The following is a 114,080-nucleotide window of genomic DNA, read 5'->3' on the forward strand; positions in this document are numbered from 1 at the left end:
CTTTGCCGGTGGCGACCTCGAGCGCGGCGAACAGGGTGGTGGTGCCGGCGCGGACGTAGTCGTGGGTCGCCCGCTCGGGAACTCCGGGCATCATCGGCAGCACGGGCTGGGACCGGTCCAGCGCCTGGATCTGCGACTTCTCGTCGACGCAGAACACCAGGGCCCGCTCGGGCGGGTCCAGGTAGAGGCCGACGACATCGTGGACCTTGTCGACGAAGTACGGATCGGTCGACAGCTTGAAGGTCTCCGACCGGTGCGGCTGCAGGCCGAACGCCCGCCAGATCCGTGACACCGACGACTGCGAGAGGCCCATCTCCTTCGCCATCGACCGCGTCGACCAGTGCGTTGCGTTCTTCGGAGTGGATTCCAGCGTCTTGGTGACCACCGCGGCGACCTGTTCGTCCGTCACGGTCCTTGGGCCGCCCGGACGTGGCAGGTCCCCCAGACCGGCAATCCGGTACTGCACGAACCGGGCCCGCCAGCGGCCCACCGCATGAGGTGTCGAACCCAGCTGCTCCGCAACGTCCTTGTTCGACGCGCCGGTTGCGCAGGCCAGGATGATCCGACACCGCAAGGCCCACGCCTGCGGCGTGGAACGACGCCGCACCCATTCCTCGAGTGCGGCTCGTTCCTCGTCCGACAGTGTCAACTCGGCCTTCGGCCGCCCCGTCCGTGCCATAGAGCAAGCCTATACATCTGAACAGAATTCCCGACTCAGAACACTAGTCGTGTCCGGGTGTGATGGGTGTTGGGTTTGGTGTGTTCGGTTTGGCTGTTCGGGTTGTTGGTCTGGAGTCCTGTAGTTGTGCAGGAATAATCTGGGTTTCCTGCAGATGTAGTGGTGCGTCTATGGGGGCGCCTGGTGGTTGCGGTGTCGCGGGATGAGGCGCGCGTCAGTGCGGGTCTGGTTGAGCTGCCCCGAGTTTCGTAGAGTCCGGTGGTCTTGTTTCAGGCGGACTGCGGGGTCTGCTCCTGGCTCTGCCGGAAGTTGCGTCCGTACTCGGCGGGTGGCACATAGTCGAGCGCGGAGTGAAGACGCTCTTCGTTGTACCACGTGACCCACTGGAAGATCGCCCGCTCGACCTGGGCAGGGTCCTTCCAGGGGCCCTGCATCTCGATCAGCTCGGCCTTGAAAGTGCCGTTCAGCGCCTCGGCCATGGCATTGTCATACGAGTCCGCGACGGAACCGACCGACGCGGAGGCGCCGGTGCCGGCCAACCGGTCGGTGTAGCGAATCGACACGTATCGCGAACCCCTGCCGCTGTGGTGAATGAGGCCGGAGTCCTTCTTGATTCTCCGGCGCCACAGCGCCATCTCCAGGGCGTCCAGGGGCAGTTCCGTACGCATGCGGTCGGCGACCTGCCAGCCGACGATCATCCGTGAGTACACGTCCAGCACGAACGCCACATATGCCCGGCCCGACCACGTGCGGACATACGTCATGTCAGCCACCCATAGCTGATCGGGCCATACCGCGGTGAAGTTGCGGTCCACCAGGTCCGGCGGACGGGGCGCCGACGGCTCCGGGATTGTGGTGCGGCGCCGCCGCCCACGGATCACGCCCTCCAGGCCGAGTTCGGCCATCAGCCGCTCGACAGTGCAGCGGGCCACCTCGACACCCTTGCGCCGCAGAGCGCGCGTGATCCGACGGGCGCCGTAGGTCCCGCCCGATTCCACGTGGATCTCCTCGATCACCGGCATGAGCTGTTCGCCGCGGAGCCGGCGGGCCGACTTCGGCCGCTTCTCGCGGGCGAAATACGTCGACGGCGACAGGTCCAGCACCCAACAGACGGGATCGACCCCAAGACCGTTGTCACACAGGTGGTCGATCACCTGCTCGGCCTCGTCCGGGGACGGTCGATCTCCTGGGCAAAAAACACCGAGGCGGCTTTGAGGATCTCGTCCGCCCGCTTCAACTCGGCGTTCTCCTTGCCAAGTTGCTTCAGCTCGTCGCGCTCGGCGGTAGTGAGCCGGTCGTCGCGCTCGCCATGGCCGACCTCGGCCTGGCGGACCCAGCCGCGCAGGGCCTCTTCATGGATGCCCAGGTCCTTCGCGACCTGCGCGATCGGGCGGCCGGTGGTACGGACCTCACGGACCGCTCGCTCACGAAGTTCACCGGGGTACTTACGGAGTGCTGGCATGGTACTGGTGGATCTCCTTCGCCAGGACCGAAACCCTGGCATCAGGGACACCACAAATCTCAGTACAGCTCAGTGCGCCCCGCGCCCGCGCGGGCCGGGCTAAACCATCCCCGCAGCCTGGCCTGCGCCCAAGCTCCACCGCCACGGCACCCCACCGCGTTGCTCGGCCGGCGCGCATCAGTGCGTGAGCTGGTTCACCGCGCGGACTCTGGCTTGGGCGGTCTCGGCAACGGGTGAAACGAGGTTCTGGATCACTTTCAGTGCTGGAGCCACAGAGGGTCACCACAACCGCGATCATGAACGGCCGTGGCTGATGTACTCCTCCTCCAGGACCTGTGGTTCCACCAGGTCGAAGGTGTTGTGGTCGAAAGAGTCATATCCGACGGCGAGTTGGTGGTCGTGCGGGCCCGAACGGCTGCGGAGCGGGCTGCGTGTCCGGCGTGTGGAACGGCGTCGGTCCGGGTGCACAGCCGGTACGTACGCCGGCTTGCCGACAGCGCGGTCGGCGGCCGTCCGGCGCTGATCGAGTTACAGGTCCGGCGGTTCCGCTGCTCTCAACAGGGCTGCTCGCAGGCGACGTTCGCCGAGCAGGTCGACGGGCTGACGTTCCGGCACGGCAGACGCAGTGCCGGGCTGCAGACAGTGCTGGAACGGGTGGCGGTGATGCTGGCCGGCCGGGCCGGTTCCCGCCTGGCCCACGCGCTGGCGGCCAAAGTGAGCCGCTCGACCCTGTTACGGCTGATCCGCCGCCTGCAGGACCCCGAGACCTCGACACCGCGGGTGCTCGGGGTCGACGGCTTCGCGCTGCGCAAGGGGCACAACTACGGCACCATCCTGCTCGACATCGAGACACACCAACCCGTCGACCTGCTGCCGGACCGCACCACTGCGACTGTGGCCCGGTGGATCGCCGAGCATCCCGGCGTTGAGGTGATCTGCAGGGACCGTTCCACCGCATACGCCGAGGCCGGACCCCTCGGCGCCCCGGACGCGGTGCATGTTGCAGATCGGTGGCACATCTGGTCCAACCTCGCCGAGGCCGTCGAAAAGACCGTCGTCCAATACCGTGCTCTGCTGCGCGAGCCCCAGGACACCGCCACTACCGGCTGCGGCAGCCGGCTTGGGGCAGGGGTTATGGCACCGAGGGCTCGCGGGCCTTGCTGGGCAAGGCGTTCACCGAACTCGGTGTGCGTATGGTCTGGGCCGAGACGATGTCCGTAAACCATGGTTCGCGCAACATCATGGAGAAGCTCGACATGACGCTCGCGGACACCATCCCCACTCCCTCCGACATGGAGATGGTCGAGGGCTCCGAGCACGGGGGCGTACGGTACGAGATCACCAAGGAGCAGTGGTCGAGCCGCCGGACGGCTTGAGGGACTTGGCCGCCCGGAGCCACCCGGAGCCGCCCGGAGCCACCCAGAACCTCGCGGCGACTCGATCACTGCCGGCAGGGTCGCATCATCACACCGTGGTGATCGACGCGGGGGGGTGCCTCTATGTCTTTCGTCAAGCGAGGCGTGGGGTTCGGTGTTCGTAGAAGGTGCCGTCGCGGAGCATCGCGAAGAGCACGCTGATGCGGTGTCGGGCGAGCCGGAGGAGTGCCTGGGTGTGGGTCTTCCCTCTGGCTCGGCACTTGTCGTAGTAGGTGCGGGAGGCGGGATCGTGGAGGGCGGCGAACGCGGAGAGGAACATGGCCCGTTTGAGCTGGCGGTTGCCGCCTCTGGGGGCGTGTTCGCCGTGGATCGAGGTCCCCGACGACTTCGTGGTCGGGGCGAGTCCGGCGTAGGAGGCAAGGTGGGCGGCGCTGGGGAAGCTGGTGCCGTCGCCGACGGTGACCAGCAGGACTGCTGCGGTCCTGACCGCGACCCCAGGAATCGAGGTCAGGACTGGCGAAAGAGGGTGAGCCTCCAGCAACTCGTTGATCTGGGCTTCCAGGGCCCGGCGTTGATCATGGACGGCTCCGAGCGAGCGGGCCGGCGATGGCACCACGATGTCCAGCGTGCCGGTGCCGGGGACGACGACGGTCTGCTCGTCCAGTGCGTCGAAGACCTCGTCGATGAGACGGGTCGCCATGCGGGGAGCCTTGGGCCGGATGACCTCCACCAACCTGCGGCGTCCGGCTTTCCGCAACGCGGCCGGGGAGCCGTAGCGTTCGAGCAGCCAGGTGACGGCCGGGTGGTCGAGCCGGGGGCCGAGGACCCGTTCCAGGCTGGGGTGGAACTGGGTGAGCAGGCCGCGTATGCGGTTGCTGGTGCGGGTGGCCTCGGCGGCGAGGTCCTGGTCGAAGCCGACGAGGACGGTGAGTTCGGCGGTGATCTCGTCGGAGAGTTCCAGCGAGCGCAGGGTGTGGGGCATGGTGCGGGCGGCGTCTGCGATGACCGCGGCGTCCTTTGCGTCGGTCTTCGCCTCACCCGGGTAGAGGTCGGCGATCCGCCGCATCGACAGGCCCGGCAGGTAGGCGACCCGGCAGGCGGTGTCGCGGGCCACCGCCAGCGGCAGAGCGCCGATCGAGGCCGGCAGGTCCACGACGACCAGGACGGTGCCGAACTTCTCACGGAGCTTGTCGAAGACCTGCCTCAGCTTCGGTTCGCTGTTGGGCAGTTGCTTGTCGAAGACCTTCTTGCCGGCCGGGGTGAGCCCGTGGCCGTGGTGAGAGGTCTTGCCGACGTCCAGAGCGAAGAACACGTCGACGTCGCTGATGTCGTACAACCCATCCTCCCGAACGGGGTTGGTGCAGTGCTGGCCGGGACGTTGGCGCCGTACTCGCGCATCCACGTTATGCAGACCTGCCACCCACGAGCTGCCGGGCGTTGCGCTCGGCGGGGCGGTAGTCGGACCTCTCATCAGCGTCTCCAACGGCACCCCTCGGGCCCGGCGACACCACCCCCCAGGTCATCTCGGACAGGGGGACACAGTCATACCGGGCCCGGAGGCCAGCAGCCCTCTTGCAGGACCGCGAAGAAGATAACGGGGGGCGAGAGACTGCCGGACTCAGCGGTGCGGTCAGCGCAGTCCGGCGAAGAGGTCGTTCTCGGGTACGGCCGCGCCGGTGGTGTCCCGGACCCGTACGAAGGTCTCCATGCCCATCAGTTCGCCGAACCTCTCCTTGCCCATCTTGAGGAAGAAGATGTTGTCGCCCTGGCTGGCGTGCGCGGCCAGGGCGTCGAACTTCTGACCGCTGAACGCGGTGGTGTCGACCCACGTGGTGATCTCGTCGTCGGGGAGGCCGATCTCGGCGATCGCGGCGGCCTCGGCGGGATCCGGCTCCGGCATGTCGTCACCGAACTCGCGCATGGTCTCGCCGAACCGCCGCATCATCGAGCGGGGTGCCGTCGTCCAGTACACCTTCGGTGTCAGCTCGATCATCTCCAGCGCCGCCATCGTGATGCGGTGGGCCTGGATGTGGTCGGGGTGGCCGTAGAAGCCGTTCTCGTCGTAGGTGACGACCACATCGGGCCGGTAGTGCCGCATGAGTTCGGCGAGCCGGGCGGCGCCTTCCTCCACGGGGGTCTGCCAGAAGGATCCGGGGGCGTCGTTGCTCGGCCAGCCCATCATCCCGGAGTCGGCGTAGTCCAGCATCTCCAGGTCGCTGATCTTCAGGACGTCGCAGCTCGCCTTGAGTTCCTGACGGCGCATCAGGGCGACGGCCTCCGGATCGTGCCCGGGATCGCCCGGCTTGACGCCCCCCGGTCCGTCACCGCAACCGCCGTCGGTACACGTCACGAGAACCGTGCGGATGCCCTCCGCCGCGTAGCGCGCGAGGACCCCTCCGGTTCCGGTGGCCTCGTCGTCGGGGTGGGCGTGCACTGCCATGAGCGTCAAGGGCCGGTCGGTCATGAAACAGTCCTCCTGCGGAATTGCGTCGTGGTCCGAGTGCGCGGCGGGCGTACCGCGATCCCGGCGGACCGGAACCTGTCGGGGTGGATCCTGCCGGGGTGGAGGGCCTTGTGGTCTCCGTGTTCGCCCCGTTCGCCCCGCGGGTGCGGTGCCGGTTCCTCGGTCCATACAACACTGCGGTCCGGACGGGCTGTTCCCCGCGTCCGCGGAACGCCTCGACACGCCCGCTCGCCGAGCGAGTGGCCGACCAACGCCGCGTGGCTCGGCGAGGGCGTCCGCGGGGCTCGGCTACACGTTGGCCGCCGAGCCCACGGCGTGGTTCAGCAGTTCTGCCACAGGCGGGTCATCACCCGCACGCCGAAGCGCAGGCCTTCGAGGGGGACACGTTCGTCGACTCCGTGGAAGAGGCGGCCGTAGTCGAGGTCGTGGGGCAGTTTCAGTCCCTTGAACCCGAAGCAGCGGATGCCGAGCTTCGTGAACGCCTTCGCGTCGGTGCCGCCCGGGTTGCAGTACGGCACCGGATGGCCGTCGGGGTCCTCGGCGCGTACGGCCGAGCACATGGCGTCGACGAGGGGGCCGTCGAAGGAGGTCTCCATGGCGATGTCGTGGTTGACCCACTGCCGGGTGACCGACGGCAGGAGCAACGCGTCGATGGTGTCGACGAGTTCCTGCTCGTGGCCGGGCAGGAAGCGGCCGTCGACGCGGGCGGTGGCCCGGCCCGGGATCACGTTCGTCTGGTAGCCGGCCGAGAACATGGTGGGGTTGGCGGAGTTGCGCAGCACCACCTGCATGAAGTCGGCGACGGGACCGAGCTTGGCCAGTTCCGTATCGAGGTCCTCGGCGTCGAAGTCGATGTCGACGCCCTGGAGCCGTGCGGCCTCGGCGAGCAGCGCGCGCACCGGTTCGATCAGGCGGATCGGGAAGGTGTGGCGGCCGATGCGGGTGAGCGACTCGGCGAGGTCGGTGACGGCGTTCTCGTCGTTGGGGGACGAGCCGTGGCCCGCGCGGCCGGTGGCCGTCAGTTCCATCCAGGCCATGCCGCGCTGGGCGTTCTCGATCGGGTACAGCCGGCGGGTGTCGTCGAGCGCGTAGCTGAACCCGCCGCCCTCGCCGATCGCCTCGGTGACGCCGGCGAACAGTTCGGGCCGGTGCTCGACCAGCCAGTGCGCGCCGTATCTGCCGCCCGCCTCCTCGTCGGCGAGGAAGGCCAGGACGATGTCGCGCGAGGGCCGGGTGCCGGTGCGGGCGAAGTGCCGGGCGGTGGCGAGCATGACCGCCACCGTGTCCTTCATGTCGATGGCGCCCCGGCCCCACAGGTAGCCGTCGCGGATCTCGCCGGAGAACGGCGGGACCTGCCACTCGTCCGGGTCGGCCGGTACGACGTCCAGATGGCCGTGGACGAGCAGTGCCCCGCGGCGGGCGTCGCTGCCGGGGATGCGGGCGATGACGTTGGCGCGGCCCGGCGCGCTCTCCACCAGTTCCGCGGTGATTCCGGCCTCGGCCAGGATCTCGACGACGCGGTCGGCGCAGGCCCGCTCGTCGCTGGTGGGGTTGGAGGTGTCGAAGCGGATCAGCTCCGCGCACAGTTCGATCGCCTCGCGCTGTGCCTCCTCGGAGGCGACGACGGGTGAGGGGGCGGTGGTCATGACGCTCCTGCGGGGGCCGTGGCGGTGATGGTCGGGGACTGCCCGGTGCCGTCGGCGGGCTCGTCGTCGAGGGTGGTGGTGCCGTACGTCCTGACCCAGCCGGCGCGCCCGAGGACGCAGTAGAGGACGAAGGCGGTGAGCAGGGAGTTGAGGGCGGGGATCCCGCCGTCGTAGAACTTGCCGACGCAGAACGCCGCGGCCCAGATGACCAGGGACATCGGCACCCAGACCGGCGAGGTGGCGGGCAGGGTCTGGGTCTCGCGGGTGGCGTCGAGCGGTCCGCGCATGCGGCGCACCACCCAGTACTCGGCGACGATGATGCCGCCGACCGGCGGGATGGCCACGCCCAGCACCGACAGGAAGTCGGTGAAGTGGGTCATGATGCCGACCGCGGACAGGAGGGTGCCGGCGAGGCCGAGGACGATGGTGACGGCGCCGCGGCGCAGGCGCTTGCGGAAGACGACCTGGAAGAAGTTCACGACGCCGAGCGAGGAGCCGTAGAGGTTCCAGTCGTTGATCTTGGCTGTGGACATCAGGACGACCAGCACGCCGAAGACGCCGGAGGTGGAGAGCACGATCTGGGAGACCTGGTTGCTGCCCACGAGGTGGCCGAGGAGGACACCGGTCAGGCCGACGATGTACTCGGACAGGATCATGGACGAGGCGCTCTGCACGAAGACGTGCGCGCCCTTCTTGTTGTAGCGGGTCATCTCGGGCGCGACGATCGCGCCGGTCATGAAGCCGCCCGCGATGGCGGTCGCGGCGACCGACAGCGGGATGGCCGCGCCGGGGGCCGGCGTGTGGACGAGGTCGGAGATCGAGTGCTTGCTCAGGGCGTCGGTGACGGACCAGGCGACCATCGCGAAGAACAGCGGGGTGACGATCTTCGCGAAGATCGCCATGTACCGGAAGCCGAAGACCACCAGGACGGTGATGGCCAGGCCCGCGACGACGCACCACAGCCAGGACGGGCCGCCGACCAGGGCGGAGACGCTGTTGCCGAAGATCGTGTTCTGCACTCCGAACCAGCCGACGAGGCTGATGGAGATGACGAGGCTGACCAGCGCGGAGCCGTTGCGGCCGAAGCCGATCCAGCGGGTCAGCAGGGGTGTGGCGAGGCCCTCGCGCATCCCGGCCAGGCCGATCGCGAAGATCACGACTTCCAGGATCACGGCGCCGAGGGTGAAGGCGAGGAAGGCGTTGCCGAAGGACATTCCGACGCCGATCGTGGCGCCGAGCGTGAACTGCGAGATCGATCCGGACTGGGCGAGCCACTGCAGCAGCATCGTCCAGAAGCCGAGCCGTTCCTCACGCGGGACGCGGGCGAGGGCGTAGTCGTCGCTGCCCAGCGCTCTGTGGCCGGTGGCGTCCGGGACAGCGGCGCCCGAGGCGGTGGCGTCCGAGGCGGTGGCGTCCGAGGCGGTGGCGGTGTTCTTGTGAGCGGCCATGATCACGACTCCCTGGATGCGCGGCCGAGGGTCTGCAGGTGCGCCAGTGAGCCGTAACGGGACACGAGCTGGTCGAACTCCACGCCGTCGTGGAAGTCCAGGCGTCCGCCGCCGTAGACCTTCGCGGTCTCGACGGCGAACCGGGCGGCGGCCGCGATGTCGGTCTCGTGGCTCGCGCCCGTCTGGCAGCCGGGGACCGCCGCGGCCGAGGTGACCGCGAGGCCGACGACCGGGGCGGTCGTCGCCGTGGCCGGCTGGAGGATCGAATTGATGTGGTGTACACCGTTACCGTACGGGGTGATGTCCTGCGTGGTCACCGGGTACGTGACCAACGGCTCACCGGTGACCACGGCCAGCAGCTCCCCCAGCTGCTCGCTGACCTTGAGCACCCAGCCCTCCTTGACGGTGGGCGACAGGGCCAGGCCCTTGTGGTTGATGATCCGGTTGCCCTTGGTGGTGTCGATGGAGAGCACCGCCTCCATCTCGTCCGTGACCTCGTGCCGGTTCATGGTGGCGATGTCCACCGGCGAGTCCATGAACGGCACCGGGTCGTGCGGTGCGGTCGGGGCGTCCGGGCAGATGTGCGTGGCCACGACGACGTCGCCGTCGAGCACGTCGCCGCGGCGGCGCATGTCCAGCAGCTTGGCGGCGGTGGCGATCGCGGCGATCGCGCCGTCCGCGTCGGAGACCAGGCCGGTGATCTGCGGGCGGGCACCCACGCCGCCGAGCCGTCCGACCACGCCGAGGGTGCGTGAGTCGCCGCCGCGGCTGCGGCCGGTGCGGCCCTCCACGCGCACGAGGACGAAGTCCGTGGAGCCCCGCTCACCGGTGACGGTGGTGACCTGGGCGCCGGAGCCGGCGGGGCCCGCCACGGAGTCGAGGTAGGCGGCGACTCGCTTGCCGTCGGCATCGGGATCGTCCAGCAGATCCACGATGTCCAGGACGTACTTCAACATGGGCAGTTCTCCTGATCCGCACCCGGGCGGTGCTGACAGAAGATTCAGGATCCGTTAACCTTCTTCGCAACTGTTTCCCGTTATTTGCAATTCAGGTCTGCATGGCGAGATGCGTGACGAGATGAGCGATGAGATGGACGGGCGGGCGGACGTCATCGGACGGACGTGATCGGGCGGACGTCATCGGGCGGACATCGTCGCGTGGACGTCATCGGGCGGACGTCATCGGGCGGACATCGTCGCGTGGACGTCATCGGGCGGACGCCGTCGGGCGGACGCGATCCGGCGGGCACCGTCGGGCGGACGCGGTTCGGTGAGGATTCGGAGAGGAGAGGAGTTGCCGTGCCTGACATCCCTGTCGACCGGAAGACCCCGGCCGGCGCGCTGCAGACCGTCGACCGCGCCCTGCTGGTGCTGCTGGCGTTCGAGCGCACCCGGCCCGACTGGGGGGTGACGGAGGTCGCCACCGAGTTCGGCTGGGACACCTCGGTCGCACAGCGGCTGCTGTCCACCCTGGCCGGGCGCGGTTTCCTGGTGTCCGACCCGGCGACCCGCCGCTACCGGATCGGTCCCGCCGCCCTGCGGCTGGGCCGCCTCTGGGAGCGCTCCGGGTCGCTGGAGATGCTCGCCGAACCGGTCCTGCAGGAACTGCGCGCGGCGACCGGGGACACGGTCCTGTTCTGTCTGCCCGACAACGTCCACATGCGGTGCGTGGCGGCGGTCGAGGGCGAGGAAGGGCCGCTGCGGTACTACCCTCTGGTCGGCGAGCTGTACCCCGCGCACGCGGGCGCCACCAGCAAGTCGTACTACGCGTTCCTGCCCGACGAGCAGCGCCACCGGCTCTTCCGCGGCCGTCCCATGGCCCGTTTCACCGAGCGCACGGTCACCGATCCCGACCAGTTGGAACGGGAGTTCCGTCAGGTGCGGGCGCAGGGGTACGCGTGGACGGTCGGCGAGTACGACGCGGGCATCGGCACCGTCGCCGTGCCGGTCTTCCTCGGCGCCGAGCCGTACGGCAGCCTCAGCCTGGGGGCCGCCAGGGAGCGCTTCCCGGACGGCCCCGACGACCGGCTCGACGCGCTGCGCAAGGCGGCCCGCCTGCTGGAGCAGCGGCTGACGCACCCGCCCCAGCACCGCCGCGGCCCGCGCTCGCGCACGACCTGAAGCAACGAATCCATGGTGAGGAACACCCCCTTGAACCTGCTTCTCCTGTCCAACTCCACCCAGTACGGCCGTGGTTACCTGGAACACGCCCTCGACACCGTCACCGCGTTCCTGCCGGCGCGGGCACGGCTCGCCTTCGTGCCGTACGCGCTCGCCGACCACGACGCCTACACGGCCAAGGTGCGCGACGCGCTCACCGGGGCCGGTATCGACGTGCACGGGGTGCACGAGGGCGGTGACCCGGTCGGCCGGCTCGCCGAGGCGGACGCCGTGTTCATCGGCGGCGGCAACTCATTCCGGCTGCTGAGCGCCCTGTACCGGACAGGCCTGCGGGACGCTCTGATCAAGGCGGTGGGGAACGGACTGCCGTACATGGGCGCCAGTGCGGGGACCAACATGGCCGCTCCCACGCTGCGTACCACCAACGACATGCCGATCGTCCAGCCCCCGTCCTTCGAGGCGCTGGGACTGGTGCCGTTCCAGATCAACCCGCACTACCTCGACCCCGATCCGCGCTCCAGGCACAAGGGTGAGACGCGCGAGGAGCGCCTGACGGAGTTCCTGGAGGAGAACGACGTGCCGGTGCTCGGACTGCGCGAAGGCTCCTGGTTGCACGTGGCCGGAACCCGCGCCACGATCGGCGGCGAGAACGACGCGCGGCTCTTCCGCCGCGGTGCCGCGCCGCGGGAGGTGCCGGTCGGTTCGGACGTGTCCGAACTGCTCGCCGTCACACCGGAGTACGACGCACCGGCGCGGTAGGCGGCGCCCGAGCCGCGACGCGGGAGGACCGCCGCCGCGCCTGGCGCGGTGGCGGTTCAGGCCGGGTAGCCGTTCTTCGGCGGGACTTCGTGCGGTGGCGCCCGGTGGGGCTGTTCGTGCGCGTCGGACGGTACCTGGCTGGGGACCGGCGGTGCTTCGAGCAGGTCCGGGTGCGGGGAAGGACCGCTGCAGGGCCGTTGCGGGGCCGCTGCCGCAAAATGCGGAGCTTCGCGCGGAGTGCGGGGATAGCCTCAGCGCGGCAAGTCGTCCGACGGGGAGGGGCAGGGTATGCGGGGGCAGGGCATGCGAGGGCAGGACTGGATCGAACGCGCGGGAGAGCTGTTCGAGGCGGCGATGTTCGGCGGGGACACCACCGCGCTGGACCGGTCCGACGAGGCCCTGGACGCGATCGAGGCACCACTTTCCCTGGCGCGGGGAAAGGTCTTGCACGTCCGTTTCCTGAACGAACGCGAGGAGAACAGCCAGGAACTGGTGCTGTTCGAGCGCGCGGCCGAGTTGTACCGGCGTCTGGGGGACGCGTCGGGTGAGGCGGACGCGTTGTTCTGGGTCGGCTGCTGGCATCAGGTGGTGAAAGGCGACGGCGTCACCGGCAAGCCGTACTTCGAGCGGTCGTACGCGCTGGCGAAATCCGTCGATGACCGGATGACGATGTCGTATGCGGTCCGCCACCTCGGCTTCACCGACACGGACGCAGGCCACTTCGATCGGGCCCGTGAACGGTTGACCGAATCGGTGACGCTGCGCCGGGAGATCGGCTTCAGGCCCGGGGAAGCGGCCGGCCTGGTCGCGCTGGCCCACCTCGCTGCCGAAACCGGCGACCCGTCGACGGCCCTCCACCACCTCGACCAGGCCCAGTCGGTCGCCGAGAGCTGCGGCGCCAAAGCCGTGTCGGGGTGGATCGAGCAGGCCCGCACGCACATACGCTCCCAGGATTTGACGGGGTATTGACAGTCACCGCCACTCGTTGAGGACTGCGACGAGCGGTCTCGGCCCGCACTCGGTCCGCTCGCTCGGGGGGCCGCCCGGGGAGAAGATCAGCGCGTTGCACACCGTTGCCCAGCACGAGGAGGGCGCCGCCACCGTCACCGGTGATCTGCTGACCCGCGACGGGCATGTCGCCGGCACGCGAGTGTGAGGTAGGCACGGGGCGGCACTCTGGCGACACGATCTTGAAACGGCGTGTACTCCAGCTGAATTCCACTTGCTGGCCACCGGAACGCCAGGCCCCCATCGCCGTCTTGCGACGCGACAGCACCCCTGAAAGCGGTCCTGAGATCAGTCCTGAAAGCGTTCCTGAAAGGGTCCTGAGCACGGTCCTGAGAACGGTCAGGAGCGGGTGTCGCACGGCCGGTTCGCCCGTCGTGGGTGCCTGCCGCCCCGCCCTGGGGCATCTCATCCGCCGCCGGCATCCTCGGCCTCCCAGCGCAGCAGGTCGCCCGGCTGGCACTCCAGTACTTCGCAGAGCGCGGCGAGCGTCGCGAAGCGCACCGCCTTGGCGCGGCCGTTCTTGAGTACGGCCAGGTTGGCGGGCGTGATCCCCACACGGTCCGCCAGTTCGCCCACGGACATCTTCCGCCTGGCCAGCATCACGTCGATGTCGACGGAGATCGGCATCAGATCACCTCGTCCAACTCGGCCTGCATCTGCGCCGCTTCGACGTCGCGCGCGACGGCCTGGGCGAGCAGCATCCGCAGTACGAGCACGATGAGCGCGACCCCCAGGATGGCCAGGCCGATCCCGCCCATGATGACGGTGACGCCCGGGTCGTCCCGCTGGCCGGGCGCGTTGACGGCGGTGACCGCGAACCACACGAGGGCGGCCGTCACGATCGCGCCGATCACGCCGTCCACGTACCGGAAGGCGGCGTGGGAGAACACGGTTCCGCGTCGCACCATCGTCACCAGTCGCCATACGCAGACCACGGCGACCTGGACCGAGACCATGCCGAGGATCGTGATCAGGCGCAGCGGGGTCAGCGGCAGCGACCCGTCCTCCGGGTCGTTCGCCAATGCCCACACCATCGATGCCTGTATGAACACGGTGCCGGCGAGCACCACCACGAGCACGGCGCGCAGCGCGCGAACTGCCAGTTTCCCCACGACCCGTCCTTCCGTCGAATCCGTCCATCGGATCCACCCATTGAATCTTCCCATCGAATGACGATGGGAATCTATCGAGTTTCGATAGATGAAGCAAGGGTGGGGCGGGTGGGGCGGAGCAGGGACGGAGCAGGTGATGCGGTCACCGGGGAGCGGACCGTGCTGATCACGGCTCCGGACACACCAGACACGCCAGACACACCAGACGCGCTCCGGTTGTCCGGTCAAGTTGCTCATTACCTTCCGCAGCGTTCAGACACTCATAACCGACGGCGCCGGGTATGCACACCTGACCTCCTGAAGGTGTGCTTGGTCACCGCTCCACCTCATGCACCCGAAACACCCGAAGGACGACGTATGCCCCGCCATCTCCGCCGCATGCCCCTCGCCGCCGCGGCAGCGCTGCTGCCGCTGACCCTCGCCTCCTGCGGAACAAGTGCCGCTGACACCGGTTCCACGTCGGCGGAACGGGACCCCGGCACCCTGGTGGTCGCCGCGATCCCGTCAGAGGACTCGACGTCACTGGCCCAGGACTACGCCCCGGTGATCAAGCTGCTGGAGGCCGAGACCGGCAAGAAGGTCCAGATGCAGAAGGCCACCAGCTACGCCGCCGTGATCGAGGCGCAGCGGGCGCACAAGGCGGACATCGCCATCTACGGTCCGCTCTCCTACGTCGTCGCCAAGGACAGCGGCGTCGGCGTGGAGCTGGCCGGGGCCGCGGTCGCCACGAAGGGCGCGAAGCCGGGGTACAGGTCGTACGGCATCACGCGCGGCGACACGAAGGACATCAACAGCCTCGCCGACTTCAAGGGCCACAAGGTCTGCTTCGTCGACCCGACCTCGACCTCCGGCTACCTCTACCCGCAGGCCGGTCTGGTGAAGGCGGGTGTGAAGCCCGCCGACTACACCAGGGTGATGGCCGGCGGCCACGACGCCTCGGTGCTCTCCGTCGCCTCCGGCGACTGCGACGCGGGCTTCGCCTACGACGACATGGTCGACACCGACCTGATCAGGCAGGGCAAGATCAAGAAGGGTCAGCTCAAGGTCGTCTGGAAGTCCGACGAGATCCCCGGCTCGCCCGCCGCCGTCTCCACCGACCTGGCACCCTCCCTGCGGACGAAGATCATCGACACGTTCGTGAACAAGGCCAACGCCGACTACATGGCGTCCAAGGGCTACTGCTCGGGCGACGGCTGCCTCGTCGAGGGCAGCTGGGGCTTCGCCAAGGTGAGCGACTCCGACTACGACAGCGTCCGCGCGGTCTGCGACGCGACGAAGGACGCGCAGTGCAAGGGCGGCTCGTGACAGCCCCGCTCTCCGCCGCCGGCTCCCCGCGCAGCGCCGCTCGCCCGGCCGGTGACGGGGAGCCGGTGATCCGGCTGAACGGCCTGACCAAGCGGTTCGGCAGCGGCGGCGACTCGCTGCTCGCCCTGGACGACGTCTCCTTCGAGGTGCGGCCCGGCGAAGTGGTGGCCCTGCTCGGGCTGTCCGGATCCGGCAAGTCGACGCTCCTCGCCCATCTCGACGGCCTCCAGGTGCCCACCTCCGGTGACGGTACCGTGCTCGGCACCCGCCTGGCCGGAGCCGGCCGCGCCGAACTGCGCGGGCTGCGCCGCCGGATCGGCTTCGTCTTCCAGCAGTTCCACCTGGTCGGCCGCCTCACCGTCCTGGAGAACGTCTGCACCGGCGCCCTCGGCTCGCTGCGCGGTCCCCGGCTCGGGCTCCCGAGCTATCCGAGGGCCGTGCGCGAGCGGGCGCTGGACGGTCTGGAGCAGGTCGGTCTCGCCGCGCACGCCTTCCAGCGCGCGGACACCCTGTCGGGCGGTCAGCAGCAGCGGGTCGCGGTGGCCCGCGCCCTCATGCAGGAACCGGCGCTGCTGCTCGCCGACGAACCCGTCGCCTCCCTCGACCCTGAGTCCTCCGCGCAGGTCATGCGGCTGCTGGCCAGGGTCGCCGAGGAGCGGAAGCTGACGGTGCTGTGCAGCCTGCACCAGGTCGACCTCGCCCTGTCCTGGGCGCACCGCATCATCGGTCTGCGCTCCGGGCGGGTCGTCATGGACGTCGCCACGCATGGCATCGGCCGTTCGACGGTGATGCGGCTGTACGAGGAGGTCGGGGCCGAGGTCGGAACCGAGGCCGCAGGCGAGGCCGGAGCCGGGAGCGAGGTCTTCGTGCCGGGCTCGGGGGGCGTGGAGGCTGTGGGGGCTGTGGGGGCTGCCGGGTCCGTGGGAGCCGCGGGAGCCACAAGGTCCACGGGGTTCACGGGGTCCACGGGAGCCGCGGGAGCCGCGGTTCAGCACGCTTCTGCCGTGCCAAGGGCCGTCCCGTCCGGGGCCGTCGGGAAGGAGGACTGAGTGGCCGTCGTCGAACAGCGTCACCGGGCCGTCCCCGCCGCGAAGCCCGGTACCGGCGTCCCGCGTGCGCCGCGGCGCACCCTGGCCCGGCCGACGGCGGCCGGGCTGAGCGCGGCGACGGCGCTGCTGGTCTGCGTGGGCGCCGGGGTGTGGGCGTTCGTCGCGCTGCGCCTGAACGTCGCCACCCTCGCCGACAGCGCCGGCAACGCGGTGGACTTCCTCTCCCGGATGCTGCCGCTGGACTTCCCGCCCGCCGGCGAACTGCTCTCGCTGACCTGGCAGACACTGGCGATCGTCCTGAGCGCGACCCTGCTCTCAGTGGTGCTCAGCCTCCCGCTGGCACTGCTGGCCGCACGCAACACCACTCCCGGGCCCGCCGCCCGGGGCGTCTCGCGCGCGGTCGTCGTGCTGTGCCGGGCGGTGCCCGAGGTGGTCTTCGCCATCGCCGCTTTCCGGGTCTTCGGCCTGGGTGGCATGACCGGTGTGGTGGCGCTCGGCATCCATTCCGTCGGCATGGTCGGCAAGTTGTACGCCGACGCCTTCGAGCAGACCGACGAGGGCCCGCGTACCGCGCTGCGCGCGACGGGTGCCGGGGGACTCCAGCAGATCACCGGGGCCGTACTGCCGCAGGCACTGCCGTCCCTGGTGGCGACCGCGCTGCACCGGCTCGACATCAACCTCCGCGCCTCCGCCGTCCTCGGATTCGTCGGCGTGGACGGCCTCGGATACGCGCTGGCCACGGCCATCGGCACGCTGGACTACCGGCGGGCCATGGCTCTCGCGCTGGTCCTGCTGGTGCTCTGCTTCGTCGCCGAGACGGTCTCCGGTGCCGTCCGCCGCACCCTGCTCCAGGACGTGACCACCACGGGCCGACGACGTGGCCGCGGACGCCGTGCCGACGCGCGGAGTGCGGCTCCGCAGGCGGCGCGGGCTCCGCAGGCGGCACACGCGGCGCGCGCGGCGCGACCACCGGAGCGGCAGCGGGCACAGGAAGCAGTCATCGGTCCGGCCGCCGCACGCGTCCTGTCTGCAAAGCCCGTTCCGCGCCGCACCCTGCCGCGCTGGGACGCCCGGCGCATCCGCCGGACTTCCTGGCTGGTGCTGACCCTCGCCCTGCTGGCGGCCTCGGCGGTGCGTTCGGGCCTGTCGTGGACGACGCTCGGGCGCGGTGCCGAATCGCTCCTCCCGACCCTGGGCGACTTCCTGCCGCCCCGTACCGGCGGAATCGGCGGGCAACTCCTGGCCGATCTGTGGGTCACCCTCCAGATCGCGCTGGCCGGCACCCTCATCGGACTGGTGCTCGCGCTGCCGCTGGGCGCCCTCGCTGCCCGCAACGTCGTCGGCTCGCCCCGGGTGGCCCGCTTCTTCCGCACCCTCGTCCTGACGGTGCGGGCGATACCGGAACTCGTGCTGGCGATCGTGTTCGTCGTGGTGACCGGACTCGGCGCGGTCGCCGGCGCGCTCGCTCTGGGGGTCGGCTCGGTCGGACTGCTGGGCAAGCTGGTGGCCGACTCACTGGAGGAGACGGACCCCGGTCCGACCCGTGCACTGATCGCCGCGGGCGCCCGCAGGCACCAGGCGTTCTTCGGTTCGACCCTGCCGCGGGCCTGGCCCGCCGTGGTGGGGCATGTGCTGTACCAGCTCGACGTCAACGTGCGTTCGGCGACGCTGCTGGGCATCGTGGGCGCCGGCGGCATCGGCTACGACCTGCTCAACGCGGCCCGGGTCCTGCAGTTCCCGGTGGTCACCACCGTGGTGCTGATGGTGCTGGCCGTGGTCCTGCTCATCGAGGGCCTGGCGGTCTGGGTACGCAAGGTGTACGCCTGACGGAACCCGATACGCGCTCGCGACACTCGACCGCGACATCCGCCGCGCGCCTGTTCCCACGAGGCCGCCGCCCCGCCAGGGGCGGCGGCCTCGTGCGTTTCCGGAGCCGTCCGGGGCAGCAGCCTCGGGCGTTCCCTGAGCCGTCCGGGACGGCGACAACTGCTCCCACCGTTCACCTTCCGGGACCGGAATGGTTCATATCGCCAACCTGTCCGGACAACATTCCAGGTCAGAGTGGATGCGTGCCCAGTCGAAACCGATACACCCAGATTGCCGAGGCCATCGCCGCGGAGATCGCCGACCAGCCGGCCGGCACCCGGGTCGCGAGCGAACACGAGATCGCCGCCCGCTTCGGCGTCAGCCGGGCAGCCGCACGATCCGCCCTGCAGGAGCTGGCGGGCCGCTATCTGGTCCGCCGGGTCCGGGGCGCGGGCACCTTCGTCAACCGCCCGCTGGACTACGTGCTCTCGCAGAGCCGCGCCCCCTCGATGCACCAGACCATCCGCGACGCGGGCGGCGAGCTGCGCACCGTGGTGCGCGACGTCAGAACCGTCCCGGTCACCGGCGTCATCGCCGAACGGCTGGAGCGGGAGGAAGGCAGCGCGGTCCACCTGCTGACCCGGCAGTCGTACATCGACGGACTGCTCAACGGCTGGTCCCAGGAGTGGATCCCGGTGGACATGCTGCCGGAACTGGACGCGGCCGTGCACGCCGTCGAGTCGCTGGACACCATCCTGCGGCAGATGTGCGGAGTGACCCCGGTCCGTGCCTGGTGCCGGGTGAGCAGCGTGCTGCCCGACCGCCGCGTGTCGGAAGGGCTGGAGACGGAGTACAACCGGCCGGTGTGGCTGGTGGAGAGCCTGAGCCGGGACGCGGCCACCGGTCGCACGGTGATGTGCAGCTCCTCCTGGACCCGGCCGGACAGCACCCGGATCATCGTCGAACTCGACGGTCCCGTCGGCCCCTGCCCCTGCCCCTGCCCCTCTCCCTGAGCTCCCTGCGCTCCCTGAACTCCCTGAACTCCCTGAACTCCCTGAACTCCCTGAACTCGACGGTCTCACCGGCCCCTCGGCCTCTCCCCCGTACCCGACTCCCCCTTCCCGACCGCCCACGATCCGCCTCCCGGAATTCGCCTCACCGAATCCGCCTCACCGAATTCACCTCCCGCCCCTTCGCCATCCCCGGCCCGCCGCCCTTCGCCAGGCGCCGGGCGGCACCGCCCTGCCCGCCGCACGCAGGCAAGCAAGCAGGCAGGCAGGCAGGCAGCAACACGGCCGATGACGCCGGCAGCCCCTCGCCTCGCGCGGGCCACGCCCACCCCCGGCACACGGCCGGACCCGCCCTCCGGCGGGCGGCACACCTCGCGCCGGACCCGGTCCCCCGCGACGACGACGCCTGCCGCGCCGGGCCGAGCCGAGCCCCGGGCGCGAGACCCCCTCATCACCCACCCCCTTTCGGACAAGGAGTCCCTGTGCCTTCCCCTGCCAGCCGCGAACGGCGGTGCGAGCTGTTGGCCGCCGCAGACCACGACGACATCGTGCCGCTCGCCGAACGGCTGATCGCCGAGTCGGGCGGCCCCGAACCCACCGTGGTCAAAGGGCCCGAGACCGGAATGGTCGTCCTCCAGGTCCGCGAGCCCGTCGAGGAGACCCGCTTCTACCTGGGCGAGGTCCTCGTCACCGAATGCTCGGTCGAGGTGAGCGGGGTCCCCGGCTGGTGCATGCGCCCCGGCGACGACCGCGTCGCCGCCCTCGCCGGCGCCCTGCTGGACGCGCTGGCCGAGGCCGGCGGGCCCGCCGCCGCCCGGATCGACGCGCTCTGCGCCGAGGTGGCGGCACGGCTCGCCGCCGAGGAGGCCGCCGAATGGGCCGACGTCACCGCCACCACCGTCGCCTTCGAGGAACTGGTATGACCGAGACACCGACCCTCGCCCCGCGAACCCGCACCGGCAACAGCACCGGCACCGGCACCGAAACCGACATCGGTAGGGAACTGTCGGCCGCCGACCGGATCCGCGCCCTGCGCCGTACGTCCCGCGCCTCGCAGCGCGACTTCGACGCGCTGCTCGACGTGCTCGCCCGGCCCGGCCGGGTCCGCACCCTGGAGGTGCCCGAGGGTGTTCCCGCTGTCGCGGTGGCCGCCTGCGGCCTGCTGGACGTCGAGGTCCACACCCATGTCCTGGCCGGTCCGGGCGACACGGAGTGGGCCGAGTCCCTGCACGCCGCCACCTCCGCGCCGCGCGCCGAACTCCCCCGCGCCCGCACCGTCGTGGCGCTGCGTCCGGTCACCGCCGAGGACGTGGACGCCCTCGACGTGGGCACGCCGCTCGCGCCGGAGAACGGCGCCCGCCTGTTCGCGTCGGTCGACGCGCTCGACGGGGAGGGCCCGCACGACGTGGACCTCCTGCTGTCCGGTCCCGGGGTGCCCGACGGCACCGAACGCCGCCTGCGGGTGCGCGGCCTGGAGCCGGCCGTGCTGGACGCGCTGGCCCGCGCCAACGCCTCGTTCCCGTGTGGTGTCGACGTGTTCCTGGTCGCCGCCGACGGCCGCGTCGCCGGGCTGCCCCGCACCACCCGGGTCCGCGCGGCGGAGGCCGGCTGATGGGGTACGCCGGAGTACGCGGCGGCCAGGAGGCCATCGCCGCCGCCGAACGCATGGTGCGCGCCGCCCGTTACGGCGGCCGCAGTGCCTGGCTGGAACTGGACCAGATCACCGCGTGGCTGCCGCTGGCGGTGGACCGGGTGATGGGCGAGGCGGGCCTGTGGGCACCGGAACTCGCCGCCCGTGCCGTCCGCCAGTCCCAGGGGGATCTGCTGGAGGCCGCGCAGTTGCTGCGCGCGCACCGGTCGACACTCCCCCGGCTGGGCTACAGCCGGCCCGCCGAAGCCGCCGAACTGGTGCCCGTCCGGCGGGTCGTACCGGCCTACCGCACCCCGCCGGACGGCGGGCTGCCCGGTCCCGGCGGGCTGCCCGGTCCCGGCGGGCTGTCCGATCCCGGCGACCGGCACGCGCCGCGGATCCTGGACCTCACCCCGGAGGACACCCTGCGCCGCCGCGCCGCCCTCCGCAGCACCGCACCCCACCGCGCCGCCCCCCGTCGCACCGAAGGCACGCCGGCGGACAGCCGCCCACGTGAAGGAGCCGGCGCGCCGGGGCGCCCCGGGCCGTTCGACTCCGGTCTGGAGGCTGCGGGCCTGCTCGCCTCCAGGCGCGAGGCCGCCGACCCGGAGCCGTACGACATCACCCGCGCCCCGGCCCGGCCCGGCACCCCGCGCTCGGCCCGGCTGAGCGCGCTGGCCCGCGCGGAGACCGGTTCGCTCACCCACCTCTGGTACACGGCCACCCGTTCTCCGCGGCACAGCGCCTCCGACGCGGCGCTGGAGGTGCGGCGCGGCCGGCTGCCGCTGCGCATGCCGCACCCGGTGTCCGGACGCCCGGTCACGGTCGCCCGGATCACCGTCACCGAGGCCCGCACGGTCCGCCCGGACGACCGGCCGCGCGCCGACGGCAGCCGCTTCGACGCCGGTTACGGCCTGTGCCTGGGGGACGGCGAGGCCAAGGCCCTCGGGATGGCGGCGCTCGACCTGATGGTGCACCGCGACCCGGTGACCGACCGACTGGAGCAGAACGTGCTGATCGCCCTGGACGGCCCGGAGGCGTCCGGATTCCTGGAACACCTCAAACTGCCGCACTACGTGGACTTCCGGTCCACTTTGGACCGGATCCGCGCGGTGCACGCCGCCTCGGCCGCGCCCGGACGGACGGAGGCGGCCCGATGACCGTGACCGACTCCCCTGAGACGACCGGCGGCACGGAAACGGAACCCGGTTGGCTCGGGCTCGACCAGATACTCGAACGGCTCCCCCTCGCCGTCGACCGGGTGATGGGCGAGGCGGGCCTGTGGGCGCCGGAGTACGCGGCGCGGGCCCTGCGGCAGGCCGGGGGCGACCCCGTCGACGCGGCCCATCTGCTGCGCGCCCACCGCACCGGCCTGCCCCGGCTCGCGGTCTCCGACCCGGTGCACACCGCCGAACTGCGGGTGGCCCGGCGGATCAGCTCGGCGTTCCGCAACCCGCCCGGCGGCCAGGTGCTCGGCCGGACCCTCGACTACGTGGGCCGCCTCCTGGACCTGCTCCCCGAGGGCGAGGGCCGCGAACGCCACCGGGAGTCGCGCACGGACCCGGCCCCTGCCGCCCATCCGCACCACCACGGCGATCACCTTCACCCTCACAGCCACGACCACGACCACGACCACAACCAAAGCCACACCCACAGCGACACCCACAGCCACAGCCCTGAGGATGCCGCCGCGGAACGCGATGTCACGCACCCGGCGGACGCCGTGGAGCGGACGCCCGGTCACATCCTGTCGGTCTTCCGCGTGATGGGCGTGGTCGGGCCGGTCGCACCTCACGACGACCCCGACCCGTACGACATCACCCGGCGGCCGGTCAGGCCGGGCCTTCCCCGCTCGGCGTGGCTGCAGACGATGGCCCGCGCGGACACCGGCTCGCTGCTGCACCTCTGGTACGGCTCCGACTGGCGTCCCTCGGGCCACGAGGTCCCCGGGGAACTCAGACACGGCGCCCTCCCGGTCCGCGTCACCCACCCCTTCACCGGCCGGCCCGTCCGGGTCGCCGGCGTGCGGGTGAGCGAGGTGCAGACCTTCCACAGCCTGCCGAAGGCCGGTGACCTGCCCGCCCGGCTCGACGTCGGCTACGGCGTCTGCCTCGGCCACAACGAGCGCAAGGCGATCTCCATGGCCGGACTCGACCTGCTCCTCACCCACCACGAGGGCGCGGCGGACCTCCAGTACGACGTTCTGCTCACCCTCGACGGGCTGGACGCCACCGGCTACCTCCAGCACCTGCTCCTGCCGCACCACGTCGAACACCGCTCGGTCCTGGACCGGGCGGAGGCCGCCCGCGCACACCGCCCCCGATCCGGAGGACCCGTATGACCACCGCACCCGCCGGCCCGGCCGAGGGCCTGACCGCCCGGCTCGCCGGGCCCGCGCCCAGGCCCGGCATCTTCGACGAACTGTCCCGGCGGGAGATCCGCCGCGCCATCCTGACGGCGCTCGCCGTCCCCGGCTACCAGGTTCCCTTCGGCTCCAGGGAGATGCCGGTGGCGCGCGGCTGGGGCTCCGGCGGGCTCCAGGCCACCCTGGCCCTGGTCGGCGAGGACTCGAAGCTCAAGGTGATCGATCAGGGCGAGGACGCCGGCCTCAACGCCTCCAATCTGCGCCGTCTGGTCACCGACCACGTCGGCTGCGAGGAGGAGACCGACACCCGGGCCGCCGACGTCATCCAGTCCCGACACCGCATCCCCGAAGAGCCCTTGACGGACGGTCAGGTCCTGGTGCTCCAGGTGCCGGGCGCCGAACCGCTGGCCGGGATCGTCAAGGAGATGGACGAGCAGCGGCGCATGCACGCCGAGGCCGACTACGCCAAGATGTGGGTCCGCCTGTACGAGGACGTCGTGCACAACGGCGTGATCACCGCGGCGGCCGGTTATCCGGTGCTGGTCGAGGGCCGGTACGTGATGACGCCGAGCCCGATCCCGCGCTGGGACGTGCCCAGGCTCAACGACTCCGAGGCGATCACCGTGCTCTCGGCGGGGCGCGAGAAGCGGTTGTTCGCGGTGCCCCCGCACACCCGGGTGGAGCCGCTCACGTTCGAGGACCGCCCGTTCGAGGTGGAGTTCACCCCCGGCGCCGTCTGCCGGCTGTGCGCTAGCGCCGACACGTACATCGTCCAGGAGCCCGGCGAGGACGGCACGTTCAGCACCTGGGTCTGCTCGGACACCGACTTCTGCCGCCGGCGCCGCTCCGGCGACGCCCCCGACCCGATCCCCGGGCGGCCCTGGATCCCCGTCGCCGAGGGCGACGACCCGCACCCGGCCGAGGCCCGGCCGTACGACGAGGAGCAGCACGCGTGAGTACCCCCGTCCCGCCCCCGTGGGCACTGAAGGTCAGCGGCCTCGGCCGCGTCTACGGCGATCCCGGTCCCGCCTCACTGGCCGGCACCGGACCCGAGTTCGGCACCGCCGTCTCCCCGCAGACCGGCGCGGTCGTCGCCGCCTGGGACGTCTCCTTCGACGTGGCGCCGGGTGAGGCGCTGGGCATCATCGGCGAGTCGGGCTCCGGCAAGTCGACCGTGATGCGGTGCGTGGCCGGCGACGAGCGGGCCACGGCCGGCTCCATCCGGCTCAGGAGCGTCGCCGGCGGCGCCGTCGACCTGGGCACGCTCGACCCGTCCGACCGGCGCAGGTTGCGGCTGCGCGACATGGCGGCGGTCTACCAGGACCCGGCGGCCGGGCTGAACCTGGACGTGACGGCCGGCGGCAACATCGCCGACCCGCTCACCGCCGTGGGCTGGCGCCGGTACGCGGAGATCCGGGACCGGGCGGCGGCCCTGCTGGAGCGCGTCGAGGTGCCGCTGAGCCGCATGGACGACCTGGTGCGCACCTTCTCCGGCGGCATGCGCCAGCGCGTGCAGATCGCCAAGGCGCTCGCCAACGAGCCGCCGGTGCTGCTCCTCGACGAGCCCACCACCGGTCTGGACGCGTCGGTCGCGGCCGGGGTCCTCGACCTGCTGCGGGGTCTGCTGGAGGAGACGGGGGTGGCGGCGGTCGTCGTCTCCCACGACTTCGGCGTCATCGACATGCTCACCCGGCGGGTGTTGGTGATGCAGCACGGCCGGGTCGTCGAGACCGGTCTGACCGACCAGTTGCTGGAGGATCCCCAGCACCCCTACAGCCAGCAGCTCGTCGCGGCGGCCCGAGGATGATCGCAGTGAACCCGACCATGACCCCCGCACCTACGCCCACTCCCACTCCCACTTCTTCCACTCCCGCACCCGCACCCGCACCCGCCGGCTCGGTCCCCGACGACACCGTGCTGTCGGTGCGCGGCCTGCGCAAGTCGTTCACCCTGCACACCGTCGACGGCCGGACCGTGGGCGCCCTTCACGGTGTCGACGTCGACGTGCGGCCCGGCGAGCACGTGGCCCTGGCCGGCACGTCCGGCGCCGGCAAGTCCACGCTGCTGCGCTGCGTGTACCGCACCTACCTGGCGGGCGGCGGTGCCATCTGGTTCCGCACCGCGGCGGGCGCCCTGGTCGACGTCGCGGCGCTGGCCGACGCGGACGCCGCCGACCTGCGCGGCCGGGAGATCGGCTATGTGTCGCAGTTCCTGCGTCCGCAGCCGCGCCGGTCCGTCCTGGACATCGTGTCCTCCTCGGGCACGGCCCGGGGCATGGACCGGGACGCCGCCCGCGACGCCGCCGCGGCGGCGCTGCGCCAGGTGGACATCGCCGAGAACCTGTGGGACATGCACGCCACGGTGCTGTCCGGCGGTCAGAAGCAGCGCGTCAACATCGCGGCCGGAACCATCGCCCCACCCCGTCTGCTGCTGCTCGACGAGCCCGTCTCCGCCCTCGACCCGGCGAACCGGGAGGCCGTCCTGGAGCTGATCGCGCGTCTGGAGCACACCGGCACCGCGGTGCTGTCGGTCTTCCACGACCTGGACGCCATCGAACGCCTCGCGACCCGCGTGGTGGTCCTCGGCGGTGGCCGGGTACTGGCCTCGGGCGCGCCCGGCGACATCCTGCACGATCCGAGCCTGCCGCTGGAGGTGGCCCGATGAGCCGTCATGTCTTCGCTCACGCCCGAGCCGTACTGCCCGACCGCACTGTGGACGACGCGCTGCTGGTGGTGGAGGACGGCATCGTCGTCGAGGCCGGACCGGCGGTGCCCGGCAGGGTGCCGGCCGAGGCCCAGGACCTGCGGGGCGCGCTGGTGATGCCGGGTGTCGTGGACACCCACAGCGACGCCCTGGAGAAGGAGCAACGGCCGCGTCCGACGGTGGAGTTCGCGCCGGAGTTCGCGGTGGCCAGCTTCGAGGGCCGGGTGCGTGCGGCGGGCGTCACCACGATGTACCACGCCGTCAGTTACCAGACCAACGTGTTCAAGGACCGCACCATAACCCGTTCGACGGCGCTGGCCGCGGCGGTGCGCGAGCGCGCCGACTCCGGGCAGGCCCTCGTCGACCACCGGCTGCTGCACCGCCTCGACGCGCGGGACGCCGAGGCGCTGAAGGTCCTTCAGGATGTCCTGGCCGCCCTGCCGGACCGGGGGGTGGCGCCGCTGGTGAGCTACGAGGACCACACCCCGGGGCAGGGCCAGTACCGCGACCTGGACTCCTTCCGCGCGATGATCCGGCAGTCCGAGAACCTCGACGAGGAGGGCGCCGAGCGGTACGTCCGCGAACGGATCGCGGCCCGTGCGCCCGGCCTCGCGCAACGGGCGCGCACCCTGGAGCAGTTGGGCGCCTGGGCCCGGTCCGGGCGGGTACGGCTGCTGGCGCACGACGTGGAGAGCGCCGAGCAGGTCGAGGAGGTGCGGGGCGCGGGAGCGGCGGTCGCGGAGTTCCCGACCACGGTCGAGGCGGCCCGTGCGGCGAGGGCGGCCGGCATGCCCGTCGTCGCGGGCGCCCCGAACGTGCTGCGCGGTGGCTCGCACAGCGGGAACGTCGCCGCGGAGGAGCTGGTCGCGCTGGACCTGGTGGACAACCTCTCCAGCGACTACATGCCGACCACCCTGCTCGCCGCGGCACTGGGACTGGCCGGGCGGGGGGTGCTGCCGCTCCACCGCGCGGTGTCGCTGATCACCTCCGGCGCGGCCCGCACGGCAGGGCTCGACGACCGGGGGGCCCTGGCGCCCGGACTGCGCGCCGACCTGATCGTCCTCACCCTCCACGGCGGCCAGCACACGCTGCGCATGTCGCTGCTCGCGGAGGAGACCCGGGACGCGGCGCAGGCGCCGCTGTCGTTCGCCCGACTGCTCGCCGGGGCGGTGTCCCGATGACGTACTCACCCGACGCGTACGACGACGCCCACCCCGCGCTGACCGCCGCTGCCGGCGCCTCCCTCACCGCGTACCGCGAGGCCCGCGCCGCCCTCGGCCGGGAGGAGCTGGCTCAGACGGTCGCGGAGGGCGCCGACGGCACCCCCACGATGCGGATCGACCGCCTGGTGGAGGACGCGGTCCTGGCGGCGCTCGCACCGCACCACGTCAACGTCCTTTCGGAGGAGTCCGGTTGGCTGGACAAGGGCTCCGAGGTCTCCTTGGTGATCGACCCGCTGGACGGCTCGGCGAACGGTGCCGCGGGCGTCCCGCTCACCGCGTTCGCCGGTGCCGTCGCGGTGGCCGGGGAGTTCACCGAGGCGTTCACGGTGTGGCTGGACACCGGCCGCTCCTGGTGGGCCCACCGCGACCGTCCGGCAGCGTACCGTACGTCGGGCCGGCGCGAACTGGCCGGCTCGGCGCTGTCGATGCTGCGCCCGCACACCGCTGAGCCGGGTCCGGCGGCAGCGTGGTGGGCGGCGGCCTCGCGGGTCCACCGGGTGCGGATCCTGTCGACGACGTGCCTGGAGGCGGCGCTGGTGGCGGAAGGCGCCATCGACGCGTTCGCCGACGCCTGCTCGGACACCCACCGTCTGGTGGACCTCGCCGCCGCCGCGGTCATGGTCCCGGCGGCGGGCGGCGCGGTCCTCGACGTACGGGGCCGCCCGCTGTCCTTCGACACCGACCTCACCCGTCGCTGGTCGGGCGTGGTCGCCGCGACGCCCCAACTGGCGGCGGAACTGGTGTCGGTGCTCGCGGAGGCAGCCGACGCGGCGGAAACGGGGCCCGTGGGTACGGCCTCGGCACCGGTCGCACCCTCAGCACCGGTCTCGGTACCGGTTCCGGTCTCGGCACCGGGTATCTGAGCGGACGGGGTGGCGGGCCGGGCGGACATCGTGTGCGCACCGGCCCGCCGCGACCCGGCTCAGGCAAGGGCGTCGAACCCCGCGTAGGTACGGCGGTAGTACACGAGCGGCGAATCCGAGGGATCGGAGTCCCCGGCGACGATCAGGCCGATGACGATCTCGTGGTCGCCGCCGGGGACGATCTGGTACAGCTCGCAGACCGCGTGCGCGGTCGTGCCCGTGGACAGGACCGGCACGCCCCCCGGCCCCGGCCGCCAGTCGACGCCGGTGAACTTGTCACCGCCCGCGGACGCGAACCGGTTCGAGAGCGCGTCCGCCCCTGACGCCAGCACGTTGACGCAGAAGCTCCGCCGGCCCTTGATCTCCCTCAGCGTCCGCGAACCCCTCGCGATGCAGACGAGCACGAGCGGCGGTTCGCAGGACAGGCCGCACACCGCGCCCGACGTCATGCCGACCGGCGCGCCGTCCGCCGTCAGCGTGGTGACGACGCTGACGCCCGTCGGAAGTGCGGCGGCCAGCGACCGGAAATGGTCGGCCTCAACTCCGTAACCCGCCAGATTGACCATGGGGGACATCGACATGCAGTCGGTGAACGCCGTGCTCATTCGGACTCCTCGAATGTCATGGCAGAGGTATGGCCGATTCAGCGAAGCAGGGAATACCGGCCCGGCACAATCTTCTGTGCAGAATCCGACACGGTGCAGGTGAGTGGCCGTCCCCCGCGAAGCCGCAGGCACAGGTCACTTCAACAATTCACGCTGCCCCGCATCGGGTCAAGACATTCGCCGACCGTCGCGAAGTGCAGGATTCCACACGGAGTTCGATTGACCCGTGCGATCGATGTCGGCTTTTATTCGGCGTCATCAGGGACTCATTCCCGAGCGGTGACGAGCAGTCATTCCGCCGGGCACACACCAGCGCAACCGTCAGTGCGGACCGTTGCGATCGGGGGCTGTCGAGGCCGCACCCGTCACTCCGACAACAGTGAAGGGAAGGTGCATCGTCATGACAAGCCGAGCACGAACATGTCGGCCGGGCCGACTCGCTCGATGTGCGTACGTCGTCGTCACGGCCGCCGTCTCGGCGTCGGCCCTGGCGTCCTGCTCCGGGTCGTCCGGGGCGACGTCGGCCGCGGCCGGCGGCGGAACCCAGGCCGCGGCCGGCAACACCGCGCCGACGATCACGGTCGACGCGCCGCCGAACGCCTCCAGCGCAGCAGCGGCGTACGGCGCGTCGTCCGGGATGTTCGAACAGGCGGGCGTCAAGGTCGCCATGCACACCCACCAGGGCGCCCAGTCCACCATCGTCGGGCTGATGTCCGGCGCGTACCCGATCGTGTGGGCGACCGTGCCCGACGCCCTCGCCGCCCAGGCGAAGGGCCTGCCGATCTCGATCGTCGCCCTCGGTGACCAGGGGACGCCGGGCCAGATCCGGGTGCTGAGCCGCTCCGGTTCCGGGATCACCAAGCCTGCCGACCTGGTCGGCAAGAAGGTCGCCATCCCGTCGCCGACCTCCTCCTGCGCCCTCGCCGTCCCGAACCTGCTCAAGGCCGCAGGCGTCGACGCCACGAAGGTCAAGCTCGTGACGGTGCCCCAGGTCGACCACGAGAGCACCCTGCGCAACAAGGTCACCGACGCGGTGTGCACGCCCGAGCCGTTCCAGAGCGAGATCAAGCAGCACCTCGGGACGAACGACGTGCTGGACGTCTTCACCGGCGGCAACAAGGGCATGCTGATCGGGGCGTACGTCGCCACCAATGCGTACGTGCAGAAGAACCCGAAGGCGGTCACCGCCTTCCGCGACGGTCTCACCGCCGCCGACCGGAAGGCGGACGCGGACCAGAGCGTCGTCCGCGCGCTGATGCCCCGATACAGCGGCGTCAGCGACCAACTGGCGAAGAGCATCACGCTGCCGACGTACATCCGGAACGTGACGGACACGGCCGCGTTGCAGTCCCTGGCCGACCTCATGGTGGCCAACGGCCTGCTCACCGCCAGGATCGACGCCGGCAAGTCGTTCGCCGCGCCGGCCCCGTCCGGGAGCTGACCGGCGATGCCCACCTGGAAACCGGCCATGGACACGGCCCGGAACACCCCGACGACCTCCACGAACTCCACGGCCTCCACGAACCCCCCGGCCTCCACGAACCCCCCGGCTTCAACGGCCTCAACGGACTCGACCGCCTCGACCGCCTTCACCTCGTCGACGGCCTCGACAGCCTCGGCAGCCGCGCCATGGCGCCCGCGCCGGTCCGTCCGGGGCGCACGGGCGGCGGCGGGGAGTGCCTTCGTCCGCGGGCTGGTGGGCCTTCTCGCGCTCTGTCTCGCCGACCAGTTGGTGAGCTGGTGCGGTCTTGTCGAACCGCGCTATCTGCCACCGGCCACCACGATCGTGGCCCGGCTCGGCGAGTTGCTCACCGCGTCGCGCTTCCTGTCCGACATCGGGTACACGCTCGGCTCCGCCGCGCTCGCGATGGTGGTGGCCGCGCCGGCGGCGGTGGTCTGCGGGTTGCTGCTGGGGCTGTTCCCCGCGGCCCTGCGGGCCACCCGGGTGGTGATCGACGTGCTGCGGCCGCTGCCGGCGGTGGCGCTCATCCCGCTGCTGACCCTCACGGTCGGGCTCGGGCAGACCAGTGTGGTCCTCGCGGTCGCCCTCGCGGTCTTCTGGCCGATCCTGCTCAACACGGTGCACGGCGTCCAGGACGTGGACGGGGTCGCTCTGCAGACGGCCGGCCTGTTCGGGGCGACATGGCCGCGCCGGGTGTGCACCGTCGTCGTCCCTTCGGCGGCGCCCGCCATCGGGGCCGGTGTGCGCATCGCGGTCGGCCTGGCTCTGGTGGTCACCGTCGCCGCCGAACTGATCATCGGAACGACCCGGGGGATCGGCGCGTTCATCCTCGACTCCAGCCGAGGCGGCTTCCACGCCGACCTCGTGTACGCCTCGGTGGCGGTCGCCGGACTGCTCGGCCTGGCCCTGAACTCCGCGGCCAGCGCGATCGAACGGCGCGCGTTCCCGTGGCACGGACGGGAGGGGGCGTCATGACCCTGACGACGGCCGGTCTGACGCGCCGACCGGGACTGCGCCGGCCGGCTCGCCGGATCCGTCTGGTGGCCGAACTGGGCAAGGGCGCCGTGGCGCGGTTCGGGGTGCTCGCCCTGCTGCTGCTCGTCTGGCAGGGGGCGGCGAGCGGCGCGGGCGACCTGTTCTTCCCGCCGCCGACCGCGATCTTCCACCGGATCCACGCCGACTGGTTCTCAGGACCGGCCACTCACCTGTTCGTGACCACGGCCTTCCTGTCCGACGTGGCGCCGAGCATGGGCCGGATGCTGGCGGGCTGGCTGCTCGGGTCGCTGATCGGCGCGGCGGTCGGGGTCCTCGCGGGCACCGTACGGACCGCGCGTCAGATCATCGACCCGCCGGCGCAGTTCCTGCGGGCGCTGCCCACCCCGGCGGTCGTACCCGTCTTCCTGCTGCTGTTCGGGGCGTCCACGGGCATGCGGGTGACACTGATCGCGTTCGGCTGTGTCTGGCCGGTCCTGCTCAACACCATGACGGCGGCGGCTTCCATCGATCCCCGGTTGCAGCTCGGCGCATGGGCCCTGCACCTGAGCCGATGGCGCCGGCTGGTGCAGGTGGTGCTGCCGTCGAGCGCGCCGGCCGTCGCGGCGGGGATGCGCATCGGGCTCGCCCTCGCGCTGATCCTCATGGTGCTCTCCGAGTGGGTGGTGGCCACCAGCGGCCTCGGCTTCAGCCTCATCACCGCCCAGCAGCACTTCGACATGACGGGGATGTGGGCCGCCATGGTGCTGCTCGCCGTCGCCGGCTACCTGGTCAACACCGTCTTTCTCACCGTCGAGAGCCGGCTGCTGCGCTGGCACAAGGGGGTTCGAGGCAAGTGACCGACACGCAAACGACCCGGGCGCCGGTGATCGACGTGAGCGGGCTGTCGCACACGTACGTCGCCAAGGGCATGACGCACCACGCGATCGACGACGTGTCGTTCACGATCTCCCCCGGGGAACTCGTGTCGATCGTCGGGCCGTCCGGCACCGGCAAGTCGACCCTGCTGCTGTGTGTCGCCGGCCTGCTCAAACCCACCTCGGGCGAGATGAGCGTGCTGGGGGAACCCGTACGGGGAGTCCCCGGTGATCTGGCGATCGTGTTCCAGGACTACAGCCGCTCGCTGTTCCCGTGGCTGCGGGTGGGCGCCAACATCGAGTTTCCGCTGAAGGCGACGCATGTGCCGCGTGCCGAGCGCAGGGCGCGGGTCCAGGAGTCCCTGGAGGCGGTGGGCCTGGCCGACGCCTTCCACCGCTACCCCTGGCAGTTGTCGGGCGGCATGCAGCAGCGGGTCGCCATCGCACGCGCCCTGGCGTGCCGCCCCAAGGTGCTGCTCATGGACGAGCCGTTCGCCAGCGTCGACGCGCAGACCCGCATCGACCTGGAGGACCTCACGCTGGCGGTGCGCAACCTGTTCGATGTCACGGTCCTGTTCGTCACCCACGACATCGATGAGAGTGTCTACATCTCCGATCGGGTGATCGCGCTGACCAGGCCGCCCGCCACCGTCGCCGCCGACATCCCGGTGGCGCTGCCGACGCCTCGTGACCAGATCGCCACCAGGGCCACGGCCGACTTCGTCAAGCTCCGCACGGAGGTGGCGAACCATCTGCGCCGGCCGGAATCCCCGGGTTCACCGCGACGAGGCCCCGCACCGTTCGATCCCGCATCCCTCGGATCCAAGGAGTAGACCGCCATGCGCTTCTCGGTATACCTGAACGCCCAGTCCCCGGGGCCCGACCACGACCTCGACGTGATCGACGCGGTGACTGCGCAGGCGATCCTCGCCGACCGCAGCGGGTTCGCCGGAGTGTGTCTCACCGAGCACCACTTCACCGGCTACAACACCTACGGCAACCCGTTCACGTTCGGGGCGTACCTGGCACCGCAGCTGACGAACGCTCATGTGGTGCTGTCGGTCGCGGTCCCGGCGCTGTGGAATCCGATGAACTTCGCCGAGGCGTGCAACACCCTCGACATCCTCACCCGGGGCCGGTGCGTCATCGGCGTCGGCACCGGCGGGTCCCCGCAGGAGTACAAGGGGCTCGGCCGGGACCCGCTGCAGCGCGGCGCGCTGATGGACGAGGTCGTCCGGATCGCGGAGCAGGCCACGCGCAAGAGCCTGGACGACCCGGACCTGGAGTACGCCACGCCGCACTCCCAGGGCGTGCTGACCCGCCGGATCATGCCGGCTCCGTACACCAGGCCGGGGCCGCGGTTCGGCCGCGCCGCGCTGTCCGACGAGGGCATCGTCCAGACGGCCGAGCGCGGGTGGGTGCTGATGACCGCCCGGGAGGCCGTGCCCGAGACCGCACGCAAGTGGCGGCTCTACCACGACACGCTGAACGCGTCCGGTCACGACGAGGAGACGCTCGCCTTCGCGCGGGAGTGGTCGATGGTGCAGAAGATGGTCTACGTCGGCGAGAGCGACGAAGCCGCCATGGCCGACGTCGCCGGGCCGCTCGACTACCTCGCCGAGCAGTCGAGGAAGTCGTTCGGCGGGACCGCGAAGGCGGCCGGGTTCAAGAACAGCATCGTCGGTGTGTCGGCCGTGGACCGGGAGGGTTTCCTGGAGAAGGCCATGATCGTCGGCGGCCCGGAGACCGTGGCCCGCAAGATCAGCGAGTACGAGGGCGCCGGCGTCGGCCACATGACGCTGGTCTTCCTCTACGGGCAGATGAGCCCGGCCCTCGGCGCCCGCTCGATGCGCCGCTTCATCGACGAGGTGATGCCGCGCTTCATCGACCCGGTGCAGACCGCCGAGCACGTCGCGTACTCCGCCACCACCAGCTGACCGACCTCCTCCCCTCACCCTCGCCCTCTCCCTCACGAATCCCGAGAACACGAAGCCCGAGAAAGGGAACCCTGTGACCACCCTGCAGAGCGTTACCGAGACCCCGCTCCAGCCCGGCGTCTGGACGATCGACGCGGCCCACTCGCTCGTGGAGTTCTCCGTGCGGCACATGACCGTGGCCCGGGTGACCGGCCGGTTCGGGGCCGTCGACGGCGCGGTCGACGTCCCGGCCGACAACCCGCCGGCCGCGACCGTGCGGGCGGACATCGACGTCGCCTCCGTGAGCGCCGGCCACCCCAAGCGCGACGAGCTGATCCGCTCCGCGGACTTCCTCGACGTGGCGACCCACCCCGTCATCACCTTCACCGGCGGCCCGGCGGTGCCGGCCGGCGACGGGCACTGGAACATCCCGGGCGACCTCACCGTCAAGGGCGTGACCCGGCCGGTGGTACTCGACACGGTCTTCGGCGGCGTCATCTCGCACCGTGGCGCGATCCGGGCCGGTTTCTCGGCCGTCACCGAGATCAGCCGCAAGGACTTCGGGGTCACCTGGAGCGCCGCGCTCGACTCCGGCGGCGCGATCGTGTCGGACCTCGTCCGGATCACGCTGGAGATCGAGCTCGTCCTCACCCGGTCCTGACCGAGCGATCGGAGACTCGCATGGATCTCGGAATCACCGGCTCCACGGCCGTCGTCTCGGGCGGCAGCACCGGCATCGGCAAGGCCGCGGCGGCGGCGCTGCTCGCCGAGGGCGCGGGCGTCGTCCTGCTCGCCCGTACCAAGACCACCCTCGACGAGACGGTGGCCGAACTGCGGGCGCCGGGACACCCCGGGCCGGTCGTCGGTATCCGGGCCGATGTCACCGACCGGGCGTCGGTCGAGGCGGCCGCCCGCCAGATCGAGGTGGAGTTCGGCCGCGTGCGGATCCTCGTGATCGCCGCCGGGCACCGGATGCGCCGGCTCGACCGGCAGTTGTTCTGGGACGACGACGACTGGGCCGGCGACCTGGACGTGAAGACCGTCGGCATGCTCCGGATCATCCGGGCGCTGCACCCGCTGCTGGACAAGAGCGGTGCCGGCCGGATCGTCAACATCGGTGGCGTCGCCGGTGAGACGGTCTGGGAGGGCGCCCTCACCCACGGCCTCAACAACGCGGCCATGCACCACGCCACCCGCTATCTGGCCCGCGACCTCGCGCCCGAGGGGATCACCGTGAACGCCGTGGTCCCCGGCCTGGTCGCCACCGAGTGGCGGTTCGACTGGGCCGCCGCGGCGGCGAAGAAGGCGGGCAGGACGACCGAGGAGTTCCTCGACGCCTACCTCGCCAGGCTCGGCGTGCTGCTCGGCCGCTGGGCCGAGTCGGCCGAGGTCGCCGACGCGGTGGCCTTCCTGGCGTCCCGGCGGGCCGGCTACATCACGGGCACGTCGCTCGTCGTGGACGGCGGGATCACCGTCAACGCGCTGTAGGCCAGAAGGAGGCCACATGATCGAACACATCGTCGTCGTGAAGGCGCGACCGGGCGCGGAGGAGGCGGTGACCGAGGCGCTCGCCGAGTTCGCCGCGGGCATCGCCGTCCTGCCGGGCCTGATCGAACTGACCGCCGGCCCGAACCTGCACACCCGGTCCCTCGACGCCGGGGTCACGCACGGCATGCGGGTCCGTCTGGCGGACACGGACGCGCTGGACCGCTACCAGAAGCACCCCGTCCACGCGGCGCTGCTGCCCAGGCTGGACGAGACCTGCGTCGGCCGGATCGTCCTGGACTGGGTCGTCGGACGGAACCCCGCCGGAACGGCGGCATGAGCGCGGTCCGCGGCCTGGTCGCGGCGGCGCTGCCGGCGGACGTCGATCCGCTCGGCTACACCCCGCGGGAACAGGCCAACATCGACCTGATCCTGCGGCTGCGGTCGGTGCCGGTCGCCGAGCGCAGGACGTTCATGCGCCCCGGCATGCGCCATCACCGCTGGGGATTCGCGTCCCTGGCGGACATCTCCGGCATGAAGGACGGCCGGGGATACGACGCGCACTCGATCTCCGACCGCGTCGACACGATCGAGGACGTCATCGCCAAGGACGACCGCGTATGGGCCGTGTGGACGCTACGGGGCACCCACACCGGCCGGCTCTTCGGCATCCCGGCCACCCACCGGCGCCTGGAGGTCCTGGAGTGCGGCGTGTGGCGCATCGAGGAGGGCCTGGTCGCCGAGGCCTGGTTCTTCGGTGACGAGCTGAGCCTGCTGCGCCAGCTCGGCGCTCCCATCACCGCGGAGCTGCTCGGCATCGAGGTCGACGGTGCGTCCCGGTAGCGGCGTACCGCCTCGCGGGCGGTGAGCAGCGAAGTCCGCGTCCGCCGCGCACCACGGCCGTACGGCTCCTGTCGATCAGGAGCCGTACGGCCGTTCGCACCGCGCCCGGGACCTTGTGCGGTCACGCGTGATCGCGGTCGTGCGCGGCACGGTCACGCGCGGCACGGTCACGCGCGGCACGGTCACGCGCGGCACGGTCACGCGCGGCACGGTCACGCGTTCGCCTTGTGCGTCAGTCTGTCGATGTCGAGGATGACCAGGCAGCGGGGTTCGAGGCGAACGACGCCCCGACTGGCCAGTTCGGACAGGGACTTGTTGACGCTCTCGCGTGATGCCCCGACGTAGTGCGCGAGTTGTTCCTGGGTGAGGCCGTGGTCGACGCGGATGCCCTCGGCTGTCGGGGTGCCGAACTTCTCCGCCAGATCGAGGAGCATGCCGGCGACGCGGTGCGGGATGTGGCCGTGCAGGAGGTTTTCCAGGGCGTCGTTGATGCGCCGGACCCGGCGGGCGAGCAGTTGCAGGAAGTGCCATGCCGCGTCGGGTTCCTCCTGCAGCCAGCGGCGTACCGCCGGCTCCGTGAACTCGGCCAGTTCGAGATCGGTCAGGGCGGTGGCCGTGGCCTTGCGCGGCGCCGGGTCGAACAGGGTGAGTTCGCCGAGGAGGTCGCCGGGGCCCAGTATGGCCAGGAGGCTGTCGCGGTCCGCGCCGGCGGGACGGGTCATCCCGATTCTGCCGCGGGTGATCACGTACATCGACGTGCCGAGATCGCCGAGCCGGAACACCACCTCACCGCGTTCCGCATGCCGCCGCCGCGCCACCTGCTCCAGGCTCTGGGCCGCATCCGGACGCAGCCCGGCGAACAGCACGGTATTGGCCAGGATCTCGTCCACTCCCCCATGGTATGGATCGCTCACGACGCATACCAGGGTGCGAAATCCGTGTTGTGAAAGCGTCCTGGTCATCCGAGGGCGAGGACCAGTGCGAGGTCCGCGTCGATCCGCCGGGCGGTCCGGCGCAGGGCGGGGAGGATGCGGGTGAGGATGTCGTCCGTGGTGGTGCGGCCGGCGTGGAGGGAGACGTTCACCGCGGCCACGGTGCGGCCGTCGGGAGTGCGGAGCGGGACGGCGATCGAGCGCAGGCCCTCCTCCAGCTCCTGCTCCACGAGCGCGAATCCGTCGCGCCGGGTCCGCTCGATCGCCCGCGCCAGGCGGTTCGGATCGGTTTCGGTGCGGGCGGTGAGCGCCTTCGGTTCGATGCCGGCGAGCCAGGTGGTCAGGGCTTCGGGCTGGAGCCCGGCGAGCAGGACGCGGCCCATCGAGGTGGCGTGGGCGGGGAAGTGGGTGCCTACGGAGATGTCGACCCGCATGATCCGGCTGGCCGCGACCCTGGCGACGTACCGGATGTCGCCCCCGTCGAGGACCGCGACGGAGGCGGATTCGTGGACCTGGAGGACGAGGTCGACCAGGTGGGGCTGCGCCACTTCCGGCAGGGTCAGCGACGAGAGGGTGGCGTAGCCGAGGTCGAGTACGCGCGGGAGCGGGGTGAAGCGGTTGCCGTCCGCCGCGACGTAGCCGAGCTGCTGGAGCGTCAGGAGCGAGCGGCGGGCCGTCGCCCGTGGGAGTGCGGTGGCTTCGGCGACCTCGGTCAGGGTCATGCCGCCGGGAGCGGCGAGCGCGGTGAGCACGGCGAGGCCGCGGGCGAGCGACTGCAGGTACTCGGGGCCCAGTTCCTCCTTGGGGTCGCGGGAGGCGTCCCGGTCCGGCGCGGGCACGGCCGGTGGTGCCGGTGGTTCGGCGAGGGCCGCGCGCATCTGTCCGGCCGTACGGCGCAGGGGTTCGAGCGTGTGCTCGCGCAGCGATTCGGCGCTGTGGCGGCTGGTGTGGCTGGCCACGCTGAGCGCGGCGACCGTCCGCCCGTCCGCGTCCCGGACCGGTACGGCGACAGCGATCAGACCGGGTTCGACGAGCTGGTCGTCGACGCTCCAGCCGTCCTCGCGCGCCCGTGCGGCACGCGCCCGGAAGTCCGCGTCGCTCGGCCGCGTCCGCCCGGACAGGGGCGGCAGCGCGGGAAAGGCGCTGTCGGCGGGGTCGTCCTGGAGCCGTTGCCTCCAGTGGGCGAACCGTCCCTCGTCCCAGTCGCCGGCGAAGAGCGCGCCAGGCGCGCACAGTTCGGCGGGGAGGGCGTCGCCGACGCGGAAGGTGACCGACAGGGCACGGCGGCGCGGTGTCTGCACCACGAAGCGCGCCGCGTCCCCGTCCGGGACGGCGAGCGAGACGGACTCGTCCAGTTCGTCGGCGAGCCGCGCCGCGAGCGGACCCAGCGTTTCGGGGATGCGGCAGGCGTGCAGGTAGGCGAGGCCGAGTTCCAGCAGGCGCGGCGCGACGACGAGATCGCGGTCGCCCTCCTCGCGCAGGTGTCCGAGGCGGGCGAGTGTGGTGGCGATCCGGTCGACGGGTGAGCGGGCGAGGCCGGTGAGCCTCACCAGGTCGCTGCGGCGCAGCCGGCCGCCCGGCGCCCGCGCGAGCGCCCGCAGTACCCCGAGCCCGCGTTCCAGCGGGCCGACGGCCGCGTTGGTCCCCTGCAACGTGCCTCCTTCGATCGCCTGACACCTGTGACCTCGCAGCAAGACGGTACCGACCGCGACCATCTCGCCCCGGTCGGGATCGTTCACAGGCGTGCCGGTCGGGATCGTTCACAGGCGTGCCGGTCGGGATCGTTCACAGGCGTGCCGGTCGGGATCGTTGACAGGCGTGCCGGTCGGGCGCACACTCTCCGCGGCACAGATTATGAAGGAAAGTTCACTAGGCGAACAGCCCTGGTCGAGCGGGAGGTGGGTGATGGACAAGGTGGTGCCCTCGGCCGAGGAGGCGGTGGCCGGCATCGGCCGCGGTTCCTCCCTGGCCGTCGGGGGCTTCGGGCTGAGCGGCGTGCCGAACGTGCTGATCGACGCGCTGTACCGGCACGGATCCGACGAACTGACCGTGGTGTCCAACAACTGCGGCGTGGACGGCGGCGGGCTCGGCGTCCTGCTCGCGGCCGGCCGCATCGTCCGCGTCACCGGGTCCTACGTCGGCGCCAACAAGGAGTTCGCCCGCCGCTACCTCTCCGGTGAGCTGGAGCTGGAGCTCGTGCCGCAGGGAACGCTGGCCGAGCGGCTTCGGGCGGGCGGCTGCGGCATCCCGGCCTTCTTCACACCGGCGGGCGTGGGCACCCAGGTCGCCGACGGCGGCCTGCCCTGGCGCTACGCCGCGGACGGCTCCGTCGCGCTCACCTCCCCGGCCAAGGAGGTGCGTGTCTTCGACGGCCGCGAGTACGTGATGGAGCGAGGCATCACCACCGACTTCGCCCTCGTCCGCGCGGCACGCGGCGACCGGCACGGCAACCTCGTGTTCCACAAGGCCGCCCGCAACTTCAACCCCCTTGCCGCGATGGCCGGCCGCACCACCCTCGCCGAGGTCGAGGAGCTGGTCGAACCGGGCGAGCTGGACCCGGACGAGATCCACGTGCCCGGCGTCTTCGTGCAGCGCGTCCTCGAACTGACGCCGCACCAGGCCGCCGACAAGGGCATCGAGCAGAGGACGGTGCGCAGCCGATGAGCTGGACCAGGAACGAGATGGCGGCCCGCGCCGCCCGCGAGCTGACCGACGGCACCTATGTCAACCTCGGCATCGGCCTGCCCACGCTGGTGCCCAGCTTCCTGCCCGAGGGCGTGGACGTGGTGCTCCAGTCGGAGAACGGGCTGCTCGGTGTCGGCCCCTATCCGACCGAGGACGAGGTCGACCCCGACCTGATCAACGCGGGCAAGGAGACCGTCACCACGCTGCCGGGCGCGTCCTTCTTCGACTCCGCCCTGTCGTTCGGCATGATCCGTGGCGGCCACATCGACGCCGCCGTCCTCGGCGCCATGCAGGTCTCCGCCCGCGGCGACCTGGCCAACTGGATGATCCCCGGAAAGATGATCAAGGGTATGGGCGGTGCGATGGACCTCGTGCACGGCGCCCGCACGGTGATCGTGCTGATGGAGCACACCGCCAAGGACGGTTCCCCGAAGCTCGTCGAGGAGTGCACGCTCCCGCTCACCGGCAGGCGCTGCGTGAACCGCGTCATCACCGACCTCGGCGTCCTCGACGTCACCGACGACGGTCTGGTCCTCGTCGAGACCGCGCCCGGGATCACGCCGGACGACATCACGAACCGCACCGCCGCGGCCGTGCACGTGCGCATCGGGGCGGCGCGATGACCCGGGCCGTGTACATCGTCGACGCCGTACGGACCCCCGTCGGCCGTTACGGCGGCGCGCTCGCCCCCGTGCGCCCCGACGACCTGGCCGCGCACGTGCTCCGGGAACTGCTCGCCCGTACCCCGCAGCTGGATCCGGCGCTGATCGACGACGTCTACATGGGCAACGCCAACGGCGCGGGCGAGGAGAACCGTGATGTCGCCCGCATGGCCGCGCTCCTGGCCGGGCTGCCCGTCACCGTGCCCGGTGTCACCGTCAACCGGCTGTGCGCTTCCGGCCTTGAGGCCGTGATCCAGGCCGGACGAGCCATCGCCCTCGGTGACGCGTCGATCGCCGTCGCCGGCGGCGTCGAGTCCATGTCCCGCGCGCCCTACGTGCTGCCCAAGTCCGGGAGCGCCTTCCCGGCCGGGCACGCCGAGCTGTACTCCTCCACTCTGGGCTGGCGCATGGTCAACCCCCGCATGGAGCCGCGGTGGACCGTGCCGCTGGGCGAATCCGCCGAACTCGTCGCCGAGAAGCACGGCATCACCCGTGAGCAGCAGGACGCCTACGCGCTCGCCAGTCACCGCAAGGCGGCGCGGGCCTGGGCGGACGGCCTCTTCGACGCCGAGACCGTGCCCGTCGCCGTGCCGCGGCGCAAGGGCGGGACGGTCGCCGTCGACCGGGACGAGTGCGTACGCCCCGACGCGTCCCTCGAGAAGATGGCCCAGCTGAAGCCCTCCTTCCGCGCCGTCGGCGGCACCGTCACCGCGGCGAACTCCTCCCCGCTCAACGACGGCGCCGCCGCGCTGCTGCTGTGCGACGAGGCGGGACTGGCGCGCCTGGGCCGCGAACCGCTCGCCCGCGTCAGCGCGAGCGCCGTCACCGGCATCGAGCCGCACCACTTCGGCCTCGGCCCGGTCGAGGCCGTCACCCGCGCCCTCGCCAAGGCCGGCCGGGGCTTCGCCGACCTCACCACGCTGGAGCTCAACGAGGCCTTCGCCGCCCAGGTGCTCGGCTGCCTCGCCGAATGGCCCGAGATCGACCCGGCCGTCCTCAACCCGCGCGGCGGTGCCATCGCCCTGGGCCATCCCCTCGGCGCCTCCGGCGCCCGCCTCGCCGGAACCGTCGCCCACCAGCTCGCGGCGGCCGGCAGCGGCGTCGGAGTGGCGACGCTCTGCGTCGGCGTCGGCCAGGGCCTCGCCCTCGTCCTGGAAAGGTAGTCCCCTCATGTCGCCCACCCGGCCGGAAAGGCAGCCCGGCCTCATGTCACCCATGTCATCTATGTCATCCATGTCGCCCACCCAGCAGGAGATCTCCGCCGAGATCGCCGCGCAGGCCGCCGCCTACGCCGAGGCCGCGAGCGCCGGCGAGGTCCGCCATCACCCGGACCGCCACTACCCGCCCTACCGCAGCAGCGTCCTGCGTCACCCGCGGCAGCCGCTCGTCTCCCTCAAGGACCCGGACGCGGTCGAGTTGTCCGGCCCCGTCTTCGGCGTCACCGACATCACCGCGCAGGACGCCGACCTGACCCGCCAGCACCACGGCGAGCCCCTCGGTGAGCGCATCACGGTCACCGGACGCGTCCTCGACCGCGACGGCCGCCCCGTGCGCGGCCAGCTCGTCGAGGTCTGGCAGGCCAACGCCTCGGGCCGCTACGCCCACCAGCGCGACCAGCACCCCGCCCCGCTCGACCCCAACTTCACCGGCGTCGGCCGCTGCCTCACCGACGACCAGGGCCGCTACGGCTTCACCACCGTCAAGCCGGGCGCCTACCCGTGGCGGAACCACACCAACGCATGGCGCCCCGCCCACATCCACTTCTCGCTCTTCGGCACCGCCTTCGCGCAGCGCCTGGTGACGCAGATGTACTTCCCCGGCGATCCGCTCTTCGCCTACGACCCCATCCTGCAGTCCGTCACCGACGACGCGGCCCGCGCCCGGCTCGTGGCCGCCTACGACCACGACCTGTCCGTCCCGGAGTGGTCGCTCGGCTACCGCTGGGACATCGTCCTGGACGGCCCCGCCGCCACCTGGATCGAGGAGGGACGCTGATGCTCCCCACGCCTTCGCAGACCGTCGGCCCCTTCTACGGCTACGCGTTGCCCTTCCCCGACGGCGGAGCGACGGTCCCCGCCGGACACCCCGACGCCGTCGTCGTGCACGGCCGCGTCCTGGACGGCGCGGGCGAACCGGTCCCCGACGCGCTGATCGAGTTCTGGCAGCCCGCACCGGACGGCGACCGCCGCGGCGCACCGGGCTCGCTGCGCCGTGACCAGACCACCGGGGGCTTCGCCGGCCGCGACGGTCACACCTTCACCGGCTTCGCCCGCGTCGCCACCGACGCCGACGGCTCCTGGACCGTGCACACCCTGCGGCCGGGCGGCGTGCCCTACCTCTCCGTCTGCGTCTTCGCCCGCGGGCTGCTGCACCACCTGTTCACCCGCGTCTACCTTCCCGACCCGGACCCGGACCCGAACCCGAACCCGGCTTCGGACCTGGACGCCGACCCTCTGCTCGCCTCGCTCCCCGCGCGGCGCCGCGCCACGCTCGTCGCCGCCGAGACGTCCGCGCGGGCGTACCGCTTCGACATCCACCTGCAGGGCGAGAAGGAGACGGTCTTCCTTGACTTCCGCTGAGTCTCCTCCCGCGTGGGCCGATGCCGGTCTGCTCACGCCCGGTCGAGTCGGCACCCCGGTGGAGACGGCCACCGGCGACGTCGCGGTCCTGCAGGCCATGCTCGACGCGGAAGCCGCGCTCACCCGGGCCCAAGCCGCCGTCGGCCAGGCGCCGCCCGCGGCGGCCGAGGCGGTGACGGCCGCGGCCCGCGCCGAACGCTTCGACCTGCGCGACCTCGCGACGCGCGCCCGCGCGGGTGGCAATCCCGTGATCCCACTCGTCTCCGATCTGACCTCCGCCGTCCCCGCCGAGGCCGCGCCGTTCGTGCACCGGGGCGCGACCAGCCAGGACATCATGGACACGGCCATGGTGCTCATGGCCACACGCGCCGTCCCACTGATCCTCACCGACCTGCACCGCGCCGCCGACGCCCTCGCCGCTCTGGCCCGCGACCACCGCGACACCCCGATGCCCGGCCGCACCCTGACCCAGCACGCCGTCCCCACCACCTTCGGCCTCAAGGCCGCGGGCTGGCGCAGCCTCACCCTCGACGCGGCGGACCGCCTCTCCGCGGTACGCCTCCCGGCTCAACTGGGCGGCGCCGCCGGCACACTCGCCGCGCTCAGCCCGCTCCCATCCCGGGAACACGGGAAGCGCAAGGAACTCCGAGAGCGCAAGGAGCAAGGGGAGCAGAAGGAACACGAGGCGCGCGAGGAGCGCACGGAACACGAGGGGCGCGAGGAGCTGCGAGAGCGGCCGGACACGGCCCCCGCGCTCCACCTCCTCACCGCGTACGCCGCCGAACTCGGCCTCCCCTCCCCCGACCTCCCCTGGCACACCCTCCGCACCCCCGTCGCCGACCTCGCCAACGCCCTCGCCTTCACCGCCTGCGCCCTCGGCAAACTCGCCGCCGACGTTCTTCTCCTGTCCCGGACCGAGATCGGTGAGCTGGCCGAAGGCGCGGGCGGCGGCTCCTCCACGATGCCGCACAAGGCCAATCCGGTCCGGGCCACCCTCGTGGCCGCCGCCGCGCGCCAGGCTCCCGCGCTCGCGGCCACGCTGCTCGGTTCCCTCGTCGCGGAGGACGAGCGCCCGGCCGGTGCCTGGCACGCCGAGTGGCAGCCGCTGCGCGCGCTGCTCCGCCTGACCGGCGGCGCCGCCCGTGCCGCGGCGGAACTCACCGAGACCGTGCGCGTGTTCCCGGACCGCATGCTCGACAACCTCCACCTCACCCGGGGCCTGATCGTCAGCGAGCGACTCGTGGCCGAACTCGGCGAGGTCCTCGGCCGCCAGGAGGCCAAGCACCTGCTGACCCGCGCCGCCCACCGCGCCTCTGCCGAGAGCCTGAGCCTCGACGACGCCCTCTCCGCCGAACTCAGCGAAGTCACCGAACCCGCCAGACCCTCCGAACCCTCCGGACCCTCCGAATCCACCAAACCCACCAAACCCGCCGAACCCGCCGAACCCGCCGCCGATCCCGCCCTTGCCGGCCGCCTCGCCCCGCACCGGCTGAGCAGCCTTCTCGACCCCACCGACTACCTGGGAGCCGCAGCCGCGCTCGTCGACCGCGCCCTCGCACGCACCCCCAATCCGCCGTCAAGGAACACCCCATGACCGACCTCCCGCACTTCACCCTCGACGGCCCGGCCGACGCGCCCGCGTTGCTCCTCGGCCCCTCGCTCGGCACCTCCCTCGCCGTCTGGGACGCCCATGTACCCGCGCTGGCACGGCAGTTCCAGGTGGTCCGCTGGGACCTGCCGGGCCACGGCGGCTCGCGGGCCGACCTGATCGGCCCCGGCTGCACCGTGGCCGACCTGGGCCGCCTGGTCCTGGACCTCGCAGATCACCTCGGGCTGGACCGATTCGCCTACGCGGGCATCTCCCTCGGCGGCGCCGTCGGCGCCCACTTGGCGGTCCATCACGCCGAGCGGATCGGCGCGCTGGCGCTGGTGTGCTCGTCCGCCCGCTTCGGCGAGCCGCAGGCCTGGCTGGACCGCGCCGCGCTGGTCCGCTCGGAGGGCACCGCCGCGCTGGCCGCGACGGCCCGGGATCGCTGGTTCACCCCGGGATTCACCGGCAGCGCGGCCACCGCGCTCGTCGCGGACCAGCGTGCCGCCGACCCGGACGCGTACGCCGCCTGCTGCGAGGCGCTCGCCGCCTTCGACCTCCGCGACCGCCTGGACCGGATCACCGCCGCGCCACTCGTCGTCGCGGGCCGCGCCGACACCGCCACCCCGCCCGAGCACGCCCGCGCACTCGCGGACGGCATCCCCGGGGCGGGCCTGGTCGAGATCCCCTCCGCCGGCCACCTGGCTCCGGTGGAGCAGCCGCGTGCCGTTCTCACCGCGCTCCAGGGCCACTTCGCCGCGACGGCGAGCGACGACGCCGGCCGCCATGCCGACGGCATGGCCGTGCGCCGCGCGGTCCTCGGTGACGCCCATGTGGACCGGGCCGTCCAGCGGACGACCAGGCTCAGCAGGCCCTTCCAGGACTTCATCACCCGCTATGCGTGGGGCGAGATCTGGAGCCGCCCGGGGCTGGACCGCCGAACCCGCAGCTGTATCACGCTGACCGCACTGGTGGCGGGCGGCCACCACGAGGAGCTGGCCATGCACGTGCGCGCCGCCCTCCGGATCGGCCTCACCGCGGACGAGATCGGCGAGGTCCTGCTGCAGAGCGCCGTCTACTGCGGAGTACCGGCCGCGAACGCGGCCTTCGCCGTCGCCAACAAGGTTCTCGACGAAGAGAAGGACGACCACTGATGCACACCACCGTCGGCATCGTCGGCGCGGGCCCGGCGGGCCTGCTGCTCGCCCGTCTGCTCCACCGGGCGGGCATCGACTCCGTCGTCCTGGAAGCGCGCGACCGCGCCTACGTCGAACAGCGCCAGCGGGCCGGGATCCTGGAACAGACCACCGTCGACGCGCTGCGCGCCGCCGGTGCCGGAGAGCGCATGGACCAGGAAGGCATCGTCCACCACGGCATCGAACTGCGCTTCGACGGGCGCGCGCACCGCATCGACTTCCCCGGCCTGGCGGACGGGCGGAGCGTCATGGTCTACGCGCAGACCGAGGTGGTGAAGGACCTGATCGCCCTTCAGCTCGCCGAGGGCGGCCCGCTCCTGTTCGAGGCCGAGGTACGGGCGGTCGAGCAGTCAGCGGACGAAGTGGCGGTCCGCTACGTCCACGAAGGCGCGGAGCACACGCTGCGGTGCGACTGGGTCGTCGGCTGCGACGGCTTCCACGGCGTCACCAGGAACGCGATACCCGAGGACCTGAGGCGTAGTTACGAGCGCACGTACCCGTACTCCTGGCTCGGCATCCTGGCCGAAGCGCCGCCCGTGTACGACGAGCTGATCTACGCCCACTCCGCGCGCGGCTTCGCCCTCGCCTCGATGCGCTCGGCGAGCGTCTCCCGCCTCTACCTCCAGGTGCCGAACGGCACCGACGTCGCCGACTGGCCCGACGACCGGATCTGGGACGAGCTGGACGCCCGCCTGGCGACCCGTCAGGCTCCCGGCTGGAAGCTGGCCCGGGGCCCGGTCACCGCGAAGTCCGTGCTGCCGATGCGCAGCCACGTCACCGAGCCGATGCGCCACGAACGCGTCCTCCTGGCCGGTGACGCGGCGCACATCGTCCCCCCGACCGGCGCCAAGGGCCTCAACCTCGCCGCGACGGACGTCGCCCTCCTCGCCAAGGCCTTCGTCCATCTCCACGAGAGCGGCTCGACGCGGTTGCTGGACGACTACTCCGACACCTGCCTGGAACGGATCTGGAGGGCCGAGCACTTCTCGTACTTCATGACCACCACCCTCCACGCCGCCCCGGACCAGTCCCCGTTCGAGACCCGGCTGCAGCTCTCCCAGCTGGCCCGCATCGCGTCCTCCCCGCACGCGGCGGCGGAACTCGCCCACAACTACGTGGGCGTGGCGCTGCCGGGCCGTCCGGGAGCCGTGGCTTCAGCGCCCACGGGCCCTGATCTTGGCGAGCAGGCGCCTTAGAACGCCGATGCGGTCGCTGTCACGGGGAAGGCGGGGCAGGCAGGCCTCCAGTGCGTCGATGTCCTCCAGCCGCATCCTGCCCGCGCCCTCCGCGTCCACGACGGCGTCGATCGCCTGCAAGCCCCAGTACTGGCTGAAGGCGAGCGGCTCGTCTCCGAGGACGGTCTCCAGCAGTGTGTCGAGGTGGTCGTCCTCGGGGCGCGCGTACAGGCGCGCGTAGGCGGCGAGCCGGGTGCCCGGGTCGCCGGACGTGAGTGAGCCTTCGACGTCGAAGTCCCGGTCACGTCGGGTGAAGGTCACCAGGTCCGCGAAGATCTGTTCCATGAGGCTGGTGCGCTCGGGGCCGCTCTCCATGTCGTCGCGTGCCTGGGTGTACTCGGCGGCCAGTTGCGCGACGGTTTCGCTCGCGGTGGAGCCGGCGGTCCCCTCGTCGTCCGGCCCGCCGGTGGACACGAAGGCGAGACGGGCGGTGCGTGACGCGTCGTCGGCCGCGGAGCCTGCTTGTGCGGTGCGTTCCTCGGCCGCCTCGATGCGGTCGACGAGCTGCTTGTACTGCAGCTTCGTCCCTCCGGGCAGCTCGATGCTGTCGAACAGGGAACCCAGCCACGGCACCACGGCCACCGCGAGGAACACCGCGGTGACCGCGTCGATCTTGAGGCCGGGAGCGACCATGTGCACGACCGCGGCTCCGATCGCCACGCACGTGACGATCGCGGCGATCACGTCCCGGCGCCGGTCGTGGCGGTCGCCCCTGCCTGGTATGGACTCCTCCTCCGCCATGGACACCATTTTGGCAGAGACCGGTGGAGCCCGTCCGCACGCCCGGTGTGCGACCGGGGGCGGTTTCACACCCGGGCCGGGCAACGGCCGTAACGCAGCAGGTGAGTTCTCGGAAACCTCGCGTTCACGACGGCGGGAAGGGACGTTAACAACGGCTACCTAGCGTGACTGGCCAAGGGATCCGAGCCGTGCGGACGGCTGTTCGCGGTGCGTGACGGGCCGTCGGCTCCCCCGTCCTGCCGATGACGCCAAGCGGGGTACGTCCCTTCATCGAGGCACCCGCACCAGCGTCATCGGGAGGCGCAGGCATGAGTACCACCCAGTCACGGCCACAGGCGTCGGACACGGAAATCGCCGGCGACCAGGCGGTCAAGGAGACGTTGGAGGACTACACCCTCCGTTTCGCTCCCCGCAGTTACCGCCGCTGGACCCCGATGGTCGTGGCGACCACCGCGCTCGGCGGCATCGCCTACATGGCCGACTTCTCCATCGGCGCCGGCATCGGCCTGGCGCACGGCACCGGCAACGCGCTCGTGGCCATCGCCGTGGCCGCCGTCGTCATCTTCGTCACCGGCTTCCCCCTCGCCTACTACGGCGCCCGCTACAACATCGACCTCGACCTGATCACCCGCGGTTCCGGGTTCGGTTACTACGGCTCGGTGCTCACCAGCATCATCTTCGCCAGCTTCACCTTCATCTTCTTCGCCCTCGAAGGCTCGATCATGGCCCAGGGGCTCAGACTCGGCCTCGGACTGCCGCTGTGGCTGGGCTACTTGGTCTCCACCCTCATGGTCATCCCGCTGGTGATCTACGGCATGAAGGCGCTCAGCAAGCTCCAGGTGTGGACCACCCCCGTCTGGCTGCTGCTGATGGTCGGCCCGCTGGTCTACCTGATCGCCACCGACCCCGGCACGGTCGACCGCTTCCTCTCCTACGCCGGCACGGACGGCGACGGCGGCATCGGCACCGCTCCGGTGCTGCTCGGGGCGGGCGTGTGTCTGTCGTTGATCGCGCAGATCGGCGAGCAGATCGACTACCTCCGGTTCATGCCGCCCAAGACCGCGAAGAACAGGCGCACATGGTGGACCGCCGTGGTCATGGCCGGCCCCGGCTGGGTGGTGCTGGGTGCGCTCAAGCAGGGTATCGGCGTGTTCCTCGCCGTCTACATCCTCGCGAAGGTCGGCCCGGCCGCAGCGACGGAGCCGATCCAGCAGTTCCGCGGCGCCTTCGACGCGATGATGCCGTCCTGGCTGGTGATCCCGCTGGCCGTGGCCCTGGTGGTCATCAGCCAGATCAAGATCAACGTGACGAACGCGTATTCCGGTTCGCTGGCCTGGACGAACTCCTTCACCCGGGTCACCCGGCACTACCCCGGCCGTATGGTCTTCGTCCTCGTCAACCTCGGTTTCGCGCTGGCCCTGATGGAAGCCGACATGTTCAGCTTCCTCAACAGCATCCTCGGCTTCTACTCGAACTGCGCGATCGCCTGGGTGGTCACCGTCGCCACCGACATCGGCGTCAACAAGTACCTGCTGAAACTGTCCCCGCTCCAGCCGGAGTTCCGCCGGGGCATGCTGTACGCCGTCAACCCGGTCGGTGTCGTGGCCTTCGTCGCCGCCTCGGGCCTGTCGATCGCCATGTACTTCCACCTACTGGGCGACACTCTGCAGCCGTACTCCCCCGTGGCCGCCGCCGCCATCGCCTTCGTCCTCACCCCGCTGACGGCCGTCGCCACGAAGGGCAGGTACTACCTGCGCCGCACCGACGACGGTATCGACGAGCCCCTGCTGGACGCGGACGGCAACCCGAGCGCGGTCACCTTCGACTGCCACGTGTGCCGCCAGTCGTACGAACGCCCGGACGTGACCGCCTGTGTCGCCCACGACGCGGTCGTGTGCTCGCTGTGCCTGAGCACGGACAAGACCGGCGCCCATGTGCTGCCGGCCGCCGTGTAGTCGGCACCACGGACGGGGACGCTCAGCGCTTCCCCGAAGTTGTGGATTGTTCGTGCCCCCCTGCGGCAACCGTGGCCTTCTGCGGCCACGGTTGCCGCGGGATCATGAACCCAGGTATGCGCGCCAGCCGCCGTACGAGGTGATCTCCCGGGCGCCCTCGACGGCCTGGGGCTCGCAGAGGAAGCCGGGCACGGAGGTTCCGTCGGCGAGTTCGACGCTTCCGAGCGCCATCGGGCGGGGCAGTGCGGCGAGGAGGGCGCCCAGTCCCTCGGCGGGCAGTTGCCACACCTCCGCCTCGACGGCGGCGCCGCCTTCGCCGACCCGGACAAGGCCCGGCTTCGGCGGCAGGGTGTCCAGCGCGTACAGCCGGTAGGCGGGCGCGGTCGTGGTCGTACGCACCAGCCGTCCGCCCGCGGCGAGCAGTTCTGCGTTCAGGGGCTGTCCGGACAGGTGGGCGCCGATCACGGCGAGGCGCAGGGGCGGGGTGGTGAGGAGCCCGGCGATGCGTGCGAGCCGCTCGTCCGTGAAGGCCGGGCCGATCAGCATGACGCCGAACGGCAGCCCGGCCACGTCGCCCGCGGGGACGGCCACGGCCGCCAGGTCGAAGAGGTTCGTCGAGTTGGTGAAACGGCCGAGCCGCGCGTTGGCGCCCAGCGGGTCGGCCGTGACCTCGGCGATGGTGGGGTGGCCGGGTGTCGTCGGCAGCAGCAGTGCGTCCGCGTCGCCCAGGCAGGCCATGGCACGGGCGTGGAGCGACGCCAGCTTCTCCTGGTCGGCGTAGAGCCGGTGAGCCGGGATGGTCCCGGCCCGGGAGATGATCCCGGCCACGGTCGGGTCGAGGTCCGGCGAGCCGGTGTGCGCGTCGACGAAGGCGCCGACGGCGGTGTAGCGCTCGGCGACGAACGCGCCCTCGTACAGCATCGCCGCCGCCTCGGTGAACGGCGTGAGATCGACGGGCAGCAGTTCGGCGCCCCCGTCGGCGAGCTGTTCGGCCGCCGCGTCGAACGCCTCGGCCCAGCCCGGGTCCAGCTCGCCGAGCTGCCCGTGCTCCGGAACGGCGATCCGCCACGGGCCGGGGCGGCGGACCGCCTGCGCCGGCAGGGCGCGCCCGGACGGTGCGGCCATGAGGGACAGTGCCCGCTCGGCCTCGGGGAGCGTACGGGCGAACACCGTCACGCAGTCGAGCGAGGCGCAGGCCGGGACGACGCCTTCGGTCGGGACCAGACCGATGGTCGGCTTGAGGCCGACGATGCCGTTGAAGGCCGCCGGGACCCGGCCCGAGCCCGCGGTGTCCGTGCCGAGCGCGATGTCCGCGATGCCGAGGGCGACGCAGACCGCCGAGCCGGACGAGGAGCCGCCGGACACGCGTTCCGGGTCGACGGCGCCCCGGACCGCCCCGTAGGGGCTGCGGGTGCCGACCAGTCCGGTCGCGAACTGGTCGAGGTTCGTGGTGCCGAGGACCACCGCGCCGGCCGCCTTCAGACGGGCCACGGCCGGGGCGTCGGCGTCCGGTTCGTACGCGTAGGCGGGGCAGCCGGCGGTGGTCGGGAGCCCGGCCACGTCGATGTTGCCCTTGACGGCGAGCACGGTCCCGGCGAGCGGCAGCCGCGCGCCGGCGGCGGCCTTCGCGTCGACCTCGGCGGCGTCGGCCTCCGTCTCGGCCTGCGGGCGCAGGCCGATCCACACCTCGGGACGGTCCACCTGCGCGATGCGCGCGTAGGCGGCCCGCACGCGTTCCACCGCGGTGATCATGCGGCTGCCTCCACGGGCTCGAAAGGGGCGAGGACGACGAGCGCGGTGCCCGCCTCGACCTGGCTGCCCGGTCTGGTCAGGATCTTCACGACGACGCCGTCGGCGGGGGCCGGGACCCGCGACTCCATTTTCATCGCTTCGAGCGCGAGGAGCTGCTGTCCGGCCGACACGCGCTCGCCGACCTCGACGTTGACCTGCCAGACGGAGGCGGTGAACTCGGCCTCGACCAGGTGACCGCCGTCGGGGACCGGGACGTCGCCGGCCGACGGGGCGGCGGCCTGGGCCACCACCTCGGCTCGGGCGAACTCGCCCGCTTCCTCCCAGGCGTCGCGCTCCGCGCCGAACGCTGCGCCCTGCCTGGCCCGGAAGGCGTCGATCGCCTCGGCGTTCTCGGCGAGGAACCCGCGGTACTCGGCGAGGGAGAAGGAACCCTCTTCGATCCTCGGGACGAACCGGCCGGACGTGATGTCCGCGCGCAGTTCGAGGAGTTCGTCCGCCTCGACCGGGTACCACTTGATCCGGTCGAAGAAGCGCAGCAGCGAGGGCCTGCCCGGCTCGAAGGCACCGCGCTGCTGCCAGGGCGACCACACCTGGGTGGTGCGCCCGACGAACTGGTAGCCGCCGGGGCCCTCCATGCCGTAGACGCACAGGTACGCACCGCCGATGCCGACCGAGTTCTCGGCGGTCCAGGTGCGGGCCGGGTTGTACTTGGTCGTGACCAGCCGGTGCCGCGGGTCGAGCGGTGTGGCGACCGGCGCGCCCAGATACACGTCGCCCAGGCCCATGACCAGGTATTCGGCGTCGAAGACGGTGCGGTACACGTCGTCGACCGTCTCCAGGCCGTTGACGCGGCGGATGAACTCGATGTTCCAGGGGCACCAGGGGGCGTCGTCGCGCACGCCCGCCATGTAGCGGGCGATGGCCTCGCGGGTCGCCGGGTCGTCCCAGGACAGCGGCAGGTGCACGATCCGGCTGGGCACCACCAGCTCGTCGGGGGCGGGGAGTTCTTCCTCCACCCGCAGCGCGATCTCCAGGAGCTTCCCCTGCGGCAGGACGTCGGGGTCCGTCTTGACCTGGAGGGAGCGGATGCCCGGGGTCAGGTCGGCGATGCCGTCGAGCCGCTGCCCGGCCAGCGCCTGCGCGAGCGCGTGGATCCGCATGCGCAGCGCCAGGTCGAGGTGCATCGGTCCGTACTCGATGAGGAGGTTGTCGTCACCGCTGCGCCGGTACGTGACCGACGGGCGGGTCCCGGTCTCCTCCAGCCGGGCGAGGATGCCGCCGTCCACGACGCACTCGCGATCGGCGCGCGGGGTCGCGGCGGGGTTCCGTCGCAGCACGGTGGCGGACTCGGTGGTCACCGGGACGAAGCGGACCGTGTCGCCGGGACGGAGCTGGCCCAGTTTCCAGCGCTGTCCGGTCACGATCGTCGCCGGGCAGACGAAGCCACCGAGCGAGGGCCCGTCGGGGCCGAGGAGGACGGGCATGTCCCCGGTGTAGTCGACGGCGCCGACGGAGTACGGCGTGTCGTGGATGTTGGACGGGTGCAGGCCCGCCTCTCCGCCGTCGGTGCGCGCCCACCGCGGCTTGGGTCCGATAAGTCGTACACCGGTGCGTGCCGAGTTGAAGTGCACCTTCCAGTCGGCGGCGTAGAAGTCGTGGATGTCGTCGTCGGTGAAGAACTCGGGTGCGGCGTGCGGGCCTTCGACCGCGCCGATCAGCCAGGTGCCGCCGAACGCGGGGCGCCGGTCGAGGGGGACGGCGGAGGTTTTTGTACGCCGTTCGCCGCCGTGCAGGACGTCGCCCGCGCGCAGGGCGCGGCCACCGTGCCCGCCGAACCGGCCCAGGGTGAAGGTGGCCGCGCTGCCCAGGAACTCCGGTACGTCCAGGCCGCCCGCGAACAGCACGTAGGTGCGCAGGCCGTACTCGTCGGGTGCCCCGACGGCGAGCGTCTGCCCGGCCTCGACTGTGACCGGCTCCCACTGCGGTACGGCGGCGCCGTCGATGGTCACCGGCGCGGGGGCGCCGGTGACGCAGACCGTCGTCGGGTGGGTGAAGCGGAGGGTGGGGCCCTGAAGGGTGCATTCGAGGCCGGGCGCGCCTTCGGCGTTGCCGAGCGCGGTGTTGCCGAGCCGGAAGGACAGGTCGTCCATCGGCCCGCACGGGGGTACGCCGACCTGCCAGTGGCCCGTGCGTCCGGGCCAGTCCTGCACGGTGGTCAGGGTGCCCGGCGCGGCGACCTCGATGCGCGGCGTCGGGTCGCTGATCGTGTCGAGCGAGGCGGTGGTGTGGGCGGCGGCGCGCACGTCGGTGTCGTCGAGCGCGGCGCGCAGCAGGCCGAGGTTGGTCTCGATGCCGTCGAGGCGGGTCGCGGCGAGCGCCGCGTCCAGCCTGTCGAGGGCCTCGGCACGGTCGGTGCCGTACGCGATGACCTTGGCGAGCATCGGATCGTAGGAGGTGGTGACCTCGGTGCCGGTCTCCACCCAGGTGTCGACACGGATGTCCTCGGGGAAGGTGACGCGGGTCAGCAGGCCCGCGCTGGGGCGGTGGCCGTGGGAGGGGTCCTCGGCGTAGACGCGCGCCTCGACGGCGTGGCCCTCCGGCGCGGGGGGCGCGGTGACGATCGCGGTCTCCCCCTGCGCGAGGCGCAGCATCCACTCGACCAGGTCGACGCCGTAGATCGCCTCGGTGACCGGGTGTTCGACCTGGAGGCGGGTGTTGACCTCAAGGAAGTAGACCCTCTCGCGGTCGGCGTCGTAGACGAACTCGACCGTGCCGGCGGAGCGGTAGTGCACGGACGCGCACAAGTCCCGTGCCGAGTCCGCGAGTTGCCGGCGCACGGCGTCCGGGAGTCCGGGCGCCGGGGCTTCCTCCAGGACCTTCTGGTTGCGACGCTGCAGCGAGCAGTCGCGGTCGCCGAAGGTGACGACGCGGCCCTCGCCGTCGCCGAAGACCTGCACCTCGACGTGGCGGGCGCGCTCGACGAGCCGTTCCAGGAAGACGCCTGCCGAGGAGAAGGAGGCGGCGGCCAGGCGCTGCACCCGCTCCCAGGCGTCGGCGAGGTCGGCGGCGCCGTGGCACGCCTGCATGCCGATGCCGCCGCCCCCTCCGGTCGCCTTGAGCATCACCGGGTAGCCGATCTCCTCGGCCGCCGCGACGGCTGTCTCCACGTCGGGCAGCAGCCCGGTGCCGGGGGCGAGCGGGACACCCGCCGCCTGCGCGGCGGCGCGAGCGGTGTGCTTGGCGCCGAACAGCTCCAGCTGTTCGGGGGTGGGGCCGACGAAGACCAGGCCCGCGTCGGCGCAGCGGCGGGCGAAGCCGGCGTCCTCGGACAGGAAGCCGTAGCCGGGATGGACGGCGCCCGCGCCGGTGTCCTTGGCGGCCTTCAGGACCAGATCGGCGTCGAGGTAGGAGTCCTTCGCGGGTGCCGGCCCGAGCCGTACGGCCTCGTCGGCCAGCCGGACGTGCGCGGCTCCGCGGTCCGGGTCGGAGTAGACCGCGACGGTGCGCAGGCCGAGTCGCCGGGCGGTACGGATGATGCGCGACGCGATCTCGCCGCGGTTGGCGACCAGCAGGGTGTCGAACGTCATGGGATTCAGCTGCTCTCGTCCGTCTCGGTGATGGTCATCCGTACGGCGGTCGGGTCGAATCCGTTGCAGGGGTTGTTGATCTGCGGGCAGTTGGAGACCAGCGCGATGACGTCGGTCTCGGCTCGCAGGACGACTTCCAGGCCCGGTGCCGAGATGCCGTCGACGATGCCGAGGGTGCCGTCCGGACCGACCGGCACGTTCATGTACCAGTTGATGTTGGAGACCAGGTCGCGCTTGGCCAGGCCGTGCTTGGCGCCCTCGGCGAGGAAGTTCTCCACGCAGGCGTGCTGGGACCAGGTGTGGTGCCCGTAGCGCAGGGTGTTGGACTCCTTGGAGCAGGCGCCGCCGATGGTGTCGTGCCGCCCGCAGGTGTCCGCGACGACGGTCATCAGCGGGGTGTGCTCGTTGGACAGCAGCACCGAGCCTGTGGTCAGGAAGAGGGCGCCCTGGGCCTGGATGGTGTCGGGGGCGCTGTAGCGCACGGAGGTGTCGTGGGCGTCGTAGACGAGGAAGTCGACGGCCTGGTTGCCGTGGAGGTCGGTGATGGTGAGCAGTTGGCCCTTGCGGACGACGGCGGACCAGGCGGCGCGGGGGGGCACGGTGCGATCGGAGACGACGCGACCCGAGCGGGTGGGGACGGTGGGGTCGGCGAGGGCGGGGGCGGTGAGGTCGGGCTCGACGCGGGCGGGGACCGTGGGGTCGACGCGGTCGGTGCGGGCGGTTGTGGTGGTCATGCGATCCCCCTGGCGGTGAGGTGGTCGACGGTGTTCAGGAAGGCGCGTCGGCCCTCGGGCGTGGCGTCCCACAGCGCGTCCGCGGGGCCGGTCGGCCGGGCGCGGTACGCGAGGACCTCCAGGTGCCCGCAGGTGTAGGCGGGGCGCGGGTCCAGCGGGTGCGGGACGTTGGCGAGCAGGACGGTCAGGGGTTGTTCGGCGCGCAGCGTGACGGACGCGCCGGCACCCGCCGAGCCGGTGAACTCTGTGGTGCCGTCCGCGGCGATCCGTACCCCCTGGAAGAAGGAGACGGACGGCGGGATGTCCCGCGGGCCGAGGCCGTTCTTGAGGGCGGCGAGCTTGAACAGCTCGCGCCCGGCCGGTGAGGAGGACTCCGGAGTCCCGGCGCCGTACCGCTCGGTGTTGCGCGCGAGGGTGGAGGTGCCGGTGAGCGCGTCGTGCCGGCCGGAGGTGGCCTGCGTGACGGAGGCGAGGACCCGGCCCTGGTCGGACAGGAGCAGGTGCCCCGGGCCGAGGTAGGCGTTCCAGAGCACCTTGACGGTGTCGGCCGCGTTCAGCCGCTCCCAGGGGCGGTCGGCGCTGTACAGCAGGACGTGCGCGCACGCGTCGCCGGTGAGGTCGGTCAGCCTCAACTCGGTTCCGCGGGCGAGGATTTTGTGGGTGTAGTTGCCGCCCGCCACGGTCTCGGCCCACACGAGATCCTCGGCGTCGATGCCCCGAGGGGGTGCCGGCCAACTGCTCGCGGGCAGTACGGGCATGGTGGCGGACTTCGTGCCCTCCTGGGCGCGGGCATGGTCGCGGGCACCATGGGCCGACGCTGTCGCTGACGCTGCGCCTGTCGCTGGCCCTGTCACCGACGCTGGCCCTGTCACTGACGCTGTCGCTGGGGCTGTCGCCACGGCTTGACCTCCGGCTCGATGCATTTCTGTCGTACGACAGAAATTAGGGTCCGGGCGAGTCGGAACCATTGCCCGTTCGTTTCGCGGCGGTAACCGGCAACTCACGCAAGGAGTCCGGTCCTTGGGGATCTCGCGGGCTGACTCTGCGTCTGTCTCCTTGACCTGTGCGAGGATCATGGGGTGAGCCCGCCAACCACCCGAAGAGTCGGCCGCCCGCGCGCCCAGGAGCGTCCCGCCAGCGGGCTGGAGCCGCGCGAAGAGGTACTGGCCGCCGCCGCCGAACTGTTCACCACGCGCGGCTACACCGCGACCTCCACCCGGGCGGTCGCCGAGCGGGCCGGTCTGCGCCAGGCGTCCCTGTACCACTACTTCGACGGCAAGGAAGCGATCCTGGCCGCCCTGCTCGAAGGGACCGTCCGCCCCTCGCTGGAGGTCGCGCGCGAGCTGGTGGCCCGTACCGAGGCGGTCGCGGAGGCGCGGCTGTGGGCCCTGTGCCACGCCGACGTCATACTGCTGTGCCGCGGCCCGCACAACCCGGGGGCCCTGTACCTGCTCCCCGAGGTGCAGACGGAGCGTTTCGCCGTGTTCCGTCAGGTCCGGTCCGAACTCAAGGCCGCCTACGGTGAGTTGCTGGCGGGTACGGAGCCGGGAGCGGTGTTCGGGGAGGAGGACCTCGCCGTCCGTACGGACCTCCTGTTCGGCCTGACCGAAGGCGTGATCCTCATCCGGCGTGCCGACCCGGCACGGGCCGCGCAGGCCCTCGCGGAGGCGACGGCCGACGCGGCGCTACGGATCGCGGGCGTACCACAGCGCCGCCTGGCACGGCTGCGCCGCGAGGGGCAGCAGCTCCTCGCGGCGCGGGGGTGACGAAGGGCCCTCCGGGCGCGGACCGGGCCGGCTCATACCGACGCGGCTCATGGGCTTGACTCGTGACGCATGAGGCGTGAGTCATGGCTCATACACGCTCGGCGCCTCGCCCTGCCGACGGCTGACCGTTCACGCTCGAACGGCCTCGGCCTCGGGCTCGGCGTCGTGCTCGGCCTCACCCGCGCCCCCGGGATCACGGCCGTTCGCCATCGAGGCCGCCCCTCCGCGCAGGCGATAGAGCGCACCGACGGCGATCGTGGCGACGACGAACAGGACGGTGAACCACTGGAAGTACCAGTGGCCTCCCGCCGGGTCGTACACCTCGGCCCGCGGCCAGGCGAGATTGACCGTCATCAGCACCCCGTAGCCGACCGCGAGCACGTTGACCGGCAGACCCCAGCGGCCGAGGGAGAACAGTGGCCTGCCCAGCTCGTCGTGCTCGCCGGCGGATGTCGTCGGCCACTGCCCCCTCAGCCGCCGGACCAGCATCGGCACGGTGACTCCGGCGTACGCGAGGTAGAGCATCGCGATGCACGTGGTGCCGATGGCCAGGAACGCTTCCGGGGAGGCCAGGTTGAGCAGCGCGAGCACCGCGGCGAGGACACCGACCACCAGGGCCGGGGTAAAGGGCATACCCGTGCGCGGCGAGACCTTCGCCAGTCGCGCGGAGAAGGGCAGCATCCCGTCGCGGGCCATCGAGAACAGCATCCGGGTACCGGCGGTCTGGATGGCGAGCGTGGCCACGGCGATGGCGACGGCCACGTCGGCGAGGAGTACCTTGCCCACGCCGTCGCCGAGGCTGCTGGTGAGGACGTAGCTCAGTCCCTCGGTGGCGAGGCGGCCGTCGGAGAGACTGGGCGCGGCGAGGACACCGCCGAGTAGCAGCAGGCCTCCCAGGACGCCTGCCGAGGCGAGGGCGCTGAGGATGGTCCGCGGGGCGGTGCGGCGCGGGCTGCGGGTCTCCTCGCTCATCTCGCCCGCGCTGTCGAAGCCGATGAGGACGTATGCGGCGGTGAACGAGCCGACCAGCAGCGCCGACACCGGGCCGCCTTCGCCGCCTGTCCTCAGCGTCACACCGGCGCCGCGTTCGACATGGGTGAACAGCAGGACGACGATGAGGATCGCGCCGATGATCTCCGCGGTGACCCCGACCCGGTTGACGACCGACATGACGCGGTTGTCGAGGACGTTCACGACCGTGGTCAGCGCCAGCAGGACGAGGGCGAGGAGGGCGGCGTTGGCCGCCCCGGTCGCCGTCGTGGGCGCCGGGTCGCCGCCGACGAGCTGGAAGCCGGACCAGATCGCGGGCAGCACGACCTGCAGCGCGAGGGCCGCGGCGGCGACCACGACCACTTGGCCGACCACCATGATCCAGCCCGTGTACCAGCCGAAGACCGGGCTGCTCAGGCGGGTCGACCACTGATAGATCGCTCCCGAGATCGGATAACGGGCGGCGAGTTCGGCGAAGCAGGCGGCGACGAGCAGCTGCCCGACGAGCACGGCGGGCCAGGTCCACAGGAACAGCGGGCCGCCGAAGGAGTAGCCGAGGGAGAAGAACTGGAAGACCGTGGTCAGGACGGAGATGAAGGAGAACCCGGCGGCGAAGGACGCGAACCGCCCCATCTGCCGCCGCAGTTCCTGGTCGTAGCCGAAGGAGGCGAGCGATCCGTCGTCCGCGGTGCCGGTGGGTGGCGGTGCGGGTGGTGTGGGCGGTGTGGGATCGGTGGTCACGGTCATGGCGGTCCCCTGTCGCGGTGGCATGTCCCGGCGAGATTCCTGTCGTTCGACAGAAATTAAGGACGCCCTGTTTCTGCCGGATATCGCGGCCGTGTCCCCGCCGTTAGCGATACCGCGGACGGGGCAGGAGCCCGCAGAGAGCGGGGGCGGTACGGGGGCGCGACGTTATGAAGCCGCGCACGGCGATCAGTTGCCGTCCGGCCCGCAAGTCCGAGCCGCAAGTCCGAGCCGCGAGTCCGGCCCGCAAGTCCGGCCCGAGCCTCACCACGGCGCCGTCCGCGCCACGGTGAGGCGCTCACTCACACCCGAAGCCGATACGGCAGCATGCACACCACCACATCCGTGCGCGCTCGCAGGACGGTGGCCAGCAGCAGTCCGCGCTGGTTCTGGAGGATCTCGTAGCGCCGGTGCCTGGGCTCGACCTCGGGGATGAGGACGGCGATCAGGCGTCCGTCCTGGGCGGCGCGCTGGATGTAGTCGACGATCGGCTGGACCAGGGAGTGGTGCGGGCTGTCGATGACGTCGAGCCGGACGCCCGGGTTCCAGCGGCTCCACGCCTGCTCCAAGGACCGCGTCCTGTCCGCGTCGGACTCGACGGCGACCGCGACCACCTCGTCGCCCAGGGCGAGCGCCGCGCTGATGGCGTGCCGGGCGAGCTTGCTGACCTCGCCGAGCGGGACGATGACCAGGCTCTCCGCACGACGGTCGGGCGGCGCGGGCACGCGGCCGAGCTCCAGTTCTTTGCCGACCTCGGTGTAGTAGCGCTGGATGCGGGCGAACAGCAGCATCATCAGGGGGATGGCGATCACCACCACCCAGGCGCCCTCCAGGAACTTCGTCAGCAGCAGGACCAGCGCGGCGAGGGTGGTGAGGACCGCTCCCGTCCCGTTGATCGCCGTATGCCGCTTCCAGCCCGCCGGCTTCCGGGTGGTCCAGTGCCGTACGAGGCCGACCTGGCTGACGGTGAACCCGATGAACACGCCGATGGCGAAGAGCGGGATCAGCCGGTGGGTGTCCGCGTCGGTGGCGAGGAGAAGGAGGGCCGCCAGCAGGGCGAGGGCCACCACGCCGTACCGGTAGACGGGCCGCTCGGCGCGCAGGGCGAAGAGGTGGGGCAGGCGGTGGTCGCGGGCGAGCAGGCTCATCAGGACCGGGAGTCCGCCGAAACTGGTGTTGGCGGCCAGGAGAAGGACGAGGGTGACGATCAGGTTGGTGGCGTAGTAGGCCCAGCCGTCGCCGTAGGCGCCCGCGGTGAGCTGGGCCAGGACGGTGACGTCCCCGCGCGGGGCCACGTGGTCGCGTCGGATCAGCACGGCCAGGCCGACGAGCATCACCCCCAGCAGTCCGCCGAGCATGAACTCGGTGCGCTGGGCGTGCCTGACCCGGGGGCTGCGGAAGGTCGGAACGGCGTTGGCGATGGCCTCCACGCCGGTCAGGGCCGAGCAGCCGGACGAGAACGCCTTGAGGATCAGCAGCAGGCCGAGCGTCTCCTGCGCGGGAAAGGGCTGCGCGGTACCGACGACGGCCGCCGGGTGCGTCCGTAACAGGCCGACGACGATGACACCGACGATCGCCACGACGAACAGGACGGTCGGCAGCATCAGCACCCGGGCGCTGTCGGCGACGCCGCGCAGGTTCACCGCCGTCAGCAGGGCCAGGCCCGCCAGGCACACCAGCAGCTTGTCGTGGGCGAGGGCCGGGAAGGCGGAGGCGAGCGCGTCCGCGCCGGCCGTGAGACTGACGGCGACGGTCAGGACGTAGTCGACGACCAGGCTGGCCGCGGCCAGCAGGCTGGAGGCGCCGCCCAGGTCCGCCTTGGCCACGGCGTAGGCACCTCCGCCGTCCGGGTGAACGGCGATGACCTGGGCGTACGACACGACGAGCACCGCGAGCAGGAAGACGATCGCGAGGGTGACGGGCAGCGTGGCGCTCAGGGCGCCCGTTCCCGCCACGACCAGTGCCAGCACGATCGCCTCGGGGCCGTACGCCACCGAGCTGAGCGCGTCCAGCGACAGCGCGGCCAGGCCCTCCAGGCTGGTCAGATGGTGCTTCTCCCCTTCTCCTGGAAGGAGGGGGACCTTCGGGTTCAGCTTTCGACGCGACAGGCCATACGCCATCGGGACCTCACCGGGGCCGCTCGAACGGTCCCCCACAGTGTCCTTCGGGCGGAAGCCGGGCGCGTGCGGTGGTGACCCGGGCGGGTCGGCCGGCGACCGCCTCGTCCGGGAGGGCTCAGGCCGGCCCGGTCAGGTGCTGCCAGACCGTCGGATCGGTGCGGGGCCCGCCGGGGGTGTCCGCGCCGTACTTGGCGATCTCGGCGTCGAGGTCGAGGGGGCGGGTGGGGGCGGTCATGGCCGTCAGTTCCCCGACGACCGCCTCGTCCGGGACCAGCCAGCACACCTCGAAGTCGATGCCGTCCGGGTCGCGCGCGTAGAGCGCCTTGGTGGAGGCGTGATCGCTCGCCCCGGTCAGGGCGCCGGTCTCGGCGAGGCGGACGCGGACACGGCGCAGTTCGGAGAGGGTGTCGACCTCCCAGGCCAGGTGGTACAGCCCCACCTCGCCGAGGCGGTGGCCGCCGGGCGCCGTGTCCCGGGACTGGAACAGCCCCAGATCGTGGTCGTTGGCGGAGCCCGCCGCCTGCAGGAACGCGGCTCCGGGAAACGCCTGGGGCAGCGCCCGGAAGCCGAGGACGTCGCAGTAGAAGGCCGTGCTGCGCGCCAGGTCGGAGACGAACAGCACGGCGTGGTTCAGCCGGTGGATCGGCATGGTCGGTGTCGGTTCCGTTCACGAATCGGTGTGCGGTCAGGGAGAGACATCCGGTTTTGGCCGCTCAACCCGGCACCAGGATAGGGCCGTCGCCGGATCCACGATCTTGGCACCCCTTCGGCGCCCGTCGCGTTACGGGTGGACGAGGACGTGGGAGAGGGCGACGCGTCCGGTGCCGGTGAGGCGGATGAGGACGTAGCGGGCCTCGGTGTCCGTGTCGAGGACGGTGGGGCGCAGTGCCTTGCCGGTGACGCGGACGGTGGTGGCATCGCGGTAGTCGGCCGAGGCGGCGAGGCGTACGTCGAAGTCGGCGGTGCTCATGGAGCTGTCGTTCCAGATCTCGACCTGTCCGACGTGCCGGGACCTGCCGAGGTCGACCTGCCACCAGGCGCCCGCCTCGGACAGGGTGCGGGTGTCGGAGGTGGTGTCGCCGTCGGTGGCCTTGCCGGCCGTGGCGGTGCCGTCCGTGGAGGACTGGGTGGCGGTTGCGGTGCGGGCCAGGTCGGGCCGCAGTCGGCGGACCCGTCCGTGGCCGTCCGCCCCTGCGGACTCGGCGACGTCGACGGCCTCGGCCGGGAGCCGGTCGAGCCCGGTGTGGTTGCCGGTCATGGTCGAGCCGGTGCCGGACAGGGCCGGGGCATCGGTGTCGGTCCAGTTGCCGGTGGCGTGGTTGTCGATGCCGTAGTCGGCCCAGTTGGAGATCCACTTGTAGCCGACGCGGGTGACGACGTTCTCGGTGACGGCGATGTGGCTGGACTGTTCGTCGAGGTAGATACCGTTGCCGTCGCGCTCGGTGTTGCCGTAGGCGCTGCGGTCGACGTAGTTGCCGGAGATCACGGTGCCGGGCTGGGCGCCCTGGGTGTAGATGGCGGCGCCGTCGTGCTGCTCGTGGCGGACCTGCATGACGTCGGTGATCCGGTTGCCCGTGATGCGGTTGTCGCGCAGGACGGAGGTGCGGGCCTCGGGCTGGTTCCAGCCCCAGCCGACGGAGATCCCGGAGTAGGGCAGCTCTTCGAGGGTGTTGTGGTCGATGACGGTCCCGGCCTCGTAGCCGGCCCAGATGCCGACGGAGTCGGTGTACTCGACGCCGGTGCGGCGGATCGTGTTGTACGCGACGGTGTTGCGGGCGCCGGTGAGTTCGGGGGTGGGCAGGGGCTCGGTGTCGCCGATGTAGGCGGCTCCGGAGGACAGGTCGGTGAAGCGGTTGCGGGTGAGCGAGGAGTCCTGGGTGCCCTGCTCGAAGATCACGCCGGCGCCGCCGAGCCGGCTGAAGTCACTGTGGTCGACGGTGACATGACGGCCGCCGCGGACGGTGAGGGCGGCGGCGGGCTTGGTGTAGTAGCGGCCCGCGTGGTCGACGGGGCCGGTCGCGCCGGTCAGGGTGAGGCCGGCCTGCATGCCGGCGTAGCCCTCGTCCGTGTTCGGCTGCTGGTAGGCGGAGCAGGCGAAGCCGATGCCGGAGACACGGACGTCATGGGCGCCGTCGAGGACGAGCAGGCCCTCGGTGGCCGGGGTGACGGCGTGGGAGCGGCGCGGGTTCTCGCCCTCGCGGGGCAGGTAGGTGACGGTGCGCGCGGCCGAGTCCCAGACGAACTCGCCGGGTGTGTGGAGGAGTTCGCGGGCGTTCTCGAAGAAGGCGACCTTGGTGTAGCGGGACGAGTCCACGGTGGTGGTGTCCCAGGCGGGTCCGGTGCGGTCGGTCCCGGAGGCCGAGTTGGTCCAGCAGGGCTGGGCGAAGGTCATCACGTCGCCGGTGACGGCGTCGATCCGGCAGTGGTAGTTGCGCCAGCGGACGCTGATGACGGCCTCGGCGTCGGTGGGCCGGGCCCAGTCGGCGATGCCGGTCTTCTCCGCGCCGGTCATGCCGGTCCTGGTGGCGTCGCACACGGAGGCGGCGCAGGACTCGCCGCGGGCACGGACGGCGCGCTCGCCGTCGACGAACAGCTGGCGCGGGGTGATGCCCGCGGGCACCTTCGTGGTCCAGGTGCCGTCGGCGTTCACGGTCCAGCCGGTGAGGGTGCGCCCCCCGGAGAGCACGGGGTGGGCTTCCTGTTCGGCGGTCCAGGTGACTCCGGAGTCGTCCTTGCCGAGCGTGAGGGGTGCGGTCAACGCATAGGTGCCGTCGGCGAGTTCGACGCGGACGTCCCTGCCGGTGACGGTACGGGCGACGTCCCGCGCGCCCTCCAGGGAGCAGGGGTGTCCTACGGTGCAGGAGGCGCCGGCGCCGTGCGGTGCCGCGTGCAGGGTCCTCGGCGCCGGATCCGCGTGGGCGGCGGGAAGCGGGGCGAGGGCGAACGCCGCGGCGGAGAGGAACGCGGCCGCGGCGGTGCGGGCGGTGCGGGTGCCGGGTCTCATGCGGTGGCCTTTCCTGAGTGGGGCGCGGGCAGGAGGGAAGGGGGCGGGAGCGCGAAGGAAGGCGTGAGGGGTGCTCGCTCAACCTCAGGTGTCGGTCGTCCAGTCGGGGTGTCCGGGCATCGGCGGGTTCTTCGCACCGAACAGCCAGTCCCGCAGGAACGCGTCGAGGGAGCCGTCGCCCGTCATGTCGACGGCGTGTTTGATGAAGTCCTCGCTGGTGACGGTGCGGTCCTTGAAGCGGTGCGGCCACTGGCGCATGATCCGGTCGAACTGCCGCTGTCCGGCCCGGAGTCGAAGGGCGTACAGGACGAGGGCGCCGCCGTCGTAGATGTTCGTGCCGCCGAGCGCCTTGGGGAGTCCGGGTGGGCCGTCGCTCGCGCGGATCGCGTCGAGCTTGGCGTAGGTGGCTTTCATCTTGTCGGCCATGACGGACCAGCCGCGTTCCTCGTTGTAGAGGGCGGCGTAGTACACGGCGGGGCCTTCGTTGAGCCAGGCCTGCTGCCAGTCGTCCGGGGTGACGCTGTCGCCGAACCACTGGTGGGTCAGCTCGTGCACCATCGTGTTCTCGTACGTGGGGTTGCCGTCGGCGCTGGGCTTGAACCAGTTGGTGCCCATCAGGGTGAGCGTCGTGTTCTCCAGGGCGTCCGAGTACCCGTCGTAGATGTGGATGCCGTACACGGAGAACGGGTACCGGCCGAACTTGCCCTCCAGCCAGGCAAGATGGTCCGGGGTGCGGGCGACGACCGGACCGTACGCGTCCTCCTGGCCCTGCGGGACGATGTGACGCAGGGGCAGACCGGTGTGTGAAGTGCCGTACAGGTAGGTGCCCTTGACGACGGCGATGCCGAGCAGTTCGGTGGGCATCCGCTCGCGCAGGGCGAAGTGCCAGACCGTGGAGCCGTCGGCGTGCTTGTCCTTGCCGGTGGATGTCCTTCTGGCCGTCCAGATGGATGGTGTAGAGGCTGCCGAGGCCCTTGGAGTCCCAGGTCGGCGAGGAGTGACTGAGGGTCGGGTCCTCGATCATGAGCGGGATGATCTTCGTGTACGCCTCGTGGACGTATCTGGCGGCGTCGGGGTGCGTCGCGCTGAAGAAGGCGGGGGTGGCCGAGGCCAGTTTGCTCCAGGGCACCGTGACGTCCTGGGTGCCCTGCTTGGTGAGGACGGGGGTGCCGTCGGCGTCCCGCTTGAGTCGGTGCCCTCGACGCCGTAGTTGATCAGCGTGTACTCGACCGAGCCGAAGGGCGAGGCGGCGAAGTCGGCCAGGCGCAGGATCTCCTTGACGCGCTCCGCGCCGGCCTTGGTGACGAAGCAGTTCTGCAGCGACGCGTTGTCGGTCCAGGCGACGGCGTCGGTGCCGACCGGTGCCATCGGGCGCACGTCGAAGGTCTTGTCGATGGCGGCCATCGCGTCGACGTAGCCCGAGCCGGTCGTCAGGTAGGCGGGCATGCCGTCGTAGACGTAGGCCGCCTTGCCGTTCTTGAACAGGTTCGTGTAGCCCCGCCCCTTCTCCTCGTCCTTGCTTCCGGCGCCCGCGCACGGCGCCCCGTTCCAGCAGACCGCAAGACTGGAGACGCATCGCTGATGTCCCATGACCAGCAGCACCCCCACCGTTCCGAGCCGCCGACCGCCGCCGCCGTAGTCCAGCTGAACCACACTGCCGTCTACGCCGGCGACCGGCATCTGTCCGCCGAATTCATCGCCGCGATCCTGGGCCTGGAGATCGGCGCCCCGTTCGGGCCGTTCCTGCCCGTCGACCTCGGCAACGGCGTGACGCTCGACTACTACGAGAAGCGCGACGAGCCGATCCAGCCGCAGCACTACGCCTTCCTCGTGCCCGACGCACAGTTCGACACCATGATCGCCCGCTTGGAGGCGGTCGGCGTCACCTACTACGCCGACCCCCGGCACACCGAACCCGGCCGGATCAACCGTCTGTTCGGCGGTCGCGGCGCCTACTTCGACGACCCGGACGGCCACAACATGGAGATCATGACCCGGCCCTACGCCCGCCCCTAGCAGTCCGCCGACAGACTGTCCGGCGGACTGTCTGTCGGCGGGACTGTCTGACGGACTGTCCGGCACCCGACCGGCCGCCGGCCACGCGTCACGCGCCACCCATCACGCGCCACGCGTCCCGCGTCAGCCGGCCGGCCTCGGGAGAGGGCTCGGTTCGGTGGTGACCAGTGCGGTGATCTCCTGGGCCAGCTCCGGGCCGAGTTCTCCCCAGCCGTCCTTGTAGCCGTAGACGCTCGCCAGGGTGCGGGCCTCGTAGTCGCCGTTCATGATCTCGATGTCGGCGGCGGTGATGAGTGCCGGGTGGGCGACGCCGACGGCTCCCGAGACCTTCAGCAGCTCCTTGCGCAGGGTGCGCAGGTAGACGGCGGCCCGGGTGGCCTTCGAGGGCGCGTCGACGCCGCGCACCAGCCACGGGTCCTGGGTGGCGATGCCGGTGGGGCACCTGTCGGTGTGGCATTTCTGCGCCTGGATGCAGCCGATGGACAGCATCGCCTCGCGGCCGACGTTGATCATGTCGACACCCAGGGCGAAGGCGACGGCGGCGTTCTCGGGCAGGCCGAGCTTGCCGGAGCCGATGAAGGTGAGGCGGTCGGTCAGACCCTGCTCGGCGAACGTGCTGTAGACGCGGGAGAAGCCCATCCGGAACGGCAGCGACACCGAGTCGGTGAAGATCAGGGGAGCCGCCCCGGTGCCGCCCTCACCTCCGTCGATGGTCACGAAGTCGACTCCGCGATCACCACGCGCCATCAGCGTGGCCAGCTCCCGCCAGAAGCTCATCTCGCCCACAGCACTCTTGATCCCGACCGGCAGACCGGTCTCGGTGGCGAGCAGCTCCACGAAGTCGAGCATCGAGTCCACGTCGTGGAACGCGCTGTGCCGGGAGGGGGAGGCGCAGTCCTGGCCGGCCGGGATGCCACGGATCCCGGCGATCTCGGGGGTCACCTTCGCGCCCGGCAGCATCCCCCCGAGCCCCGGCTTGGCGCCCTGCGAGAGCTTGATCTCTATCGCCTTGACCGGGGCGCCGGCGACGACGTCCTTGAGCTTGTCGAGGTTGAAGGTTCCGTCCTCGTTGCGGCAACCGAAGTACGACGTCCCGATCTGGAGGACGAGGTCACCGCCGTTGCGATGGTAGTGCGAGAGACCTCCCTCGCCCGTGTTGTGCATCGTGCCGGCCAGTGCCGCGCCCTTGTTGAGCGCCGTGATGGCCGCGCCGGACAGTGATCCGAAGCTCATCGCAGAGATGTTCACGACGCTCGCCGGCCGGAACGCCTTGGCACGCCCGCGCGGGCCGCCCAGCACCTTGGCCGAGGGCAGCGGGGCCTGCGGGTCGTGCAGGTCGGGGAGCGTGCCGGCGAACGTGCGCTGCTTCACGTACGCGTGCCCCTGCACGTGCTCGACGTCCACGTCGGTGCCGAACCCGAAGTAGTTGTTCTCTTCCTTCGCCGACGCGTAGATCCACGTGCGCTGGTCGCGGCTGAACGGGCGCTCCTCCTCGTTGGAGGTCACGACGTACTGCCGCAGCTCCGGCCCGATCGTCTCCAGCAGGTACCGGGCGTGGCCGATGACAGGGAAGTTTCTGAGCAGTGCGTGCTTCTTCTGGACGAGGTCGCGGGCAGCCACCGCCGCCAATGCTGTCGCGGCGACCGCGCCGATGTTCCGAGCACGCATGAACGTTCCTCTCCTCGACTGCTCGATACCCGACGCCATCGCTGTGCGGCGGACGTCGTGGGCGTCGCGCGGCGGACACGGCCAGGCAGACTGGCATCGGCGCCCGACGACGAAACGCCACATGATGGTAGAGGCCACGCGGATGAGCGAGCAGGTCAGGGGGTGTGAGTATGGCCGCACCGCCGGCATCGCCGTGCCGTGTCCCTCATCCCTCAGGACCCATGACCGGCCTGGTCCGGGGCCATCCCCGCTTCCCCGCGCGGTCGAGGAGCACGCAAGCGCGTCAAGATGTCCGAACGAGGTGAATATCTCCTTCAGTCTTCCGCGACGCGGATGATCGTCTTGCCTCGGCTCCGCCTGCCGGGACCCAGCGCTGCGGGGGCTTCCGAGAGCGGCCGTACGGCACCGATGACCGGCTTGAGCCGGCCGTCCCTCAGCCGGGTGGCGAGGTCGGCGAGGCGGGCACGGTCGGGTTCGACGACGAAGAAGACCGCGCGGCCGTCCTTGGGACGGATCCTGGGAGGCATGGCGATGGTGACGAGCGCGCCGCCGGCCCGGACCAGGGCGGCCGAGCGGTCCAGGATGTCGCCGCCGAGCACGTCGAAGACGACGTCGGCCTCGCCGGCGTCCTCCAGCTTCTCGGTCTGCAGGTCGAGGAAGGCGTCGGCACCCAGGGTGAGGGCCCGCTCCCCGTCGGCGGTCCGTCCGGTTCCGATGACCCGGGCACCGGCCTCGCGCGCGAGCTGCACGGCGATCGACCCGACGCCTCCCGCGGCCCCGTGGACGAGGACGGTCTGGCCGGTGGCCAGGCGGCCGTGGTCGAACAGGCCCTGCCAGGCGGTCAGGCCCGAGATCGGCAGGGCGGCAGCCGTGACGTGGTCGACGTCCGCCGGGAGCGGCGCGAGATTGCGGGCTTCCACCGCGGTGTACTGCGCGAGCGTTCCGTCGCGGGCCCAGTCGGTCAGGCCGAAGACCCGCTGCCCCACGCCCAGACCAGTGGTGCCGTACCCCAACTCCGCGACGACACCCGACAGTTCGTGGCCAGGCACGCTCGGCGTCCGGTCACGGCCGGCACGATCTGTCCATGTGGCCGGCCATTCCAGCTCGCCAGGAGTGAAACCTGCGGCGTGCACGCGCACGATGACGTCGTTCTCGGCCGCATGGGGGTGGGGCAGGTCGGCCGGGGTCAGCCCGGCCAGGCCGGCGTCTCGGTCTCGAACAATGATGGCTTGCATAGGAGTCCGTTCCTTGCCAAGCGGCGCGGGCGGGCGGGCCCCCTCCTGGAGCGGTCCGGCCCGCACGCCCAGGTCCCCGTTTCCACAGGCTGCCATCTGCCGCAGGGCTCCGCCATTGCGGTGGCCGTTGTCACGACGCCGCCGAGATTGCGAACTCGATTCTGTCTGTACGCAGTGCGGTTGTCCGCTGTACGCAGTGCAGTTGTCCGCAAGTACTCAGTGCAATTACCCGTCACCGGAAAATAACACCCGGTTCGCGGGCCGATTTCCCGTAGTGAATATTCGTGCCGCCATTCAGAGCCGATTGCTGGAGCCGTCCCGATTTATCGTCGATAACCGCTCGGCTTGACCGGCGTGGATTCGGCGCTACGCTGATCTAGCGCCTCCACCTCACGTCGGCTCCGCCGCACCTCGGCTCCCCCTCACGTCGGCTCCCCGTTTTTCCGCGCCGGAGGCCCCGCCCGGGTTCGCGCCGCCAAGCGGATACCTCAATCGCGGCGCCCCGGCCGTGCCGAAGTCCTCCGTAGGGTCCTCACTCTTCTCCGTCACCGAAGAGGCTTTTCACCCCGTTTTCACCCTGTACGCCAAGGAAGTGGAAGCACATGACTGTCTCTGGGATCTCGAAATCAGGCAAGGGCCCCCTGGCCCTCGGAGTGGCGGTGCTTGCCGTCCTGACCGTGATACCGGCTCACGCCGCCGGCGATCCCGGCAAGGTTCCGGGGGCTCCGGAGAACCAGAAGCCGACCGTGGTGCTCGTGCACGGGGCGTTCGCCGACGCGTCAGGCTGGAACGGGGTGGTGGAGCGCCTGCAGCACGATGGTTACCAGGTCATCGCCCCGGCCAACACACTGCGCGGCATACCGCAGGACTCGACGTACCTGAACAGCCTCCTGAAGACCGTCAAGGGACCGATCGTCCTCGTCGGACACTCCTACGGCGGCGAGGTGATCTCGCAGGCCGCCGCCGGTGTCGACAACGTCAAAGCACTCGTGTACATCAACGCGATCATGCCGGACAAGGGCGAGTCGTTCACCAGCCTCGCCTCCAAGTTCCCGGCGGCCCCCCTCACCACGGCGCTGAAGCAGGTCCCGTTCCGCAACGGCGACGGCACCACGGGCACCGACGTGTACATCCAGCCCGCCAAGCTCCACGCGGTCTTCGCCCAGGACCTCTCGCGGCAGCAGGCGTCCACCATGGCAGCGACGCAGCGCCCGATCGCACTGTCCGCGTTCACCGACAAACTCACCGACGCGGCCTGGCGGGACAAGCCGGTCTACGTGCTCGTCGGCAAACAGGACCGGGCCATCAACCCGAGCCTCGAACGGTACGAGGCCAAACGCGCACACGCGCGCAAGACGGTGGAGATCGACTCCTCCCACGTGTCCATGATCTCCCACCCCCAGGCGGTCACGGATCTCATCGTGACCGCGGCCCACGACTCGGGCCGCCAGTAGACGCGTACCAGGCCCGCTCGACCGCGCCCCCGAACGGCGACATGGCTGTCCGGGGGCGCGGTGTGGGGCGGGAAAGGCGTGAGGGGATGCGCGTTACGGGGTGCGGTGTTCCACGATGTGGAGGGACACCGGGATCGGGGGCACCCAGTACGGGGTGTCGGTTCGCAGGATCACGGAGGCCGTCCAGTCACCGGCTCGGCCGGCCTCGCGGGCGTTCAGTCTCACCGTGAACGAGGCGCTCTGCCCCGGCCGCAGTGTGAGCCGGTGCGGGCTCTGCGACAGCCAGGGCACGTCCGACTCGGTCTGGTCGTAGCCCGGAAGCAGGTCCGTCGTGGCCACGGGAACGGGGAAGCGGCTCTGGTTGCTGCCGCCGACCCGGTACAGGCCGGGCGCGGCGCCGCCCCGGTAGAGCGCGGTGGGGGCGTCGGGCAGCGCGCTCCAGGTGTCCGTGCCCGGGTCGTAGGCGTAGCCCTCCGCGGTGAGCACCCGGTTCACCCCGACACGTTTGAACCCGCCGGACGCCAGGAGCCGCCCGTTCGCGGAGGCGTAGACGCCGGCGGCCAGGCCCACCGGCATGTCGGCGATGGGCTGCCAGCTGTCGGACGGCGGGTCGTAGACGTAGCCGGCGCCGGTCTCGACGTAGTCGTGGGTGCCGCCCGCGCAGTACAGCTTGCCGCTGATGACACCGCAGTTGGCCCAGCTGATCGTCCGCGGGTAGGGCGCGGCCTTGGACCACGAGCCGGAGCGCGGGTCGAAGACGTACACGGTGTCGAAGCAGTCGGTGTTGGTGCAGCCGCCGACCACGTAGAGCCGCCCGTCGAGTACCGCGCTCGCCGCGCCGAAGCGTCCTTCGGGCATGTCGGGGCCCTTGCTCCAGGTGCCGCTCGCCGCGTCGTACACCTGCGTGGTCGGGCTCACCACCTCGCCGGGGGCCCAGCCGCCCGCGGTGTACAGGCGGTTGCCGATGAAGCCGTGCGCGGTGGCCTGCCGGGGCTCGGGGGCACCGGCGCCCCGGGTCCAGGCGCCCGTCGAGGGGTCGTAGACGTAGAGGTCGGCGGTGGGGGTGTCGCCGTCCGGCGTCCCGAGAGCGGAGTAGAGCTTGCCCCCGTGGTTCTCCACCGCGTTGTCCATCACGGGGACGGGGAGGCCGGGCAGTTCCCGCCAGGTGGTGCCGGGGGCGGTGGTGCCGGGGCCGGTTCCGGTGCGCTCGCCGATCCGTATCGTCGCGGGGGCTGTGCCCGTGTTGCGTACGGTCACCTTGCGCACCACCGTGCCGTGCGCCGTGGTGGTCGCCTCGATCCGGGTGGTGCCGACCTTCACCTGCCCCGCCTTGAGGACGAACGAGCCCTTGACGGCCCGGTCCTCGGCCACGGCGGCTGTGCGGGAGGCCGTGCTGTAGGAGGGCTTCGCCGCCAGGAAGGTGTGGCGTCCGCCGCCGGGGACGAAGAGCCGGTAGAGACCGTCGCCGACCCAAGGGTCACCCGCGGTGGCCGTCGTCAGGGCGGCGGGCCCGCCGGTGGAGCCGGTGCTCACCGCGGCGCCGACCAGTCCTCGTCCGGTGTTGGCGTCCGAGACGGTGCCCGTGAGGACGCCGCCGGGGACGGGGGTGAGGACCCGCTCCGCGACGGTCACGTCGTCGACGGCCCACAGCACGCCCGGACCGGTGAAGTGGAAGCGCACCTGCACCGCGCCCTTCCCGGCGTAGGCGGTCAACGGGACCTCCACCCGCCCGATCGCCCACTGCTGGTCCTGGTGCCACACCGTGGTCCAGGTCCGGCCGCCGTCCGTGGTGACGTCCACATCGCCGCTCTGGTCGGCGGATCCCTCGTAGTCGGTGCTGAACGCCAGTTCGGGGTCACCGGTGCGGCGGAAGTCGTAGACCGGGCTGATCAGCTGGGTGTCGAAGGCCGTGTCCCAGCCGGCGTGGTCGTTGTCGGCGACGGCGAACCCACCGGATCCCCCGGTGTTGTTGCCCCGGCCGCCCGGATCGTCGAAGGCCCAGCCCTGGCCGGTGCCCGGTGCGTCGACCACGCTCCAGCCCTGCGGCGCCCCGCCGGTGGAGTCGAAGGACTGGGTGCCGAGGGTGTCCACCGTCAGGTGGTAGGCCGGGTTGCCGTCGGCCCAGGTGTCGGCGGGCAGTGCCAGGGCGACGCTCTGGTCCGCGGTTCCCACGGCCACCTGCCGCACCACGGACCGGTAGTGGGTGTCGTCGCTGACGACCCGCACGGTGTACGTGTGGTTCTCGGGCAGGTTCAGGCTGTACGAACCGGTGTAGGCGTCGGACCAGACGGGCGCGCCCGGCACACCGTCCACGGTGATCTTGGCGTGCAGCGGCCAGCCGTGCCCCGAGCCGTCGGTCACCGTGCCGGAGACACGGTGGGTGGCGAGCTTGCGCAGGGTGAAGTCCCGTGTCGCCGCCCCGCCGTCGGAGATCTGGACGTCCGCTGCGTCACCGGTGGCGTAGCCGTAGGCGGTGGCCTGGACCTTGTAGTCGCCGACCGGCAGCGGCAGGGTGTAGTGGCCCTGGCTGTCGGTGGTGGCGGTGTAGGAGCCGGCGGTCACCTGAGCCGCGGCGACCGGTGCGCCGGTGGCGGTGCCGGCGACCGTGCCCGAGAGGGTGCCGTGCGCGCCCATGCGGAACGCGGACAACCCGTCAGGGGTGCCGAGTCCCGTCGGTCCGTCGTAGCCGGCGCCCGCGGTGCACAGATACGCAGGTGAGCACGTGCCGTTCGACCCGGTCGTCACGTCGTGCAGCCCGCTGCCGCCACCGGCGTACGGGTAGGCGTTGGGGTACGTCCCGGCGACGGGGGTGCCGGCGTTCGCGTACACGCCCGCGATGATCGGTGCCGACGCGCTGGTGCCACCGGCCACGCCCCAGCCCCCGGACTCGCCGTAGGTGTCGTAGACGGCGACACCGGTGTCCGGGTCGGCCACGGCGGAGACATCGGCGACCGTACGACCGGGACAGCCGGTGTCCTTCTGGAAGGCCGGCTTGGGCTCGTACAGCGAGCAACCGGAACCGGTGCCGCCGCTGTCGTGGCTCCACACCGACTCGGACCAGCCGCGAGCGGCGGTCGCGTCCTTGGTGAGCGTGGTACCGCCGACCGCCGTGACGTGCGGGGACGCCGCGGGATAGGCGACGCCGTAGCGATTGTCACCGGAGGAGGCGACGATCGCCACGCCCGGGTGGTCGTAGTGCACGTCCGCCGCCGACTCGGCCGGATCCTCGGGGTAGAAGGCGTAGTTGGAGCCGTAGGAGTTGGAGACGTACTCGGCACCGAGCGCCACGGCCTGGTCCACGGCGGCGCCCAGGTCCTCGACGGTGGGCTCGTCGGCCTCGACCAGCAGGATCCTCGCGCTCGGGGCGACGGCGGAGACCATGTCCAGGTCGAGCGAGATCTCGGTGGCCCAACCGGGGTCCGGGGCAGGGTAGTCGGCTCCGCCGCGCTGGTCGACCTTGGTGAAGCAGCCGTTGGCGGTGGTGCATTCGGGCAGCCCGTACTGCGCGCGGTAGACGGCGAGATCCGCCTCCGCGTGGGGATTGTCGAAGGCGTCGACAATGGCGATGGTCCTGCCCGCCCCTCCGTCCGCGGGAAGGCCGTAAGCGCTGCGCAGATCGGCCGGGCCGAACCCCGAAGGGGCGTCCACGGCGGCCCGCAGGCCCTTGCGCGGCGTGACGTCGGTGCGGCGGAGGCCGAAGCAGGTCACCTCGTGCGGCTTGGCGGGAGCGCACAGTGGCTCGACATGACCGGGCAACTCTTGGGCCGACGTGGACGACTTCGCGGGCTTCCCACTGACGCCGGCCTGCGCGGGGACGGCACCGAGCATCGCCAGTACGACGGTGCTCAGCAGGGCGGCGCCGACGGCCCGCCCTCTCCGTCGGCGTAGCGCCGGTCTCAGGAATATGGACAACTCACCACTCCTATGGACTTCTTGAGGGCGACGGCAGACACCGGGCCCAGTTGAGTGAGTTGCGGATCCCTGCGGTAAAGTTCACGAGTCCCACGACTTTTTTCGGCCGGTCGATCTTCCCGAAGCCTCGGCGGACGGCGTGGGCGGACGGCGTGGCGGACGGGACTCCACCGTCGCCGCACAAGGATCAACGGCAGGCCCTACGCTGACAGGAGCGAAGCCACTCCGTGTCCATGCGTCTTATGGCGGTCCCGCGCCTCGCCCGGCCGTGCCGCTCCCGACCGACGGGCGGTAACCGGCGGGCTGCAGGCGCCCACGTCCCGAGACGGGACCATCACAACACACCGCACCACGCGATACGACACTCGCGCATCGCACGGCAGCTCGGGCCCCGTCTGTCCAGGGTCCGAGCTGCCGCGCAGTGCCCGCGAACCAGCGGGCTCATCTTTACTTCGTCACTTGACCGATCCGGCCATGACTCCCTGCACGAAGTGCCGCTGGAAGGCGAAGAACACCACCACGGGGACGATCAGGGAGAGGAACGCTCCGGGGGCCAGTACGTCGATGTTGCTGCCGAACTGGCGGATCTGGGACTGGAGTTCCACGGTGAGCGGCTGGCTGGAGCTGTCCGCGAAGAGCAGGGCGACCAGCATGTCGTTCCAGACCCACAGGAACTGGAAGATGGCGAGGCTCGCGATGGCGGGGCGGCCCAGGGGCAGGACCAGGCGGGTGAAGATCCGCCATTCCGTGCCGCCGTCCATGCGAGCTGCTTCCAGCATCTCCTTGGGCATTTCGGCGAAGTAGTTGCGCAGCAGGAACACCGCGAACGGCAGTCCGTAGGCGACGTGGAAGAGCACGACGCCGGGGATGGACCCGAACAGGCCGAGCTGTCCGAAGAGTTTGGCCACCGGGAGCAGGCCGATCTGGACCGGGACGACCAGCAGGGCCACCACCAGGAGGAACAGCGGCTCGCGGAAGGGGAAGTCCAGCCAGGCGAAGGCGTATCCGGCGAGTGCGGCGATGACGACGACCAGGGTGGTGGCCGGCACCGAGATCAGCACGGTGTTCCAGAAGGCCTGGGTCATGCCGGAGTTCTTCAGCAGCGCGCTGTAGTTGCTGATGCTGAGCTGGCCGGGGTTGGCCAGGGTCGTCCACCAGCCGCCCTTGGCCGTGTCCTGGGCGGAGCGCAGCGAGGACAGGAAGAGTCCCGCGAGGGGGGTGAGCCAGACCAGGCCGATCACCACGAGGAAGATCTGGACCACGCCGTTGCCCAGACCCCGCCTGATCGCGTTCATCGTTGACTCCTTCGGAACCGGCGGACGTTGACGACCATCGCGGGGATCACCAGGAGCAGGAGAAGTACGCCGAGGGCACTGCCGAGGCCCTGGTTGTTGCCTCCGCCGAAGGACACCAGCCACATCTGCGTGGCGAGGACGGTGGCGTCCTCCTGTACCGGCCCCGGCGCGATGATGTAGACGAGGTCGAAGACCTTCATCACGTTGATGACGAGGGTGATGAAGACGACCGTCAGGACGGGGGCCAGCAGCGGGACGGTGATGCGCCGGAAGATCTGCCATTCGTTCGCGCCGTCGATGCGGGCCGCCTCCAGTGCGTCCCGGGGCAGGGTCGACAGGCCCGCGCCGATCAGGACCATCGCGAAGCCGGTCCAGATCCACAGGTAGGCGCCGATGATGGACGGCGTGACGAGGGTCGGTCCGAGCCAGGAGATGCCCTGGTAGGGCGCGGCGAAGTTCGATGCGGGCAGCTTCACCTGGTACGGGCCGCCGGAGAGCTTCGCGAGGTGGAAGGATCCGTCGGCGGCGGTCGTCGTGCTCGCGACCGTCTTGCCGTCACGCACCGCTTCGACGGTGACGCCGGGCAGGCCGGACTCCTTGGGGTCGACCGCGCCCTGTTTGCCGCCGCCGCCGGGGGTGAAGTCCAGGTAGACCACGCCGCTGAGCTCGCCGGGGGCGGCCTTCCGGGTGGTCGCCGGGTAGGCGGGTGCGGCGTTCTTGGGCAGGTCCTTGGGCAGGACACCGACGATCGGCAGGTTCACCGAGTCACCGGGCGAGACGCTCCCGGTCGTGATGTACGCCCCGCCGTGCGCCTGGGTCAGTTCCTGGCCCACGCGCGCTCTGGCGGTCGGGTAGGACGAGGTCCCGTCGAAGGCGTCGTGGACGGAGACGACGGCGGCGTTGAGGACGCCCTTGTCGGGGCTCTCGTCGTAGGCGAGGCGGAAGATGATGCCGGCGGCGAGGAAGGACACGGCCATCGGCATGAACAGCAGGAGCTTGAAGGCGGTGGCCCAGCGGACCTTCTCGACCAGGACGGCGAGGATCAGTCCGAGCCCGGTGAGCAGGGTCGGGGCCACGACGACCCAGATGGCGGTGTTCCGGATGGCCTTGAGTGTGGCCGGGTCGCGGAACATCTCGGTGTAGTTGTCGCCGCCGACGAATCGGGTGCCGGAGGCGTCGAAGAAGCTGCGGCCGATGGAGAAGAGCACCGGGTAGACGACGAGCGCGCCGAGCAGGAGCAGGGCGGGCAGGACGAAGAGCACGGCGATCAGCCGGGCGCGCCGGCGAACCCGCCGCCCGCGTGCCGAGTCATCGGCAAGCGGGCGTCCGGTCCGCCGTGATGCGACGGTGGTGGAAGTCATCGTGTCCGCTCAGCCCTGGTAGGCCTTGGCCGCCGCGGATTCCAGCTTGGCCGCGGTGCCCTTGGGGTCGGACGGGTCGCGCAGGAAGTCCTGCAGGAGCTTCCACTCGCCGGCGCCCTTGGTGCCGCCGAAGGCGGCCGGTGCCTGGTCGGACATGTCGAAGCGGACCGAGTTCGAGGCACCGGCCGAGACGAGGGACTTGGCGGTGGCGCGGGTGACGTCGTCGCTGTAGGAGGAGAGGTCGAGCTTCTTGTTCGGGGACAGGAAGCCGCCGGCCTTCGCCCACACGGCTGCCGCCTCGGGCGTCGCCAGGTACTCCAGGAGCTTCATGCCGGCCTTGGAGTTCTTGGCGTCCTTGAGGACGACGGCCGCGTCGCCGCCGCTGACCACCGGTGCCGTGCCGCCGCTGACCGCCGGGAAGGGGAAGAAGTTGGCGTCCTTGCCGATGGTCTTCTTGAACTGGTCATGGGCGACGCCGGCGACGAAGTCGCCCTCGTAGACCATGGCCGCCTCGGGCTTGGGCCCGAACACCTTCTCCACCGAGCCGGGGAAGTCGGTGTTGAGGGCTTCGTTCTGCCCGCCCGCGATCAGCTGCTTGTCCTTGAAGAGCTTGCCGAGCGTGGTGAGCGCCTGGACCACGCTGGGGTCGGTCCACTTCAGCTTGTGGGCGGCGAGAGCGTCGTACTTCTCCGCGCCGGCCTCGGAGAGGTAGATGTTCTCGAACCAGTCGGTCAGGGTCCATCCGTCCTGTCCGGCGACCGAGAAGGCGGCGAGGCCGGAGTCGGAGATGGTGTGGCCGGCCTTGAGCATCTCGTCGTAGGTCTTCGGCGGCTGGACGCCGGCCTGGACGAGGGCGTCGGGGCTGTACCAGACGGTCGACTTGTGGGCGGCCTTGAAGTAGAGGCCGTAGAGGGTGCCGTCGACGCTGCCGTACGTCTTCCACACGGGCGCGAAGTCGGCGGTGATCGTCTGCTGGGCGGTCGAGGACAGGGGCTCGAGCCAGCCCTTCTTCGCGAACTGCTGGAGGACGCCGACCTGCGGGACCATCACGACGTCGGGCGCGTTGCCGCCCTCGATCTTGCTGCCGACGACCGTGGAGACGTTGTCGCCGGTGGACACGAACTGGGTCTTGGCGCCGGTCTTCGCGGCGAACGCGTCCAGCACCTTCTGGAAGTTCTTCTGCTCACTGCCGGACCAGACGCCGGCCACCGTGACCGTCTGGCCGCTGAGCGTCTTGTCGCTGCTGCTGCCGCCGGAGGCGGGGGAGGAGCTGCCGCCGCAGGCGGTCGCGCCGAGCGCCAGGGTGAGGGCGATGCAGCCGGTCAGCAGGGTGGTACGTCGTCGCATCATCTTTGATGTCCCTTCGCGGGAGTGCAGGTTGACGGTGGAGTTCAGAAATCGGTGTCGTCGCTCAGCCACCAGGCAGCGGTGGAGCTGGGCAGTACTCCGGCCGGGCAGGGCCCGCTGGCCAGCAGCGGGGTACCGGAGACCGGTGCGGGCGTGGGGGTCGTGGTGAAGTTGACGGCGCAGACAAGGCCGTCGCCGCGGACGAAGGCGAGAACGCCCGGTGGGGTATCGAGCCAGCGCAGCGTTCCCTCGCCCAACTGGGGCAGGGAGGAACGCAGCTGGAGGCCGTCGCGGTACAGGTGCCAGAACGAGCGGGTGTCGGCCAGGGCGCGGTCGGTGGCGTACTGGGCGAAGTACTCGGGCTGCGGGAGCCAGGGTTTGGCTCCCTCCATACCGGACGTGAAGCCGAACGGGGAGGCCTGCCCGGACCAGGGCAGTGGCACCCGGCAGCCGTCGCGGATGCGGGCACGGCTTCCGGTGCGGCGGAAGATCGGGTCGGTGAGGACGTCGTCGGGCAGGTCGACGACCTCGGGCAGGCCCAGTTCCTCGCCCTGGTAGATGTACGCGGCCCCGGGCAGCGCCAGCATCAGCAGCGCGGCGGCGCGGGCGCGGGCCGGGCCGAGGCCGCTGCCCTCGGGCGTGGGTTCGCCGTAGCGGGTGACGGTGCGGACCTGGTCGTGGTTGTTGAGGACCCAGGTGACCGTGGAGCCGGTTCCGGCGATGTCATCCATGGCCTCGCCGATGACCTTGCGGAAGGCGTCCGCGTCCCAGGGCGCACCGAGCAGGTCGAAGAAGAAGGCCTGGTGGAGTTCGTCGGGGCGGACGTAGCGGGCGTGTTCGCGGGCGGTGGGCACGGAGACCTCACCGACCAGGAGACGCTCGTGGCCGTCGCGGTCCGTGTACTCCTCGCACACCGTGCGCCAGTGCCGCCAGACGTCGTGCACCTCGGGCTGGTTCCAGGCGAGCGGGTTGACCGAGTCGCGGGTGCGGGCGTCGGCCTCCGGGTCGTCGGAGTCGGGCAGATCGGGGTGCTTGTACAGGCCGGCGGCGACGTCGATGCGGAAGCCGTCCACGCCCCGGTCGAGCCAGAACCGCAGGATGCGGTCGAACTCCTCGGGTATCTCGGGGTTGCGCCAGTTCCAGTCGGGCTGCTCGGGCGTGAACATGTGCAGGTACCACTGGCCGGGGCGGCCGTCCGCCTCCGTGACGCGGGTCCAGGCGGGGCCGCCGAACATGGCGTGCCAGTTGTTCGGCGGCTCGTCGCCGTCCGGGCCGCGGCCGTCGGCGAAGTGGAAGCGGGCGCGGGCGGGGCTGCCCGGCGGGCTCTGCAATGCCTCGCGGAACCAACGGTGCTCGCTGGAGCAGTGGTTGGGGACGATGTCCAGGAGGACCTTGACGCCCAGTCGCCGGGCGGCCGTCATCAGCAGATCGAACTCGGTGAGGTCCCCGAAGACCGGGTCCACGTCGCAGTAGTCGGCGACGTCGTAGCCGTGATCGTGCTGGGGGGACGGATAGAAGGGGCTCAGCCAGATCCCGTCCACGCCGAGCTTCTTCAGGTACGGCAGTCCGGCCCTGACTCCGGCCAGATCGCCGATGCCGTCTCCGGTGCTGTCCAGAAAGCTGCGGACATACACCTGGTAGATCACGGCATCGCGCCACCAGTGGTGCCTGTTCAACCCATTGACCTGTTCTCTACGTAGGGCTGCGGTTATGCATACATGTTAGGTAGCCGTGTCGTGAGGGTGTCAATAAGAAGAACAGAAGCTACCGTCGAGTCAGGGGGGAATATGGGGCGAATTTCAGACATTCGGCGGCCAGATGAGACGCTGGCGTTACCTAACGTGTAACTAGCGGCGTGCGACGGCGTCGAGTTCGCGTGCGAGGCGTCGCACCGCCGCCGCGGGAGTCTCCTGCCCGGTCAACGCGTCATGGACGACCGCCTGCACGACCAGGCTGACCTGGTCGTAACGCGGACTCTTGGGACGCGGGGCGGCCGTGAGGACGGCGGCACGCAGGGTCGGCAGATAGGGGAACCGCGCGATGAGTTCCGGGTCCTCGTAGACGTCGGCACGCACCGGAGGCAGTGAGCCGCGCGTGAGCACCTCGCGCTGGACCTGCTCGCTGGTGAGGTAGGCGATCAGCCGCGCCGCCGAATCGGGGTGCCGGGCATGCGTGTTGACGGCGAGATCGGAACCACCCAGAACGCTCTTGCCGGGCCCGCTGCGTCCGGGCAGCGGGACGGCACCGATCCGGCCGGCGACCTTGGAGCCCTTGGCCGAGGCCACCGCGTAGACGTAGGGCCAGTTGCGCAGGAAGAGCAGATGCCCGTCCTGGAAGGCCTGTTTGGACTCCTCTTCCTTGTACGTCAGGGCCGCCTTCGGGATCCAGCCCTCGCGGATTCCCCGGGCGAGGAAGCCGATGCCCTCACGGGCGGCGTCGGAGTCGACGGTGACGCGGCTGCCCTCGTCGCCGAGGATCGTGCCGCCCGCCGAGTACACCGCCTCGGCCGCGTTCACGGTCAGGCCCTCGTAGGGCAGCAGTTGGCCCGCGTAGCCGCCGAGGCCGTACCGGGGCGCGATGGTCTTCGCGTCGTGCTCCAGCTCGGCCCAGGTACGCGGCGGCGGTACGCCCTCCTTGGCCAGGATGTCCTTGCGGTACAGCAGCAGTCCGGCGTTGGTGACGTACGGGACCGCGTACAGCCGCCCGTCGTAGGTGGCGGTGTCCACGACCGGCGGCAGGAAGGTCTTGAGCGGGAAGCGGCTGGGCGGCAGCGGTCGTATCCAGCCGGCCGCCGCGAACTCCGAGGTCCAGTTGACGTCGATGTTGAGGACGTCGAACCGGCCCCGGTCTCCGCCGCGCAGGTCGGTGGTCATCTGCGCGTGTGTCTCGTCGGAGGAGTCCGGCAGTTCGACCAGGGTGACCTTCTCGGCGGGGTGGGTGCGGTTCCAGCCCCGCAAGAGCGGGCCCAGATAACCGGTGAGGTCGCCTGCGGTGGCCAGGGTCAGCGGGCCGCGGCCGCATGTGTCGCAGTCACCGGCGCGCGCACCGGGAGCCGCGTAGGCGCCCACCACCACGACGAGTGCGAGAAGTCCCCTACCGGCGGCACGCATCCACCGCATAGGTTCCTCCTTGCACACCCGGCGCCGGCACCCTCGCCCTGCGTCAAAGCATGTATACCTGTTATATATGAGCGATACTAGGGCCGGGAGTACATTGACCGGAGGGAAGGAAGAGGACTAGTGCGCCAAGCCCTCCTGGCACTCCTCGCCCGCGGTCCCGCCCACGGCTACGAGCTGAAGCAGGAGCTTGAGCAACTGCTGGGCTCCGCGTACCCTCAGCCGAACGTCGGCCAGATCTACGTGACCCTCGGCCGCCTCGAGAAGCAGGGACTCATCGAGGGCGAGGACATCGAGCAGTCCAGCCGGCCGAACAAAAAGGTGTACCACCTCACCGACGCCGGGCGAAACGCGCTGCACGCCTGGTTCGATGAACCCGAGGACGAGCCCCGGGTGCGGGACGAGTTCTTCATGAAGCTTGCCCTCGCTCCGCAGACGGGACTCGCCGACCAGATCGCCCTCATCAACAAGCAACGACGCCAGTACCTCAACACCATGCGCAGCCTGTCGAAGCTGGCCACGGCCGAGGACCGGGACAACCGAATCGCCCATCTGCTCATCGAGGGCGCGATGCTGCACCTTCAGGCAGATCTGGACTGGCTGGAGCGGTGCCAGGAAGAGCTGGAGGAGTTGCAGTGAGCGACAGCCGGCCTCCCGTGGTGCGCGCCAAGGGTCTGGTGAAGACCCATTACGGCGAGGGCGCGCCCGCGCATGCCGTGCGCGGGGTCGACCTGAGCGTGGCCCGGGGCGAGTTCGTGGCGATCACCGGACCGTCAGGGGCCGGCAAGTCGACGCTGCTGCACCTGCTCGGTGGCTTGCAGCGCCCCGACGAGGGCAGCATCTGGCTCGACGGCCGGTGCGCGGACTCCTTCAGTGAGGCGCGCTGGGCGGTGGAACGCCGGCGGGCGATCGGGATCGTCTTCCAGTTCTTCAACCTGGTGTCGAACCTGTCGGTCGTCGACAACGTCGAACTGCCCGCCCTGCTCGCCGGCGTCTCGCCCAAGCGGGCCCACGCGGAGTGCGCCTCGCTCCTGGGCGAACTGGGTCTCGACGGCAAGGAACGCAGTCTGCCGGGCGAACTGTCGGGCGGCGAGCAGCAGCGCGTCGCGCTCGCCCGTGCCCTGATCAACCATCCGCCGCTGCTCCTCGCGGACGAACCGGCCGGCAGCCTCGACAGCAAGGGCACCCGCGAAGTGATGCGGCTGCTGAGCCGCTTCCACGAGCGTGGACAGAGCATCGTCCTGGTCACCCACGACGCCCGCCTGGCGAGCGCCGCCGACCGGGTGATCAGCTTCTACGACGGCCGCATAGCCGACGACGCCGCGCTGGACGGCACGTCCTCCCGCAAGCCCGGAACATCGGGCGTGCTGGAGCTCAGGGACTGATCGCGGTGCGCCCTCGCTCCCCCGGCCTCGCCCCCGATCCGGACCCTCATTCCGCCCCCGACTCTCCCCCCGTCCGCGCCCCTCACCCCTCCCCCAGCTCTCCCCCCGTCCCCGCTCCCGTCCCCGTCCGAGGCGAATCCATGCGTGCCACCTTGCGCTGGGCGCATTCCGACCTGCGCACCCACCGCGGCGAGGCGCTGTTCCTCACCCTCGCCGCCGGCGGCATCGTCGCCTCGCTCCTGCTGGCCGCCGCCCTCTTCGGCTACGCCACGAACCCCTGGCAGCGCACCTTCACCCAGGCACACGGTGCCCACGTGTGGATCCACACCCTCGCCAGGGCCGACGCCGGCCGCCTGGCCCGGCTGGACGGGGTGCAAGCCGTCGCCGGCCCCTATCCGACGGAGTCCGCCACCGTCGCCTCCCGGGGCACCCGTGCCGCCGTGGAACTGCGCGGCACCGCGCACCTGCCGTCCGTGGGTCGGCCGTTGCTCGCCGCCGGCCACTGGCTCGACGCGGCACACCCGGACGGCGTGGTACTGGAAAGCGGGCTCGCCCGAGCGCTGCTGGCCGAGCCCGGAGACACCCTCACCCTGCCGGGGACGCGGCGCACCCTGACCGTCGAAGGCATCGCCGACAGCGCCGAACCCCGTTACAGCCCGGGTGAACAGCCCGGACTGATCTGGGTCCTGCCGTCGGCTGCGCTCGCTCCCGACGGCCAGGTCACCGGACTGCGGCTCGACAACCCCGAGGACACCGATTACGCGGTCCAACGCGCCGTGACCCTGCTGGGCGCGGGCACGGTCGGCGAGGTCTCCACCTGGCAGCAGGCGCGGGCCGAGGCGCAGGGCGAGACACGGCTGCTGGGCCAGGTGCTCGGCCTGTTCGGGCTCGGCGCCCTGGCCGCCGCGGGCCTCGCCGTCCACGGGGCGATCAGCACCCGCATCCGCGGTCACCTCCGCGACATCTCCATCCTCAAGGCCATCGGCTTCACCCCCGCCCAGGTCGTACGGATCTTCCTGCTCCAGCACCTCGCGTACGCCGTGCTCGGCGCGCTGGCCGCCACCACGCTCATCGAGAGCCTCGGCCGCCGCATCCCCGGCAGGCTCGGCGACGCCGTCAGCGTGTGGCAGGGACTGCCCGCGCACTCCGTGACCACCGGCACGGTGGCCACCGGCACCGTGGCCTTCATCGGTCTCACCACGGGGCTGGCCGCCTGGCGGGCCGGACGTGTCCCGCCCGTCCCGGTCCCCCGGCCGGCGGCTCCCGGGGGCAGGGGCCTGAGTCCTCTCGCCCGGCAGGCGCTGGGACTGCGGCTGCCCGCCGCACTGGTCCTGGGCTGCCACAAGGCACTGGCGGGGCGTGGCCGGCCGTTGACCACGCTCGCCCGCCTCACCCTTCCCCTCGCGCTGATCGTGGTGGCCCTCGGGGCATGGACCACCATCGACCAGCTCCACCGCAACCCCCAGCAGGCGGGACTCGCCGCCACCCTCACCGTCCGGCCGGACGGCAGCCTCAGCGACCAGAAGGTGCGGGCCCTGATCGCGGCCGACCCGCGCATCGCCCAGGCCTACCCGGGTGTCGAAGTCGCCGCCCTGGTACCGGGTCAGACCGCGACCATCGCCCTGCGCGGCCTCGGCACCCACAGCCAGCCCTACCCCTACGCGCTCGCCGAGGGCAGGGCCGCCCATGGACCGGACGAGGCCGTGGCCGGCCAGGGCCTGCTCGACCTGCTCCATGTGCGGGTGGGTGACTGGGTGCGGATGACCGTCGGCGAGCAGCCGCAGATCCTGCACATCGTCGGGCGCAGCATCGAACCGCAGAACGCCGGCCGGGTCGTCACCACCTCGCTGGACACCCTGCGCGCCAACGACCCCCACCTCTCCCCCGCCTTCTACCAACTGCGCCTCACCCCGCACTCCACTCCACAGCAGGTCGCCGCAGGCCTCGGCGAGGCGAGCCACGGGCACCTCGACAGCCACCCCATCACCAACCCCGCCGACGGTCTGTCCCCGCTGCGTGGAGTCATCGCCGCGCTGATCGCCGTGCTCGCCCTCATCGGCCTCGTCGAACTCCTCACCACCATCAGCGGTACCGTCCGCGAGACCGAGCACGACGTTCTCGCGCTGCGGGCGATGGGCATGTCCACGCGTCAGATCACCGCCACGACGGTCACCACGACGACCACCACGGTCATCCTGGCCACCATCGCGGCCACCGCCCTGGGACTGCCGCTGTCCCACCAGCTCATCAACGCACAGGGGAACTCCAGCGGCATCGGCGCCGGCATCGCCCAGTCGCCCTCGGCATCACTGCTCCTCGCCATGGGCTCGGCGGCCGTCCTGGGAGCCGCCGCTCTGGCCGTACCGCCCGCTGCCCGAGCGACACGAAAGCGGGTGGCCGACACCCTCGGCGCGGGGGCCTGAGGATTCGTGCGGGCCGGGTGGGCAGGATGGGCTGGTCGAGGCCCGAGCAGCAGGTGTCGGCCTCGGATGTCGGCCCCGGATGCCAGCCCCGGATGTCGGCCTCGGGGTCTCGGCCTCGGACCGGACACCTGTTGCCCGTGGCACGGTGCAACCCGATTCCCGTCCCGTTGGTCTGACCACCTGTTAGCGTGCTCGGATGCAAGATCTGGGACCCGTGGCGTGGCCGCCCGAGCCGATCCGGACCGAGAGGCTCGTGCTCCGTGAGCCCGCGCCCCGGGACCGTGCGGCGTTCATCGAGCTGCACGCCTCGCCGGAGGTGCACACCTACCTCGGCGGCCCCCGGCCGCGTGACGAACTCGAGCGCGAGATGCCCGGGGCGCCGCAGCGGTGGCCGGGGAACCTCGTCGTCGATCTCGACGGGTCGATGATCGGCCAGATCCTGCTCAGGAGAGCAACGGGACACCGGCGCCCGGCCGCCGTGGGCAAGGCCGATCTCGGCTACCTGTTCCTGCCGCGGGCGTGGGGATCCGGGTACGCCGCCGAGGCATGCGCGGCGGCACTCGGCTGGCTCGCCGGCGCGCTTCCCGGCGAACCGGTGGTGCTCACCACCCAGAGCGCCAACCTCGCATCGATGCGTCTCGCGGCGGAACTGGGGTTCACCGAGGTGGAACGGTTCGAGGCCTGGGGCGCCGAGCAGTGGCTCGGCATGCGGTTCCCGGTCACGCCGTTCGGTTGAGTCCGGGACGGGTGCCGGCCGCCGGTGCGTTCACGGGCCCGCCGTGAGGTCCACACGACTGCCTTCGCCATCTCCGTCGTAGCGTCGCTACGGCCACCCGCGTCCCCGGCGGTCCGGACTCACTGCGCCGGATCCGACTCGGTCAGCAGACGGTGGAAATCGCCGTGCCCCGACTCCCGGTGGCGGGCCATCGCCTGGAGCGCCGCGTCCGTGTCCCCGGTTTCGAGCTGAACGAGGATGGCCTCGTGCTCGTCGAGGATCGCGTCCGCCCGGGTCCGGTCGCCGTGCTCGGCGGCTCGCCGGTAGGCCAGGGCGCGGTGGGGTTCGAGCGCCTCCCAGAGCTGGCGGACGAACCGCATCAGCCACTCGTTGTCGCAGCGGTCCAGCAGGGCGAAGTGGAAGGCCTTGTTCGCGAGGATCGCGGCATGGGCGTCGCCGGCCTCGGTCGCCTGACGCTGGGCGTCCAGGGCGTCGCGCATCTCGGCCAGGTCCTGGGGACGCAGGCGGGCGGCGGCCTCCTCCTCCGCCTGGGACTCCAGCATGAGCCGCAGCCGGAAGATGTCGTCGACACTGTCCGGGCGCAGCTGGGCGACGGTGTAACCGCGCTGGGCCTGGTAGGCGACGATACCTTCGCCCGCGAGGGTCTTGAGGGCTTCGCGGACGGGGATGACGCTGAGGCCGAGCTGTTCGGCTGCCGCGCCCTGGCGGATCTGGGTCCCCGGCGGAAGGTCGCCTCGGATGATCGCGTCGCGCAGTTCGTTGAGCGCGATCGCTTCGGCGGTGCGGGGGCCCGATGAGCGTTTGAGAACCACGGCGTCCACCTTACCGGTGACAGGCATGAAAGTAGATGTTATAACTTCTAATATCGAACATCGTAGGTACGCCTTGGAGACGACACACCATGTCCCAGCCTCCCGTCGCCACCCCCACGCGGGGGAAGCCCACCGAACCCACTGATCCCGCCGATCACGACGGCCTCGACGGCCTCGACGCTCCGAGCGATCCCGACGGTCCGACCGGGCGCCTCTCGCTGTGGCTGAGCCGCATCGTCGGCACCGAGATCCCCGCGCGGGTGCGTGAGCGAGCCGCCCACGTGCTCCTCGACGGCGTGGGCTGCGCGCTGATCGGGGCGCAACTGCCCTGGTCGCGCACCGCCGTCGACGCCGTACTCGCCCTGGAGGGGGCCGGCGACGTCCCCGTCATCGGCTGGGGACGCTCCACGAGCGCTCCGGCCGCCGCGGTCCTCGGCGGCACCTTCGTCCAGGGCTTCGAACTCGACGACTACTTCCCCGCGGCGCCGCTGCACAGCGCCTCGCTCGTGCTGCCGGCCCTGCTGTCCACGGCCTCCCAGATGGGCCCGGTCTCCGGCGAGCGCTTCCTGCGGGCGGCGATCGCCGGCTTCGAGACGGGAACCCGGGTCGGCCTCGCCCTGCACGGCAGGGAGATGCTGGTGCGCGGCTGGCACTCGGGCTCCGTCTTCGGCACGCACGCCGCCGCGGCCGCGTCAGGTGTCCTGCGCGGCCTGGACGCGGCCGCCTTCGAGGACGCCCTCGGCCTGGCCGCGACCCAGTCGTCCGGCCTGATGGCCGCCCAGTACGAGGCCATGTCCAAGCGCATGCACCATGGGCTGGCCTCCCGCAACGGCTTCTACGCCGCGGGACTCGCGGCGGCGGGCTACACCGGGATCAAGCGGGTCTTCGAACGGCCCTACGGCGGCTTCCTGGCCACCTTCGGTGAGGGCCACGACCCCGACGCGAGCCAGATCACGCGGGCGCTGGGCGAGCGGTGGGACACCGAGCAGATCGCCGTCAAGATCCATGCCGCAATGGGCGGTCTGCACCCGGCGATCGACGCGGTTCTCGCGATGCGTGACGAGGAGAAGGTGACCGCGGACGACGTCGCCGGGATCCTGATCGAGGTGCCTGCCGCGGTGTACCACCACGGCTGGTGGGAGCCGCAACGGCCGCTGACCACCATCGGCGCCCAGATGAACATCGGCTACGCCACCGCCGTCGCCCTGCTGGACGGCGTGGTGAGCCCGGCCCAGTTCACCGGCGCGCGGATCGACGCCGACGACGTCTGGTCCCTGATCGCCCGCACCACCGTCGAGCAGGTCGACGCACCGCACGACCCCTCCTGGGACGAGCCCGGCTACAACACGCGCGTCACCCTGCGGCTGCGCGACGGCCGGGTGCTGACCCGCGCGCTCAACCAGCCGCACGGCGGGCCGGACGACCCGCTGACCAACGACGAGATCGTCGCCAAGTTCCGCGTCCTGGCCGGCCACGTCGTGGAACCCGATCGCGCGCGGGAGATCGAACGGCGCGTCCTGACCCTGGAGCAGCAATCCGACCTCGGTCCCCTCATCGACCTGCTGGCCGCCCCGGTGCGCCGCGCCCTCGACTGACCTTCCCACGCCCACCCGTCCCGGGACGACCGCCTGCGCACCCGCGCCCTTCGCCCGAGACCACCACCGACGTTCCCGCGCCCCGTCCGGAGACCCCCATGACCCCAGTTCAGACCCCCGGTGCTCGCCTGCGCCGGTTCCTGGCCGCCGACGGCCTGATCACCGCGCCCGGCGTGTACGACGGCCTGGGCGCCCACCTCGTCGCCCGGTGCGGCTTCCCCGCCGCATACCTGACCGGTGCCGGCGTGGCCGTCGCCGGCTACGGCCTCCCCGACATCGGACTGCTCACCGCCACCGAAATGGCCGAGCGCGCCCGCATCGTCGCCGAGGCGCTCGGTGAGGTGCCGCTCATCGCCGACGCGGACACCGGCTACGGCGAGCCGATGCACGTGGTGCGCACGGTGCGCGCCTACGAACAAGCCGGCGTCGCCGCCGTGCAGTTGGAGGACCAGGCCTTCCCCAAGCGGTGCGGGCACCTGCCCGACAAGGAGCTGATCCCCGCCGCCGAGTTCGAGGCCAAGCTCCACGCGGCCCTGGACGCCCGCGCCGACCCGGACACCGTCATCGTCGCCCGCACCGACGCCCGCGGACCGCTCGGCATCGACGCGGCGATCGAGCGCGCCAACCGCTACGCCGCCGCCGGCGCCGACGTCGTCTTCGTCGAGGCACCTCAGGACAGCGCCGAGATCGAGCAGATCGCGGCCCAGGTCACGGCACCGCTGCTGATCAACATGGTGCAGGGCGGCCTGACCCCCGACACCGCAGCCGACCGGCTCTCCCGGCTCGGCTACCGCATCGCCATCCACCCCGGCGCTCTGCTCGGCCCCACCGTGCTCGCCGGGTTCGACTCCCTGCAGCGCCTCGGCGGCACCCTGCCCACCGACCTCACGCCCGGCCCGCAGGGGCTGTTCGAACTCGTCGGCCTGCGCGAGTGGACCACCGTCGGCGAGCGCTACCGGACCGAACAGGCATGACCCCCGCACACCCTCGTACCCCTCACACGCCCCTCGCGCCCCCGCGCGCCCTCACCCCCCTGCCGACTCACCCGCGAATCGGCCCCGACCATGGAGAGCGACACCCATGGGCATGACCATGATCGAGAAGATCCTGGCCCGCAAGTCCGGGCAGGACCAGGTGACGGCCGGACAGACCGTCGTCACCGACGTCGACATGACCGTGATGATCGACCTGCAGTTCTCCACCCTGTGGACCCAGCCCCTGCGGATCCACGACCCCGACAAGGTCGCCGTCGTCATGGACCACGCGGTCCCCGCCCCCTCTGTCGGCGACGCCACCGGCGGCACCCGCGCGCGGGCCTTCGCCCGCGACTTCGCCATCGAGAAGTTCTACGACGTCGGCCGGCACGGCATCTGTCACCAGGTCATCGCCGAGAACGGGCTGGCACGCCCCGGCGAGGTACTGGCCTGCACCGACTCGCACACCTGCGCAGCCGGCGCCTACAACACCGCCGCCCGCGGTCTCGGCCCGGCCGAGGTCTACTCGATCCTGTGCACCGGGCGGACCTGGTTCCAGGTCGCCCCCACGCTGCGTTACGAGTTCACCGGGAGCAGGCCCGACGGCGTCTACGGCAAGGACATCTTCCTGCACATCGCCGGCACCTGGGGCGACGCGACCAACCACAACCTGGAGTTCGGTGGTCCGGGGCTGGCCTCGATCCCGATGAACGACCGGCGGACCATCGCGACCCAGGGCGCGGAGATCTCCGCCGATTTCTCCACCTTCCCCATCGACGACCTGGCCGCGGCCTTTCTCGCCGAACGCGGGGTCACCCCCGACACCTGTCAGGCCGCAGATCCCGACCCCGACGCCGCCTACGCCGACGTACGCACGGTGGACCTGTCCGCCCTGGAACCCCATGTCGCCCGTCCGGGCACTGTCAGCAACAACTCCCTGCCGGTGTCCGCCATCGAACGGCGGCCGGTGAACCAGTGCTTCATCGGCTCGTGCGCCAACGGGCAGTTGGAGGACATCGCCATCGCCGCGGCCGTCGTCAAGGGCCGCCGGGTCGCTCCCGGTGTACGACTGCTCGTCACACCCGCCTCCCAGCAGGTGTACCGCGACGCCCTGCGCGCCGGCTATCTGCAGGACCTGGCCGACGCGGGAGCGGTGATCACCAACTCCACGTGCGGCGCCTGTTTCGGCTACCACATGGGCCTCCTCGGCCCCGGCGAGGTCTGCCTGACCTCCTCCACCCGGAACTTCACCGGCCGCATGGGCAGCCCCGACGCCGAGATCTACATGGCCTCCCCGGCCACCGTCGCCGCCTCCGCGCTCGCCGGTCATGTCACCGACCCTCGAGGAGTCACGAACTGATGAACACTCAGATAGTCGGCCGCGTCTGGGTGGTGGGCGACTCGGTCACCACCGACGCCATGTACCCGGCCTTCGCGATGAAACTGTCCGTCCCCGAGGCCGCGCGCCATATCTTCTACGAGTTGCGGCCCGGCTGGGCGGACCAGGTGAAGGCCGGAGACATCGTGGTCGCCGGCCGCAACTTCGGGCTCGGTTCCTCTCGTCCGGTCGCCGCGCTCTTCCGCGAACTCGGTGTCGCCGCCCTCGTGGCCGACGAGTTCAACTCCCTGTTCCTGCGCAACTGCATCAACCACGGCCTGCCTGCCCTCGCCGTGCCAGGCGTCCGGACGGCCTTCTCGGACGGCGACACCGCCCGCCTCGACTTCGCCGAGGGCTGGATAGAGAACACCACCACCGGCGACCGTCTGACCGGCGGCGCACTGCCCCCGCTGGTCCTGGACATCATCGAGGCCGGCGGCATCCTGCCGAAGCTCGCCCGCGAGGGCTACATCCCCGCCCCCGCTGCCCCCTAGAGCAGCCATCAGACCGGGCGCCGACCGCCGAACTCCACGCATTTTTCCTGCGTTCAGCTGTCCGCCCCTGGAGCCTCTCCATGACCGAACAACTCGCCCCCGGCGTCTTCCGTATCCCCACCACCCGCCGCGACAACGCCTTCCTCGTCGAGGAGGACGACGGCTACACCCTCGTCGACGTCGGCTGGGCCGGCGCTCCCGGTGTCATCCTCGCCACGCTCGCCGAACTGGGCCGGAGGCCGTCCGACATCAAGCGCATCGTGATCACCCACGCGCATCCCGACCACGTCCAGGGGGCCTCCGAGCTTCGGGAGCTGACCGGAGCACCGGTGTTGGCGCACCCTGCGGAGCACTCCTGGCTCGCCGCCGGGCGCGTTCCCCCGGCGGGACGCTCCGGAGGCCTGGGACGGCTTCTGGACAGGCTGCCCAAACTGCACTGGAAGCCGTTCCGCGCGGACGGCCCGCTCACCGACGCATCCCTCGTCGCGCCGGGTTCAGGACTGCGCGTCGTCCACACCCCCGGACACTCCCCCGGTCATGTCGTCCTCGTCCACGAGCCCTCGCGGACCCTGCTCACCGGCGACGCCGTCTTCCACCGTGGTGAACTCGCCCTGGGACCGGCCGCGTTGGCTGCCGACCCGCACCTGCGGACCGGCAGCCTCGCCCGCCTCCCCCGCGACCTCGCCGCGGTCGGCTTCGCCCACGGCGCCCCTCTGACCGGACAGGGCGCCGACACGTTCGGCGAGTGGCTGAACCTTCTGCCCTGATCACTCAGTCCTGACGGGGTCCGTCGCGGGCCGGGGCCTTCCCCGGCCCGCGACGTCTCTCCCTCCGAGCCGCACGGAAGGCCCCATGAACACCTCCGACACCGCTCATGCGCCTGCGCAGACCGAGATCTCCAGACGCCTCGACGCCCTGCCCGTGACCCGCCCGCACCGCCGCATCGTGGCACTGATCGGCCTCGGCTCCTTCTTCAACTTCTTCGAAGTCGCCCTCGGCACCCTTCTGATCCCGCTGCTGCCCGCGGCCTGGGCGGCCACCACCGCCGACAGGTCCCTCCTCATCGGCGCTCCGTTCCTCGGAGAGGCGATCGGTGCCTTCGCCCTGGCCAGGGCGGCGGACCGATGGGGACGCCGCCGCATGTTCCAGGTCAACCTGATCGCGTACGCCGCTCTCGCACTGCTGTGTGCCACCGCCTGGTCGCTCCCGGCGCTCGTTACCATGCGCGTGCTGATCGGCATCGGACTGGGAGCCGAACTCACCCTTGTCGACACCTACTTGACCGAACTCATGCCTGCCAGGCGCCGTGGGCGGCTCCTCGCCGCCAGCTACGCCCTGGGTATGCTCGCCGTCCCCGTCGCCGGGATCCTCGCCTCCCGGCTCCCCCACCTCGTCGCCGGCCTGCCCAGCTGGCGCTGGCTGCTGATCGCCAGCAGCACCGGCGCCGTGGTCATCTGGCTCCTGAGACGTCAACTCCCGGAGTCCCCCCGCTGGCTCGCCACCCAAGGCCGCACGACGGAGGCCCTGACGCTGGTCCGCCGCATCGAGGCGGAAGCCGGTCTCAAGCCCGGCACCGACGCCAGCCCTCCGGCCACCGCCGACGAGACGGACACCGAGCAAGTCCCCCTGGCCGCACCCGTCACCGCCGCCCCCGCCACCCCTTCCGTCCCCGCGCAACGGACCCTGCTGGTCTGCTTCATGCAGGTCCTCAGCCCCATCGGCTTCTACGGTTTCGCCTCGATCGCCACGCTCGTGCTGCTCGCCAAGGGCTACGACGTCGTCGACTCCCTCGCCTACACCGGACTCATCGCGATCGGCTACCCCGTCGGGGCACTCGTCCTCGCCCAGTTCGCCGAACGTGTCCAGAGGCGAACCCTGGTCGTCGCTTCCACGCTCACCGTGGCCGCCACAGGATGCGTGTTCGGCACGGCGACCTCGACCGCGGTGATCGTCGTCGCCGGAGCCCTGACCAGCACCGCCGGCGTCGTCCAGGCCACCGTGTCCCGGTCCTACGCCGCCGAGTTGTTCCCCACGAGCGTGCGCAACACCTTCGTGGGCCGCACGTACGCCCTCTCCCGACTCGTGTCCGCCGTCCTGCCGTTCATCGCCCTCAACGTCCTGGAAGCGCTCGGCGCTTCCGCGCTCTACGGTCTCAGCGCCCTGCTCCTGGCCTCGCTCGCGCTGGCGGTCCTCCTGCTCGGACCGCGTACGAACACCCGCTCACTGGAGACGATCTGACTTGCTGTCAGCCCTTGTCAGTCCTTGTCAGTCCTTGTAGTCGGGGCAGGTCCGGTCGAGCAGGCGCAGCAGGGCCGACCAGGCGAGGCCGTAGGCGTCGTGGTCCTCGAAGTCGGATGTGGCCTCGCCCGTGAGCTGCTGGGCCGTGTATGCGCAGACCTCCGGGGAGGGAAGGACGAGCGGAGCGCCGCCCGCCTGGGCGGTCACCTGGATCTCGCAGGCCTTCTCCAGGTAGTACATGCGCAGGAATGCCTGGGCGGCGGTCTCGCCGACGGTGAGCAGGCCGTGGTTGCGCAGGATCAGGGCGGGGTGGCCGCCGATGTCGGCGACGAGGCGGCGCTGTTCGTCGAGGTTGAGGGCGACGCCCTCGTAGTCGTGGTAGCCGACGCGGTCGTGGAACTCCATGGACATCTGGTTGACGGGCAGCAGTCCCTCGCGCTGGGCGGCGACGGCACACCCCGCCTTGGTGTGGGTGTGCAGGACGCAGTGGGCGTCGGCGCGCGCGGCGTGGATCGCGCTGTGGATGACGAATCCGGCGGGGTTGACGGGGTGCGGGGTGGGTTCGACGGGGTTTCCGTCGAGGTCGATCTTGACCAGGTTGGAGGCGGTGATCTCCTCGAAGAGGAGCCCGTAGGGGTTGATGAGGAAGTGGTGCTCGGGTCCGGGCAGCCGTAGCGAGATGTGGGTGAAGATCAGGTCGGTCATCCGGAAGTGGGCGACGAGGCGGTAGACGGCGGCCAGTTCGCGGCGCAGCCGCCACTCCTCGGCGAGCGCGTCGGCGGAGGCGTCGGCGAAGGACGGGGTGGACGTGGGGGCGAGGGCCGGGGCAGGCGTGGTGAGGGCGTCGGTCACGGGGTGGCCTCCTGGGGTGCGGGTTCGGTCGTGGGGTCGATGACGGGGGTCAGTGGCCGGCCGGTGCGATGCCAGGCGATGACGTTCTCGGCGGGTCGGCAGACATAGGCGCGGCGTGAGGTGTCGGAGAGGTAGGCGCTGTGCGGGGACAGCTGGATGCGGGGGTGGCGGCGCAGCGGATCGTCGGAGGGTGGTGGCTCGCAGGGGAAGACGTCCAGAGCGGCCCCTGCGAGCCGGTCCGAGTCGAGCGCGTCCAGCAGGGCCCGGGGGTCGACGAGTTCACCCCGGGAGACGTTGACGAGGAAGCCGCCGGGGCGCATCCGCTCCAGCAGGGCCCCGTCGACCAGATGGTGGGTCGCCGGGGTGAGCGGCACGTGCAGGGACAGGATGTCCGAGGCAGCCGCGAGGCCGGCGGCGCTGTCGTGGCGTTCCACGCCGGCGGGCCAGCGGGCAGGGTCCGCGTGGGGGTCGTAGGCGGCGACGCGGCCGAAGACGGGGGCGGCGAGTGCCGCGAACGTGCGGGCGATGCGCCCGAGTCCGACCAGACCGAGGGTCAATTCGCTCGCCCGGCGCGGGAGTCGGGTCCGCTCGATGAATTCGGTGTTCCAGCCGCCCGAGCGGACGACTGCGTCGGCCTGCGGAAGCCTGCGCACCAGGGAGAGGGCCGAGGCCAGGGCGTGGACGGCGACGTCCTCCGTGGCGGCGTCGGGCAGGTTCGTCACCCACAGTCCGCGGCGCCGCGCCGCGCCGGTGTCGATCATGTCGTATCCGGCGGACATGGTCGCCAGGAGGCGCAGCCGGGGCAGCCGGTCGAGCAGGGCCTCGTCGATGCGGGCGTACCCGACGACAAGGGCTACGGCGTCCCGGGCAACTGCGGCGATGACGTCGGGGTCGCGGGTTCGGGCGACGTGCACGGCGAATCCGGCGTCTTCGAGCAGTCGTACGCCGGGCGCGGGGTCGAGGTCCTCGGTGTCGGTGAAGACGGCGAGGGGACCGGTCATGCCACCCACCTCATCCCAGGGAAGATGATTCGTCTGCGATTCACGTCATTAACTTACGATTCAATCCATCAGGCTGTCCATTGACGATCGAGACGTCTGCCGGTGATCCATGTCACCTCCACCGGGGCCGTCGAGGCCGCCCGGGGCGCATGGCCGAGAATGTGGGCGGACCCGGGTGCGCTCGCTCTCCGGGCCGACGAGCCGAGGGGATCAGCCCAGGTGGATCTGGACCACATCGACCTGACCGTCGTTCGCGCCCTGCAGGGCGACGGCCGTCTCACCTACGAAACGCTGGCGCAGCACGCGGGCCTGTCCCGCCCGGCGACCCGGGCCCGGGTGCAGCGGCTGCTCGATTCGGGCGCGGTGCGGGTGGTCGCCGTCGTACACCCCGCGGTGCGCGGGCTGACCACGTCCGCCCATCTGTCGATCGACGTCTCCGGGGAGGCGCGGCCGGTCGCGCGCGCGATCGCTGCGATGCCCCAGGCACCCTTCGTCACCGTCACGGCCGGGCAGCGGTCCATCATGGCCGAGCTGCGCACCGAGGGTCTGCGGGAGCTGGACCGGGCGATCGAGCGGGTGCGCGCCCTGCCCGGGGTGTCGGCGGTGGATCCGCTGATCAGCATGCGCCACCTCAAGGACCCGTATCTGCTGGCGGGCGAGCCGACCGTGACCGACCTCGACGACACCGACCTGCTGATCCTGGACGAGCTGGAGCGTGACGGGCGGCTGCCGTTCGCGGAACTCGCCGACCGCGTCGGTCTGTCCGCGGGGGCCACCCGCGCCCGCACGCTGCGGCTGCTCGACGGCGGGGTGGTGAAGGTCCTGGCGCTGGTCAGGCCGGAGGTACTGGGGCTGGGCTACCTGTGCGGTTTCGCGGTGCGCCTGTCCGGCGAGCGCGACAAGGTGGCCGAGACGCTCCTCGGCTTCGAGCGGATCACATTCCTGTCCGCATGCGTCGGACGGGCCGAGCTGGTCGGCACGATCACGGCCGAGTCGCTGGTGGCGATCCAGGCGACCCTCGACACCATGCGGGCCTGCGACGGAGTCCGGGGCGTGGAGAGCTGGGTACACCTGGAGCTGATCAAGGAACGGTACGACCTGGGAGCGCCTGCGGCCTGACGGCGGGCACCACCACGACCCACAACCCACGACGCAGGACCCACGACCCACAACCCACAACCCACGACGCACGACCCGCGACCCGCGACCCGCGACCCACACCAACATGACACCCGGACAGACGATTCGCAGGCTGCGCGACGCGGAGCTTCCGAAAAATTTGTGACACAGGGGGCTAGAAAACTTCTCGTTCGTTGCTTAGCGTTCTCGCGAACGATGCGCCGCTCTGGCATGTGTCTGGCCGAAAGCAGGATCCCCTCATGCACCACCCCCTCCCCTCCCCCGTCGACGACCGCACCCTGCTGGTGACGGGTGCCGCCGTCGCCGTCGCCGGCAGCCCCGTGAGGGCCGAGGCTCTCGCCGTGCGCGGCGACCGCATCGTGCACGTCGGCACCGCCGACGACGCCCGCGCGGCCCTCGGTGGCCGCCCCGACCGCACGCTGGACCTCGACGGGGGCCTCGTCCACCCCGGCTTCGTCGACGCCCACTGCCACCCCGTGATGTACGGGCAGGCGCTGGCCTGGGTCGACTGCCGCCCCGAGCGCGTACCCGACATCGACACACTCGTCGCCGTCCTCACCGAGGCGGCCCGCGACCTCCCCGCCGGCGTCCCCGTGCGCGGCTTCGGCTACGAGCACCGGCGCCTCGCCGAACGCCGCCACCCCACCTGCCACGACCTGGACCGGGTCGCGACCGACCGTGAGGTGTACGTCATGAACGCCTCCGGTCACGGCGGCGTCGTCAACTCCCGCACCCTGCGCGTCTGCGGCGTCACCGCCGGCACCCCGGACCCGGAGGGCGGCTCCATCGGCCACTTCGCCTCCGGCGAGCCCGACGGACAGTTGTGGGACGCCGCCTGCGACCTGCTCACCGGCCCCGGCGGCGTGAAGATCGGCAACCACGGCCCGAACTTCCACCTCTCCGAGCCCGACGCGATCATGGCGGACCACCTGATGCGCGCCCAGGAGACCTTCCTGGCCGCCGGCGTGACCACGGTCGGCGACGCGCAGGCCTCACGGCGCGAGATGGAGACATATCTGCGCGCCCGCGCCGACGGCTCGCTGCGCATGCGCGTCTCCGCCTACCTCACCTCCGCGCTCCTGGACACCGCCCTCGACCTCGGCGTGGTGAACGGCTTCGGCGACGACCTCTTCCGCGTCCAGGGCGTGAAGTTCTACGCGGACGGCACGCTCGGCGGCTGGACCGCCTACTTCCCCGAGGGGTACGCCGCCGACTGCTGCCACCACGGGCAGCTGTACCACTCCACCGAGGAGTACGCCGAGATCGTCGCGAAGGCGCACCGCGCCGGACTGCAGACGGCCACGCACGCCCAGTCGCCTTTCGCCATCGGCATGGTCCTCGACGCGATCGGGAAGGCCCAGGCGGACGTCCCGCGCGCAGGGATGCGCCACCGGATCGAACACAGTGGGCTGCCGACCGACGAGCAGATCGCCCGCATGGGCGAGCTCGGCGTCATCCCCGTCATGCAGCCCCAGCACCATCTGCGCACCGGCGACGGCACCCTGACCGCGATCGGCGAACTCGGTCACCGCTACAACCCGGCCGGCGCCTGCCGTGCCGCGGGCGTGCCCGTCGTCCTCAGCTCGGACGCGCCCGTCGCCCCGCCCGCCCCGCTGGAAGCGGTGTCCGCGGCCGCGACCCGGCGCACCGTCCTGGGCACGGTCCTCGGCGACGCCTCCCTGCGGCTGCCGGTCGCCGACGGACTGCACGCCCACACCACGGCCGCGGCGGCAGCCCTGCACCGCGAGCACGCGGTGGGCGCCCTGGCCCCGGGCCTGCTCGCCGACTTCACCGTCCTCGACGCCGACCCGCTCGACCGCGACCCGGCCGACCTCGCCTCGATCACCGTGCGCGAGACCTGGATCGGCGGAACCCGCGCCTGGTCCGCACCCGGCCGCTGACCTTCCGCGCGCCCCGCCGCTGACTTTCCGCGCGCCCCGCCGCTGACTTTCCGCGCGCCCCGCCGCTGACTTTCCGCACACCCGGCCACCGGCCTTCAGCGCACCCCGTCGCGCCGCGCGCCGCACCCATCCAACGGCGCACCGCACCTCACCGCGCCCCGTGCCGCTGCCTGCGGCACGGCCGCCGAGGCACCCCCACAGCTTCCGCCTTCCCTCCCCCCTCCCCGTCCCACCCGCTTCCTTCCGTTTCCCCTCCCCGTGCCCATTCCGCTCCCGCCGGAGGACCCCAATGTCCCAGCCAATCCCCTCCAGACCAGCGCAGAACCCCATGCGAGCCGCGCTGGCCGCCCTCGTCGGCACCTCCATCGAGTGGTACGACTTCTACGCCTTCGCCACCGCCGCAGCGATCGTCTTCAACGACGTCTTCTTCCCGCCGGGCATGTCCCCGCTGCTGCGGACGCTCTCCGCGTTCGGCACGTTCGCCGTCGGCTTCCTGCTGCGACCGCTCGGCGGCATCGTCTTCGGTCACATAGGCGACCGGGTCGGCCGTAAGAAGACCCTCGTCATCACCCTGCTGATGATGGGCCTCGCATCCTTCGCCATCGGCCTCCTGCCCACCTACGCCCAGGTCGGCGCGCTGGCTCCCGTCCTGCTGATCGTGCTGCGGCTGATCCAGGGCATCGCGATCGGCGGCGAGTGGGGCGGCGCCGTCCTGGTGGCCGTGGAGAACGCCCCGAAGGGCAGGGCCACCTTCTTCGGATCCTTCGCCCAGCTCGGCTCCTCCGTCGGCGCGTTGCTGTCCACGGGCGCCTTCTCTCTGGTGAACCTCTGGGGTGACGCGGCCTTCCACAGCTGGGGCTGGCGGGTGCCGTTCCTCGCCTCCGCGGTGCTCGTCGGCGTCGGCCTCGTCGTCCGCCTCAAGCTGGAGGAGGCGCCGGTCATGGACGAGATCCGGGCCCAGCGGACGACGGAGGACAGGCTCCCGGTCGTCGAGGTGTTCCAGTCCTCCTGGCGGACCGTCCTCACCGGTGTCTTCGCCCTGGCCACCGCGACCGGCGGCTACTACGTGGTGACCAGCTACCTCCTGTCCTACGGCACGGGCGAACTCAAGCTGTCGGAGTCGATGCTGCTCAACGGCCTTTCCCTCGCGGCCTTCCTGGAACTCGTCGTCACCCCCGGCCTGTCCTGGCTCGGCGACCGGATCGGCGCGCACAAGGTGGTCGTCGCCGGCCTGGCGGGCGTGATCGTGCTGGCCGTACCGCAGTTCATGGCGATGGGGACGGGCAGCGTGGTTCTCATCTACGCCGCGATGCTGGCGATGCGGCTCGTGATGTCCGCCCTGTACGGGCCGATCGCGACGATCCTGGCCGAGGGCTTCGAGGCCCGCGTGCGGTACACCGGGATCTCGCTGTCCTACCAGGTCTGCAACATGATCTTCGGCGGCTTCGCACCGCTCGCGGCGGTCTCCCTCAGCGCCCTGGCAGGCGGCCACTACTGGCCGGCCGCCGCCCTGCTCATGGCCGTCTCCGCGATCGGCATCTGGTGCACCCTCCGCCTGCGCAACTTCGCCTCACAGCGCGCAGCGGCCACCGAGAAGAGCGACCGGACGCCGACCCTGGCCACCAACTGACGTTACCGACACGGACTACTGACGTTACCGACAGGGACTGACGACGTACCTCTTCTCTTACGGCCGCCCGCCGCCCCCCTGTGAACCGCACGGTGACAGGGGTGGCGGCGGGCGGCCGTGTCGGTGCGAAGTCTCCATGCGCAGGGAGGCCGTGAGACGCGCGCCCATCATTGACAGGTATGCGTCAGTAAGGTTTCCTATCGATTAGGTGGCTGCCCCTCCACGCACTGTCGTTCGGACCATCCAGCGATCAGAAGAGGTGACTCGTGCCCCGTACGCACTTCCGCCTGCGCTTCGCGACCCTGGGCTTCGCCGTGGCCACCTGCGCCGCGGCCATCGGAATCGGCGCGACCGCGTCCAACGCCGCCGGAACGACCACGACGGCCGCAGCCGCGGGCCCCAGCGCGGCCCAACTGCTATCCAAGGCACAGAACTGCACGCCCGCATCCAACGGCAAGTACGCCACCGACGACGGCGGCCCGGCCACGGTGGACATCTGCAAGAACGCCTCCGCCTACACCTGGACAGCGGACATGGACATCGACTGCGACGGAGTCGGCAGTACCCACTGCAACGCCTCGACCGACCCCTGGTACCAGCCGCAGACCTCCTTCGAGACCTCCACGGGGCAGCCGTTCACCTCGGAGACGACGCGCTACTACGTGGTCCCGCTGCCCAGCAGCCGGTTCAACTACCAGTCCGCGGGCATCGCGCCGGGCAGCGTGGCCGCCGTGGTCTACAACGGCAAGGTCGCCTACGCCACGTTCGCCGACGAGGGCCCGGACAACATCATCGGCGAGGGATCGTACGCGCTGGCCACCGCGCTCGGCATCGACCCGAATCCCGCCACCGGCGGCACCGAAGGCCCGGTGACCTTCATCGTCTTCCCCGGGCAGGTGCCCAACCCGGTGGAGAGCAACGGCAGTATCGACGCGGTGGGCTCAGCCGCGGCGACGAACTGGGTCGGCGACACCGGCACGCCACCCCCCACGGGCGCCACCGGACCGATCCGGTCCGGCTACGCCGGCAAGTGCGTGGACATCGCCGGCGCGGGCACCGCCAACGGCACCGCGGTCCAGCTGTACGACTGCAACGGCACCAACGCCCAGAACTGGACCGTGGGCAGCGACGGGACCCTGCGAGGACTGGGCAAGTGCATGGACGTCACCGGCGCCGGCACCGCCAACGGCGCCAAGGTCCAGCTCTACGACTGCAACGGGACCGCCGCGCAGGTCTGGCAGAAGTCCGGCAACTCTCTGGTCAACCCGCACTCCGGCAAGTGCCTGGACGCGACCGGGCCCAGTTCGGCCAACGGCACCCGACTGCAGATCTGGAGCTGCGCGGGAAGCGTCAACCAGCAGTGGACACTGCCTTCCTGAGCCCACGCCCCATCGACTGTCCGGCTGGCTGACCAGCTGACCGGCTCCCAACTTCCGGAGCCGGTCAGCCGTTTCCGGGGGCTGGAAGACCACGACCGGCACGTCGTCGCGCGCCAGCACGCCGGAAATGGATGAGCGCACCCGCAGACGAGGCGTGAGCCACGGCGCACAGAAAGAGTGGTCAGCCTTGTGTGCGGAAGTCGAGCATGCAGAAGACCTTGTCGTAACGGTGTTCACCGACGGCGACGAAGCCGGGCAGACGGCCGTATTCGGTGAAACCGAGTGACCGGTAAAGGTGCAGGGCATTGCTGTTGTCGCCACGCGCGTCCAGGGTGAGGACTTCGATCGCCGCCTCCCGGGCGTCGGCGATCAAGGAAGCGGTCAGCGTCCGGCCGACACCACGGCCATGGACAGCACCAGCCACTGCGATTTTCTCAAGATCGGCGTGGGGCCGATGGGTCGGTCGCTCGTAGCGGAGCCAGTACCCCAACCCGACAAGCCGACGGTCGAGGTAGGCGGCACGCAGGGACGCGTTCCCGGCCCGCACCGCGGAGAGGACGTGGCCGAGCAGTTCCGCCACCTCATCCCGCGAGGGTGGTTCGACCCAGCCGAGTGCGGCACCTCCACTGACCAGGTCCGCCAGGATCCGGTGAGCCGACTCCGCGAACCGGGCCTTCAGGTCCGGATCCGAAGTCAGCTCCATGGCATCGAGGATGACGGGCTCGGTGGTCGCACCGCCGGTCATGACCGGGTTCATGACCGGCAGCCTAGCCAGTCCAGAGCGAGGCCGAGCACCCTGTGCCGCGTCGTCGGACTGGGCGACCCTGCTGACGTACGAGTCACTCCCACTGCTCCTGCGCAAGAGAGCTGGCCCCGGCTTGCGGCTTGCGGCTTGGGCTTGCGGCTTGGGCTTGCGGCTTGCGGCTCGGTACGAACTCCGTCTCTTCCCCAAAGTCTCCCGACAGGTGCTGGAGCAGCGGATCGACGGCCGGAGCTCGTAGGACCGGCTGCCGAGCCTCGGTTTCGGGGCCGTACCAGGAGGCCAAATCCCATTGGTGCGGGCACCCCAAAAGGGCGCTTCATCGGAATTCGGCGACCCACGCCCCATCCGCCGTCTACCGTACGAGCATGTCGTACCGCACGCAGCGGTCATACGAGGAGGAGTCCCGTGTCATCGCCCTGTGACCCCGAGTACGCTCCCGCCGGCGATGTGAGCGCAGCGCTCCTGATGATCGACTCTCGGCTCAGATCCGTCTACGCCGGCAAGGCCGCGTCCGACACCGAACAGCAGGAGATGGTCGCCCAGTTCGCCGCGTCTCTGGGCCCCGCGGGGGTCGATGCGTTGCTGGACGGTACCTGCACGCTCATTTACATGTTCATGAAGTGGCTGCGGATGGCCTGCGACGACCACGACAAGGACGTCATCGAGTACTCGGTGCCCGCCCTGGTGGCCACGATGCGCATGATGCCCAAGACCTTCCGCCCCGAGGTCATCCCCACCATGGCCGGCCTGCTCGTCGCCGCGGGAACCGGCCTGAGCCCCAATCTGTGGCGCACACAGTACGGACAGTGGACCGAGAACGAGATGAACCCCCTGGAAGCCATGACCGTGCTGCTCGCAGAACACATCAACCGGATCGCCGACGACCAGGACTTCGCCACCCGCTTGATCACGGAAGCGCTGTCCCGCGCAGAGCAGGACTGACCCGCACCTGCAGACACCGCGCTGATCAGTAAGGCAAGGAAGTGGCTGAGCCGGCAGACGCGTCGGCGACTGGGCGGGGCGGGTGGGCGGGCTGAGTGAGCGGCAGCGCCGCCGTACACACGCTCGCTCAGGCAGTCGTCGCAGGGGCGAGGACCGCGGCGGCGAGCGCCTCAGCGACCGCGGCGGCCGTGTCCTCGGCACCTGCGCCGAGCACCCTGCCGAACCCACTCACCCGACCGGCCGCCGGGTTACGGCCGGCCCCCACCGAACGTGACTGGGAGTTGCTCGCGCTCTTCCGTGCCAGCCGGATCACGGTGCCCGGCTGCGGCCACTGGGCCCAGGGGGAACGCCCTGACGAAGTCAGCGCAGAGTTAGTGGAGTTCCTGGCCGGGCTCCCCCCAGCATCCTGGCGAAGGCCACATCCACAACAGGCGAACTCGCCAGACCCTCGCGGGCTCCAACACCTGAACCTCGCTCGTCAGTGCTGTGATTCAGGGCGTGCGACAAAGCGCGCGATCTCCTCGGCGCCACCACGGGGCAGGCCGGCGACCGCCGCCTCCGGCAGTGTCGTGATCACGGTACGCAGCCGCGCGCCGAGGTCCGGCAGCAAGGCCCAGGACGACGCGGGGGCGTTGACGGCGGCGAGCAGCAGATCGCCCTCGTAGAAGAGTGCGTCAAGCAGCGGCTCCTCGATCAGCAAGCGCACGGCGAGCGGAAGGACGTACGGAAGCGCCATCTGCTGTGAGATGAGTGTGCGCAGGTCCGCCGGACCGAGTTCGCCCAGGGGAACGTGCCGCAACTCATGCACCCTGCGGACCAAATGGGTCGCGTCGGCCGAAGGAGGCGCCCAGCAAGGCGGATCCAGCTCATCGAGCGTGCGAGCGAGGTGCAGCAAGTGGTCCATGGGGTTCATTCTCGGCCTTACCCGGGCACTGACGCGGGGTCCTGAGAACTGATCACCGTCGGCGGTCGTACGCGGCGACGAATGGGCGGCTGGGGTTGATCGGTGATCACTGGGCGTCGGTCAACGACACACATACACCGACGATCACATGATCTGAGTGTCTCCATGAAGTACCGGACAAACGTTGGACTTTCAGTGTCAAGTCGACATAAAACATGCCGCGTGTACGTCCATCTTCTCCAACTTTTCACCCCTTACGCTTTCGCCGTCACCCAGCGTGAGGGGTAATGTGAGCAGCGTAAACGAAGCGCCGCGCAGATCGCGGCGCCAACTTGTGATCCGCGCCGTGCTGATCGTCGCGCTCGTCGTGCAGACAGCCGAAATCGTCTCCCAGGACCTGCAGATCGACGATCTGAAGGCACAGCACATCGACCTCGTCGACCATCGCGTCGAGCGTGGGCCCGCCGGTCCGGCAGGCCCACCCGGTCCGTCCGGCCCTGCCGGCCCACGCGGACCCTCCGGCCCGCCCGGCAAAGAGGGTAGGCACGGGGAGGACGGAAGAGAAGGACGAGACGGACGAGACGGCCACGAGGGCAGGCGGGGGCATCCCGGAAGGAACGGGAAGAACGGCGTGGTCGTGTCGAGCGTCGGCTGAAGCCTGCTGATCAGCTGAACGGACAACTCGACGCTTGGACCGGCTCAGCGACCCCGGCTGCGTCTCTACACGGACCGCGGGCCGCGGATCGCCGATCACCACCCAACCCCTCGTCGTCTGCGTGGTTGGTGACAGGGCCGTACCGTGAACTCGACGATGGTGGACGGGATTCACGGCCGTCCGACCTCATCCGGCCGGCCTCACCGGTCCGACCGCTCCCGTATCACCGCACTGGGCAACACCGCCGGGCCTACGCGGAGCACAACAACGTCACCAAGGGCACCGCCACCGAACGCGATCCATCGGTGTGGGAACCGGGCTGACCACCGCGGTGCTGTCCCGCAGGGCATCGTGTCCCCCGCAAGCCGGTGGCACAGGTGAGGACGTACTCGCAATCGTCCCGATCGACGCCCGTCACGTCCTGCGTCTTCGACTACTCGCCGTCAGCTGGGGCGGCGCGATGGCCGGCGGCAGGAACCATCTCGGCGCAGGCTTGCGCCAGTTCCCCGTTGCCGGGGATTCCGCATATCGCGGGCGTATCGAAAATCGGATACGCCACCGCAACCACCCTCCGTCTCCAATGGATACATGAACCACGACTCATCCCTGCCGACACCGCCCCACCGCACGCGCAGGATCGCGCTCCTCAGCCTGGCGATCCTCTGCATGGCGAGCGCCGTGTACCTCGTGCGGCGGCCCCTCATGATGTCCGCTCCGATGTGCATGGCCGGGCGATGGCACGGCTGTTTCGACACGTTCAACGGTGTGGTGCTCGTGATGCTGGTCGCGCTGCCCTTGTCCGCGCTGGTGGTGTGGGCTCTGGCGCGCGCCGCCGGCGTCACGTCGGCGTGGCGGAGGTCGCTGGCCGAGGTGGGTATGGTCCACGGGACGGTGCCGTTCATATGGCTGACCATGATGCCGGGCGCCGGGGCCGGCACTGTCCCCGGCCGCGTGAGCCTGATACCGCTGAGGGACCTGCTCACGATGGGGCCGCTCGGGATCGTCGGCAACCTGCTGGTCTTCGCGGCGCTGGGGTTCTTCGCCCCGATGCGGTTCGCGGCGCTGGCTTCCGTGCCCTGGATCCTTGCGCTCGGGGTGGGCTGCTCGGTTCTGGTCGAGACGGCTCAGTACGTCCTGCGGTTGGACCGGGTGTCCTCCGTGGACGACGTACTGGTCAACGCCGCCGGCGCCGCGCTGGCCGCGCTGGCCGCGCTGGCGTCGCGTCGCTGGTGGCGCACCACGGCGGAAGTGCCGTCGGACCAGCCTCGCACCGTGCCGACTCCGGCAGGCTGAGTCGTGTGCCAGGCCTGCACACGTCTTTGCATACGTCGGCGATATGTCCTGCTGCTTAAGGTTCAGACATGCGCGTACTGATCGTGGAGGACGAGCCCTACCTGGCCGAAGCAGTCCGTGACGGGCTGCGGCTGGAGGCGATCGCCGCCGACATCGCAGGCGACGGTGACTCCGCCCTGCAGCTGCTCAGCGCCAACTCCTACGACCTCGCGGTCCTCGACCGCGACATCCCCGGCCCCTCCGGCGACGAGGTCGCCCGGCGCATCGTCGCCTCCGGCAGCGGCATCCCCATCCTCATACTCACCGCTGCCGACCGGATCGACGACAAGGCGTCCGGGTTCGAGCTCGGCGCCGACGACTACCTGACCAAACCGTTCGAGCTGCGGGAGCTCGTGCTGCGGCTGAGGGCGCTCGACCGTCGACGCGCATACGCCCGGCCCCCGGTCCGTGAAATCGCGGGCCTGCGGCTCGACCCCTTCCGCCGGGAGGTCTTCCGTGACGAACGCCTTCGGCCCCGCCGCGGCCGAGGCGATGGGCTTCCTGCTCGTGTTCGGCGCCTTGGGCGGATGGATCCTCGCCGGCCGGATGCTCGCACCACTCACACAGATCACCGATGCGGCACGGATGGCCGGAAACGGAACGCTGTCCCACCGGATCCGCATGAAGGGCCGCCGAGACGAATTCCGTGAACTCTCCAACGCGTTCGACTCCATGCTGGAACAACTCGAGTCCCACGTCGCCGAGCAGCAGAGGTTCGCCGCGAACGCCTCCCACGAGCTGCGCACCCCGCTGGCGATCTCACGCACGCTCCTCGACGTCGCCCGCAAGGACACCACCTGGGACCGGGGCGAACTCATCGAACGCCTCCACACGGTCAATACGCGGGCGATCGACCTCACCGAGGCCCTCCTGCTGCTCAGCCGCGGCGACCGCGCGAACTTCGACCGCGCGAACTTCGACCACGAGAGCGTCGACCTCTCCCTCGTCGCCGAAGAAGCCGCCGAAACACTGCTTCCCCTCGCCGAACAGCGCCGGATCACGCTCGACGTCACCGGCGGGGCGGCCCAGACCAGCGGCTCCGCGGAACTCCTACTGCGGATGGTGACGAACCTCGTCCAGAACGCCATCGTCCACAATCTCCCCGCCGGCGGCACCGTGACGGTCCACACCGAGGCGCACGGCGACACGAGCGTGCCGCGGGTCGAGAACACAGGCCGTCGGCTCCCACCGGAACTGGTACCGACCCTCACCGAACCCTTCCAGCGCGGAACGGAACGCGTACGCACCGACGAACACGCCGGTGTCGCCTCGGACTGGCCATCGTGCACAGCATCGTCCGCGCCCACGGCGGGTCCCTCGCCCTCGTCCCCCGCCCCGTCGGCGGCCTCCTCGTCACCGTCCGGCTCCCCGCCAGGCCGCACGCAGCACCTCCTGCGTAGGCCTCCTGGGACACGAACGCTGACGCAGACGCGGACGCGCTCCGTGGCGACGTGCGCGAGTACGTCGTCGAGCGCCTCCAGGACGGGGCCGCCGCGCGTTTGTCAACGTGCAGGTCGCTGCGACTCGTTGATGGCTGCGGCCAGCGTCCGTCCCAGGCGGGCGAGTGGGGACAGGACCATCAGTGCCGGTGACAGCAGCATTCCCGCGGCTGTCACCAGGAGGCTGGTGCGCGTCCCCCACGCTTCCGCGAGAAAGCCGCCGAGCAGCGAGCCGAGCGGGGCCAGTCCCATGCCGACGAAGTTGATCGTCGCGGCCACGCGGCCCTGCATCCCGTCCGGAGTGACGGTCTGCCGGACGGCCATGACCGTGACGTTCACCAGTTGGCTGAAGGTCCCGAAGACGAAGTTGACCGTGAGGAGCACGGTGACCGTCATCGCGGAGGTGCCGTGCAGCGCGGGCACGAACAGGAACACGCCGTCGCCGAGTGCCGCCGCGGACACGAGTACGGCGCCGTATCCCGAAGCGGCTCGGCAGGCGGGCGGCCAGCAGCGAGCCCAGGAGTGCTCCCGGCCCCGTCGACGCGAGGGCCAGCCCGATGGCGGTGCCCGACAGGTGCAGGTCCCGAGGGAGGAACAGCAGATAGCTGGTCATCACAGCCGCGAAGGAGAACTGGAAGGCGGCCGATGCGAGGCACACGGTCCGCAGCGAGGTGTCACCGGCGACAAAGTGGAGGCCCTCATGGATCCGCCGCCAGACGCGAGAAGGACGTTCCGGGCGTTCCGGCATCGATGCGCGGCGACCGATCCGTCGGATCGACAGGATCGACAGGAACGACAGTGCGAAGCACACCGCGCTGGAGACGGCAGCGATGGGCGCCGACAGCGCGGACACCAACGCACCGCCGAGGGCGGGACCACCGAGCCGCGCGACGGACCGGCTGCCCTCAAGGGCGCTGTTTCCCTGGACCAGTTGATCCCGTCTCACCAGTCGTACCAAAGAGGCCTGGTATGCCACGTCGAAGAACACGGACAGGGACCCGACGACGAAGGCGACCACGAGCAGCGCCGGCAGGCCGAGCCCACCGAGGAGGCCGGCCACGGCGGCTGCGCCCAGCGCCAGGGCCCTGCCGGCATCCGCCAGCACCATCACCGTACGGGTCCGCCATCGGTCCACCCACGCGCCGGCGAGGAGTGACAGCAGCAGGATCGGTGCCTGTCCCACCGCGCGCGGGGCGCCCAACTGGCCGGCACCCGCGTGGAGCGTCAGGACGGCGAAGAGCGGCAGAACCACCAAGCTTGCGTGTTCGCCCAGTTGGGACGCCGTCTGCCCCATCCAGAGCCTGCGGAAGTCGCCGTCCCGCCACAGGCTCCACGGAGCTGGCCGGCCCGGATCAGACGGAACGGAAGGGGTGGGAGGAGAGGAAGAAGAGGAAGGAGAGGACGACGGCACAGGGACCCCCGGATGACCGAAGACGAGACCCGCCGCCCGGCGCACGCCATGCGCACCGGCCATTTCAGGCAGCGGGAAAGGAAGGCTCGCCGTGCCGCACACCAAAGGCAGCACGCGATGACAGGCCGCTCAGGGCCTTGGATGTCAACGCGTGCTCGGACGACCGACCATGTCTTCGCTCCTCGTGAGTCATCGCCGCGCGAACACGCGAACACTAGACCCGACGGGCTGACTCACGCCCGTTCATCGGCCGACGCACACGGCCTCCACGTCGCCGCGCAGGGCCCGCTCCTCCGCGGGGGCCAGCCAGAGGAAGACCGGCGCAAGGCCGAGTTCGATCCCTGCCAGCACGATCTGGAACCACTGCGGCCAGCCGTGCACGGCGAGCGAGAGCAGCCGGCCCACGCCGCCCAGCAGGAACACGCCGGCCAGCCACCGCACCGCGCGCGCCGGGATCGGACGCTGCCGCGCCGCCCAGAGCCAGGCCAGTCCGTAGCCGACGAAGCTGGACCCCATGAACCGGCCCCAGCTGTCCACCGTCGCCCCGGCGGAACCAGCCCCGGAGATCGCGGCGTTGCCAAGTGCCGGGGCTCTCCGCCCCCTGCTCGCAGAGGACCCCGCTCCCGACCGGCCGCGGCAAGCTCCCGGCTCGGATGCGCCGGGCCTGCCGTAACGCACCGCGCAGGGTGCCCGATGCGCGGTCGGCGTGCCGCCGGTTCAGCCGGCGTCCGGCAGCGATTCCGGAAAGGCCGCCTCGGCGGCTTTCCGCCGCGCCAGGCGGACGTTGTACTCGCGGACCTCAGTCAGCCACCGCCACGGCTGGATCTCGTCCAGGGTGAGTCCAGGACAGGCCAGTTGATGCGGGATCCGGCACGTCGTCCCGGCCGGGGGTTCGCCCAGGCCGCCGTTCCAGGCGGTGCCGTTGCCGTCGACGTGCCAGCGGTGCCCGCCCGGCACGAGGTGGGCGGGAGCCGTCCTGTCCGGCTCGAGGAGCACATGCTGCCCGGTGTAGGTGGGCCGGCGGTCGCCCGTGAGCCCGCACCGGGGGCAGACCGGCGGCCGGGGCGGTTCGGGTCCGGTGGCGCCGTCACGAACGGCCTGGGCGCGGTCCGCGATCTCCCACGGGACGGGGGTGCCGGCCGGTGGCTGGCGGGATCCGTCCGGGCCGAGGCCGGGTAACGGAATGATGCTGTCGTCGTGGTCGTGTTCCCCCATACGATCGAGGGTGCGGGCCATCGCGACAGTACGGAAGGGCGCGATCCGGGCGCAACGCGCGCATACGAGCGGGGCTGCCGGTGCCGGGCTCAACTCGTGAGGTGTACGGGGCACCGGGGGCTCCTGCAAGCGTGGCCGGGAGGCGATGAGCCTGGCCCGGCCGATGCGTGGTCGCCACCGTGCGGTGGCAGGTTCCGTTCGGCGCCGACCCGTGGAACCCACAGCACCGGCACCGGCACCACCAGCACCAGCACCAGCACCAGCACCAGCACCAGCACGTTCAGGTTGAGCACCCTGATATCGGTCGGCCTGGGGAATCGAATCGTCGGTGCCGGCCGGGGGGATTGAGCGCTCGTGCGATCACGGAGAACGCGCCGGTCGGCCGTGGCCGCTTCGCTCTACGCCGTAGCCGTGCTGGCGCTCGGCGCGTGCGGGACACAGGTGGCCGGGCAGGGGGACGGCAGGTCACCCTCGCCGGCGGTGACCGAGCTGATTCCGTGGACCACGATGGAGCCTTCGGCCGTGCTCCAGACGGCATGGCCGGGTTCGAGGAGCCGTTCTGGACCCGGCCCGTTTCCGACTGGGAGCCGCTGGTCGGCATCGGGCTGCGCGCCCACTATGTCGCCTCGGTGCACGCGGCCCGTCACATGGTGGCCCGCGGCAGCGGTCTGATCGTCAGCATCTCCTCGTTCGGCGCCCGAGCCCCGCTTCACTCGGTGCTCTACGGCATCTCCAAGGCGGGTCTGGACAAGATGGCCGCCGACATGGCGCACGAGCTGCGCGCGGCGGGCGTGTCGGCCGTCTCCCTGTGGCCCGGTCTGGTGCGCACGGACGGGCTGGTCGAGGCGGGTGTGGAGGAGGTCGCCGGGTTCAAGCTGGCGGACGCCGAGTCACCCGGGTTCGTCGGTTCCGTCGTCGCCCGTCTCGCGGACGACAGCCGGCTGGCGGAGCGCAGCGGGCACACGTATGTCGTCGCCGAACTCGCCGAGGAGTACGGGGTGACCGAGCCCGACGGCCGACGCGCTGTCTCGCACCGCGCGGCCTTCGGCGGCGGCCCGCTGTACTGACGGCCTGCCGGGGCGCCAGGGGGAATACGGCCCTGGTGCCCCGGCAGGACGACTCGCACGCGAGCGGGCACGACCCGCACGGGGCCAAGGGGCGGGGTCACGCTCCCAGGCGGTCCCGGTCCCCCATCACCACGACGGGGTGCCGGCGGGGATCGAGGGTGTGCAGCAGGGCCTTCATCCCGGCTTCCGGTACGGTGACGCAGGCCGACGTGCCGTCGCCGTGGTCCAGGTGCAGCCAGATGCCGCCTCCCTTCTCCACTCCGTCGGGACGCTCCCAGTCGAACGGCGGGGCGCCCTTTTGCCGGTTGTAGTCGATGGCTATGACGTAGTCGAAGTCGTGGACGTGTTCGTCGCCGTCCTCGGTCATGGACGCGAAGGCGTTGTCGTCGTACCAGTACCGCAGCTTGCTGCCCGGGTCCTGGAGCCCGCCCCCCGCGTCGGTCAGGGTGAACACGCCGACGGGACTGCGCTCGTCGTCCATGTGATGGTCCGTCGTCCAGCCCATCCGGCCGTTGTGCGCGGGCCAACTGCCCGCCGTTTTCCACGCCGTGCCCCGCTTCTCGTAGAGGACGACGGTGCTGTCGGACGAATCCCGGTCGTTGCCGTAGACGACGACCGCCTGCCGGCTGTCGGCCGGTACCTGCTTCGACATCCGGCTTCCGACACCTGGAAGGCGTATGCGTGCGGCCGGGCCCGGGGAGCCGGACGCCGCCGGGTTGTTGATACCCGGTGCGCCCCAGGGGAGCTTGTGCGCGCCGGTGCCGCCGCACGCCGTGGTGCCCGTCAGGAGCATGGCGCAGGCGAGCGCCCCGGATATCGCATGGCTCACGCCGCCTCGCCGTGCCGGCCGACGTCGGGATCGTATGGAAGGAGATGTACGCATGGTCAGGATCTTGTGGGGCGACGGCCCCGACGGCATCCGGACGCTGGCATCCGGCGTAAGCCTCGGCAGCGGCCTCCGCGTCAAGCATCCTGAGCGGGCCGGGCATTGACACGGCGCATCCCGTGGGCCGGACGCGCCCCCACACGGGTCGGGCTCAGTCCGTCAGTTCCGGCGCACGAACGCCGTACCGCGGGCCCGGACTCACACCGACGGAGCACGGCGAACGCGGAGCACGGCGAACGCGGAGCACGGCGAACGCGGAGCACGGCGAACGCGGAGTACCCGGTAGTCCCGGCGAACCGACCCGCCGGGGCAGGAAGCCGTCCGCCGAACGGACGCACTCCGTCCCGGCCGGCCCCACCCCCCTGCGGCCGCCGATCGGGTGACGTGGCTCGCTCGGCCGGCCGTCCCGTGCAGCGGGGAGGGGTAACGAGCGGCGACGAGTCGGTCGGCCGAGTGGCTGAACCTCCCGCCCCGCAGAACCGGATGGGCCCTGCCGGGGCGGCCGGCGGCGGACTACTCCAGCACGCCGTCGTGAAGGTGTGCGAACAGTTCGGTGTTGTGGCTGCTGTCGACGCGGACGTCGATGACCGTGACACCGGACGCGGCGGCGAGCGACCGCTTGACCTCGGCCTCCAGCTCCTCCATCGTCTCGACCCTGATGCCCCGGGCGCCGAACGCGCCGGCGTACTTCTCGATGTCGTAGTCGCCCAGGTCCGTGCCGGAGGTGCGCCCGTACTTGAGCATCTCCTGGAACGCCACCATGTTGTAGCTGTTGTCGCGCATGATGACGTGCGTGAGGCTGACGCCCAGGCGGGTGGCCGTCTCCAGTTCCTGTGCGGTGAACAGGAATCCGCCGTCGCCGGAAACGGACAGGATCTGCGTGCCCGGCCTGACCAGGGCGGCCACGATCGCCCAGAGCAGGCCCACGCCGAGGGTCTGCTGGCCGTTGGAGAACAGCACGTGCTGCGGCTCGTACCCGCGGAAGTGGCGGGCCATGTAGATGTAGTGCGAGCCGACGTCGCTGGTGACGGTCGCGTCGTCGTCGACCAGGTCGCGCAACTTGAGGACGACGGCGGCGGGGTTGAGCCCCAGGTCGGTCATCGCCTCGTTGCGGGCCTGGTTGTCGATGTGCTCCAGGGCGGTCCGCTGCTCGGCGACGGCGGCCCGCGCGGCCTCGTCCAGGGTCAGCCCGGACAGCAGTGCCGTCAGTTCGGTGACGGTGGCGGCGACGTCACCGCGCAGTTCGACCGCCGGCCGGTAGTGGTTGTCCACGTCCGCCGGGAGCGAGTCGATGTGTACGACGGTGCGTGAGGGGTCGGTGTTCCACAGTCCGGGGTCGTATTCGACGGCGTCGTAGCCGACGGTGACGAGGACGTCGGCGTGCGAGATCAGGATGTCGCCGGGCTGGTTGCGGAAGAGTCCGACGCGGCCGACGAAGTGGTTCTCCAGGGCGCGGGAGACGACGCCGGCGGCCTGGAAGGTCTCGACGACGGGCAGGCCGGTCGCGGCGAGCAGGTTCCGCAGGGCCGCGCAGGGCCGGGTGTCCGCCGAGCGCATCCCGGCGAGGATCACGGGGCGCTCGGCGTTGCGGATCAGTTCCGCGGCCTCGCGGATCCGGGCCTGGGGGGCGGGACCGAGTTCGGGTACGGGTTGCGGCCGGGGGAC

At 71.2% G+C, this 114,080-nt stretch carries 98 protein-coding genes and 3 pseudogenes (1 of these 101 running past the window's edge); 59 read left to right on the plus strand and 42 right to left on the minus strand.

All coding sequences use genetic code 11. The annotated features are described in order from the left end of the window. Together ACGFYV_RS20705 and ACGFYV_RS20710 are read right to left on the minus strand one after the other, a co-directional pair. A partial coding sequence (locus tag ACGFYV_RS20705) for an IS630 family transposase (RefSeq protein WP_393879860.1) occupies positions 1–679 on the minus strand: 679 nt, incomplete at its 3' end. 269 nt (positions 680–948) lie between these two features. Next, a protein-coding gene (locus ACGFYV_RS20710; RefSeq protein WP_393880003.1) for an IS3 family transposase occupies positions 949–2,141 on the minus strand; the annotation gives its coding sequence in 2 pieces (ribosomal slippage) (positions 949–1,877 and positions 1,877–2,141; 1,194 coding nt in all). 306 nt (positions 2,142–2,447) lie between these two features. On the opposite strand from ACGFYV_RS20710, the gene ACGFYV_RS20715 reads away from it, so the two are divergent. Together ACGFYV_RS20715 and ACGFYV_RS20720 are read left to right on the plus strand one after the other, a co-directional pair. Next, positions 2,448–3,362, plus strand: a complete 915-nt coding sequence (locus tag ACGFYV_RS20715) for an ISL3 family transposase (protein ID WP_393879861.1) — start codon at positions 2,448–2,450, stop codon at positions 3,360–3,362. Beyond that, the gene (locus tag ACGFYV_RS20720; RefSeq protein WP_393880004.1) at positions 3,248–3,517 is read left to right on the plus strand and encodes a GNAT family N-acetyltransferase; all 270 of its coding nucleotides are present in this window, start codon (positions 3,248–3,250) and stop codon (positions 3,515–3,517) included. Before ACGFYV_RS20715 ends, ACGFYV_RS20720 begins: the two co-directional genes overlap by 115 nt. A gap of 133 nt (positions 3,518–3,650) precedes the next feature. Here the strand turns inward: ACGFYV_RS20720 and ACGFYV_RS20725 are convergent, their stop codons facing one another. From ACGFYV_RS20725 to ACGFYV_RS20745, 5 genes are all read right to left on the minus strand, one after another. Then, positions 3,651–4,853, minus strand: a complete 1,203-nt coding sequence (locus ACGFYV_RS20725; RefSeq protein ID WP_393879862.1) for an IS110 family transposase — start codon at positions 4,851–4,853, stop codon at positions 3,651–3,653. 294 nt (positions 4,854–5,147) lie between these two features. Then, on the minus strand, positions 5,148–5,981 hold the full coding sequence (locus tag ACGFYV_RS20730; protein WP_393879863.1) for a PIG-L family deacetylase: 834 nt from the start codon (positions 5,979–5,981) through the stop codon (positions 5,148–5,150). 320 nt (positions 5,982–6,301) lie between these two features. Beyond that, positions 6,302–7,627, minus strand: coding sequence for a M20/M25/M40 family metallo-hydrolase (locus tag ACGFYV_RS20735; RefSeq protein WP_393879864.1), 1,326 nt, complete (start codon positions 7,625–7,627; stop codon positions 6,302–6,304). Then, the gene (locus ACGFYV_RS20740) at positions 7,624–9,075 is read right to left on the minus strand and encodes a cytosine permease (RefSeq protein ID WP_393879865.1); all 1,452 of its coding nucleotides are present in this window, start codon (positions 9,073–9,075) and stop codon (positions 7,624–7,626) included. The genes ACGFYV_RS20735 and ACGFYV_RS20740 overlap by 4 nt, the downstream gene beginning before the upstream one ends. A 2-nt stretch (positions 9,076–9,077) precedes the next feature. Further along, a complete protein-coding gene (locus tag ACGFYV_RS20745; protein WP_393879866.1) occupies positions 9,078–10,031 on the minus strand; it encodes a DUF1177 domain-containing protein in 954 nt (317 codons plus the stop codon). A gap of 342 nt (positions 10,032–10,373) precedes the next feature. Here ACGFYV_RS20745 and ACGFYV_RS20750 point away from each other — a divergent pair, with 342 nt between their 5' ends. The 4 genes from ACGFYV_RS20750 to ACGFYV_RS20765 all read left to right on the plus strand — a co-directional run bounded on the left by ACGFYV_RS20750 (position 10,374) and on the right by ACGFYV_RS20765 (position 13,110). Further along, on the plus strand, positions 10,374–11,195 hold the full coding sequence (locus ACGFYV_RS20750) for an IclR family transcriptional regulator (RefSeq protein WP_393879867.1): 822 nt from the start codon (positions 10,374–10,376) through the stop codon (positions 11,193–11,195). A 30-nt stretch (positions 11,196–11,225) separates the two neighbouring features. Next, a complete protein-coding gene (gene pepE, locus ACGFYV_RS20755) occupies positions 11,226–11,954 on the plus strand; it encodes a dipeptidase PepE (protein ID WP_393879868.1) in 729 nt (242 codons plus the stop codon). A 288-nt stretch (positions 11,955–12,242) separates the two neighbouring features. Then, positions 12,243–12,923, plus strand: coding sequence for a tetratricopeptide repeat protein (locus ACGFYV_RS20760; protein ID WP_393879869.1), 681 nt, complete (start codon positions 12,243–12,245; stop codon positions 12,921–12,923). A gap of 16 nt (positions 12,924–12,939) precedes the next feature. Continuing rightward, positions 12,940–13,110: a hypothetical protein gene (locus ACGFYV_RS20765; RefSeq protein WP_393879870.1), complete on the plus strand. Its 171-nt coding sequence runs from the start codon at positions 12,940–12,942 to the stop codon at positions 13,108–13,110. Between the two features lie 257 nt (positions 13,111–13,367). Here ACGFYV_RS20765 and ACGFYV_RS20770 read toward each other — a convergent pair whose 3' ends face one another. Both ACGFYV_RS20770 and ACGFYV_RS20775 read right to left on the minus strand, forming a co-directional pair. Then, the gene (locus ACGFYV_RS20770) at positions 13,368–13,589 is read right to left on the minus strand and encodes a helix-turn-helix domain-containing protein (RefSeq protein WP_393879871.1); all 222 of its coding nucleotides are present in this window, start codon (positions 13,587–13,589) and stop codon (positions 13,368–13,370) included. Further along, positions 13,589–14,074, minus strand: coding sequence for a DUF2975 domain-containing protein (locus tag ACGFYV_RS20775; protein WP_393879872.1), 486 nt, complete (start codon positions 14,072–14,074; stop codon positions 13,589–13,591). The genes ACGFYV_RS20770 and ACGFYV_RS20775 overlap by 1 nt, the downstream gene beginning before the upstream one ends. 357 nt (positions 14,075–14,431) lie before the next feature. Between ACGFYV_RS20775 and ACGFYV_RS20780 the strand changes: the two genes are divergently transcribed. The 13 genes from ACGFYV_RS20780 to ACGFYV_RS20840 all read left to right on the plus strand — a co-directional run bounded on the left by ACGFYV_RS20780 (position 14,432) and on the right by ACGFYV_RS20840 (position 28,028). Further along, positions 14,432–15,379: a phosphate/phosphite/phosphonate ABC transporter substrate-binding protein gene (locus tag ACGFYV_RS20780; RefSeq protein WP_393879873.1), complete on the plus strand. Its 948-nt coding sequence runs from the start codon at positions 14,432–14,434 to the stop codon at positions 15,377–15,379. Then, positions 15,376–16,428, plus strand: coding sequence for a phosphonate ABC transporter ATP-binding protein (phnC, locus tag ACGFYV_RS20785; RefSeq protein ID WP_393879874.1), 1,053 nt, complete (start codon positions 15,376–15,378; stop codon positions 16,426–16,428). The genes ACGFYV_RS20780 and phnC overlap by 4 nt, the downstream gene beginning before the upstream one ends. Continuing rightward, positions 16,429–18,255 carry a phosphonate ABC transporter, permease protein PhnE gene (gene phnE / locus ACGFYV_RS20790; RefSeq protein ID WP_393879875.1) on the plus strand — a complete coding sequence of 609 codons (1,827 nt, stop codon included), beginning with the start codon at positions 16,429–16,431 and terminating at the stop codon, positions 18,253–18,255. 242 nt (positions 18,256–18,497) lie between these two features. After that, positions 18,498–19,247, plus strand: coding sequence for a GntR family transcriptional regulator (locus tag ACGFYV_RS20795; RefSeq protein WP_393879876.1), 750 nt, complete (start codon positions 18,498–18,500; stop codon positions 19,245–19,247). A 479-nt stretch (positions 19,248–19,726) separates the two neighbouring features. Continuing rightward, a complete protein-coding gene (gene phnG / locus ACGFYV_RS20800) occupies positions 19,727–20,167 on the plus strand; it encodes a phosphonate C-P lyase system protein PhnG (RefSeq protein WP_393879877.1) in 441 nt (146 codons plus the stop codon). Next, the gene (gene phnH / locus ACGFYV_RS20805; protein WP_393879878.1) at positions 20,164–20,856 is read left to right on the plus strand and encodes a phosphonate C-P lyase system protein PhnH; all 693 of its coding nucleotides are present in this window, start codon (positions 20,164–20,166) and stop codon (positions 20,854–20,856) included. Before phnG ends, phnH begins: the two co-directional genes overlap by 4 nt. Further along, the gene (locus tag ACGFYV_RS20810) at positions 20,856–22,034 is read left to right on the plus strand and encodes a carbon-phosphorus lyase complex subunit PhnI (protein ID WP_393879879.1); all 1,179 of its coding nucleotides are present in this window, start codon (positions 20,856–20,858) and stop codon (positions 22,032–22,034) included. Before phnH ends, ACGFYV_RS20810 begins: the two co-directional genes overlap by 1 nt. Beyond that, a complete protein-coding gene (locus tag ACGFYV_RS20815; RefSeq protein ID WP_393879880.1) occupies positions 22,031–23,215 on the plus strand; it encodes a carbon-phosphorus lyase complex subunit PhnI in 1,185 nt (394 codons plus the stop codon). Before ACGFYV_RS20810 ends, ACGFYV_RS20815 begins: the two co-directional genes overlap by 4 nt. Beyond that, the gene (locus ACGFYV_RS20820; RefSeq protein ID WP_393879881.1) at positions 23,212–24,195 is read left to right on the plus strand and encodes an alpha-D-ribose 1-methylphosphonate 5-phosphate C-P-lyase PhnJ; all 984 of its coding nucleotides are present in this window, start codon (positions 23,212–23,214) and stop codon (positions 24,193–24,195) included. The genes ACGFYV_RS20815 and ACGFYV_RS20820 overlap by 4 nt, the downstream gene beginning before the upstream one ends. Next, the gene (locus tag ACGFYV_RS20825; RefSeq protein ID WP_393879882.1) at positions 24,192–25,046 is read left to right on the plus strand and encodes an ATP-binding cassette domain-containing protein; all 855 of its coding nucleotides are present in this window, start codon (positions 24,192–24,194) and stop codon (positions 25,044–25,046) included. Before ACGFYV_RS20820 ends, ACGFYV_RS20825 begins: the two co-directional genes overlap by 4 nt. A gap of 17 nt (positions 25,047–25,063) precedes the next feature. Further along, complete coding sequence (locus tag ACGFYV_RS20830; RefSeq protein ID WP_393879883.1) at positions 25,064–25,903, plus strand: ATP-binding cassette domain-containing protein; 840 nt, start codon at positions 25,064–25,066, stop codon at positions 25,901–25,903. Further along, positions 25,900–27,123: an alpha-D-ribose 1-methylphosphonate 5-triphosphate diphosphatase gene (locus tag ACGFYV_RS20835; RefSeq protein WP_393879884.1), complete on the plus strand. Its 1,224-nt coding sequence runs from the start codon at positions 25,900–25,902 to the stop codon at positions 27,121–27,123. Before ACGFYV_RS20830 ends, ACGFYV_RS20835 begins: the two co-directional genes overlap by 4 nt. After that, a complete protein-coding gene (locus ACGFYV_RS20840) occupies positions 27,120–28,028 on the plus strand; it encodes an inositol monophosphatase family protein (protein WP_393879885.1) in 909 nt (302 codons plus the stop codon). The genes ACGFYV_RS20835 and ACGFYV_RS20840 overlap by 4 nt, the downstream gene beginning before the upstream one ends. A 59-nt stretch (positions 28,029–28,087) precedes the next feature. Here the strand turns inward: ACGFYV_RS20840 and ACGFYV_RS20845 are convergent, their stop codons facing one another. Then, a complete protein-coding gene (locus ACGFYV_RS20845) occupies positions 28,088–28,633 on the minus strand; it encodes a flavin reductase family protein (protein ID WP_393879886.1) in 546 nt (181 codons plus the stop codon). A 400-nt stretch (positions 28,634–29,033) separates the two neighbouring features. Here ACGFYV_RS20845 and ACGFYV_RS20850 point away from each other — a divergent pair, with 400 nt between their 5' ends. The 9 genes from ACGFYV_RS20850 (at position 29,034) to ACGFYV_RS20890 (ending at position 36,189) form a co-directional block, all read left to right on the plus strand. Beyond that, a complete protein-coding gene (locus ACGFYV_RS20850; protein WP_393879887.1) occupies positions 29,034–30,074 on the plus strand; it encodes an ABC transporter substrate-binding protein in 1,041 nt (346 codons plus the stop codon). 6 nt (positions 30,075–30,080) lie between these two features. Further along, positions 30,081–31,070 (plus strand): ABC transporter permease, encoded by a 990-nt coding sequence (locus ACGFYV_RS20855; RefSeq protein WP_393879888.1) that lies wholly within the window; start codon positions 30,081–30,083, stop codon positions 31,068–31,070. Beyond that, positions 31,067–31,927, plus strand: a complete 861-nt coding sequence (locus tag ACGFYV_RS20860) for an ABC transporter permease (protein WP_393879889.1) — start codon at positions 31,067–31,069, stop codon at positions 31,925–31,927. Before ACGFYV_RS20855 ends, ACGFYV_RS20860 begins: the two co-directional genes overlap by 4 nt. Further along, entirely contained in the window at positions 31,924–32,778 is an 855-nt protein-coding gene (locus ACGFYV_RS20865) for an ABC transporter ATP-binding protein (protein ID WP_393879890.1), read from the plus strand. Before ACGFYV_RS20860 ends, ACGFYV_RS20865 begins: the two co-directional genes overlap by 4 nt. Positions 32,779–32,784: 6 nt before the next feature. After that, complete coding sequence (locus tag ACGFYV_RS20870; RefSeq protein ID WP_393879891.1) at positions 32,785–33,882, plus strand: LLM class flavin-dependent oxidoreductase; 1,098 nt, start codon at positions 32,785–32,787, stop codon at positions 33,880–33,882. A gap of 73 nt (positions 33,883–33,955) precedes the next feature. Next, complete coding sequence (locus ACGFYV_RS20875) at positions 33,956–34,522, plus strand: YceI family protein (protein ID WP_393879892.1); 567 nt, start codon at positions 33,956–33,958, stop codon at positions 34,520–34,522. A gap of 20 nt (positions 34,523–34,542) precedes the next feature. Continuing rightward, positions 34,543–35,349, plus strand: coding sequence for an SDR family NAD(P)-dependent oxidoreductase (locus ACGFYV_RS20880; RefSeq protein WP_393879893.1), 807 nt, complete (start codon positions 34,543–34,545; stop codon positions 35,347–35,349). A gap of 16 nt (positions 35,350–35,365) precedes the next feature. Further along, positions 35,366–35,686 (plus strand): Dabb family protein, encoded by a 321-nt coding sequence (locus ACGFYV_RS20885; protein WP_393879894.1) that lies wholly within the window; start codon positions 35,366–35,368, stop codon positions 35,684–35,686. Next, complete coding sequence (locus tag ACGFYV_RS20890) at positions 35,683–36,189, plus strand: ester cyclase (protein ID WP_393879895.1); 507 nt, start codon at positions 35,683–35,685, stop codon at positions 36,187–36,189. The genes ACGFYV_RS20885 and ACGFYV_RS20890 overlap by 4 nt, the downstream gene beginning before the upstream one ends. 212 nt (positions 36,190–36,401) lie before the next feature. On the opposite strand, the gene ACGFYV_RS20895 is transcribed toward ACGFYV_RS20890, so the two are convergent. Together ACGFYV_RS20895 and ACGFYV_RS20900 are read right to left on the minus strand one after the other, a co-directional pair. Then, the gene (locus ACGFYV_RS20895) at positions 36,402–37,079 is read right to left on the minus strand and encodes a Crp/Fnr family transcriptional regulator (RefSeq protein WP_393879896.1); all 678 of its coding nucleotides are present in this window, start codon (positions 37,077–37,079) and stop codon (positions 36,402–36,404) included. A gap of 68 nt (positions 37,080–37,147) precedes the next feature. Beyond that, positions 37,148–38,773 (minus strand): IclR family transcriptional regulator C-terminal domain-containing protein, encoded by a 1,626-nt coding sequence (locus ACGFYV_RS20900; RefSeq protein ID WP_393879897.1) that lies wholly within the window; start codon positions 38,771–38,773, stop codon positions 37,148–37,150. Between the two features lie 253 nt (positions 38,774–39,026). Between ACGFYV_RS20900 and ACGFYV_RS20905 the strand changes: the two genes are divergently transcribed. The 8 genes from ACGFYV_RS20905 to ACGFYV_RS20940 all read left to right on the plus strand — a co-directional run bounded on the left by ACGFYV_RS20905 (position 39,027) and on the right by ACGFYV_RS20940 (position 47,027). Then, the gene (locus ACGFYV_RS20905; protein ID WP_393879898.1) at positions 39,027–39,785 is read left to right on the plus strand and encodes a CoA transferase subunit A; all 759 of its coding nucleotides are present in this window, start codon (positions 39,027–39,029) and stop codon (positions 39,783–39,785) included. After that, positions 39,782–40,429: a CoA transferase subunit B gene (locus tag ACGFYV_RS20910; RefSeq protein ID WP_393879899.1), complete on the plus strand. Its 648-nt coding sequence runs from the start codon at positions 39,782–39,784 to the stop codon at positions 40,427–40,429. Before ACGFYV_RS20905 ends, ACGFYV_RS20910 begins: the two co-directional genes overlap by 4 nt. Then, positions 40,426–41,631, plus strand: coding sequence for a thiolase family protein (locus tag ACGFYV_RS20915; RefSeq protein ID WP_393879900.1), 1,206 nt, complete (start codon positions 40,426–40,428; stop codon positions 41,629–41,631). Before ACGFYV_RS20910 ends, ACGFYV_RS20915 begins: the two co-directional genes overlap by 4 nt. 70 nt (positions 41,632–41,701) lie before the next feature. Continuing rightward, positions 41,702–42,463 (plus strand): protocatechuate 3,4-dioxygenase subunit beta, encoded by a 762-nt coding sequence (gene pcaH, locus ACGFYV_RS20920; RefSeq protein ID WP_393879901.1) that lies wholly within the window; start codon positions 41,702–41,704, stop codon positions 42,461–42,463. Then, complete coding sequence (pcaG, locus tag ACGFYV_RS20925) at positions 42,463–43,047, plus strand: protocatechuate 3,4-dioxygenase subunit alpha (RefSeq protein ID WP_393879902.1); 585 nt, start codon at positions 42,463–42,465, stop codon at positions 43,045–43,047. The genes pcaH and pcaG overlap by 1 nt, the downstream gene beginning before the upstream one ends. Then, a complete protein-coding gene (locus ACGFYV_RS20930) occupies positions 43,034–44,641 on the plus strand; it encodes a lyase family protein (RefSeq protein WP_393879903.1) in 1,608 nt (535 codons plus the stop codon). The genes pcaG and ACGFYV_RS20930 overlap by 14 nt, the downstream gene beginning before the upstream one ends. Further along, entirely contained in the window at positions 44,638–45,789 is a 1,152-nt protein-coding gene (gene pcaD, locus ACGFYV_RS20935) for a 3-oxoadipate enol-lactonase (protein ID WP_393879904.1), read from the plus strand. Before ACGFYV_RS20930 ends, pcaD begins: the two co-directional genes overlap by 4 nt. Beyond that, positions 45,789–47,027 carry a 4-hydroxybenzoate 3-monooxygenase gene (locus tag ACGFYV_RS20940; RefSeq protein ID WP_393879905.1) on the plus strand — a complete coding sequence of 413 codons (1,239 nt, stop codon included), beginning with the start codon at positions 45,789–45,791 and terminating at the stop codon, positions 47,025–47,027. The genes pcaD and ACGFYV_RS20940 overlap by 1 nt, the downstream gene beginning before the upstream one ends. Here the strand turns inward: ACGFYV_RS20940 and ACGFYV_RS20945 are convergent. Then, positions 46,986–47,807, minus strand: coding sequence for a hypothetical protein (locus tag ACGFYV_RS20945; protein ID WP_393879906.1), 822 nt, complete (start codon positions 47,805–47,807; stop codon positions 46,986–46,988). The genes ACGFYV_RS20940 and ACGFYV_RS20945 overlap by 42 nt on opposite strands. Before the next feature lie 308 nt (positions 47,808–48,115). Between ACGFYV_RS20945 and ACGFYV_RS20950 the strand changes: the two genes are divergently transcribed. Next, positions 48,116–49,762, plus strand: a complete 1,647-nt coding sequence (locus ACGFYV_RS20950) for a purine-cytosine permease family protein (protein ID WP_393879907.1) — start codon at positions 48,116–48,118, stop codon at positions 49,760–49,762. A 102-nt stretch (positions 49,763–49,864) separates the two neighbouring features. On the opposite strand, the gene atzF is transcribed toward ACGFYV_RS20950, so the two are convergent. From atzF to ACGFYV_RS20970, 4 genes are read right to left on the minus strand one after another with little or no spacing between them, the layout of a single operon-like run. Then, the gene (gene atzF / locus ACGFYV_RS20955) at positions 49,865–51,514 is read right to left on the minus strand and encodes an allophanate hydrolase (RefSeq protein WP_393879908.1); all 1,650 of its coding nucleotides are present in this window, start codon (positions 51,512–51,514) and stop codon (positions 49,865–49,867) included. Next, positions 51,511–55,101, minus strand: a complete 3,591-nt coding sequence (gene uca, locus ACGFYV_RS20960) for an urea carboxylase (protein ID WP_393879909.1) — start codon at positions 55,099–55,101, stop codon at positions 51,511–51,513. The genes atzF and uca overlap by 4 nt, the downstream gene beginning before the upstream one ends. 5 nt (positions 55,102–55,106) lie before the next feature. Continuing rightward, positions 55,107–55,835, minus strand: a complete 729-nt coding sequence (locus tag ACGFYV_RS20965; protein WP_393879910.1) for an urea amidolyase associated protein UAAP2 — start codon at positions 55,833–55,835, stop codon at positions 55,107–55,109. Continuing rightward, complete coding sequence (locus ACGFYV_RS20970) at positions 55,832–56,593, minus strand: urea amidolyase associated protein UAAP1 (protein WP_393879911.1); 762 nt, start codon at positions 56,591–56,593, stop codon at positions 55,832–55,834. The genes ACGFYV_RS20965 and ACGFYV_RS20970 overlap by 4 nt, the downstream gene beginning before the upstream one ends. A 321-nt stretch (positions 56,594–56,914) precedes the next feature. On the opposite strand from ACGFYV_RS20970, the gene ACGFYV_RS20975 reads away from it, so the two are divergent. After that, positions 56,915–57,601 (plus strand): TetR/AcrR family transcriptional regulator, encoded by a 687-nt coding sequence (locus ACGFYV_RS20975; protein WP_393879912.1) that lies wholly within the window; start codon positions 56,915–56,917, stop codon positions 57,599–57,601. 129 nt (positions 57,602–57,730) lie between these two features. On the opposite strand, the gene ACGFYV_RS20980 is transcribed toward ACGFYV_RS20975, so the two are convergent. The 6 genes from ACGFYV_RS20980 to ACGFYV_RS21005 all read right to left on the minus strand — a co-directional run bounded on the left by ACGFYV_RS20980 (position 57,731) and on the right by ACGFYV_RS21005 (position 66,049). Then, positions 57,731–59,338, minus strand: coding sequence for an amino acid permease (locus ACGFYV_RS20980; RefSeq protein ID WP_393879913.1), 1,608 nt, complete (start codon positions 59,336–59,338; stop codon positions 57,731–57,733). Between the two features lie 299 nt (positions 59,339–59,637). Beyond that, a complete protein-coding gene (locus ACGFYV_RS20985) occupies positions 59,638–61,455 on the minus strand; it encodes an APC family permease (protein ID WP_393879914.1) in 1,818 nt (605 codons plus the stop codon). A 115-nt stretch (positions 61,456–61,570) separates the two neighbouring features. Further along, positions 61,571–62,104, minus strand: a complete 534-nt coding sequence (locus ACGFYV_RS20990; protein WP_393879915.1) for a VOC family protein — start codon at positions 62,102–62,104, stop codon at positions 61,571–61,573. A 132-nt stretch (positions 62,105–62,236) separates the two neighbouring features. Then, entirely contained in the window at positions 62,237–64,459 is a 2,223-nt protein-coding gene (locus ACGFYV_RS20995) for a right-handed parallel beta-helix repeat-containing protein (protein WP_393879916.1), read from the minus strand. An 84-nt stretch (positions 64,460–64,543) separates the two neighbouring features. Continuing rightward, complete coding sequence (locus ACGFYV_RS21000) at positions 64,544–65,323, minus strand: M1 family aminopeptidase (protein WP_393879917.1); 780 nt, start codon at positions 65,321–65,323, stop codon at positions 64,544–64,546. 156 nt (positions 65,324–65,479) lie between these two features. Beyond that, a complete protein-coding gene (locus ACGFYV_RS21005) occupies positions 65,480–66,049 on the minus strand; it encodes a hypothetical protein (RefSeq protein ID WP_393879918.1) in 570 nt (189 codons plus the stop codon). Between ACGFYV_RS21005 and ACGFYV_RS21010 the strand changes: the two genes are divergently transcribed. Continuing rightward, the gene (locus ACGFYV_RS21010; RefSeq protein ID WP_393879919.1) at positions 66,041–66,475 is read left to right on the plus strand and encodes a VOC family protein; all 435 of its coding nucleotides are present in this window, start codon (positions 66,041–66,043) and stop codon (positions 66,473–66,475) included. The genes ACGFYV_RS21005 and ACGFYV_RS21010 overlap by 9 nt on opposite strands. Before the next feature lie 123 nt (positions 66,476–66,598). Here ACGFYV_RS21010 and ACGFYV_RS21015 read toward each other — a convergent pair whose 3' ends face one another. Then, positions 66,599–68,143: an FMN-binding glutamate synthase family protein gene (locus ACGFYV_RS21015; protein ID WP_393879920.1), complete on the minus strand. Its 1,545-nt coding sequence runs from the start codon at positions 68,141–68,143 to the stop codon at positions 66,599–66,601. 314 nt (positions 68,144–68,457) lie between these two features. After that, a complete protein-coding gene (locus ACGFYV_RS21020) occupies positions 68,458–69,378 on the minus strand; it encodes an NADP-dependent oxidoreductase (RefSeq protein ID WP_393879921.1) in 921 nt (306 codons plus the stop codon). Positions 69,379–69,980: 602 nt separating this feature from the next. Here ACGFYV_RS21020 and ACGFYV_RS21025 point away from each other — a divergent pair. Further along, the gene (locus ACGFYV_RS21025; protein ID WP_393879922.1) at positions 69,981–70,832 is read left to right on the plus strand and encodes an alpha/beta fold hydrolase; all 852 of its coding nucleotides are present in this window, start codon (positions 69,981–69,983) and stop codon (positions 70,830–70,832) included. A 93-nt stretch (positions 70,833–70,925) separates the two neighbouring features. Here ACGFYV_RS21025 and ACGFYV_RS21030 read toward each other — a convergent pair whose 3' ends face one another. The 6 genes from ACGFYV_RS21030 to ACGFYV_RS21055 all read right to left on the minus strand — a co-directional run bounded on the left by ACGFYV_RS21030 (position 70,926) and on the right by ACGFYV_RS21055 (position 81,866). Beyond that, on the minus strand, positions 70,926–74,744 hold the full coding sequence (locus tag ACGFYV_RS21030) for a carboxypeptidase regulatory-like domain-containing protein (RefSeq protein WP_393879923.1): 3,819 nt from the start codon (positions 74,742–74,744) through the stop codon (positions 70,926–70,928). 455 nt (positions 74,745–75,199) lie between these two features. After that, entirely contained in the window at positions 75,200–76,039 is an 840-nt protein-coding gene (locus ACGFYV_RS21035) for a carbohydrate ABC transporter permease (protein ID WP_393879924.1), read from the minus strand. Continuing rightward, a complete protein-coding gene (locus tag ACGFYV_RS21040; protein ID WP_393879925.1) occupies positions 76,036–77,400 on the minus strand; it encodes an ABC transporter permease subunit in 1,365 nt (454 codons plus the stop codon). The genes ACGFYV_RS21035 and ACGFYV_RS21040 overlap by 4 nt, the downstream gene beginning before the upstream one ends. 9 nt (positions 77,401–77,409) lie before the next feature. Then, complete coding sequence (locus tag ACGFYV_RS21045) at positions 77,410–78,750, minus strand: ABC transporter substrate-binding protein (protein WP_393879926.1); 1,341 nt, start codon at positions 78,748–78,750, stop codon at positions 77,410–77,412. A gap of 41 nt (positions 78,751–78,791) precedes the next feature. Then, on the minus strand, positions 78,792–80,423 hold the full coding sequence (locus ACGFYV_RS21050) for an alpha-amylase family glycosyl hydrolase (RefSeq protein WP_393879927.1): 1,632 nt from the start codon (positions 80,421–80,423) through the stop codon (positions 78,792–78,794). A 171-nt stretch (positions 80,424–80,594) separates the two neighbouring features. Beyond that, entirely contained in the window at positions 80,595–81,866 is a 1,272-nt protein-coding gene (locus ACGFYV_RS21055) for an ABC transporter substrate-binding protein (RefSeq protein WP_393879928.1), read from the minus strand. A gap of 120 nt (positions 81,867–81,986) precedes the next feature. On the opposite strand from ACGFYV_RS21055, the gene ACGFYV_RS21060 reads away from it, so the two are divergent. The 4 genes from ACGFYV_RS21060 (at position 81,987) to ACGFYV_RS21075 (ending at position 86,407) form a co-directional block, all read left to right on the plus strand. Then, entirely contained in the window at positions 81,987–82,502 is a 516-nt protein-coding gene (locus ACGFYV_RS21060) for a PadR family transcriptional regulator (RefSeq protein ID WP_393879929.1), read from the plus strand. After that, positions 82,499–83,248, plus strand: a complete 750-nt coding sequence (locus tag ACGFYV_RS21065; RefSeq protein WP_393879930.1) for an ABC transporter ATP-binding protein — start codon at positions 82,499–82,501, stop codon at positions 83,246–83,248. Before ACGFYV_RS21060 ends, ACGFYV_RS21065 begins: the two co-directional genes overlap by 4 nt. Before the next feature lie 140 nt (positions 83,249–83,388). Next, a complete protein-coding gene (locus ACGFYV_RS21070) occupies positions 83,389–85,671 on the plus strand; it encodes an FtsX-like permease family protein (RefSeq protein WP_393879931.1) in 2,283 nt (760 codons plus the stop codon). A gap of 196 nt (positions 85,672–85,867) precedes the next feature. Then, on the plus strand, positions 85,868–86,407 hold the full coding sequence (locus tag ACGFYV_RS21075; protein WP_393879932.1) for a GNAT family N-acetyltransferase: 540 nt from the start codon (positions 85,868–85,870) through the stop codon (positions 86,405–86,407). A gap of 119 nt (positions 86,408–86,526) precedes the next feature. On the opposite strand, the gene ACGFYV_RS21080 is transcribed toward ACGFYV_RS21075, so the two are convergent. Next, positions 86,527–87,246, minus strand: a complete 720-nt coding sequence (locus ACGFYV_RS21080) for a GntR family transcriptional regulator (protein ID WP_393879933.1) — start codon at positions 87,244–87,246, stop codon at positions 86,527–86,529. 62 nt (positions 87,247–87,308) lie between these two features. On the opposite strand from ACGFYV_RS21080, the gene ACGFYV_RS21085 reads away from it, so the two are divergent. The 6 genes from ACGFYV_RS21085 (at position 87,309) to ACGFYV_RS21110 (ending at position 93,898) form a co-directional block, all read left to right on the plus strand. After that, complete coding sequence (locus ACGFYV_RS21085; RefSeq protein WP_393879934.1) at positions 87,309–88,814, plus strand: MmgE/PrpD family protein; 1,506 nt, start codon at positions 87,309–87,311, stop codon at positions 88,812–88,814. Between the two features lie 98 nt (positions 88,815–88,912). Next, a complete protein-coding gene (locus ACGFYV_RS21090; protein WP_393879935.1) occupies positions 88,913–89,788 on the plus strand; it encodes an oxaloacetate decarboxylase in 876 nt (291 codons plus the stop codon). Positions 89,789–89,894: 106 nt separating this feature from the next. Then, positions 89,895–91,148 (plus strand): aconitase/3-isopropylmalate dehydratase large subunit family protein, encoded by a 1,254-nt coding sequence (locus ACGFYV_RS21095; protein ID WP_393879936.1) that lies wholly within the window; start codon positions 89,895–89,897, stop codon positions 91,146–91,148. Continuing rightward, positions 91,148–91,660, plus strand: coding sequence for a 3-isopropylmalate dehydratase (locus tag ACGFYV_RS21100; RefSeq protein WP_393879937.1), 513 nt, complete (start codon positions 91,148–91,150; stop codon positions 91,658–91,660). The genes ACGFYV_RS21095 and ACGFYV_RS21100 overlap by 1 nt, the downstream gene beginning before the upstream one ends. A gap of 80 nt (positions 91,661–91,740) precedes the next feature. After that, on the plus strand, positions 91,741–92,427 hold the full coding sequence (locus ACGFYV_RS21105; protein ID WP_393879938.1) for an MBL fold metallo-hydrolase: 687 nt from the start codon (positions 91,741–91,743) through the stop codon (positions 92,425–92,427). Between the two features lie 85 nt (positions 92,428–92,512). Then, complete coding sequence (locus ACGFYV_RS21110; RefSeq protein ID WP_393879939.1) at positions 92,513–93,898, plus strand: MFS transporter; 1,386 nt, start codon at positions 92,513–92,515, stop codon at positions 93,896–93,898. A gap of 27 nt (positions 93,899–93,925) precedes the next feature. Here the strand turns inward: ACGFYV_RS21110 and ACGFYV_RS21115 are convergent, their stop codons facing one another. Both ACGFYV_RS21115 and ACGFYV_RS21120 read right to left on the minus strand, forming a co-directional pair. Then, positions 93,926–94,750, minus strand: a complete 825-nt coding sequence (locus tag ACGFYV_RS21115) for a class II aldolase/adducin family protein (RefSeq protein WP_393879940.1) — start codon at positions 94,748–94,750, stop codon at positions 93,926–93,928. After that, on the minus strand, positions 94,747–95,751 hold the full coding sequence (locus ACGFYV_RS21120; protein ID WP_393879941.1) for a C-terminal binding protein: 1,005 nt from the start codon (positions 95,749–95,751) through the stop codon (positions 94,747–94,749). The genes ACGFYV_RS21115 and ACGFYV_RS21120 overlap by 4 nt, the downstream gene beginning before the upstream one ends. 219 nt (positions 95,752–95,970) lie before the next feature. On the opposite strand from ACGFYV_RS21120, the gene ACGFYV_RS21125 reads away from it, so the two are divergent. The 4 genes from ACGFYV_RS21125 to ACGFYV_RS21140 all read left to right on the plus strand — a co-directional run bounded on the left by ACGFYV_RS21125 (position 95,971) and on the right by ACGFYV_RS21140 (position 101,801). Next, a complete protein-coding gene (locus ACGFYV_RS21125; protein WP_393879942.1) occupies positions 95,971–96,870 on the plus strand; it encodes an Lrp/AsnC family transcriptional regulator in 900 nt (299 codons plus the stop codon). Between the two features lie 260 nt (positions 96,871–97,130). Then, positions 97,131–98,792, plus strand: a complete 1,662-nt coding sequence (locus ACGFYV_RS21130) for an amidohydrolase (protein ID WP_393879943.1) — start codon at positions 97,131–97,133, stop codon at positions 98,790–98,792. Between the two features lie 289 nt (positions 98,793–99,081). Further along, positions 99,082–100,422: an MFS transporter gene (locus ACGFYV_RS21135; RefSeq protein ID WP_393879944.1), complete on the plus strand. Its 1,341-nt coding sequence runs from the start codon at positions 99,082–99,084 to the stop codon at positions 100,420–100,422. Between the two features lie 266 nt (positions 100,423–100,688). After that, a complete protein-coding gene (locus ACGFYV_RS21140) occupies positions 100,689–101,801 on the plus strand; it encodes a ricin-type beta-trefoil lectin domain protein (protein ID WP_393879945.1) in 1,113 nt (370 codons plus the stop codon). A 181-nt stretch (positions 101,802–101,982) separates the two neighbouring features. Here the strand turns inward: ACGFYV_RS21140 and ACGFYV_RS21145 are convergent, their stop codons facing one another. Further along, positions 101,983–102,546: a GNAT family N-acetyltransferase gene (locus ACGFYV_RS21145; RefSeq protein ID WP_393879946.1), complete on the minus strand. Its 564-nt coding sequence runs from the start codon at positions 102,544–102,546 to the stop codon at positions 101,983–101,985. A gap of 423 nt (positions 102,547–102,969) precedes the next feature. On the opposite strand from ACGFYV_RS21145, the gene ACGFYV_RS21150 reads away from it, so the two are divergent. Next, positions 102,970–103,506, plus strand: coding sequence for a hypothetical protein (locus tag ACGFYV_RS21150; protein ID WP_393879947.1), 537 nt, complete (start codon positions 102,970–102,972; stop codon positions 103,504–103,506). A 478-nt stretch (positions 103,507–103,984) separates the two neighbouring features. On the opposite strand, the gene ACGFYV_RS21155 is transcribed toward ACGFYV_RS21150, so the two are convergent. Continuing rightward, the gene (locus ACGFYV_RS21155; RefSeq protein WP_393879948.1) at positions 103,985–104,410 is read right to left on the minus strand and encodes a contact-dependent growth inhibition system immunity protein; all 426 of its coding nucleotides are present in this window, start codon (positions 104,408–104,410) and stop codon (positions 103,985–103,987) included. 268 nt (positions 104,411–104,678) lie between these two features. Then, on the minus strand, positions 104,679–104,855 hold the full coding sequence (locus ACGFYV_RS21160; RefSeq protein ID WP_393879949.1) for a hypothetical protein: 177 nt from the start codon (positions 104,853–104,855) through the stop codon (positions 104,679–104,681). A 798-nt stretch (positions 104,856–105,653) separates the two neighbouring features. On the opposite strand from ACGFYV_RS21160, the gene ACGFYV_RS21165 reads away from it, so the two are divergent. From ACGFYV_RS21165 to ACGFYV_RS21175, 3 genes and pseudogenes are all read left to right on the plus strand, one after another. Then, the gene (locus tag ACGFYV_RS21165) at positions 105,654–106,358 is read left to right on the plus strand and encodes a VanZ family protein (protein WP_393879950.1); all 705 of its coding nucleotides are present in this window, start codon (positions 105,654–105,656) and stop codon (positions 106,356–106,358) included. 68 nt (positions 106,359–106,426) lie between these two features. After that, positions 106,427–106,864 (plus strand): annotated as a pseudogene (locus ACGFYV_RS21170) (response regulator); the annotation flags it as partial. Then, a pseudogene (locus tag ACGFYV_RS21175) lies at positions 106,848–107,797 on the plus strand (sensor histidine kinase); the annotation flags it as partial. The pseudogenes ACGFYV_RS21170 and ACGFYV_RS21175, both read left to right, overlap by 17 nt. A gap of 102 nt (positions 107,798–107,899) precedes the next feature. Here ACGFYV_RS21175 and ACGFYV_RS21180 read toward each other — a convergent pair. The 3 genes and pseudogenes from ACGFYV_RS21180 to ACGFYV_RS21190 all read right to left on the minus strand — a co-directional run bounded on the left by ACGFYV_RS21180 (position 107,900) and on the right by ACGFYV_RS21190 (position 110,462). Next, positions 107,900–109,163: pseudogene (locus ACGFYV_RS21180) on the minus strand (MFS transporter). A 327-nt stretch (positions 109,164–109,490) separates the two neighbouring features. Beyond that, positions 109,491–109,814, minus strand: coding sequence for a DUF4345 domain-containing protein (locus ACGFYV_RS21185; protein ID WP_393880005.1), 324 nt, complete (start codon positions 109,812–109,814; stop codon positions 109,491–109,493). Positions 109,815–109,964: 150 nt separating this feature from the next. Further along, the gene (locus ACGFYV_RS21190) at positions 109,965–110,462 is read right to left on the minus strand and encodes a DUF6083 domain-containing protein (protein ID WP_393879951.1); all 498 of its coding nucleotides are present in this window, start codon (positions 110,460–110,462) and stop codon (positions 109,965–109,967) included. Between the two features lie 497 nt (positions 110,463–110,959). On the opposite strand from ACGFYV_RS21190, the gene ACGFYV_RS21195 reads away from it, so the two are divergent. Beyond that, positions 110,960–111,529 (plus strand): SDR family NAD(P)-dependent oxidoreductase, encoded by a 570-nt coding sequence (locus ACGFYV_RS21195; RefSeq protein WP_393879952.1) that lies wholly within the window; start codon positions 110,960–110,962, stop codon positions 111,527–111,529. Between the two features lie 97 nt (positions 111,530–111,626). Here ACGFYV_RS21195 and ACGFYV_RS21200 read toward each other — a convergent pair whose 3' ends face one another. Both ACGFYV_RS21200 and alsS read right to left on the minus strand, forming a co-directional pair. Then, the gene (locus tag ACGFYV_RS21200; RefSeq protein WP_393879953.1) at positions 111,627–112,358 is read right to left on the minus strand and encodes a hypothetical protein; all 732 of its coding nucleotides are present in this window, start codon (positions 112,356–112,358) and stop codon (positions 111,627–111,629) included. Between the two features lie 570 nt (positions 112,359–112,928). After that, positions 112,929–114,080, minus strand: the 3' portion of a protein-coding gene (gene alsS / locus ACGFYV_RS21205; RefSeq protein ID WP_393879954.1) for an acetolactate synthase AlsS. The gene runs 522 nt beyond the window's last position; 1,152 of the gene's 1,674 nt are visible here — the last part of the coding sequence; its start codon lies off the right edge, out of view; it ends in the stop codon at positions 112,929–112,931.

Origin of the sequence: Streptomyces sp. NPDC048297, assembly GCF_043201585.1 — a bacterium.
Classification (GTDB): domain Bacteria; phylum Actinomycetota; class Actinomycetes; order Streptomycetales; family Streptomycetaceae; genus Streptomyces.

Excerpts from the sequence above, each read along its gene's own strand:
- ACGFYV_RS20730 (WP_393879863.1), bottom strand. The coding sequence starts at position 5,981 with ATGACCGACCGGCCCTTGACGCTCATGGCAGTGCACGCCCACCCCGAC.
- ACGFYV_RS20735 (WP_393879864.1), bottom strand. The coding sequence starts at position 7,627 with ATGACCACCGCCCCCTCACCCGTCGTCGCCTCCGAGGAGGCACAGCGC.
- ACGFYV_RS20740 (WP_393879865.1), bottom strand. The coding sequence starts at position 9,075 with ATGGCCGCTCACAAGAACACCGCCACCGCCTCGGACGCCACCGCCTCG.
- ACGFYV_RS20745 (WP_393879866.1), bottom strand. The coding sequence starts at position 10,031 with ATGTTGAAGTACGTCCTGGACATCGTGGATCTGCTGGACGATCCCGAT.
- ACGFYV_RS20760 (WP_393879869.1), top strand. The coding sequence starts at position 12,243 with ATGCGGGGGCAGGGCATGCGAGGGCAGGACTGGATCGAACGCGCGGGA.
- ACGFYV_RS20770 (WP_393879871.1), bottom strand. The coding sequence starts at position 13,589 with ATGCCGATCTCCGTCGACATCGACGTGATGCTGGCCAGGCGGAAGATG.
- ACGFYV_RS20780 (WP_393879873.1), top strand. The coding sequence starts at position 14,432 with ATGCCCCGCCATCTCCGCCGCATGCCCCTCGCCGCCGCGGCAGCGCTG.
- phnH (WP_393879878.1), top strand. The coding sequence starts at position 20,164 with ATGACCGAGACACCGACCCTCGCCCCGCGAACCCGCACCGGCAACAGC.
- ACGFYV_RS20810 (WP_393879879.1), top strand. The coding sequence starts at position 20,856 with ATGGGGTACGCCGGAGTACGCGGCGGCCAGGAGGCCATCGCCGCCGCC.
- ACGFYV_RS20815 (WP_393879880.1), top strand. The coding sequence starts at position 22,031 with ATGACCGTGACCGACTCCCCTGAGACGACCGGCGGCACGGAAACGGAA.
- ACGFYV_RS20820 (WP_393879881.1), top strand. The coding sequence starts at position 23,212 with ATGACCACCGCACCCGCCGGCCCGGCCGAGGGCCTGACCGCCCGGCTC.
- ACGFYV_RS20830 (WP_393879883.1), top strand. The coding sequence starts at position 25,064 with ATGACCCCCGCACCTACGCCCACTCCCACTCCCACTTCTTCCACTCCC.
- ACGFYV_RS20835 (WP_393879884.1), top strand. The coding sequence starts at position 25,900 with ATGAGCCGTCATGTCTTCGCTCACGCCCGAGCCGTACTGCCCGACCGC.
- ACGFYV_RS20840 (WP_393879885.1), top strand. The coding sequence starts at position 27,120 with ATGACGTACTCACCCGACGCGTACGACGACGCCCACCCCGCGCTGACC.
- ACGFYV_RS20845 (WP_393879886.1), bottom strand. The coding sequence starts at position 28,633 with ATGAGCACGGCGTTCACCGACTGCATGTCGATGTCCCCCATGGTCAAT.
- ACGFYV_RS20850 (WP_393879887.1), top strand. The coding sequence starts at position 29,034 with ATGACAAGCCGAGCACGAACATGTCGGCCGGGCCGACTCGCTCGATGT.
- ACGFYV_RS20855 (WP_393879888.1), top strand. The coding sequence starts at position 30,081 with ATGCCCACCTGGAAACCGGCCATGGACACGGCCCGGAACACCCCGACG.
- ACGFYV_RS20860 (WP_393879889.1), top strand. The coding sequence starts at position 31,067 with ATGACCCTGACGACGGCCGGTCTGACGCGCCGACCGGGACTGCGCCGG.
- ACGFYV_RS20870 (WP_393879891.1), top strand. The coding sequence starts at position 32,785 with ATGCGCTTCTCGGTATACCTGAACGCCCAGTCCCCGGGGCCCGACCAC.
- ACGFYV_RS20880 (WP_393879893.1), top strand. The coding sequence starts at position 34,543 with ATGGATCTCGGAATCACCGGCTCCACGGCCGTCGTCTCGGGCGGCAGC.
- ACGFYV_RS20885 (WP_393879894.1), top strand. The coding sequence starts at position 35,366 with ATGATCGAACACATCGTCGTCGTGAAGGCGCGACCGGGCGCGGAGGAG.
- ACGFYV_RS20890 (WP_393879895.1), top strand. The coding sequence starts at position 35,683 with ATGAGCGCGGTCCGCGGCCTGGTCGCGGCGGCGCTGCCGGCGGACGTC.
- ACGFYV_RS20905 (WP_393879898.1), top strand. The coding sequence starts at position 39,027 with ATGGACAAGGTGGTGCCCTCGGCCGAGGAGGCGGTGGCCGGCATCGGC.
- ACGFYV_RS20910 (WP_393879899.1), top strand. The coding sequence starts at position 39,782 with ATGAGCTGGACCAGGAACGAGATGGCGGCCCGCGCCGCCCGCGAGCTG.
- ACGFYV_RS20915 (WP_393879900.1), top strand. The coding sequence starts at position 40,426 with ATGACCCGGGCCGTGTACATCGTCGACGCCGTACGGACCCCCGTCGGC.
- pcaH (WP_393879901.1), top strand. The coding sequence starts at position 41,702 with ATGTCGCCCACCCAGCAGGAGATCTCCGCCGAGATCGCCGCGCAGGCC.
- pcaG (WP_393879902.1), top strand. The coding sequence starts at position 42,463 with ATGCTCCCCACGCCTTCGCAGACCGTCGGCCCCTTCTACGGCTACGCG.
- pcaD (WP_393879904.1), top strand. The coding sequence starts at position 44,638 with ATGACCGACCTCCCGCACTTCACCCTCGACGGCCCGGCCGACGCGCCC.
- ACGFYV_RS20940 (WP_393879905.1), top strand. The coding sequence starts at position 45,789 with ATGCACACCACCGTCGGCATCGTCGGCGCGGGCCCGGCGGGCCTGCTG.
- ACGFYV_RS20945 (WP_393879906.1), bottom strand. The coding sequence starts at position 47,807 with ATGGCGGAGGAGGAGTCCATACCAGGCAGGGGCGACCGCCACGACCGG.
- ACGFYV_RS20950 (WP_393879907.1), top strand. The coding sequence starts at position 48,116 with ATGAGTACCACCCAGTCACGGCCACAGGCGTCGGACACGGAAATCGCC.
- atzF (WP_393879908.1), bottom strand. The coding sequence starts at position 51,514 with ATGATCACCGCGGTGGAACGCGTGCGGGCCGCCTACGCGCGCATCGCG.
- uca (WP_393879909.1), bottom strand. The coding sequence starts at position 55,101 with ATGACGTTCGACACCCTGCTGGTCGCCAACCGCGGCGAGATCGCGTCG.
- ACGFYV_RS20965 (WP_393879910.1), bottom strand. The coding sequence starts at position 55,835 with ATGACCACCACAACCGCCCGCACCGACCGCGTCGACCCCACGGTCCCC.
- ACGFYV_RS20970 (WP_393879911.1), bottom strand. The coding sequence starts at position 56,593 with ATGCCCGTACTGCCCGCGAGCAGTTGGCCGGCACCCCCTCGGGGCATC.
- ACGFYV_RS20980 (WP_393879913.1), bottom strand. The coding sequence starts at position 59,338 with ATGACCGTGACCACCGATCCCACACCGCCCACACCACCCGCACCGCCA.
- ACGFYV_RS20985 (WP_393879914.1), bottom strand. The coding sequence starts at position 61,455 with ATGGCGTATGGCCTGTCGCGTCGAAAGCTGAACCCGAAGGTCCCCCTC.
- ACGFYV_RS20990 (WP_393879915.1), bottom strand. The coding sequence starts at position 62,104 with ATGCCGATCCACCGGCTGAACCACGCCGTGCTGTTCGTCTCCGACCTG.
- ACGFYV_RS20995 (WP_393879916.1), bottom strand. The coding sequence starts at position 64,459 with ATGAGACCCGGCACCCGCACCGCCCGCACCGCCGCGGCCGCGTTCCTC.
- ACGFYV_RS21000 (WP_393879917.1), bottom strand. The coding sequence starts at position 65,323 with ATGCCCACCGAACTGCTCGGCATCGCCGTCGTCAAGGGCACCTACCTG.
- ACGFYV_RS21010 (WP_393879919.1), top strand. The coding sequence starts at position 66,041 with ATGTCCCATGACCAGCAGCACCCCCACCGTTCCGAGCCGCCGACCGCC.
- ACGFYV_RS21005 (WP_393879918.1), bottom strand. The coding sequence starts at position 66,049 with ATGGGACATCAGCGATGCGTCTCCAGTCTTGCGGTCTGCTGGAACGGG.
- ACGFYV_RS21015 (WP_393879920.1), bottom strand. The coding sequence starts at position 68,143 with ATGCGTGCTCGGAACATCGGCGCGGTCGCCGCGACAGCATTGGCGGCG.
- ACGFYV_RS21020 (WP_393879921.1), bottom strand. The coding sequence starts at position 69,378 with ATGCAAGCCATCATTGTTCGAGACCGAGACGCCGGCCTGGCCGGGCTG.
- ACGFYV_RS21025 (WP_393879922.1), top strand. The coding sequence starts at position 69,981 with ATGACTGTCTCTGGGATCTCGAAATCAGGCAAGGGCCCCCTGGCCCTC.
- ACGFYV_RS21035 (WP_393879924.1), bottom strand. The coding sequence starts at position 76,039 with ATGAACGCGATCAGGCGGGGTCTGGGCAACGGCGTGGTCCAGATCTTC.
- ACGFYV_RS21040 (WP_393879925.1), bottom strand. The coding sequence starts at position 77,400 with ATGACTTCCACCACCGTCGCATCACGGCGGACCGGACGCCCGCTTGCC.
- ACGFYV_RS21045 (WP_393879926.1), bottom strand. The coding sequence starts at position 78,750 with ATGATGCGACGACGTACCACCCTGCTGACCGGCTGCATCGCCCTCACC.
- ACGFYV_RS21055 (WP_393879928.1), bottom strand. The coding sequence starts at position 81,866 with ATGCGGTGGATGCGTGCCGCCGGTAGGGGACTTCTCGCACTCGTCGTG.
- ACGFYV_RS21070 (WP_393879931.1), top strand. The coding sequence starts at position 83,389 with ATGCGTGCCACCTTGCGCTGGGCGCATTCCGACCTGCGCACCCACCGC.
- ACGFYV_RS21075 (WP_393879932.1), top strand. The coding sequence starts at position 85,868 with ATGCAAGATCTGGGACCCGTGGCGTGGCCGCCCGAGCCGATCCGGACC.
- ACGFYV_RS21080 (WP_393879933.1), bottom strand. The coding sequence starts at position 87,246 with ATGCCTGTCACCGGTAAGGTGGACGCCGTGGTTCTCAAACGCTCATCG.
- ACGFYV_RS21085 (WP_393879934.1), top strand. The coding sequence starts at position 87,309 with ATGTCCCAGCCTCCCGTCGCCACCCCCACGCGGGGGAAGCCCACCGAA.
- ACGFYV_RS21090 (WP_393879935.1), top strand. The coding sequence starts at position 88,913 with ATGACCCCAGTTCAGACCCCCGGTGCTCGCCTGCGCCGGTTCCTGGCC.
- ACGFYV_RS21095 (WP_393879936.1), top strand. The coding sequence starts at position 89,895 with ATGGGCATGACCATGATCGAGAAGATCCTGGCCCGCAAGTCCGGGCAG.
- ACGFYV_RS21100 (WP_393879937.1), top strand. The coding sequence starts at position 91,148 with ATGAACACTCAGATAGTCGGCCGCGTCTGGGTGGTGGGCGACTCGGTC.
- ACGFYV_RS21105 (WP_393879938.1), top strand. The coding sequence starts at position 91,741 with ATGACCGAACAACTCGCCCCCGGCGTCTTCCGTATCCCCACCACCCGC.
- ACGFYV_RS21110 (WP_393879939.1), top strand. The coding sequence starts at position 92,513 with ATGAACACCTCCGACACCGCTCATGCGCCTGCGCAGACCGAGATCTCC.
- ACGFYV_RS21120 (WP_393879941.1), bottom strand. The coding sequence starts at position 95,751 with ATGACCGGTCCCCTCGCCGTCTTCACCGACACCGAGGACCTCGACCCC.
- ACGFYV_RS21130 (WP_393879943.1), top strand. The coding sequence starts at position 97,131 with ATGCACCACCCCCTCCCCTCCCCCGTCGACGACCGCACCCTGCTGGTG.
- ACGFYV_RS21135 (WP_393879944.1), top strand. The coding sequence starts at position 99,082 with ATGTCCCAGCCAATCCCCTCCAGACCAGCGCAGAACCCCATGCGAGCC.
- ACGFYV_RS21145 (WP_393879946.1), bottom strand. The coding sequence starts at position 102,546 with ATGACCGGCGGTGCGACCACCGAGCCCGTCATCCTCGATGCCATGGAG.
- ACGFYV_RS21155 (WP_393879948.1), bottom strand. The coding sequence starts at position 104,410 with ATGGACCACTTGCTGCACCTCGCTCGCACGCTCGATGAGCTGGATCCG.
- ACGFYV_RS21160 (WP_393879949.1), bottom strand. The coding sequence starts at position 104,855 with ATGGTCGACGAGGTCGATGTGCTGTGCCTTCAGATCGTCGATCTGCAG.
- ACGFYV_RS21165 (WP_393879950.1), top strand. The coding sequence starts at position 105,654 with ATGAACCACGACTCATCCCTGCCGACACCGCCCCACCGCACGCGCAGG.
- ACGFYV_RS21190 (WP_393879951.1), bottom strand. The coding sequence starts at position 110,462 with ATGGGGGAACACGACCACGACGACAGCATCATTCCGTTACCCGGCCTC.